The organism is Gemmatimonadaceae bacterium, assembly GCA_019637445.1.
Lineage (GTDB): Bacteria > Gemmatimonadota > Gemmatimonadetes > Gemmatimonadales > Gemmatimonadaceae > Pseudogemmatithrix.
The window spans coordinates 171,578-286,920 of the sequence record JAHBVS010000003.1; the positions used below are offsets into that span (position 1 = coordinate 171,578).

At 68.5% G+C, this 115,343-nt stretch carries 107 protein-coding genes, 6 tRNA genes, 3 rRNA genes, 1 pseudogene and 1 riboswitch (2 of these 118 running past the window's edge); of the genes and pseudogenes, 106 read left to right on the forward strand and 11 right to left on the reverse strand.

The features are described 5' to 3' along the window. From KF709_13715 to KF709_13940, 46 genes are all read left to right on the forward strand, one after another. On the forward strand, positions 1-1,001 hold the 3' portion of the coding sequence (locus KF709_13715) for a hypothetical protein (protein MBX3175467.1). Its footprint begins 295 nt before the window's first position; only the last 1,001 of its 1,296 coding nucleotides appear in the window; its start codon lies beyond the left edge, outside the window; its stop codon occupies positions 999-1,001. Continuing rightward, positions 1,001-2,119, forward strand: coding sequence for a hypothetical protein (locus KF709_13720; protein MBX3175468.1), 1,119 nt, complete (start codon positions 1,001-1,003; stop codon positions 2,117-2,119). Before KF709_13715 ends, KF709_13720 begins: the two co-directional genes overlap by 1 nt. Before the next feature lie 3 nt (positions 2,120-2,122). Next, on the forward strand, positions 2,123-3,283 hold the full coding sequence (locus tag KF709_13725) for a hybrid sensor histidine kinase/response regulator (protein MBX3175469.1): 1,161 nt from the start codon (positions 2,123-2,125) through the stop codon (positions 3,281-3,283). Positions 3,284-3,306: 23 nt separating this feature from the next. Further along, positions 3,307-4,653 carry a tRNA (N6-isopentenyl adenosine(37)-C2)-methylthiotransferase MiaB gene (gene miaB / locus KF709_13730; GenBank protein MBX3175470.1) on the forward strand — a complete coding sequence of 449 codons (1,347 nt, stop codon included), beginning with the start codon at positions 3,307-3,309 and terminating at the stop codon, positions 4,651-4,653. A gap of 75 nt (positions 4,654-4,728) precedes the next feature. Then, positions 4,729-6,981, forward strand: coding sequence for a DNA internalization-related competence protein ComEC/Rec2 (locus tag KF709_13735; GenBank protein MBX3175471.1), 2,253 nt, complete (start codon positions 4,729-4,731; stop codon positions 6,979-6,981). 43 nt (positions 6,982-7,024) lie between these two features. Continuing rightward, a complete protein-coding gene (gene fbp / locus KF709_13740; protein ID MBX3175472.1) occupies positions 7,025-8,035 on the forward strand; it encodes a class 1 fructose-bisphosphatase in 1,011 nt (336 codons plus the stop codon). A 6-nt stretch (positions 8,036-8,041) separates the two neighbouring features. Beyond that, a complete protein-coding gene (locus KF709_13745) occupies positions 8,042-9,685 on the forward strand; it encodes a methylmalonyl-CoA mutase (GenBank protein MBX3175473.1) in 1,644 nt (547 codons plus the stop codon). Positions 9,686-9,742: 57 nt separating this feature from the next. Then, a complete protein-coding gene (locus tag KF709_13750; GenBank protein ID MBX3175474.1) occupies positions 9,743-10,804 on the forward strand; it encodes a hypothetical protein in 1,062 nt (353 codons plus the stop codon). A gap of 38 nt (positions 10,805-10,842) precedes the next feature. After that, positions 10,843-11,277, forward strand: coding sequence for a zinc ribbon domain-containing protein (locus KF709_13755; protein ID MBX3175475.1), 435 nt, complete (start codon positions 10,843-10,845; stop codon positions 11,275-11,277). Then, the gene (locus KF709_13760) at positions 11,274-12,917 is read left to right on the forward strand and encodes an arginine--tRNA ligase (GenBank protein MBX3175476.1); all 1,644 of its coding nucleotides are present in this window, start codon (positions 11,274-11,276) and stop codon (positions 12,915-12,917) included. The genes KF709_13755 and KF709_13760 overlap by 4 nt, the downstream gene beginning before the upstream one ends. Before the next feature lie 188 nt (positions 12,918-13,105). Continuing rightward, on the forward strand, positions 13,106-14,020 hold the full coding sequence (locus KF709_13765) for a bifunctional hydroxymethylpyrimidine kinase/phosphomethylpyrimidine kinase (protein MBX3175477.1): 915 nt from the start codon (positions 13,106-13,108) through the stop codon (positions 14,018-14,020). Then, complete coding sequence (gene purM, locus KF709_13770; protein ID MBX3175478.1) at positions 14,020-15,051, forward strand: phosphoribosylformylglycinamidine cyclo-ligase; 1,032 nt, start codon at positions 14,020-14,022, stop codon at positions 15,049-15,051. Before KF709_13765 ends, purM begins: the two co-directional genes overlap by 1 nt. Before the next feature lie 20 nt (positions 15,052-15,071). Beyond that, positions 15,072-16,019, forward strand: a complete 948-nt coding sequence (locus KF709_13775; protein MBX3175479.1) for a hypothetical protein — start codon at positions 15,072-15,074, stop codon at positions 16,017-16,019. 16 nt (positions 16,020-16,035) lie between these two features. Then, positions 16,036-17,145: a bifunctional diaminohydroxyphosphoribosylaminopyrimidine deaminase/5-amino-6-(5-phosphoribosylamino)uracil reductase RibD gene (ribD, locus tag KF709_13780; protein MBX3175480.1), complete on the forward strand. Its 1,110-nt coding sequence runs from the start codon at positions 16,036-16,038 to the stop codon at positions 17,143-17,145. Continuing rightward, positions 17,145-17,741 (forward strand): riboflavin synthase, encoded by a 597-nt coding sequence (locus tag KF709_13785; protein MBX3175481.1) that lies wholly within the window; start codon positions 17,145-17,147, stop codon positions 17,739-17,741. Before ribD ends, KF709_13785 begins: the two co-directional genes overlap by 1 nt. A 3-nt stretch (positions 17,742-17,744) precedes the next feature. Then, complete coding sequence (locus KF709_13790; protein ID MBX3175482.1) at positions 17,745-18,944, forward strand: bifunctional 3,4-dihydroxy-2-butanone-4-phosphate synthase/GTP cyclohydrolase II; 1,200 nt, start codon at positions 17,745-17,747, stop codon at positions 18,942-18,944. Beyond that, a complete protein-coding gene (locus KF709_13795) occupies positions 18,944-19,441 on the forward strand; it encodes a 6,7-dimethyl-8-ribityllumazine synthase (protein ID MBX3175483.1) in 498 nt (165 codons plus the stop codon). Before KF709_13790 ends, KF709_13795 begins: the two co-directional genes overlap by 1 nt. Beyond that, on the forward strand, positions 19,428-19,847 hold the full coding sequence (gene nusB / locus KF709_13800; GenBank protein MBX3175484.1) for a transcription antitermination factor NusB: 420 nt from the start codon (positions 19,428-19,430) through the stop codon (positions 19,845-19,847). Before KF709_13795 ends, nusB begins: the two co-directional genes overlap by 14 nt. Then, positions 19,844-20,950 (forward strand): glycosyltransferase family 4 protein, encoded by a 1,107-nt coding sequence (locus tag KF709_13805; GenBank protein MBX3175485.1) that lies wholly within the window; start codon positions 19,844-19,846, stop codon positions 20,948-20,950. The genes nusB and KF709_13805 overlap by 4 nt, the downstream gene beginning before the upstream one ends. Positions 20,951-20,954: 4 nt before the next feature. Further along, on the forward strand, positions 20,955-21,281 hold the full coding sequence (locus tag KF709_13810; protein MBX3175486.1) for a hypothetical protein: 327 nt from the start codon (positions 20,955-20,957) through the stop codon (positions 21,279-21,281). Next, positions 21,274-22,254: an HPr(Ser) kinase/phosphatase gene (hprK, locus tag KF709_13815; GenBank protein ID MBX3175487.1), complete on the forward strand. Its 981-nt coding sequence runs from the start codon at positions 21,274-21,276 to the stop codon at positions 22,252-22,254. Before KF709_13810 ends, hprK begins: the two co-directional genes overlap by 8 nt. Continuing rightward, a complete protein-coding gene (locus tag KF709_13820) occupies positions 22,241-22,624 on the forward strand; it encodes a hypothetical protein (protein ID MBX3175488.1) in 384 nt (127 codons plus the stop codon). The genes hprK and KF709_13820 overlap by 14 nt, the downstream gene beginning before the upstream one ends. Continuing rightward, on the forward strand, positions 22,617-23,105 hold the full coding sequence (locus tag KF709_13825; protein MBX3175489.1) for a PTS sugar transporter subunit IIB: 489 nt from the start codon (positions 22,617-22,619) through the stop codon (positions 23,103-23,105). The genes KF709_13820 and KF709_13825 overlap by 8 nt, the downstream gene beginning before the upstream one ends. Further along, positions 23,102-23,806 (forward strand): PTS sugar transporter subunit IIC, encoded by a 705-nt coding sequence (locus KF709_13830; protein ID MBX3175490.1) that lies wholly within the window; start codon positions 23,102-23,104, stop codon positions 23,804-23,806. The genes KF709_13825 and KF709_13830 overlap by 4 nt, the downstream gene beginning before the upstream one ends. Continuing rightward, positions 23,803-24,561: a PTS system mannose/fructose/sorbose family transporter subunit IID gene (locus KF709_13835; GenBank protein MBX3175491.1), complete on the forward strand. Its 759-nt coding sequence runs from the start codon at positions 23,803-23,805 to the stop codon at positions 24,559-24,561. The genes KF709_13830 and KF709_13835 overlap by 4 nt, the downstream gene beginning before the upstream one ends. Continuing rightward, on the forward strand, positions 24,561-24,827 hold the full coding sequence (locus tag KF709_13840) for an HPr family phosphocarrier protein (protein MBX3175492.1): 267 nt from the start codon (positions 24,561-24,563) through the stop codon (positions 24,825-24,827). The genes KF709_13835 and KF709_13840 overlap by 1 nt, the downstream gene beginning before the upstream one ends. Further along, positions 24,827-26,593, forward strand: coding sequence for a phosphoenolpyruvate--protein phosphotransferase (ptsP, locus tag KF709_13845; GenBank protein MBX3175493.1), 1,767 nt, complete (start codon positions 24,827-24,829; stop codon positions 26,591-26,593). The genes KF709_13840 and ptsP overlap by 1 nt, the downstream gene beginning before the upstream one ends. An 84-nt stretch (positions 26,594-26,677) precedes the next feature. Next, positions 26,678-27,856, forward strand: a complete 1,179-nt coding sequence (gene metK / locus KF709_13850; protein ID MBX3175494.1) for a methionine adenosyltransferase — start codon at positions 26,678-26,680, stop codon at positions 27,854-27,856. Between the two features lie 38 nt (positions 27,857-27,894). Next, complete coding sequence (locus KF709_13855; protein MBX3175495.1) at positions 27,895-28,380, forward strand: bifunctional nuclease family protein; 486 nt, start codon at positions 27,895-27,897, stop codon at positions 28,378-28,380. Between the two features lie 32 nt (positions 28,381-28,412). Continuing rightward, positions 28,413-29,603 carry a hypothetical protein gene (locus KF709_13860; protein MBX3175496.1) on the forward strand — a complete coding sequence of 397 codons (1,191 nt, stop codon included), beginning with the start codon at positions 28,413-28,415 and terminating at the stop codon, positions 29,601-29,603. A 36-nt stretch (positions 29,604-29,639) separates the two neighbouring features. Continuing rightward, positions 29,640-29,760, forward strand: a riboswitch (cobalamin riboswitch). A gap of 129 nt (positions 29,761-29,889) precedes the next feature. Continuing rightward, entirely contained in the window at positions 29,890-30,840 is a 951-nt protein-coding gene (locus KF709_13865) for an ABC transporter substrate-binding protein (GenBank protein ID MBX3175497.1), read from the forward strand. Then, the gene (locus tag KF709_13870; protein MBX3175498.1) at positions 30,837-31,811 is read left to right on the forward strand and encodes an iron ABC transporter permease; all 975 of its coding nucleotides are present in this window, start codon (positions 30,837-30,839) and stop codon (positions 31,809-31,811) included. The genes KF709_13865 and KF709_13870 overlap by 4 nt, the downstream gene beginning before the upstream one ends. Beyond that, on the forward strand, positions 31,808-32,596 hold the full coding sequence (locus tag KF709_13875; protein ID MBX3175499.1) for an ABC transporter ATP-binding protein: 789 nt from the start codon (positions 31,808-31,810) through the stop codon (positions 32,594-32,596). Before KF709_13870 ends, KF709_13875 begins: the two co-directional genes overlap by 4 nt. Positions 32,597-32,728: 132 nt before the next feature. Further along, positions 32,729-34,672, forward strand: coding sequence for a TonB-dependent receptor (locus tag KF709_13880; protein MBX3175500.1), 1,944 nt, complete (start codon positions 32,729-32,731; stop codon positions 34,670-34,672). After that, on the forward strand, positions 34,669-35,412 hold the full coding sequence (recO, locus tag KF709_13885) for a DNA repair protein RecO (GenBank protein ID MBX3175501.1): 744 nt from the start codon (positions 34,669-34,671) through the stop codon (positions 35,410-35,412). The genes KF709_13880 and recO overlap by 4 nt, the downstream gene beginning before the upstream one ends. After that, a complete protein-coding gene (gene selB / locus KF709_13890; GenBank protein MBX3175502.1) occupies positions 35,409-37,265 on the forward strand; it encodes a selenocysteine-specific translation elongation factor in 1,857 nt (618 codons plus the stop codon). Before recO ends, selB begins: the two co-directional genes overlap by 4 nt. Before the next feature lie 208 nt (positions 37,266-37,473). After that, positions 37,474-40,065, forward strand: a complete 2,592-nt coding sequence (gene clpB / locus KF709_13895) for an ATP-dependent chaperone ClpB (protein ID MBX3175503.1) — start codon at positions 37,474-37,476, stop codon at positions 40,063-40,065. A gap of 106 nt (positions 40,066-40,171) precedes the next feature. Continuing rightward, positions 40,172-40,603, forward strand: a complete 432-nt coding sequence (gene tadA, locus KF709_13900) for a tRNA adenosine(34) deaminase TadA (protein ID MBX3175504.1) — start codon at positions 40,172-40,174, stop codon at positions 40,601-40,603. Between the two features lie 150 nt (positions 40,604-40,753). Then, positions 40,754-40,840: transfer RNA gene (locus KF709_13905), tRNA-Ser, on the forward strand. Positions 40,841-40,922: 82 nt separating this feature from the next. Continuing rightward, positions 40,923-41,010: transfer RNA gene (locus KF709_13910), tRNA-Ser, on the forward strand. 152 nt (positions 41,011-41,162) lie between these two features. Next, a complete protein-coding gene (locus tag KF709_13915) occupies positions 41,163-41,336 on the forward strand; it encodes a hypothetical protein (GenBank protein ID MBX3175505.1) in 174 nt (57 codons plus the stop codon). Positions 41,337-41,451: 115 nt separating this feature from the next. Beyond that, complete coding sequence (gene pyrR / locus KF709_13920; GenBank protein ID MBX3175506.1) at positions 41,452-41,994, forward strand: bifunctional pyr operon transcriptional regulator/uracil phosphoribosyltransferase PyrR; 543 nt, start codon at positions 41,452-41,454, stop codon at positions 41,992-41,994. After that, complete coding sequence (locus KF709_13925) at positions 41,991-42,950, forward strand: aspartate carbamoyltransferase catalytic subunit (GenBank protein MBX3175507.1); 960 nt, start codon at positions 41,991-41,993, stop codon at positions 42,948-42,950. Before pyrR ends, KF709_13925 begins: the two co-directional genes overlap by 4 nt. Beyond that, the gene (locus KF709_13930; GenBank protein ID MBX3175508.1) at positions 42,947-44,233 is read left to right on the forward strand and encodes a dihydroorotase; all 1,287 of its coding nucleotides are present in this window, start codon (positions 42,947-42,949) and stop codon (positions 44,231-44,233) included. The genes KF709_13925 and KF709_13930 overlap by 4 nt, the downstream gene beginning before the upstream one ends. Before the next feature lie 4 nt (positions 44,234-44,237). Beyond that, positions 44,238-44,840, forward strand: coding sequence for a class II aldolase/adducin family protein (locus KF709_13935; protein MBX3175509.1), 603 nt, complete (start codon positions 44,238-44,240; stop codon positions 44,838-44,840). Beyond that, positions 44,840-45,928, forward strand: coding sequence for a hypothetical protein (locus tag KF709_13940; protein ID MBX3175510.1), 1,089 nt, complete (start codon positions 44,840-44,842; stop codon positions 45,926-45,928). The genes KF709_13935 and KF709_13940 overlap by 1 nt, the downstream gene beginning before the upstream one ends. 133 nt (positions 45,929-46,061) lie before the next feature. On the opposite strand, the gene rpsT is transcribed toward KF709_13940, so the two are convergent. After that, entirely contained in the window at positions 46,062-46,298 is a 237-nt protein-coding gene (gene rpsT, locus KF709_13945) for a 30S ribosomal protein S20 (GenBank protein MBX3175511.1), read from the reverse strand. A 179-nt stretch (positions 46,299-46,477) separates the two neighbouring features. Here rpsT and KF709_13950 point away from each other — a divergent pair, with 179 nt between their 5' ends. From KF709_13950 to groL, 17 genes are all read left to right on the forward strand, one after another. After that, on the forward strand, positions 46,478-47,221 hold the full coding sequence (locus tag KF709_13950; GenBank protein ID MBX3175512.1) for a segregation/condensation protein A: 744 nt from the start codon (positions 46,478-46,480) through the stop codon (positions 47,219-47,221). Next, complete coding sequence (scpB, locus tag KF709_13955; GenBank protein MBX3175513.1) at positions 47,196-47,903, forward strand: SMC-Scp complex subunit ScpB; 708 nt, start codon at positions 47,196-47,198, stop codon at positions 47,901-47,903. The genes KF709_13950 and scpB overlap by 26 nt, the downstream gene beginning before the upstream one ends. Next, positions 47,900-48,631, forward strand: coding sequence for an rRNA pseudouridine synthase (locus KF709_13960; GenBank protein MBX3175514.1), 732 nt, complete (start codon positions 47,900-47,902; stop codon positions 48,629-48,631). Before scpB ends, KF709_13960 begins: the two co-directional genes overlap by 4 nt. Before the next feature lie 10 nt (positions 48,632-48,641). Then, complete coding sequence (locus KF709_13965; protein MBX3175515.1) at positions 48,642-49,592, forward strand: AAA family ATPase; 951 nt, start codon at positions 48,642-48,644, stop codon at positions 49,590-49,592. Between the two features lie 5 nt (positions 49,593-49,597). Further along, positions 49,598-50,509, forward strand: a complete 912-nt coding sequence (locus tag KF709_13970) for a DUF58 domain-containing protein (protein ID MBX3175516.1) — start codon at positions 49,598-49,600, stop codon at positions 50,507-50,509. Further along, the gene (locus tag KF709_13975; GenBank protein MBX3175517.1) at positions 50,506-51,453 is read left to right on the forward strand and encodes a hypothetical protein; all 948 of its coding nucleotides are present in this window, start codon (positions 50,506-50,508) and stop codon (positions 51,451-51,453) included. Before KF709_13970 ends, KF709_13975 begins: the two co-directional genes overlap by 4 nt. Further along, positions 51,450-52,448: a VWA domain-containing protein gene (locus tag KF709_13980; GenBank protein MBX3175518.1), complete on the forward strand. Its 999-nt coding sequence runs from the start codon at positions 51,450-51,452 to the stop codon at positions 52,446-52,448. Before KF709_13975 ends, KF709_13980 begins: the two co-directional genes overlap by 4 nt. Beyond that, positions 52,445-54,151, forward strand: a complete 1,707-nt coding sequence (locus tag KF709_13985; GenBank protein MBX3175519.1) for a VWA domain-containing protein — start codon at positions 52,445-52,447, stop codon at positions 54,149-54,151. Before KF709_13980 ends, KF709_13985 begins: the two co-directional genes overlap by 4 nt. Continuing rightward, on the forward strand, positions 54,151-56,214 hold the full coding sequence (locus tag KF709_13990) for a BatD family protein (GenBank protein MBX3175520.1): 2,064 nt from the start codon (positions 54,151-54,153) through the stop codon (positions 56,212-56,214). The genes KF709_13985 and KF709_13990 overlap by 1 nt, the downstream gene beginning before the upstream one ends. A 31-nt stretch (positions 56,215-56,245) precedes the next feature. After that, on the forward strand, positions 56,246-58,036 hold the full coding sequence (gene mutL / locus KF709_13995; GenBank protein ID MBX3175521.1) for a DNA mismatch repair endonuclease MutL: 1,791 nt from the start codon (positions 56,246-56,248) through the stop codon (positions 58,034-58,036). Continuing rightward, complete coding sequence (miaA, locus tag KF709_14000) at positions 58,029-58,940, forward strand: tRNA (adenosine(37)-N6)-dimethylallyltransferase MiaA (GenBank protein MBX3175522.1); 912 nt, start codon at positions 58,029-58,031, stop codon at positions 58,938-58,940. Before mutL ends, miaA begins: the two co-directional genes overlap by 8 nt. After that, complete coding sequence (gene bshA / locus KF709_14005) at positions 58,937-60,070, forward strand: N-acetyl-alpha-D-glucosaminyl L-malate synthase BshA (protein MBX3175523.1); 1,134 nt, start codon at positions 58,937-58,939, stop codon at positions 60,068-60,070. Before miaA ends, bshA begins: the two co-directional genes overlap by 4 nt. Then, positions 60,070-60,888, forward strand: a complete 819-nt coding sequence (uppP, locus tag KF709_14010; protein ID MBX3175524.1) for an undecaprenyl-diphosphatase UppP — start codon at positions 60,070-60,072, stop codon at positions 60,886-60,888. The genes bshA and uppP overlap by 1 nt, the downstream gene beginning before the upstream one ends. Further along, positions 60,885-61,616: a biotin--[acetyl-CoA-carboxylase] ligase gene (locus tag KF709_14015; protein MBX3175525.1), complete on the forward strand. Its 732-nt coding sequence runs from the start codon at positions 60,885-60,887 to the stop codon at positions 61,614-61,616. Before uppP ends, KF709_14015 begins: the two co-directional genes overlap by 4 nt. 8 nt (positions 61,617-61,624) lie before the next feature. Further along, a complete protein-coding gene (locus KF709_14020; protein MBX3175526.1) occupies positions 61,625-62,401 on the forward strand; it encodes a type III pantothenate kinase in 777 nt (258 codons plus the stop codon). Between the two features lie 232 nt (positions 62,402-62,633). Beyond that, the gene (groES, locus tag KF709_14025; GenBank protein MBX3175527.1) at positions 62,634-62,942 is read left to right on the forward strand and encodes a co-chaperone GroES; all 309 of its coding nucleotides are present in this window, start codon (positions 62,634-62,636) and stop codon (positions 62,940-62,942) included. Between the two features lie 31 nt (positions 62,943-62,973). Beyond that, on the forward strand, positions 62,974-64,605 hold the full coding sequence (groL, locus tag KF709_14030) for a chaperonin GroEL (GenBank protein ID MBX3175528.1): 1,632 nt from the start codon (positions 62,974-62,976) through the stop codon (positions 64,603-64,605). A gap of 136 nt (positions 64,606-64,741) precedes the next feature. Here groL and KF709_14035 read toward each other — a convergent pair whose 3' ends face one another. The 7 genes from KF709_14035 to KF709_14065 form a co-directional block, all read right to left on the reverse strand. After that, positions 64,742-65,371: a carbonic anhydrase gene (locus tag KF709_14035; GenBank protein ID MBX3175529.1), complete on the reverse strand. Its 630-nt coding sequence runs from the start codon at positions 65,369-65,371 to the stop codon at positions 64,742-64,744. A gap of 15 nt (positions 65,372-65,386) precedes the next feature. After that, a complete protein-coding gene (locus KF709_14040; protein ID MBX3175530.1) occupies positions 65,387-66,925 on the reverse strand; it encodes a SulP family inorganic anion transporter in 1,539 nt (512 codons plus the stop codon). A 68-nt stretch (positions 66,926-66,993) separates the two neighbouring features. Next, positions 66,994-67,806, reverse strand: coding sequence for an MBL fold metallo-hydrolase (locus tag KF709_14045; protein MBX3175531.1), 813 nt, complete (start codon positions 67,804-67,806; stop codon positions 66,994-66,996). After that, positions 67,803-68,999 carry a hypothetical protein gene (locus KF709_14050; protein ID MBX3175532.1) on the reverse strand — a complete coding sequence of 399 codons (1,197 nt, stop codon included), beginning with the start codon at positions 68,997-68,999 and terminating at the stop codon, positions 67,803-67,805. The genes KF709_14045 and KF709_14050 overlap by 4 nt, the downstream gene beginning before the upstream one ends. Continuing rightward, positions 68,996-70,039: a mannose-1-phosphate guanylyltransferase gene (locus KF709_14055; GenBank protein ID MBX3175533.1), complete on the reverse strand. Its 1,044-nt coding sequence runs from the start codon at positions 70,037-70,039 to the stop codon at positions 68,996-68,998. The genes KF709_14050 and KF709_14055 overlap by 4 nt, the downstream gene beginning before the upstream one ends. Next, on the reverse strand, positions 70,039-70,440 hold the full coding sequence (locus tag KF709_14060; protein ID MBX3175534.1) for a response regulator: 402 nt from the start codon (positions 70,438-70,440) through the stop codon (positions 70,039-70,041). The genes KF709_14055 and KF709_14060 overlap by 1 nt, the downstream gene beginning before the upstream one ends. 11 nt (positions 70,441-70,451) lie before the next feature. After that, complete coding sequence (locus tag KF709_14065; protein MBX3175535.1) at positions 70,452-70,805, reverse strand: roadblock/LC7 domain-containing protein; 354 nt, start codon at positions 70,803-70,805, stop codon at positions 70,452-70,454. A gap of 104 nt (positions 70,806-70,909) precedes the next feature. Here KF709_14065 and KF709_14070 point away from each other — a divergent pair, with 104 nt between their 5' ends. The 3 genes from KF709_14070 to KF709_14080 are packed head-to-tail and all read left to right on the forward strand — an operon-like array spanning position 70,910 to position 75,075. Next, on the forward strand, positions 70,910-71,509 hold the full coding sequence (locus KF709_14070; GenBank protein ID MBX3175536.1) for a hypothetical protein: 600 nt from the start codon (positions 70,910-70,912) through the stop codon (positions 71,507-71,509). Positions 71,510-71,512: 3 nt separating this feature from the next. After that, positions 71,513-72,787, forward strand: a complete 1,275-nt coding sequence (gene serS / locus KF709_14075) for a serine--tRNA ligase (protein ID MBX3175537.1) — start codon at positions 71,513-71,515, stop codon at positions 72,785-72,787. Then, positions 72,784-75,075, forward strand: a complete 2,292-nt coding sequence (locus KF709_14080; protein MBX3175538.1) for a UvrD-helicase domain-containing protein — start codon at positions 72,784-72,786, stop codon at positions 75,073-75,075. The genes serS and KF709_14080 overlap by 4 nt, the downstream gene beginning before the upstream one ends. A 25-nt stretch (positions 75,076-75,100) precedes the next feature. Here KF709_14080 and KF709_14085 read toward each other — a convergent pair whose 3' ends face one another. Then, positions 75,101-76,027, reverse strand: coding sequence for a zinc dependent phospholipase C family protein (locus KF709_14085; GenBank protein ID MBX3175539.1), 927 nt, complete (start codon positions 76,025-76,027; stop codon positions 75,101-75,103). Positions 76,028-76,065: 38 nt separating this feature from the next. After that, entirely contained in the window at positions 76,066-76,629 is a 564-nt protein-coding gene (locus KF709_14090; GenBank protein ID MBX3175540.1) for a hypothetical protein, read from the reverse strand. Between the two features lie 51 nt (positions 76,630-76,680). Here KF709_14090 and murA point away from each other — a divergent pair, with 51 nt between their 5' ends. The 17 genes from murA to KF709_14175 all read left to right on the forward strand — a co-directional run bounded on the left by murA (position 76,681) and on the right by KF709_14175 (position 93,693). Further along, positions 76,681-77,967 (forward strand): UDP-N-acetylglucosamine 1-carboxyvinyltransferase, encoded by a 1,287-nt coding sequence (gene murA, locus KF709_14095; GenBank protein ID MBX3175541.1) that lies wholly within the window; start codon positions 76,681-76,683, stop codon positions 77,965-77,967. Continuing rightward, positions 77,967-78,665 (forward strand): polyphenol oxidase family protein, encoded by a 699-nt coding sequence (locus KF709_14100; GenBank protein ID MBX3175542.1) that lies wholly within the window; start codon positions 77,967-77,969, stop codon positions 78,663-78,665. Before murA ends, KF709_14100 begins: the two co-directional genes overlap by 1 nt. A gap of 203 nt (positions 78,666-78,868) precedes the next feature. After that, entirely contained in the window at positions 78,869-79,315 is a 447-nt protein-coding gene (locus tag KF709_14105; GenBank protein MBX3175543.1) for a hypothetical protein, read from the forward strand. 22 nt (positions 79,316-79,337) lie between these two features. Beyond that, complete coding sequence (gene nusA / locus KF709_14110) at positions 79,338-80,666, forward strand: transcription termination factor NusA (protein MBX3175544.1); 1,329 nt, start codon at positions 79,338-79,340, stop codon at positions 80,664-80,666. Positions 80,667-80,675: 9 nt separating this feature from the next. Further along, complete coding sequence (locus KF709_14115) at positions 80,676-81,011, forward strand: ribosomal L7Ae/L30e/S12e/Gadd45 family protein (protein MBX3175545.1); 336 nt, start codon at positions 80,676-80,678, stop codon at positions 81,009-81,011. 12 nt (positions 81,012-81,023) lie between these two features. Next, complete coding sequence (gene infB / locus KF709_14120) at positions 81,024-83,804, forward strand: translation initiation factor IF-2 (protein ID MBX3175546.1); 2,781 nt, start codon at positions 81,024-81,026, stop codon at positions 83,802-83,804. A 24-nt stretch (positions 83,805-83,828) separates the two neighbouring features. Further along, positions 83,829-84,215, forward strand: a complete 387-nt coding sequence (gene rbfA / locus KF709_14125; GenBank protein MBX3175547.1) for a 30S ribosome-binding factor RbfA — start codon at positions 83,829-83,831, stop codon at positions 84,213-84,215. Continuing rightward, positions 84,193-85,137: a tRNA pseudouridine(55) synthase TruB gene (gene truB / locus KF709_14130; GenBank protein MBX3175548.1), complete on the forward strand. Its 945-nt coding sequence runs from the start codon at positions 84,193-84,195 to the stop codon at positions 85,135-85,137. Before rbfA ends, truB begins: the two co-directional genes overlap by 23 nt. Beyond that, complete coding sequence (locus tag KF709_14135; GenBank protein MBX3175549.1) at positions 85,127-86,077, forward strand: bifunctional riboflavin kinase/FAD synthetase; 951 nt, start codon at positions 85,127-85,129, stop codon at positions 86,075-86,077. Before truB ends, KF709_14135 begins: the two co-directional genes overlap by 11 nt. 94 nt (positions 86,078-86,171) lie before the next feature. After that, positions 86,172-87,803, forward strand: a complete 1,632-nt coding sequence (gene secD / locus KF709_14140; protein ID MBX3175550.1) for a protein translocase subunit SecD — start codon at positions 86,172-86,174, stop codon at positions 87,801-87,803. Further along, positions 87,803-88,759, forward strand: coding sequence for a protein translocase subunit SecF (secF, locus tag KF709_14145; protein MBX3175551.1), 957 nt, complete (start codon positions 87,803-87,805; stop codon positions 88,757-88,759). The genes secD and secF overlap by 1 nt, the downstream gene beginning before the upstream one ends. A 4-nt stretch (positions 88,760-88,763) precedes the next feature. Beyond that, positions 88,764-89,618 carry a TatD family hydrolase gene (locus tag KF709_14150; protein MBX3175552.1) on the forward strand — a complete coding sequence of 285 codons (855 nt, stop codon included), beginning with the start codon at positions 88,764-88,766 and terminating at the stop codon, positions 89,616-89,618. Between the two features lie 46 nt (positions 89,619-89,664). Next, positions 89,665-91,338, forward strand: coding sequence for a formate--tetrahydrofolate ligase (locus KF709_14155; GenBank protein ID MBX3175553.1), 1,674 nt, complete (start codon positions 89,665-89,667; stop codon positions 91,336-91,338). A gap of 8 nt (positions 91,339-91,346) precedes the next feature. Further along, complete coding sequence (locus KF709_14160) at positions 91,347-91,736, forward strand: RidA family protein (protein MBX3175554.1); 390 nt, start codon at positions 91,347-91,349, stop codon at positions 91,734-91,736. A 173-nt stretch (positions 91,737-91,909) separates the two neighbouring features. Next, positions 91,910-92,881, forward strand: coding sequence for a selenide, water dikinase SelD (gene selD, locus KF709_14165; protein ID MBX3175555.1), 972 nt, complete (start codon positions 91,910-91,912; stop codon positions 92,879-92,881). Positions 92,882-92,909: 28 nt separating this feature from the next. Beyond that, positions 92,910-93,006: transfer RNA gene (locus KF709_14170), tRNA-Sec, on the forward strand. Positions 93,007-93,099: 93 nt separating this feature from the next. Continuing rightward, on the forward strand, positions 93,100-93,693 hold the full coding sequence (locus KF709_14175) for a hypothetical protein (GenBank protein MBX3175556.1): 594 nt from the start codon (positions 93,100-93,102) through the stop codon (positions 93,691-93,693). Between the two features lie 252 nt (positions 93,694-93,945). Here the strand turns inward: KF709_14175 and KF709_14180 are convergent, their stop codons facing one another. After that, positions 93,946-94,704: a UDP-2,3-diacylglucosamine diphosphatase gene (locus KF709_14180; GenBank protein ID MBX3175557.1), complete on the reverse strand. Its 759-nt coding sequence runs from the start codon at positions 94,702-94,704 to the stop codon at positions 93,946-93,948. Between the two features lie 66 nt (positions 94,705-94,770). On the opposite strand from KF709_14180, the gene KF709_14185 reads away from it, so the two are divergent. The 23 genes and pseudogenes from KF709_14185 to KF709_14295 form a co-directional block, all read left to right on the forward strand. Beyond that, on the forward strand, positions 94,771-95,199 hold the full coding sequence (locus KF709_14185) for an acyl-CoA thioesterase (protein ID MBX3175558.1): 429 nt from the start codon (positions 94,771-94,773) through the stop codon (positions 95,197-95,199). Then, positions 95,196-95,696, forward strand: coding sequence for a hypothetical protein (locus tag KF709_14190; GenBank protein ID MBX3175559.1), 501 nt, complete (start codon positions 95,196-95,198; stop codon positions 95,694-95,696). Before KF709_14185 ends, KF709_14190 begins: the two co-directional genes overlap by 4 nt. Continuing rightward, positions 95,690-96,043, forward strand: a complete 354-nt coding sequence (locus tag KF709_14195; protein MBX3175560.1) for a hypothetical protein — start codon at positions 95,690-95,692, stop codon at positions 96,041-96,043. Before KF709_14190 ends, KF709_14195 begins: the two co-directional genes overlap by 7 nt. Beyond that, the gene (rfaE2, locus tag KF709_14200) at positions 96,030-96,521 is read left to right on the forward strand and encodes a D-glycero-beta-D-manno-heptose 1-phosphate adenylyltransferase (protein MBX3175561.1); all 492 of its coding nucleotides are present in this window, start codon (positions 96,030-96,032) and stop codon (positions 96,519-96,521) included. Before KF709_14195 ends, rfaE2 begins: the two co-directional genes overlap by 14 nt. Next, positions 96,521-97,240 carry a ribonuclease PH gene (rph, locus tag KF709_14205; GenBank protein ID MBX3175562.1) on the forward strand — a complete coding sequence of 240 codons (720 nt, stop codon included), beginning with the start codon at positions 96,521-96,523 and terminating at the stop codon, positions 97,238-97,240. The genes rfaE2 and rph overlap by 1 nt, the downstream gene beginning before the upstream one ends. A gap of 16 nt (positions 97,241-97,256) precedes the next feature. Next, positions 97,257-97,913 carry a non-canonical purine NTP pyrophosphatase gene (locus KF709_14210; protein MBX3175563.1) on the forward strand — a complete coding sequence of 219 codons (657 nt, stop codon included), beginning with the start codon at positions 97,257-97,259 and terminating at the stop codon, positions 97,911-97,913. 38 nt (positions 97,914-97,951) lie between these two features. Further along, a tRNA-Pro gene (locus tag KF709_14215) sits at positions 97,952-98,025 on the forward strand. Between the two features lie 56 nt (positions 98,026-98,081). Then, positions 98,082-98,155, forward strand: a tRNA-Arg gene (locus KF709_14220). Positions 98,156-98,187: 32 nt separating this feature from the next. After that, positions 98,188-98,260, forward strand: a tRNA-Lys gene (locus KF709_14225). A 437-nt stretch (positions 98,261-98,697) separates the two neighbouring features. Next, positions 98,698-100,221 (forward strand): 16S ribosomal RNA (locus KF709_14230). 294 nt (positions 100,222-100,515) lie between these two features. Further along, positions 100,516-103,464: ribosomal RNA gene (locus KF709_14235) — 23S ribosomal RNA — on the forward strand. A 121-nt stretch (positions 103,465-103,585) separates the two neighbouring features. Then, a 5S ribosomal RNA gene (gene rrf / locus KF709_14240) occupies positions 103,586-103,702 on the forward strand. The 16S, 23S and 5S rRNA genes sit together here with 3 tRNA genes alongside, the layout of an rRNA operon. Positions 103,703-104,029: 327 nt before the next feature. Then, complete coding sequence (gene era, locus KF709_14245; protein MBX3175564.1) at positions 104,030-104,923, forward strand: GTPase Era; 894 nt, start codon at positions 104,030-104,032, stop codon at positions 104,921-104,923. After that, positions 104,916-105,098 (forward strand): Trm112 family protein, encoded by a 183-nt coding sequence (locus tag KF709_14250; GenBank protein ID MBX3175565.1) that lies wholly within the window; start codon positions 104,916-104,918, stop codon positions 105,096-105,098. Before era ends, KF709_14250 begins: the two co-directional genes overlap by 8 nt. Before the next feature lie 140 nt (positions 105,099-105,238). Then, positions 105,239-106,231, forward strand: coding sequence for a diguanylate cyclase (locus tag KF709_14255; GenBank protein ID MBX3175566.1), 993 nt, complete (start codon positions 105,239-105,241; stop codon positions 106,229-106,231). Positions 106,232-106,266: 35 nt separating this feature from the next. Then, complete coding sequence (locus tag KF709_14260; GenBank protein ID MBX3175567.1) at positions 106,267-107,721, forward strand: hypothetical protein; 1,455 nt, start codon at positions 106,267-106,269, stop codon at positions 107,719-107,721. A 170-nt stretch (positions 107,722-107,891) separates the two neighbouring features. After that, a pseudogene (gene prfB / locus KF709_14265) lies at positions 107,892-108,947 on the forward strand (peptide chain release factor 2). Beyond that, a complete protein-coding gene (gene lysS / locus KF709_14270) occupies positions 108,947-110,467 on the forward strand; it encodes a lysine--tRNA ligase (protein ID MBX3175568.1) in 1,521 nt (506 codons plus the stop codon). Before prfB ends, lysS begins: the two are co-directional and overlap by 1 nt. Then, entirely contained in the window at positions 110,464-111,714 is a 1,251-nt protein-coding gene (locus KF709_14275; protein MBX3175569.1) for an FtsX-like permease family protein, read from the forward strand. Before lysS ends, KF709_14275 begins: the two co-directional genes overlap by 4 nt. Further along, complete coding sequence (locus tag KF709_14280) at positions 111,711-112,421, forward strand: ABC transporter ATP-binding protein (GenBank protein ID MBX3175570.1); 711 nt, start codon at positions 111,711-111,713, stop codon at positions 112,419-112,421. The genes KF709_14275 and KF709_14280 overlap by 4 nt, the downstream gene beginning before the upstream one ends. A gap of 2 nt (positions 112,422-112,423) precedes the next feature. Continuing rightward, positions 112,424-112,909, forward strand: coding sequence for a UvrB/UvrC motif-containing protein (locus KF709_14285; protein MBX3175571.1), 486 nt, complete (start codon positions 112,424-112,426; stop codon positions 112,907-112,909). After that, positions 112,909-113,991 carry a hypothetical protein gene (locus KF709_14290; GenBank protein MBX3175572.1) on the forward strand — a complete coding sequence of 361 codons (1,083 nt, stop codon included), beginning with the start codon at positions 112,909-112,911 and terminating at the stop codon, positions 113,989-113,991. Before KF709_14285 ends, KF709_14290 begins: the two co-directional genes overlap by 1 nt. 31 nt (positions 113,992-114,022) lie before the next feature. Beyond that, a protein-coding gene (locus tag KF709_14295; protein ID MBX3175573.1) for an ATP-dependent Clp protease ATP-binding subunit crosses the window boundary here: on the forward strand, positions 114,023-115,343 show its 5' portion. It continues 1,166 nt past the right edge of the window; the window shows 1,321 of its 2,487 coding nt (coding positions 1-1,321); its start codon is at positions 114,023-114,025; its stop codon lies beyond the right edge, outside the window.

Genomic DNA, 115,343 nt, shown 5'->3' on the forward strand with positions numbered 1-115,343 from the left:
TCGATGGCGACACGCTCGAGGCCATTACCTACGTGGACTCGGCATTTCTGTCGCTGCGCCTCTATAGCGGCGGGGCCCCGATCCCGCAGCAGTTCTTCGTCGAGGCCTTCGACGTCTTCGACTCGACCCTGGTCGACTCGATTCCGCAGAACCTGCTCCCGCTGTTCACCGACGAGCGGCTACTCGGTGCACTGCGTACGGACTCGGCGTCATTCGTGGACTCGAGCCGGGTGCGCATCCCGCTCGACGACGCGAAGCTCCTCGCCATCATCGGGAACGTCGATCACAAGCTGCGCATCGGGCTTCGGGTGCGCTCAGGGAGTGGCGTGCGGCTGCTGATGACGCCGTACTTCCCGGGCGGCGATGGTCCGGCGCTTGAGTATCGTGTCTCGCCCGACACCTTGGTGCGGCGCGTGGCCGGCTTGGAGCCGGCGTCGCTGACGCCCGCCTTCCCGCTCTTCGTGGCGGGCGACTACGTGGATTATTCGCTGGTTGCCGCCGCACCGGACATCTCCCGCGCTGGGACGTTCCGAGTGGGCGGGCTGCCGGGCGCACGGACATACCTGCGCTTTGAACTCCCCCTGTGGTTGACCGACTCTGTCGGCATCCTACGGGCGCAGCTGGAACTGACCCAGGATCCTGTCTACGGGGTCGACCAGGACAGCACGTCGCTGGTCGCGCACCTTGTCCTGGCAAACAACACCATCACGGACCTTAGGCGCGCGGCGACGTTGCTCGCGGGCGGGAATCTGTTCAACAACACGCTGCGGTTGCTCCCGGCGGACTCCGGCGTGCAGGTCCTGGAGATGAACAGCCTGCTGCGCCAGTGGGCAAGCGTATCCGGCAATGCCGATATCCCTGCGGCGTTGTTGCTGCGCAGCGGCGGCGAAGGCGCGACGGCTGGCGGTCTGCGCTTCTTTGGCCAGAACGCCGCCGACCCGGCCCTGCGGCCGCGGCTACGCGTCAGCTACACGCGAAACCAGGTCTTCGGTCGCCCGTGATGCGTCGACTCCTCCTCCTCGCGGCCGTGACGACGGCCACCACGCTGCCGGCGCAGGGCGCTCTGTCGAACCAGGGCTTCGGCTACCCGACGGGTCAGCTGTCCGCGGCCGCGCTGGCGGCGGGCGGCGCCAACGCCGAGTCCGATCCCAGCTCCGGCCTGAATCCAGCGGCCATCACTCAGGGCACGCGCTTTGCCATCCAGCTGCAGTTCGAGCCGGAATGGCGGCGCACCTCGGTCGGCAGTTCGCACAGCAATGCCACGGTGGTGCGATTCCCCACCTTCCTCGCCACCGGGGCGATGGGACGATTCACGGGGGCGGTGGGCGTCACGACCTTCCTCGACCGCACCTGGCTCAACCAGTACGACGACAGCCTGCTCGTGCTTGGCGATTGGATTCCGTCCACGGCCACGATCGCCAGCGATGGTGCGATCGGTGATGTTCGCGCCGCCCTCGGCTATGTGGTGAACCCGCGCCTGCAGGTCGGCGTCGGGATCCACGCGATGACCGGCGAGTTCCGCACGGAGTTCACGCGGGTGTTCCCCGACACCAGCGGGGTGGGGGCGCTCTCGCAGCGTTCCTCAATCGCGTTTTCCGGCACTGCTCTGTCACTCGGCGTCGTGGCGACACCGCGCGACAACCTTGTGCTCGCAGCTTCGATGCGCTCTGGCGGTGAGTTTAGTGTCGAGGAGAACCGCACCGCCGCCGCGACGGCCACTGTGCCGACGCGCTTTGGCCTCGGCGTGAGCTGGCTGGCCGTGCCGGGGGCCTGGGTCAGCGGCCGGGTCGAGCGGGTGCGTTGGACGGACATGGAGGGCCTCGGCACCCCCAGCCTCTCCGTGTTCGATGCGACGGAGTTTGGCTTGGGGGTCGACGTGCTCGGACCGCGCATCGGCGGCGCGAACTCGGTGGTGCGCGCCGGGATCCGCGACCGCACGTTGCCCTTCGGCGTGAACGGCAATCAGGTGGACGAGCGCGCGTACTCCTTCGGCGTCGGACTGCCGGTGGCACGCGGCCGCTCGCAGGTCGATCTCGCGGTGCAGCGCGCCGTCCGGTCGACCAGTGGCGCCAGCGAAGGCGGCTGGTTCGTCAGCCTCGGGTTCGGTATCCGGCCCTAGGTGATGCCGATGCGCGGGGCGGCCGCGGGCCAGCCCCGCATCCTCGTCGCTGACGACGTCGAGGCCAACGTCGAGCTCCTGCGCGACCAGCTGGCCCCGCTGGGCTGCGAGATCCTGCAGGCAGGTGACGGCCCTGCGGCCGTCGAGCTGGCGACGCGCGAACGGCCGGACCTCTGCATCCTCGACGTCTCGATGCCGGCCGGCGATCTCGGCGTCGATGCGCGGGAGACGGGCTTCGAGGTCTGCCGCCGGCTCAAGCGCGACCCGCGCACGGCGCGCATCCCCGTGATCTTTGTCTCGGCCCTCAACGACGCGTCCGATCGCATCAAGGCCATCGAGTCCGGTGGCGACGACTTCCTCGTCAAGCCGCACAATCGCCACGTGCTCGGCGCACGCGTGCGCTCGCTGTTGCAGCTCAAGGGTGCCACGGATGCGTTGGAGGAGTCGCTGCGTCGGTTACGCGAGATGCAGAAGGCCCGCGACGACATCACGCGCATGGTGGTGCACGACCTCAAGACACCGCTGACCTCGATGCTCGCCACGCTGGAGATGCTGCGCGATGGCGACTTCGGTGCCGTGGAGGAACGGGTGGGGCGCGCCCTCAGCGACGTGGAGGGCAAGGGGGAGGATCTGCTCGCGCTGATCCAGGACCTGCTCGACGTCTCGCGCGTGGACGAACAGCCGCTGGCCCTGCACCCGGAACCCATCGCCCCGGCGGCACTGGTGGCGGAGCTGATGTTCGACTGGTCACTGCGCTTTCGGCAGGAGCAGACCGAGGCGGCCACGGAGGTCGCCGACGACGCGCCGGTGTTCCACGCCGACAAGACGCTCGTGAAGCGCGTGTTGTCGAACCTCATCCAGAACGCCATTACGCACGCGCCCACGCCCATCGCGTTGCGGCTCGGCGCGCGTCGCGAAGGGGCGGGCATCCTGTTCACCGTGCACGACACGGGCCCGGGGATTCCCGCCGAGTATCAGGAGACAATCTTCCAGCAGTTCGCGCAGATCGCCGTGCCGAATGCGCCGCGGGTCCGCTCCAGCGGGCTCGGCCTGGCCTTCTGCCGCGTGGCAGTCGAATCGCACGCCGGACGGATCTGGGTCAAGAGCGTCGAGGGCGAGGGCAGCGGATTCCACGTCTGGCTGCCGGTGGGCATCGGCGCCTGACCGGCCCCGTGTATCTTTCAGCGATGAGCACGACCAGCACTCCTCGCACGGTCTATATCGAGACCTACGGCTGCCAGATGAACGTCAGCGATTCCGAGCTGATGTACGGGCGGCTGGAAGCCGAGGGCTATGTGGCGGTGGATGCGCCGCAGGGCGCGGACGTGGTGCTGGTGAACACCTGCGCCATTCGCGAGAACGCCGAGCAGCGCGTGATCGGCCGTCTGGGCGAGCTGCGGCGCGACCTGAAGGCGGGCGCGGTGCTCGGCGTCACTGGATGCATGGCGCAGCGCCTTGGACCCCGCCTGCTGGAGACCGACACGCGGGTGCAGTTGGTGGTCGGTCCCGACGCCTACCGGTCGCTGCCGAGTCTGATTGACGGCGCCCGTGGCGGCGAACGATTCTCGGCGACCGACTTCGACCTCGAGGAGCACTACGAGGACTTCAGCGCGCGACGCTTTGAGGGCGTGAAGGCCTGGATCCCCGTGCAGCGTGGCTGCGACTATCGCTGCACATACTGCATCGTCCCGACGACGCGAGGGCCTGAGCGCTCGCGGCGCCTGGCCGATGTCGTCCGCGAGACGGCCGAGGTCGCGCAGCGCGGCATCAGCGAGGTTGTGCTGCTCGGACAGACGGTGAACTCGTACCACGACGGCACGCACGACTTCGCGGACCTGCTGCGCGCGGTCGGGGCGGTGGATGGCATTCGCCGCGTGCGCTACACCAGCCCGCACCCGAATGACTTCTCCGACCGCGTCATCGCCGCGATGGCGGAGACGCCGACGGTCTGCGAGCACGTGCATCTCCCGATGCAGAGTGGCTCCACGGCGATGCTCAAGCGCATGCTGCGTCGCTACTCGCGTGAGGAGTACCTGCAGTGCGTGGAGCGCCTGCGCGCGGCGATGCCGGGGCTCGGGCTCACGACGGACATCATCGTCGGCTTTCCCGCCGAGACGGATGAGGAGCACGCGGACACCATCTCGTTGTGCCGCGAAGTCCGATTCGACGACGCCTTCACCTTCAAGTTCTCGGCGCGTGAGGGCACGCCCGCCACGCGTATGCCACCCGAGTGGACCGTCCCGCCCGCGATCGTGGATGCGCGCTACGATGAGTTGCTCGCCACAATCCGCGGCATCTCCCGCGAGAAGAACCTCGCGCGGCTCGGCGAGCGGATGGAGGTCTTGATTGAGAAGGAGGCGCGCAAGGGCGGCGAGTTGATGCAGGCGCGTAGCCGGGACTTCAAGACCGTGCTCGTGCCCGGCACGCCGGACATGATCGGGCAGTACCTCACCGTCGAGCTCACCGGCACGACGGGTGCGACGTTCACCGGCACGCCGGTGCAGGAACGCCAGCCGCTGCCGATGGCGGGATAGGGCCGGCTGGCAGGACCCACGACGGCAATGAGAAGATGATGCGCATCGCCCGGGAGGCCTCAGGCTTCCCGGGCGATGCCACTTCTGTTGCAGGGTGCACTCGCCTGGGTGGCGGGCACGGCGCTCGGGCTTTCGGTCCGCGATGCGCGTCCGTGGCTGGTGGCTCTGCTGCTCTGCGCCGCGTTGGGCTGGCTGGCCCGCCGTTCACGGCGCGCGCGCAACGCCGAGTACGGGATGGCACTCGCGCTGCTCGTGGGCGCAGGGCTGTTGCTGGGAGCGGATCTCGCAGCGGCAGACCGACGTTGCGCGGCCTTGGCGCGAGCTGGAGATCTCCGTGAACTGACGCTTGGCGCGGCCGCGGCTCCCGGCAGCTTCGTGCGCGCGGAACTGCACGCGCCCGGCTGCGTGGTACCGCTCGCGGTCGCAGTTCGCAGTGGCGCGGCGGCGGCGGGGGCTCGCGTGCGCTGGGAGGGCGGGGAGCTCAGCGAGGGTGACCGCGGCCTGCTGCTACGCGACGCACGGCTGCGCAGCGTGGCGGGCCCCGGCCCCCTCGCGCGTTGGAGGAACACCGTGGCCGCGAGGCTCGACGCGCGTTTCGCAGCGGACGGTCCGATGGTTCGGGCTCTGCTGATTGCCGACACGCGCGGACTCGATCCAGGCCTGCGCGAACGCTACGCAGATGCTGGCCTCGTGCACATGCTCTCCATCTCGGGTCTGCACGTTGCCATCGTCGGCGGTTCGCTGCTCCTGCTGGCCGGAGTCCTGCGATTGCCGCCACGTGTGGCCGCGGTGGCGGCGGTTGCCACGACGGGGCTGTACGTCCTCGCGATCGGCGCGCCGCCGCCAGCGTTGCGCTCGGTCACGCTGTTTGCGGCGACGCAGGCGGCGCGGCTGGCTCAACGCCCGATTTCGCCGTGGGGTGCGTACGCACTAGGGGCCTTGGTGCCGCTCGTCGAGCCGCGGACGGTACTCGACCTCGGCTGGCAGCTCTCGGTGTCAGGCTACGCGGCCATCATCGTTGCTGGGCGCGTCGGACGCCGCATGCCGGAAGACTGGCCGCGCTGGGGCCGTGCGCTCGGCCGCGAGCTCACGACCGGCGCCCTCAGCACCTTGGCGACCGCGCCGCTCGTGGCCTGGCACTTCGGTCGGCTGAGCCTCGTGGCGCCGCTGAGCAATCTCTTCGCCGGCCCGATCGTGTCGCTGCTGCAGCCTGCGCTGTTCGTCGTGATGTTGCTGCCCGACGTGCCCGGCCTCGGCATCGTAATGGACGCGTCCGTCGCGTTGATGCGTGCGTTGGATGCCGTGGCGGCCGCGGCGGCGGCGCTGCCGCTCGCCGCCGTGCAGGTGGCACCGAGCCAGCTGGCCATCGTCCTCGCGCTGCTCGGCACCGCTGCGGTGCTCGTGGCGGGCTGGAGTCGCGCGCCCGCTCGCCCGGCCCTCGTCGCGATCTTGGCGACGGCTGCCCTCGCGTGGCTGCCGGCGGACCGCGGGATTGGCGCTGCGAGCGGCGAACTCGAACTGCACGTGCTCGATGTGGGGCAGGGTGATGCCCTCGCGTTGCGATCGCCGCGCGGCCGCTGGCTGCTCGTGGACGCCGGCCGCGTGTGGGCCTCCGGTGACGCGGGACGCAGCGTGGTGCTGCCGTATCTCCGCCGGCGCGGCGGCGTGGTCACCGACTTGGTGCTCACGCATCCGCACGCCGACCATATCGGCGGCGCGACGTCCATCCTGCGCGCGCTGCACCCTGCACGCGTACACGACAGTGGCTTCGTCGAGCCCAGCGAGCACTACGCCGAGGTGCTGCGGGAGGCGGCCGCCGCGGGAGCGGAGTGGCGGCGCTTGCGCCCAGGGCAGCGGTTCGACTTCGATGGCGCGACGGTCGAGGTGCTTGCTCCTGACTCCGCGTGGGTCACCACGCTCCGGGACCCGAACGCCGCGAGCGCCGTGCTCGCCGTTACGTACGGCACGCATCGCCTGCTCCTGACCGGTGACGCCGAGGCAGACGAGGAGCGCTGGCTGCTTGAGCATCGACCAGCAGCCTTGGCTGCGACGGTACTCAAGGTCGGGCACCACGGCTCGCGCACGAGTACGGGCGCCGACTTCCTCGCCGCCGTCGGCCCGCGCCTCGCGATTGTGAGCGTCGGGGCCGGCAACTTCTACGGGCACCCGTCGCCGGAGGTGATGCGTCGCCTCACGCTTGCCGGTGCGCAGGTGCTGCGGACGGACCAGCTGGGGCCAATCGTCCTGCGCAGCGATGGCACGAAGCTTGAAGTTGAGGCAGCGGGCATCCGCTGGCCGGTGGCGCCGCGGTTGCCCGAGCACCCCTGAAACGGCGACCTTTCACCATTCCCTCACTCGAACCGCCAAGCCTGTGGTCACGAATACCGACACCTCCGTCGTCACGATCGAGCGCTACATCATCGAGCAGGAGAAGCGCTTTCCCGACGCCACGGGGGAGCTCTCCGGCATCCTCTACGACCTGGCGCTCGCGGCCAAGATGATCGCGAACAAGGTGCGCTTGGCCGGCCTCGCGGACATCCTCGGCGCCCACGGCACGGAGAACGTGCAGGGCGAGGTGCAGCAGCGGCTCGACGTCATCTCCAATGACATCATCCGCAAGGCGATGGACCACGGCGGCCGCCTCTGCGCGATGGCGTCCGAGGAAGAGGAGGAACTCATCCCCATTCCCGAGCGCTTCAAGCGCGGCAAGTACCTGCTGCTTTTCGATCCGCTCGATGGCTCGTCGAACATCGATGTGAACGTGCCGGTGGGCACGATCTTCTCGGTGCTGCAAAAGGTCACCGAGGGCGAGGAGGGGCGGCTCGAGGATGCGCTGCAGCCCGGCGTGCGCCAGGTGGCGGCGGGCTATGTCGTCTACGGGTCGAGCACGATGATGGTGTACTCGACCGGGCTCGGCGTGCACGGCTTTACCTTGGATCCGTCCATCGGCGAGTTCCTGCTCTCGCATCCCGACATCCGGACGCCGGAGCAGGGCGTGTTCCTCTCAGTGAACGGGGCCTACGAGGAAGGCTGGACGGACTCCGTGCGCAAGCTGATGCAGCGGTACAAGGGGCTCGATGGCAAGCGCAAGGCGATGAATGTGCGTTACATCGGCTCCCTAGTCGCGGACTTCCATCGCAACTTGTTGAGCGGCGGCCTGTTCGCCTATCCGGCCAACACGAAGAGCCCGAATGGCAAGCTGCGCCTGCTCTATGAGTGCAATCCGCTGGCGTACATCTGTGAGCAGGCCGGTGGCGCGGCCATCGACGGTCGGCAGCGCATCCTCGATGTACAGCCGACCTCGCTGCACCAGCGCTCGCCGTACTTCGTGGGCTCCAAGGCGGACGTGGCGATGGCCGCCGAGATGTTGGCCGAAGGCTGACCGGCAATGAGTGATCGCTCGAAGCGCGCAGCACCCGAGGAGCGGATGTCGCCCTCGGGCATTCCGGTCGCGCCGGTCTATCGGCCGGTTGATGCGGCATCGTCGCCGTCGGCAGACGCCGCCCCGGCCCAGTACGCGGAGCAGTTGGGCGATCCCGGCCAGTTCCCGTTCACGCGCGGCGTGTACGACGGGATGTATCGCAAGCGGCTGTGGACGATGCGGCAGTACGCGGGCTTCGGAACCGCGCAGGAGACCAACGCACGCTTCAAGCTCCTGCTACAGGCGGGGCAGACGGGACTGTCCACCGCCTTCGACCTTCCGACGCAGATGGGCCTCGACTCCGACTCGCCGCGCGCCCTGGGCGAGGTCGGGCGCGTGGGCGTGGCGATTGACAGTGTGGAGGACATGCACCTCCTGCTCGCCGACCTGCCGCTGGGCGAGGTCTCGACCTCGATGACCATCAACGCCACGGCAAGCATCCTGCTGGCGATGTACATCGTCGTGGCCGAGGAGCGTGGCGTCGCGCGCGATCAACTCAGCGGGACGATCCAGAACGACATCCTCAAGGAGTACATCGCGCGCGGCACGTATGTGTTCCCGCCGCAGCCGTCGCTGGCGCTGATCGCCGAGACGTTCCGGTTCTGCGCGGCGGAGGTGCCCAGCTGGAATCCGATTTCCATCTCGGGCTACCACATCCGCGAGGCGGGGGCGACGGCGGTGCAGGAGTTGGCGTTCACCTTCGCCAACGCGATGGCCTACGTCCAGCGCGCCGTGGACGCGGGTCTCGCAGTGGATGCCTTCGCGCCGCGCCTGAGCTTCTTCTTCGCCTGCCACAACGACCTCTTTGAGGAAGTCGCCAAGTTCCGCGCCGCGCGCCGCATCTATGCGCGGCTGATGCGCGATCGGTACGGTGCCAGCGACGCGTCCTGCCGGTTGCGCTTCCACACGCAGACAGGCGGTGTGACCCTCACGGCGCAGCAACCGCTCAATAACGTGGTGCGTGTCGCGGTGCAGACCCTGGCCGCCACGCTGGGTGGCACCCAATCGCTGCACACCAACGGCTACGACGAGGCGCTGGCGCTGCCCACCGCCGAGGCGGCGACCCTTGCTTTGCGCACGCAGCAGATCGCCGCGTACGAGAGCGGCGTGGCGCAGACGGCCGACCCGCTCGCCGGCAGCTACTACGTCGAAGCGTTGACCGACGAGGTCGAGCGTCGCGCGCTCGAGTTGCTCGCGAAGGTCGAGGCGTTGGGCGGATCCGCGCCGGCCATCGAGGCCGGGTTCTTCCAGGATGAGATCGGCCGCTCGGCGTACGAGCACCAGCTCGCGGTGGAGCGGGGGAGCACGGTGATCGTCGGTGTGAACAAGTTCGCCGACGGACAGGATCCGCCAATCATCCCGGCGCCGGACTTCACGGCGCTGGAGCAGGCGCAGCGCGCGCGGGTCGCGGCGATGCGTGCCGCGCGGGATGGAGCGGCGGTGGATGCCGCGTTGGGCGCCATCGCGCAGGCGGCGCCGGCGTACGCGAAGGCTTCGGGGGAGCGTGCGCCCCTAATGCCGTTGATCATCGATGCCGTGCGCGCGCGCGCGACGGTGGGCGAGATCTCCGACGCGCTGCGGAAGGTCTGGGGCGAGTACCGCCCGACCTAGGCTCGGAGCTGCTCGACTGCCGTTGACCGCCCAAGCGTCCGCCGAGAGCTTCAAGTCGTGTACGCGACTTGCACGTTCTGCCAGGCCACGCTCGGCCGCAACGAGACGCTGGAACACTTTCCCGTCGGCAGGCGCCTGGCCTTCGACCAGGCGCGTGGACGACTGTGGGTGGTGTGTCCGAGTTGCCGGCTGTGGAATCTCTCGCCGCTGGAGATTCGCTGGGAGGCGATCGAGGAGGCGGAGCGGTTGTACTTCGATGCGCGGAAGCGGGTGAGTACGGAGAACATCGGGCTCGCGCGCGTCGGCGACGGCGTGGACTTGGTGCGGGTCGGGGAGCCGCTCAGGCCGGAGTTTGCGGCGTGGCGGTATGGGGAGCGGTTTGGCTCCAGGCGGCGTCGGCACCTGCTCTGGACGTCCGCGAGTGTCGCGTCGACGCTGGCCTACTGGGTGGCTGGGCCAGTCCTCGGCCTCACCGTCGCCAGTGCGGCGCTGCTGCCGTACAACCTGATCCAGGCCTCCCGCGGCTTCTACGATTCGCGCCGTGTCGTCGGCAAGTTCCATGATGCCGAGGGACCCTTCACGGTGAACTATCGCCACCTCAATGATGCGCAGGTCGTCGCCGATCGAGAGTCTACCCTCGGCTGGCGGCTGCGGGTGACGGCGAAGCGAGGCCCGCACCCGAACGGTCGATTCGGACGCGCTGTCTCGGTCTTCAAGGACAAGCGCGTGGAGATTGTTGGTGCCGATGCAGAGGTTGCTATGCGCCAGTTCCTTCCCGTCATCAACCGCGTGGGAGGGAAGTCGGAAAGTGTCGCGTTGGCAGTGCGCAAACTCGAGCACGCTCGCAGTCCTCACGACTTGTTCCTGCGGACAGCTCAGGAAGTCGGTCGCGATGCCTACGGCGATCCCAGCCGGGCGTTGGCGGCGATGCCTCTGGAGTTGCGCCTCGCCCTAGAGATGGCCGCCCACGAAGACGCCGAGCGCCGCGCACTTGAAGGCGAACTCGCCCAACTGGAGGCCACGTGGAAGGAGGCCGAGGAAATCGCGGCGATCGCCGACCAGCTCACGTTGCCAGCGAAGCTCATCACCCAACTTGAACGCCTCGGCAGGGGTCGCTAACTTCAACGGGCTACGCACTTTACGATTCAGCCCGCCCAATGCCAACCTACGAGTATCGCTGCCCCGAGGGGCACGACTTCGAAGATTTCGTTCTCAAGATCTCCGACGCCAAGTCGGAACTGCCGTGCCCAACCTGTGGCAAGGTGGCCGCCAAGCGCATGAGCGCCGGCTCCGGGCTCCTGTTCAAGGGCTCGGGTTTCTACATCACCGACTACGGCAAGGACGGCAAGAAGGATCAGCGCGTTGGCGCGAAGGGTTCCGATTCCGCGTCGGCGAAGTCGGGCGAGGCGTCATCGAGCTCGAGCAAGTCGAGCGAGGGGGGCGCCTCCTCGGGTGCGTCTGCATCGAACAGCTCGGGTAAGGCGTCGGCGAGTGCCGGCAGTTCGAGTTCGTCGAAGAGCGGCGGCGGCGCCGCCAGCGGCACCGGTAGCTCCAGCAGCACCAGCAGCCCCAAGTCCGGCCCCGCGAAGTGAGCGGCGCCGACTCCCTGCGCGACGCCCTCGCGCACGCGGCGGCCAGCATTGGCGCGCCCGCCGAGACCAAGGTGCTGCTCGAACGCCCGCGCGACCCGTCACACGGCGACTGGGCCACGAACCTGGCGATGACGCTCGCCAAGCCACTCGGTAAGAAGCCGCGGGACATCGCCGACGCGTTGGTGGCGACGTTGGATCGCAAGGCGGCCGGCGTCGGCGAAGTTAGCATCGCGGGACCCGGATTTATCAACTTCCGACTGGACACCGCGGATCTTGCGGCTGGTGTGGCGCGCGTGCTTGAGGCCGGAGAGGCGTGGGGCCGCGGCGCGGCGGGGCAGGGCAAGGTGGCGGTGGTTGAGTTTGTCTCGGCGAACCCGACCGGCCCATTGCACGTCGGCCACGGCCGCCAGGCAGCACTTGGTGACTCGATCGCCGCGCTGCTGCAGTCGCAGGGCTGGAAGGTGCAGCGCGAGTTCTACTACAACGACGCCGGCGTGCAGATTGCGAACCTCGCGCTCTCCGTGCAGGCCCGTCTGCGCGAGCGAGCAGGTGCGGCGCTGGAGATTCCCGAGGGCGGCTACCACGGCGAGTACATCCGCGAGATCGCCGAGCGCTACGCGGCCGAGCACGCGGATGATCCCAAGGGCGACAAGCTCGAACAAGTGCGCCGGGTCGCGGTGCGCGAACTGCGCAAGGAACAGGACCTCGACCTCCGCGCCTTCGGCGTGAAGTTCGACGTCTACTACCTCGAGAGTTCGCTCTATACGGACGGCTTGGTCGAGAAGACGGTCGCCGCGCTGCAGGCCAAGGGGCACACCTTTGAGGACGACGGCGCGCTGTACCTGCGCACCACGGACTACGGTGACGACAAGGACCGCGTGATGCGCAAGCGGGACGGCACGTTCACGTACTTCGTGCCCGACGTCGCCTACCACGTGACAAAGTTCGAGCGCGGCTTCACGCGAGCCGTCAACGTGCAGGGTGCGGACCATCACGGCACGACGGCCCGCGTGCGCGCGGGCCTGCAGGCGCTGGAGATGGGCATCCCGCAAGGCTACCCGGAGTACGTGCTGCACCAGATGGTCACCGTGATGCGCAGCGGCGAGGAGGTGAAGATCTCCAAGCGCGCGGGAAGCTACGTGACGGTGCGCGACCTGATCGACGAGGTGGGTCGCGATGCGGTGCGCTACTTCTTCCTGATGCGGAAGGGCGACAGCCAGTTGGTGTTCGACGTGGACCTGGCGCGCTCGCAGAGTGAGGAGAATCCGGTCTATTACATCCAGATGGCGCACGCCCGCGTCTGCGGCATCTTCCGCGTGGGCGAAGTGGATGCGGCGACCATCACGGGTGCGGGCGTGGATTGGAGCGTCTTGGACACGCCGGAAGAACGCGAACTGGTGAAGGCAATCCTCGACTGGCCGGCCTTCGTGGCCGCGGCCGCCGAGGCGCTGGAACCGCACCGCGTGGCGAACTGGCTGCTGGAGACGGCACGGCTCGTGCATACCTGGTACCACAAGCACCACGTCCTCGGCGAGCCGCCCGCGATCATGCAGGCGCGTCTGGCCCTGGCCAAGGCGGTGCGCATAACGCTGTCGAACGGTCTTGGGCTCCTCGGCATCGCGGCGCCCGAACGCATGTAGTGCTCTCCTGAGTCTAATGCGCTGAGGTGTTTGCCACAGAGGCACAGAGAACCACAAGTGCTTGAAGGGGGCGCTTCTGCTGCCCTCGCGCGTTGTTCACCCTCGCAGTGCCGTTGTAGTTCTCTGTGTCTCTGTGCCTCTGTGGCATTCAGTTGCAGTTCCTTTCCAAACGCAGAACCCAAAGGGCAATGACAGTTCTCGTCGTCGGCTCCGTCGCACTCGACTCCGTTGAGACCCCTTTCGGCAAGGCCGATGAGGTGCTCGGTGGCTCGGCCAACTACTTCGCCGCTTCGGCGTCGCACCAGACGGGCGTGCAGCTCGTCGGCGTCGTCGGGTCCGACTATCCGGTTGCCAAGCTCGACGCGCTCAAGGCGCGCGGGGTGGACCTCGCGGGCCTGGAGAAGGCCGAGGGCGAATCCTTCCGCTGGCGCGGGCGCTATCGCCACGACTTGAACTCGGCCGAGACGCTCGAGACGCGGCTCGGCGTGTTCTCACACTTCCAGCCCAAGATCCCGGCGCAGTTCGCGTCGGCGGAGTACGTGTTCCTGGCGAACATCGACCCGCGGCTGCAACTGCAGGTGCTGGGCCAGGTCAAGCAGCCCAAGCTCGTGGCCTGCGACACCATGAACTTCTGGATCGAGTCGCGTCGGGCCGACCTGCTCACGCTGCTCGGAAAGGTGGACCTGATCACGCTGAACGATGCCGAGGCGCGGCAGCTCACGGAGCAGGCCAACCTCGTGCACGCGGCGCGCTGGATCCTCGAGCGCGGGCCCAAGACCGTGCTCATCAAGAAGGGCGAGCACGGCGCGTTCATGTTCACCAAGGACAGCGTGTTCTTCGCGCCGGCGTATCCGCTTGAGTCGGTGTTCGATCCCACCGGGGCAGGCGACTCGTTCGCCGGCGGCTTCATGGGTTGGCTAGCCCGCACCGGCGACCTCTCCGAAGCCAACATGCGCCGCGCGGTGATCGTCGGCTCGGCGATGGGCTCGTTCGTGGTCGAGGGCTTCTCGATCACGCGGCTGCTAGAGGTGACACGGGCGGACATTGACCGCCGCGTCGGCGAGTTCCATCGTCTGGTGTCCTTCGACCAGGAACTGACCTGATGGCCGAGGAGAAGCTCACGTATGCGAGCGCCGGCGTCGACATCGACGCCGCGGACGACAGCAAGCATCGCATCAAGAAGCTGGTCGAGAGCACGTTCACGGCCGGTGCGCGCGGCGCCTTCGGTGGCTTCGGCGGGATGTTCCGCGTGCCCGAGGGCGCGAAGAAGCCGTTGCTCGTGGCCAGCGCCGACGGCGTGGGCACAAAGATCAAGATCGCCATCGAGGCGGATCGGCACGACACAATCGGCCACTGCCTCGTGAACCACTGCGTTAACGACATCCTCGTGCAGGGTGCGCGGCCACTGTTCTTCCTCGACTACGTCGCGTTTGGCAAGCTGCTCCCATCTGTGGTTGAGGGGGTGGTGAAGGGCGTCGCTGCCGGCTGTCGTGAGAACGGCGCGTCGTTGATCGGCGGCGAGACCGCGGAGATGCCGGGCGTCTACACCGCGCCGGACTATGACCTCGCTGGGTTCATCGTCGGCTGGGTGGAAGAGGACCAGGTCATCACCTCAGCGGGTGTGCGGGAAGGCGACGTGTTGGTTGGACTCGCCAGCACAGGGTTGCACACCAACGGCTATTCGCTGGCTCGTCACATTGTGACGGAACGACTGCAGCTTGGGCCGCGGGATGTGTTTCCTGAATCGGGGGGCAAGTCGGTGGCCGACGTGATGTTGGCCGTGCACCGCTCCTACCTCCCAATCCTGGAGCCGGCGCTTGGCACCGTTCATGCGATGGCTCACATCACGGGAGGCGGGATCCCGGGCAACCTCGACCGGGCCCTGCCGTCACATCTCGACGCAGTGGTCGAGACGTCGGCCTGGGAGATCCCCTCGCTCTTCCGTGTGCTGGAGTCGGCCGGGAAGGTGGAGCGCGCAGAGATGTACCGCGCGTTCAATATGGGTGTCGGCATGATTGTGATAGCCGACACGGCCGGCGCGGCCCAAGTGCGTGACCTTGCTCGTAAGGCCGGCGTCGAATCTTGGATGCTCGGCCACATCCGCCCGGGGTCCGGGCGGGTTCACCTCGTGTAGCCCCAAAGGAGTTGACCTGTATGCGTCGTTTCGTCGTTTCCGCCTCTGCCGCCCTTGTGCTGGCGGCTGCCCCGGCTGCGGTGCAGGCCCAGACCTGCGGCGGCAATCCGCTGGCCGAAGATGCGTGCTATGTGGCAAGCGACCTCTTTCGCTACATGGGTGGCCAACTCGGCACCGCAATCGCTGGCGGCAGCCACACGCTGGGACTCGGCACGAATCTCGGTGGCTTTCCGCGCTTCTCGCTCGCCCTGCGCGTCAACGCGGTGAAGGGCAACCTGCCGGAACTCGGTGATGTCTTCGCCGGCCCGGCGTCGGCCCGCAACTTCGCGGTCGAGGATGCACCGGTGCCGATGGCGACGGTGGACTTTGCGCTCGGACTGACGAAGGGCTTCAACGTCGGAGTTACGCGCATTGGCGGCGTCGACCTTATCGGCGGATTGACCTACGTGCCCGAGATCACCGAGGATGAGTTCACCCTCACGCCGGAGAGCAACATCGCCGTGGGCCTTGGCGCCCGCGTGGGGCTGCTCGAGCAGTCGGCGCTGCTGCCGGGCGTCTCCGTGTCGTACATGAAGCGCGACTTGCCGACGCTCGACTTTGGCGCCAGCGCGGACAACGGCACCTCGTTCGACATCAATGACTTCTCGGTCAAGACCACGTCGTGGCGCATCTCGGCGCAGAAGAACCTGCTGCTCTTCCAGCTCGGCGCCGGCTTCGGTGGCGACAGCTATGACCTGTCGACCTCGGCGTCGGTGAACGCCGAGGGCAACACCGGCACGCTGCAGGACGCGCTCAAGATCAACCGCACCACGATGTACGGCACGCTGGGCGTGAACCTGTGGCTGATGAAGATCGTGGCCGAGGTGGGTCAGGTGTCGGGCGGGACGATCGGCACCTTCCACACCTACGACACGCCAGCGGATGACTCGCGACTCTATGGCTCGGTCGGTATCCGCATCGGCAAGTGATCGGCACGCTGGATCGATGACTCCCGCCGCCCCGCGTGACGGGGCCCTGATGCGCCGCGCGCTTCGATTGGCGCGGCGCGGCTGGGGGCAGACGGCGCCGAACCCTATGGTCGGCGCCGTCGTCGTTCGCGACGGCCAGGTGGTCGGAGAGGGCTACCACGCCCGATTCGGCGACGCGCACGCAGAAGCGGTGGCCTTGGCGCAGGCGGGTGAGCGTGCCCGTGGCGCGGACGTGTACGTCACCCTGGAGCCGTGCAATCACCACGGCAAGACGCCGCCCTGTGCGGATGCCTTGGTCGCCGCCGGCGTGCGGCGTGTCATCATCGCCGTGGCGGATCCGAATCCAGAAGCCGCTGGCGGCATCGACCGCCTGAAGGCGGCCGGCATTGCGGTGGACGTCGGCGTGGAGGCCGAAGCGGCCGCCGAGCTCAACGCGCCGTTCCTCTTCTCGCACGTCCGACGCGACCGGCCCTTCGTCACGCTCAAGCTCGCCCTGTCACTTGACGGGGCAATCGCCCCCGGTGACGGCACGCAGCGCTGGCTCACGGGCGAGGCCGCGCGCAAGCTCGTGCACCGTCAGCGCGCGGGCGCGGATGCCATTCTGGTCGGGATCGGGACGGCGCTGACCGACGACCCCGCGCTCACGGTGCGCTCCGGCAAGCGCCCCCGCGTCGCCCCTCGGCGCCTGGTGCTGGACCGCGACGCACGGCTCCCGCTCAAGGGGCAGCTCGCGCGCGGCGCGCGGAAGGTGCCGGTGGAGGTCTTGACCGGTGAGACTGCCCCCTCGGAGCGGGTCGAGGCGCTCCGCGACCGCGGTGTACTGGTCCAGCCGGCAGCCAGCCTGGAGTCCCACCTCGCGGGCCTGCGCGAGCGGGGCGTCCGGCACCTCTACGTGGAGGGCGGGGCGGGGGTGGCCGGAGCCCTGCTGTCGGCCGGTTATGTCGATCGCCTGATTATCTTTCGGGCGCCGGTCCTCTTGGGGGCCGGTGCCTTGGCAGGTCTCGGGACAGTCGTCCCGCCGGCCGGGCACGGTGACCGATGGACGTTGGTCGAGAGCAGCCCCGTGGGGGATGACTTGGTCAGCGTGTATCGCCCCGCCGCCGCTGATTCCACCCGCGATCCCTGATGTTCACTGGCCTCATCACCGCAGTCGGCGAAATCGTCCGCGTCTCCTCGACGGAGGCCGGGCGCGAGCTGGTCATTGCCGCGCCGTACACGGGGCTGGAGATCGGGGAAAGCATCGCCTGCAACGGTGCCTGCCTCACGGTGCGCGAGATCGGGGACGGGACGTTCACCGTCGCCGCTGTCGTGACCACCCTCGAGCGCACGACCATCGAGGCCTGGCAGGTCGGCACGCGCGTGAACCTCGAACGCGCGATGGCCGTCGGTGACCGGCTCGGCGGGCATCTAGTGCAGGGACACGTCGACGGGGTGGGCAGCGTGGTTGCGGCGGAGCGCCGTGGCGACGCGTGGATCCTCGACATCCGAGTACCCGACGCCATCGATGAGCTGCTGGTACCGCAGGGGAGCATCGCCGTGGACGGCGTGAGCCTAACGGTGGTGGAACTCCCGGCGGCGAACCTTCTGCGGCTCAGCATTATTGAACACACGATGCGCCATACGACGCTGGGCGCGCTCCGCGTGGGCGACGCCGTGCAGCTCGAGGCGGACATCCTGGCGAAGCACATTAAGCGCCTCGCGGCGCCCCTTCTGCAGAGTTGAGCAATGTTCGGAACCATTGAGCAGGCCTTGGTGGACCTAAAGGCCGGCAAGTTCATCGTCGTCGCGGACGACGAAGATCGCGAAAACGAGGGCGACCTCATCCTGGCGGCGGAACACATCACGCCGGAGAAGGTCAACTTTCTTATGCAGGCGAAAGGCATGATCTGCGTGGCGCTCTCCCCGGAGCGCGTGGATCGCCTCGGCCTCCAGATGATGGGCTCGGAGAACACGGACGCCCTGCGCACCGCGTACACGGTCACGGTGGACGCTGCGCCGCATCACGGCGTGACCACGGGCATCAGCGCCCGCGACCAGGCCAAGACCATTCGACTGGTCGCCGACGCGAGCACCGTGCCGGCGGACCTGCGCCGCCCGGGTCACGTGCACCCGCTGCGCGCCCGCGAGGGTGGCGTGCTCCAGCGGGTGGGCCACACCGAGGCCGCCGTCGACCTGATGCGCCTCGCGGGCCTGCAACCCGCCGGCGTCATCTGCGAGATCCTCACCGACGACGGCTCCACCGCCAAGCGCCCCGAGCTCGAGGCCTTCGCCAAACGGCACGACCTGACGTTCATCACGGTGGCGCAACTGGTCGCCTACCGGCTGCAGAACGAGCGCCTCGTGCATCGCGCGGCGGAAGCGCGCCTGCCCACGGAGTTCGGTGAGTTCCGCCTCGTCGGCTATCGCAACGACGTGGACAGCCACGAGCATGTGGCGCTCGTCTACGGCGAGGTGCAGGGCGGGGAGGACGTGCTGGTCCGCATGCACTCCAAGTGCCTCACGGGTGACACCTTCCACTCGCTGCGCTGCGACTGCCGCTGGCAACTGCACGAGGCGATGCGTCTCGTGGTGGAGGCCGGTCGGGGCGTCATCGTCTATCTCGACCAGGAAGGGCGCGGCATCGGCCTGCTCAATAAGCTGCGGGCCTACCAGCTCCAGGACGAGGGTGCGGACACGGTCGAGGCCAACGAGCGCCTCGGTTTCGCGCCCGACCTGCGCAACTACGGCATCGGCGCGCAGATCCTGCTGGACCTTGGCCTGCGTTCCATCCGGCCGATCACGAACAACCCCAAGAAGCTCGTGGGCCTGGAGGGCTATGGGCTGAGCCTCGGCGAACGCGTGCCGATCATCTCGCCCGCGAACGGCGAGAACGCCGAGTACCTCGAGACCAAGCGCAAGAAGCTCGGCCACCTGCGAGCGATGTAATGGGAGAGTTCATCGGAACACCCACCGGCGCGGGCGTGCGGATGGCCCTCGTCGCCAGTCGCTTCAACGAGCACGTGGTGCAGAAGTTGGTCGATGGCGCACTGGAGTGCTGTTTGAAGCACGGCGCCACGCTCGACGCCGTGGACGTCTATTGGGTGCCGGGCGCCTGGGAGCTGCCGCTGGCCCTGCGCGAAGCCCTGCAGTCCGGACGCTACAACGCCAGCGTCGTCGTCGGCGCCGTGGTGCGCGGCGAGACACCGCATTTCGACTTCATCGCGGGTGAAGCGAATCGTTCGATGGCGCAGCTGCAGCTCGAGTACGGCGTGCCGATCGGCAACGGCCTGCTCACCACCGACACGATGGAACAGGCCGAGGCGCGGGCCGGTGGCGCGCACGGCAACAAGGGCTGGGAAGCGGCGCTGGCCGCGCTCGAGATGGCCGACCTGATCGGTCGGCTGGACCACTCGCTGGCGGACGAGGACGATGGCGCGCGTTGAGACCCGTGGGCGCTCGCGCGCCCTGCAAGCCCTCTATGCCTGGGATGTCCGCCGTGATTCGCTGCCACTGCCGCGTGTGGCGCAGTTGGTGTGGGACGACCTCGCGATCCCGCCCGAAGAGCGTGCCTTCGCCGATGCCTTGATCCAACTCATCGCGGCGGACCGGCCGGCAATGGACGCCGAGCTGGCGGAAGTCACGACGAACTGGCGGCTCGAGCGGCTGGGCCACATCGAGCGTTGCGTGTTGCGGCTCGGCGCGGCTGAGCTGACCCAGGGCGGGACGCCCCCGCGGGTGGTGATCCAGGAATGCGTACGGCTCGCCGAACGCTACGGGTCCTCGCAGAGCGCGCGCTTCGTGAACGGCGTGCTCGACGCGCTCGCACGACGGATGGGCCGGCTCTCTTGAAGCTCGTCGCCGTGAACTGGCAGGACCTCGACAACCCATTGGGCGGCGGGGCCGAGACGCACCTGCAGGAGATCCTCGAACGGCTGGCCGGATTTGGGCACGAGGTCGTGCTGCTCTGCGGCGGCTGGAAGGGCTGTCCACCGCGCGCGACGCGCAATGGCGTCGAGATCCATCGCGTGGGGACGCGGCAGTCGTTCCCCTTTCTCGCGCGCCGGTACTGGAATCGCCACCTGCGCGACTCGGGTGTCGACGTGCTGTATGAGGACATCAACAAGGTGCCCTTGTACACGACCCGCTGGGGGGCCCGGCAGGTGGTTGCGGTCGTGCCGCACCTTTTCGGCGACGCCGCCTTCCAGGAACTGAACCCGGTGCTGGCCAGTGCCGTGTGGCTGAGCGAGCAGCCGCTGCCCTGGATGTACCGTCGCGTGCCCTTTCAGGCCATCAGCCAGAGCACGGCCGAGGACCTGATGCTGCGCGGCATCCATCCCAAGCGCGTCACCGTGATTCCTCCCGGCGTCAGCGCGGAGTACTACACGCCGGACCCCGCCGCCCGTGCGCAACGGCCGACTTTTGCGTATCTCGGACGCCTCAAGCGCTACAAGGGCGTGCACCACGTGATTCGTGCCTTCGCCGCGATGGGACATCCGGATGCCGAGCTCGAGATTGCTGGGGCGGGCGACTACCGGCCGGCGCTTGAGGCCCTCGTGGACTCGCTTGCCCTGCGTCAGCGCGTACGTTTTCTTGGCTTCGTCAGCGAGGCGGAGAAGCTGGCACTCTATCGACGGGCGTGGGGCGTGGCCTTGGCTTCGCCCAAGGAAGGCTGGGGTTTGACCAACGTGGAGGCCGAGGCCTGCGGGACGCCCGTTGTGGCGTCCAACTCCCCCGGCATCCGAGAGTCGGTGCGGCACGGTGAGACAGGCTTCCTCGTGCCGCAAGGCGATGTGCAGGCGATGGCCGAGGCAATGCGACGGCTGGCGGACAGTCCTGCGCTGGTGGCGGAGATGGGCGGCAAGGCACGGGCCTTCGCCGAATCGTTCACCTGGGACCGCTGCGCCCGCGCGACCGAGGCGCATCTGCTCGAGGTGGTCAACCGAGGGAGGTAGGGCCGTGGACGTCGTCATCCACTCGCACCACGCCAGCGTCTCCGAGCATATGCGCAAGCGCGCCCTGCGCGCAGTCCAACGCGTGGCCACCCGGCTCCCTCGGGCCGTGGAGGCCATCCTTCGCTTCGAAGAGGATGGGCCGACGAAGCGCGTGACGGTCACCCTCCGCGCGCCTCGGCATCACGACCTGATGGGCCGGGCCGACGGCAAGTTCTTCGGGCCGGCACTCGTCGCCGCGCTGGCCCGGGTGACGACGCAGATCAACCGCGAGAAGCGGGGCGCCGGACACGCCAGCAAGCGTACGGCAGCCCGGGCGCGCGTCCGTGGCTGAGCGCATGCCCACGCTGACGGTCGGCGCGCTCTACGAGCGGCTCAAGGATGAGTTGCAGTTGGAGCTACTCGGCAGCCCAGACGGCTTGCAGCGTCCGATCGAGACGGACGATGCCTCGGGGCCGGGCCTCGTCCTGGCGGGCTACACGGGACGATTCGTGCACCAGCGGCTGCAGGTTCTCGGCGAGACCGAGGTCAGCTACCTGAAGTCACTGCCCGCCGCGGATCGGCATCGCATCATCGAGACCTTCTTCGCCTATCCGATCCCCTGCGTGATGATCACCAAGGGGCAGGAACTGCCCGAGGGCATGGAGGACGCGGCGCGGACGGCGGGGCTGGCCATCCTGCGCTCGCAGCTGAAGACGCAGGAGTTCTACCACCACATCCATCCCTTCCTCGAAGACTGCTTTGCGCCGAGCACGAACCTGCACGGCTCGCTGGCGGACGTGTACGGGGTCGGGTTGCTGTTCACGGGCGAGAGCGGCATCGGCAAGTCGGAGTGCGTGTTGGACCTCGTCGAGCGCGGGCACCGACTGGTGGCGGATGACGTCGTCATCGTACGGCGAAAAGGCGGCGACGTGCTGATTGGATCGGGGCATCCGCTGCAGCGGCACTTCATGGAGATCCGTGGCGTCGGCCTCATCGATGTGCGCCAGCTCTTTGGCATCCGCGCCGTGCGCCAGCAGAAGCGCATCGAGGTGGTCGTGCAGTTGCAGGCCTGGCGCGAGGGCATGGTCGTCGAGCGTACCGGCCTCGAGCAGCAGGTCACGCAGATCATGGGCGTGGACGTCCCGCGGATTACGCTGCCGCTGAATCCTGGCAAGAACATCACCGTGGTCGCCGAGGTCGTGGCGATGAACCACCTGCTGCGCTACAGCGGCGAGGACCCGGCCCAGGCGTTCAACGAGCGCCTCAAGGGCCATATGCGCCAGAAGGCCGATGTGGCGCGGTACCTGCTCGATGACGACGAATAGCACGCCCCGCGCCATCGTCGCCGGCCACGGCAGCTTTGCGGCCGGGCTCGTCTCCGCCGTGCAGCAGATCACGGGGCTGGGTGATCGCTTCGTGGCGATCAGCAACACCGGGCTCGGCGCCGAGGCCATTGAGACGGCCGTGCGCGAGGCGCTGGCGACGACCGGCGCGACCGTGGTGTTCACCGACCTGCCTGCCGGCAGCTGCACGATGGCGGTCCGACGGCTCGCCAAGCTCGGCCCGTCCGTCACCGTGGTCACGGGGGTGACGCTGCCGACGCTACTGGCGTACGCGATGGGAGCCAGTGTCGAGGAGGCCGTCGCCCGCGGCCGCGAGTCGCTGATGCGCTACGGGGGCCCCGAGGGTGCTTGAGTACTTTCGCATCGACGACCGGCTGATCCACGGACAGGTGGTCGTCGGCTGGGGGCAGCCCTGCGGCCTCGGCTTCCTCGTGCTCGTTGACGATGCCGTGGTGGGCTCCGAGTGGGAGCAGGAGCTCTACCGCATGGGCGTGCCGCCGGAGATGGACGTGTACTTCGACTCGGTCGAGAGCGCGGCGCGCCGCATGGCCGACTATCGCGCCGATCGGCGTCCCGGTCTCCTGCTCACCGGCGATATCGCCACGATGCAGCGCTTGGTGAACGCCGTACCGGACGTGCGCTGCGTGACCATCGGCGGCATCCATCACAAGGACGGACGCCGCGCGCGCCTCCGCTATGTGTTTCTCACGCCGGAGGAAGAGCGGGAGTTGACGGCGATGGCGGCACAGGGCATCCAGGTCGTCGCGCAGGACGTGCCGATGTCGCCCGCCGTTCCGCTGGCGGACGTGCTGGCGGGAGACGGCAGCGGATGATCGATACGCTGGCCATCGACCTGCTGCAGCTCCTCCCGCTCGCCGTGCTCGGCGGCGTGCTCGGGCTGGATGTCGTGAGCTTCCCCCAGGCGATGCTGTCGCGGCCCATCGTCGCCGCGACGATGGCGGGGGCATTGATCGGGCAGCCCGAACGCGGCCTGGTGGTCGGCGTGGCGCTGGAGTTCTTCGCCCTCGAGTCGATGCCCTTCGGTGCCTCGCGGTATCCGGAGTGGGGGTCGGCCTCGGTGGTCGGCGGCGCCTTGTTCGCGATGACACCGGACAACACGGCGGCCGCGATGTCGATGGCATTGCTGGCGGCCCTCACCACGGCGACCGTCGCCGGCACGTCGATGGTCGCGCTCAGGCGCTGGACGCAGGCCGTGGCGGAGAGCCGCCACGAGATGCTGGCCGCCGGATCGGGCCGTGCGGTCGTCGGCCTGCAGCTCGCCGGCCTGACGGCTGATCTCTTGCGCGGTGCACTGCTGACGCTTGGCGCGCTCGCGGTGTTCGTGCCGCTGCGCACGGCGATCCTCGGGACGTTTGTCTTCCCCGACACCCTCTCGCGCGCCGTGGCCGTTTCGGTGGCCTCCGCTGTCGGGCTCGCCGCGGTGTGGAAGGTGGTGCACACCACGAAAGGCGCGCGCTGGTGGATGGCCGCCGGGCTGCTCTTCGGCTTCGGCATCGCCTGGGGGCTCTGGTGAGCGCCGCGCCGCGACTTCCCTGGCACGTCCGGGCGGCAATCCTCGGGCGGCTCTTTGCCATCCAGGGCGCCTGGACCTACGAACGGATGGTGGGCCACGGCATCGCCTTCGCGCTCGAGCCGGCCATGCGCCTGCTGCCAGGGGGCCGGGGCGGGGACCGCTACCGTGCGGCGATGGTGCGCCACTCCGGCTACTTCAACGCGCACCCGTATCTGACGGCCGTGGCGGTGGGCGCGCTTGCCCGCGCGGAGATGGACAACTTGCCGCCGGAGCAGATTGACCGCTTCCGGACGGCTGCGCCGGGCCCGTTGGGCTCCGTCGGCGACCGCCTCATCTGGGCTGGCTGGGTGCCACTGTGCTCGTCCGTGGGGCTGTTGGCGTTCGGGCTTGGCGCCTCGCCCGCTAGCGTGGTGCTGCTCTTTCTCGGACTTTATAACGCGGGACACCTGGCGCTACGCATCTGGGCCCTGCACGTCGGCTGGCGCGACGGGCTTCGCGTGGCGCAGGCCTTGGGCAATCCGGTGCTCCGTCAGGGGCCGGCACACGTGGCCCGTGCCACGGCCTTCGTGGCGGGCGTCGCGCTTCCCGTGGCGGCGCAGGGCATCATCGGGGCGGGACGGGCCTGGCTCGGTGCGGTGCTCGTCTCGGTGGCTGGTGGTGCGATCGTCGTCACGCTGCTCCACGGCAAGTTCGAGGGATGGCGCCTGGCCATCTTCGCGCTTGCCGCCTTCCTCCTCTCTTCCGTGGTGCGCTGATGCTCGAACGCGACGTCGAGGTGATGAACGCCAATGGCATCCACGCCCGCCCCGCGGCGGAGATCGTGAAGCTGGCGAGCAAGTTCACCTCGCAGATCACGCTCGGCCGCGACGGCACCGAGGTGAACGGCAAGAGCATCATGGGCGTGATGATGCTGGCCGCGGAGTGTGGGGCGGTTGTGCGCATCCGCTGCGAGGGGGCCGACGAGGCCGCCGCGCTGGACGCGCTCGTCGAACTGGTTGGCTCGACCTTCGGGGAGCACTAGTGCCCTCACAGCTCCACGGGATCCCGGCCTCGCCGGGCATCGTCGTCGGCACCGCGCACTTGCTGCGCTGGGAGGTGCCGGACGTCAGTGCCCGCGTGGTCCGTGACGAGGAGATCCTGACGGAGCTGCAGCGCTTCCGCGATGCCTGCGCCAAGGCCATCGAACGCCTGCAGGGCGTGCGCAAGCGCGCGGCGGAGAAGGCTGGCGAGGCCGAGGCGGCGATCTTCGACGTGCAGGTCTCCATCCTGCAGGACTCTTCGCTGCGCGAGCAGGTCGAGCAGTTGGTGCAGCAGCACCTCGCACCGGAGAAGGCGTTCGATGTGGTGATGCTCGACTGGCGCGACCACTTCGGCCGCAGCACGAACCCCATGATGCGCGAGCGCGTGGGCGACCTCGTGGACGTGCACATCCGGCTGCTCACGATCCTGCTGGGACTGCCCGACCACGATCCCGTGGACCTCGCGCCGGGCAGCAACGCCATCGTGGTCACGCACGATCTCACACCAAGCCTGACGATGCAGTTCGATCGCCGGGCCATCGCGGGCATCGCGACGGATGCGGGAACGCGCACCTCGCACGTGGCCATTCTCGCGCGTTCGCTTGGCCTGCCGGCGGTCGTTGGCCTGATTGACGCGACGGCGCGGCTGCAATCCGGCGAGCGCGTGATTCTCGACGGGACCAACGGCCGACTGGTCGTGAAGCCCACCGCCGCCGAGCTCGCGCAGTTCGCCGATCGCGCGCGCCGCGAGGCCGCGGCGCAGGCGGAGTTGGCAACCCTGGTCGGCGTCGAGTCGCTCACGACCGACGGGCACCACATCACGCTGCGGGCCAACGTGGACCTGCCCGATGAGTCCAGTCTCGCCGCCGCCGCCGGCGCCGAGGGCGTGGGACTGATGCGTACCGAGTTCCTCGTGGTCGGACGCACGGCGATGCCCACGGAGGACGAGCAGTACGAGGCCTACAAGCGCGTGGTCGAGAGCTTCGGCGACCACCCGGTGGTCATCCGCACCTACGACGTCGGGGGCGACAAGCTGCCGGTCGGCGGTTTCCCGCACGAACCGAATCCGTTCCTGGGATGGCGCGCCATCCGGATGTGCCTGGACGAGCCCGAGATCTTCAAGGTGCAGTTGCGGGCGATGCTTCGTGCCGCGGTGCACGGCGACCTTCGCATCATGCTGCCGCTGGTGGTGACCGTCGATGAAGTGCGGCAGGCGCGCTTCCTCTTGCAGGAGGCGGCGGCCGAGTTGGAGCGGCGACACATCCCGCACCGCGCGGAGGTGTCGATGGGGGTGATGGTTGAGACGCCCGCGGCGGCCCTGGCCGTGGACACGCTGGTGCGGGACGTCGGCTTCCTGAGCATCGGGACGAACGACCTGGTGCAGTACACGCTGGCGGTGGACCGTGGCAACGCCTCGCTGGCCACGCGCTTCACGCCGCTGCACCCAGCGGTGCTGCGCTTGATTGCGCGCACGCTGGATGTGGGCCAGTCCGCGGGGCTTTCAGTCAGCGTCTGCGGCGAGATGGCCTCGCAGCCCTTGATGGCCTACGCCCTCCTCGGGCTCGGCGTCCGCGAGCTCAGCGTGTCGGCCATCGGCTTGAGCGTGGTCAAGCGCATCGTGCGCGGCGTAAGCACGCTGAACGCCGAGCAGGTCGCGCGACAGGCCTTGGAAGCTGAGTCGGCCCGCGCGGCGGGCGAGATCCTCACGAAGGGACTGGTGGCGGAGCTCGGCGAGGAGCTGGTCGACGGGTTGCTCGGCCTCGGTTAAGCCGAGTATCCTTCCTGTAGCAGGCTTCGCCCGCGGCCGGCCCAGCGCCGGCCGTTCGTGTTTCTTCCAACGCCACCCGCCCCGATGCAACATCGCCATCTCTTCACGTCCGAGTCCGTGTCCGAGGGCCATCCGGACAAGGTTGCCGACCAGATCTCCGACGCGGTGCTCGACCAGCTGCTCGCCCAGGACCCGCGCTCGCGCGTGGCCTGCGAGACGATGGTGACCACGGGACTGGCGACGATCTTCGGCGAGGTCACGACCAACGCCTGGGTCGACCTGCGCAAGGTCGTGCGCGAGACAATCAAGGACATCGGCTACACGGAGGCGGGCATCGGCTTCGACGCCGACTCCTGCGGCGTGCTGAACGCGCTGGGGCAGCAGTCCCAGGACATCGCGCAGGGCGTGGACACCGGCGGCGCCGGCGACCAAGGCATGATGTTCGGCTTCGCCTGCGACGAGACGCCGGAGTTGATGCCGCTGCCAATCATGCTGGCGCACCGGCTCGTGCACACGCTGGCCGACCGTCGCAAGGACGGCACGCTGCCGTGGCTGCGGCCGGACAGCAAGTCGCAGGTCTCGGTCGTGTACGAGGATGGGAAACCGGTCGAGGTGGACACGGTGGTCATCTCCACGCAGCACGCCGACAAGATCTCGAACAAGACGATCCGCGAGGCTGTGATCCGCGACATCATCAACGTGGTGATCCCCGAGGAACTGCGCGCCAAGCGGATGAAGATCCACATCAACCCCACCGGGCGCTTCGTCATCGGTGGCCCGCACGGTGACGCCGGCCTCACGGGTCGCAAGATCATCGTGGATACCTACGGCGGCATGGGCCGTCACGGTGGTGGTGCCTTCTCGGGCAAGGACCCGTCAAAGGTCGATCGCTCGGCGGCCTACGCCGCGCGCTGGGTGGCGAAGAACATCGTCGCCGCCAAGCTGGCGACGAAGGTGGAGGTACAGCTGGCCTACGCCATCGGTGTGGCCAAGCCCGTCTCGGTGATGGTGGACACCTTCGGCACCAACACGGTGGATGAGCGCGCCATCATGAAGGCCGTGTCCGAGGTATTCGACCTGACGCCGAAGGGCATCATGGACTCGCTGGACCTCCGGAAGCCGATCTATGGTCCGACCGCCGCCTACGGACATTTCGGGCGCGCGCCCGAGAAGGCCGTGCGCTTCGGCAAGAAGGTGATGCTCTTCCCCTGGGAGCAGACCAACAAGACGGCGGAGCTGCGGCGCGCGGTCCGCGGCAGCTGAGCGCGACGGTCAGCGGGGCAGCCGTGGTCGAGGTCATCGTGGATCGCATTGGATTGGACGCGTCGTCCAAGGCCTACGTGGTGATCCTGGAGGAGAAGTCGGGGACGCGGGCGCTGCCGATCTGGATCGGGCGCCCGGAGGCCGAGGCGATTGCCGCGCATCTCAATGAGGTGCCGCGCGAGCGGCCGATGACCCACGACCTTGCCGGCTCGCTGATCACCGGGTTGGGTGGCTTGCTGCGCCGCGTGCAGGTGACGCGCGTGGTGAAGGGCACGTTCATCGCCGAACTGCACCTGCAACGGGGCGGGCAGCCCGTGGTGGTGGACGCGCGGCCGTCAGATGCCATCGCGATCGCCCTGCGGCTCGGCGCGCCGATCTTCGTGGCCGAGGTCCTGTTCGAGGAGGAGGACGACGACACAGGCGAGACGCCCACGCCCTCCGACGGCGACCATCTCTCGGCGGACGAGCTGCAGCGTCATCTCTCGCAGTTGCGGCCCGAGGACTTCGGGCGCTTCACGCCGTGAGGGCGCGGGGGACGCGTCCGCCTCGAGCGCCAATGCGCTGGGCGGCTTTGCGCTGGACGGCGAGTCGCTGGGCGCTGGCCCTGGTGCTGTCTCTCGGGCTGGCCGCGGCGAGTGCGGGCGGCGTCGCCGCGCAGGGCGCGTCGCGCAGCATCGAAGGGCGGGTCACGCGCGCGCTTGGGAACGGGCGCACAGCACCGATCAGCGGCGACTGGGTGGTGCTGCATCGCGTCGGCCGCGACGCCGCGGCACCGTTGGACTCGATGCGCCTGCGTGCCGACGGCTCCTACGGCTTCCGCTACCGCGCCAGTGGCGACAGCAATGCCGTCTACTTCGTGAGTGCGATGCGTGGTGGGGTGGCCTACTTCACGCCGCCGACACGCGAGCCATCCGTGCGCGGTGGCTTCGCGGACCTCCTGGTGTTCGACACCACCAGCGCGCCGATCCCCATCGCCGTGCGGGGACGCCACCTGATCGTCACGGCGCCCGACTCGACGGACAGCCCCACGCGCTCCGTGATCGAGGTCTACGAGCTCAGCAATGACAGCACGCTGACGCGGGTCGCCTCGGGCGCCGGCGTCCCGACCTTCGAGGGACCGCTGCCGGAGGGCGTCACGGAGATCCTCGGTGGCCAGGGCGACATCTCGCCGGCGGCCATCCGTGTGGCGAACGGGCGCGTGCAGGTGTTCGCGCCGCTGTCGCCGGGGCTCAAGCAGTTCTCGTTCTCCTATCAACTCCCGGCGACGCAGGCCTCGCTCGCGGTGCACGTGGAGCAAGCGGTCGCCTCGGTCGAGGTCTTGGTGGAGGACCCGCGGGGCACTGCCACGGGCGCGGACTTGCAGGAAGTCGATCCGGTGCTCGTGGACGAGCGCCCATTCAAGCGATTTCTCGCAACGGATGTCGCGGCGCCTGCGCTGATCGAGACGACAATGCCGGGCGCCGCGGAAGGCATCCGTGGGCTGCGCGTGATGCTCGTCGTCACTGCGGTGGGTGCCGCAATGTTGCTCGGGCTCGGAATGACCTTCATGCGCGGGGGGCCTTCGGCCTTCGCGCGCCGGCGCAGCGTGACGCCTGAGTCACTGGCGCTGGAGATTGCCGCACTCGACCGTGCCTTCGAAGCCGTCGCGACGCCGAGTGAAGAGGCGAAAGCCGAGCACTACCTCAAGCGGGCGCAGTTGAAGGGACGCCTGAGCGCCGCGCTTGCCAAGCGCGATGGACTCGCCTAGCATTCCGTCCGACAACTGATCGCGAACGCGGGACACGGAAGCCGGTGCAATGCCGGCGCGGCCCCGCCACTGTAACGGGCATCAACGTCCACTCGAGCACAGCCACTGGATCCTGCGGGATCCGGGAAGGTGAGTGAACGGCCCGAAGCCAGGAGACGACCCACGTTCGCGCCACAACAGCACCCTCGGGGGAGGGGCCGTGGCGTCGAGTGGGTCTGCCTGATCGTGGTCGGACCGCTTCACGTGCATGCGGGCTTCTTCCTCAACAAGGGAAGGAGCCCGTTTGATGTTTCAGCACCGATCGTCTGCGTTGCGCGGGTTCCGACAGGCTGTCTACACGGGCTTCAGTACCGTCGCCGTGACCGTTGCCGCCGTCTGCCTGCTGTCGGTGGCCGCCTGCGGCGAGGCTCCGCGACTTAACGCCGGCGACGCGGTGGTCGACGACTTCGGCGACACACTACGCCTGGCCGCCGCGCCGTCACGCGTCGTCTCGCTGAACCCCGTCACGACCGAACTGCTCTTCGCGCTCGGCGCTGGTGATCGGCTCGTGGGACGTACCAGTTGGGATCTCTACCCCGAGGCGGCGCGCGCCGTGGCCGATGTCGGGAACGGGATGGGCCCGAACGTGGAGGTCGTGCTCGGGCAGCGGCCGGACCTCGTGCTGCTCTACGCGAGCGAGTCCAATCGTCTCGCCATCCAGCAGCTGCGCGCCGCCGGCGTGCAGACGTTGACGCACCGCACGGATCGCATCGCCGACCTGCAGCGCGTGATCCCGGTGATAGCGGCGGCGCTCGGCGTCGACTCGGTCGGCCGACTCGTGGCTGACTCCGTGCACGCAAGCGTGGAGTCGGTGCGTGCGCTGCCGCGTCCCGCGGAACCGGCGCGCGCGTACTGGCACATCTGGGACGCGCCGATCATGACCATCGGCGGTGGCAGCTACCTCTCCGAACTGCTCGAGGTGGCGGGTGCCGCCAACGTGTTCGGCGATCTCGAGCAGCCATCGCCGCAGGTCTCGTTGGAAGAGATCGCACGGCGCGACCCGGATGTGTTGCTGGCAGGGCCCCTGGCGGCCGAGCGGATCCGCCGCACGCCGGGCTGGCGCGCCGTGCGCGCCGTGCGCGAAGGGCGCATCGTGGTGATCGATACGACGATTGTCGGGCGTCCTGGGGTGCGGATGGGCGAGGCCGCGCGCTTCCTGCGGCTGCACATCGTCGACAGCATCGGGCGGCCGCGGTGAAGCTGCACGTCTGGCTCGCGTTGGTGCTGCTGCTACTTGTGGCAGTCGTACTTGGCGTACTCGGTGGCCCGGTTCCGCTCGCTGCCACCGAGGTGTGGTCGGCGCTGCGCGGCGTGGGTGACGCCACGCAGTTGGCGATCGTGCAGAACCTGCGATTGCCGCGCGTGGCGCTCGGTGTGGCGGTGGGGGCCGGACTCGCGGCCAGCGGCACAGCCTTGCAGGCCACGCTGCGCAATCCGCTGGCGGAGCCGTACCTCCTGGGAGTGAGCGGCGGTGCAGCGGCGGGAGCGGTGGCCGCTGTCACGCTGGGACTCAGCTCGGCCCTGTTGCTTCCGCTCTTTGCGTTCGCCGGGGCGGTGGTCGCCGTGGTCATCGTGCTCTTGGTGGCGCGCGCCGTGAGCGGCCACGCGGATCCGCGCGTGCTGTTGATGGCCGGCGTCGTCGTCGGCGCGTTCTGCACGGCAGTGATCATGGTGGCGCTGGCGACGGCGCCCGAGAACACCGTGCGCGGCGCCCTGTGGTGGATGATGGGCTCCCTCGGCGACGCGCAGTGGCGCTCGCTGCGCTGGGTGGCGCTCTACGTGGCGATTGGCATCGCACTGCTGGTGTGGTGGTCGCGCGACGTCGATGTCCTTGCGCTCGGTGAGGATGCCGCCGCCTCGTTGGGGCTGCCGGTGGAGCGCGTCACGCGGCGCATCTATCTCACGGCGTCGCTCCTGGCTGCGGCCACGGTGGCCGGAGCGGGACTGATCGGATTCGTCGGACTCATCGTTCCGGCGATCGCCCGCGCGCTCGGGGCACGCAACACTCGCCAGGCGGTTGTTGCCGCTGCGCTCGCTGGCGCGGCGCTCGTCGTGCTCGCCGATCTCGCGGCGCGCACCCTGCTGCGTCCGGCGGAACTCCCCTTGGGCGCGGTGACCGCTATCATCGGTGTGCCGTTCTTCCTCTGGCGCCTGCGGAGCGCGCGATGATTCGCTTCGAGAATGCGCGCATTCGCTACCCGCGTGCGGCGGCCGCCGCCGTGGACGGCGTGAGCCTCGAGGCGCGGCGCGGCCGGGTGACCGCGGTCGTCGGGCCCAACGGCAGCGGCAAGAGCACCCTGGTGCGCGCGCTGCTCGGGCGACTGCCGGTCGAGGCCGGGCAGGTCACGCTGGACGGACAGCCGATCCGCAGCCATGACCGACGCGTCGTGGCTACGCGGATGGCCGTGGTCCCGCAACGCGAGGAACCGGTGTTTCCGCTGGCCGTTCGCGAGTACATCGGTCTTGGGCGGCATCCGCACGGCGGACCCTTCGCCGGCCGCAGTGCCGAAGATCGTGCGGCCATCGAGCGTGCAGTCCAGCGCTCGGAAACAGTGGCCTTCCTGGACCGCGCCACGGACGAGTTGTCGGGCGGCGAGTGGCAGCGCGTACGCATCGCGCGCGCACTGGCGCAGGGCGGGGAAGCGCTGGTGCTCGACGAACCCACGACGTTTCTCGATATCGCGCACGAGATGGCGGTGTTCGAGCTCTGCGATGCCTTGGCCCGCGAGGGACAGGCGGTACTGCTCGTGAGCCATCAGCTCAACCTCGTCGCGCGCTTCGCCGACCACATTGTGCTGCTGCATCGCGGCCAGGTGGCGGCCGCCGGCTCGCCGGCCGAGGTGATGCGCGGCGACGTGCTCGAACGGGTCTACGAATGGCCGTTGGTGATCTCTCGCGATCCGGCCGTTGGCGCCCCCGTCTTGGTGCCACTCCGCGGCCGCGGCACTCGCTGACCCGCATCCCGTTTCTCGTCGCTCACGACTCACGACTCACGACTCACGACTCACGACTCACGACTCACGACTCACGACTCACGACTTTCCACTTACGACTTCCCGTATCCTCCCAGCCGCCAGATCACCAGAATGCCCCGCATCCCAGTCCTTGCCCTGTCCGCAGCCGCCCTCGCGCTCCCACTCCGCGCCCAGGAGCCCGACCGCCGCGACCTCCCCGCAACGGTCATCACCGCCACGCGCCTCGCCACCCCGCTCAACGCCCTCACCTCGACCGTCACGCTGCTCGACGCCCGTGACCTCCAGAGCGAAGGCCTGACACACGTGGCCGACGCCCTGCGCCGCGTCCCGGGCCTGGTGATGGCGCGGCAGTCGAGCTTCGGTGGCCCCGCCGCACTCTTCATGCGGGGCGGCGAATCCGACTACGTGCGCGTGCTGGTTGACGGCATTCCCGTCAACTTGCCTGGCGGCTCGCTCGACATTGGCCGCCTCACGCTCGACGATGTGGAGCGAATCGAGGTGCTGCGCGGCCCGGCCAGCGTGCTTTACGGGTCGGAGGCTGTATCCGGCGTGATCCAGATCTTCACGCGGCGCGGGAATGGCGCGGCACGCGTCACGGCCGAGCTCGGCGCCGGCAGCTACGACGCGCAGCGCGCGTCATTGGGCGCTGGCGGCGGCAGCGCCCGGATGGGTTGGAGCCTGCAGGCGGACCGGCACGCCTCGGACGGCGTGCTGCCCTTCAACAACGCCTATCGCAACGATGGCATCAGCGGCTCGCTGTCGCTTGCGCCGGACGCACGCACCGACTTGCGGTTGACGACGCGCTACAACACCTCGATGTACCAGTATCCCACGAATTCGTCCGGTGGCGTAGACGATCGCAACGCCGAGCGCACGGAGCATCGCGTGCTGGCGGGTGTCGAGCTGGGCCGGCGCTGGACGGACCGCCTCGACTCGCGAGTCCAGTTCACCGCGACCGACCTGCTCCCGCGCGATAACGATGGTCCGGACAACGCGGCCGACACGCTGGGTTTCTACGGATACTTCGCGCGCGCCACGGTGAAGCGACGCTTGGCCGATGCTCGCAGCACGCTGCGTCTGGGTGCAGCGCAGTTCGTCACGCTGGGCGCGGAATGGTCACGCGACACGGAGAAGAGCGCCTCGGTGTCGCTGAGCGAGTTCGGGCCGTTCCCGGACGCCTTCGAGGCGGCGCGTGAGAACACGGCGCTCTACGCGCAGCTGCAAGGAGCGCGCGAGCGTCTCACGTATACGCTTGGCGGACGCCTCGACGAGAACACCGCCTTCGGCTCGTTCCGCACCGCGCGGATTGGCGCAGGACTCCGTCTAACCGAGCGCCTCCGGCTGCGCGCATCCTATGGTTCTGCCTTCAAGGCGCCGAGCTTCTTCGAGAACTTCGCCACGGGCTTCACCGTGGGGAACACGAACCTCGTGCCTGAACAGTCGCGCTCCGGCGATCTCGGCCTCGAGTTCGGCTTCCGGAACGGCGTCGGCCTTCGGATCACGGCATTCCAGCAGCGATTCCGCGACCTGATCCAGTACACGGGTGCGCCGCCGGCACCGGGCGACCCGAACTACTACAACATCGCGCGGGCGAACGCGGGTGGCGTCGAGTTCGAGGCCGACCTGCCATCGGTCGCCGGGTTCGCGACCTCGTTCTCGCACACGTGGACGGAGACGCGGGTAGTCGACGCGGGCTTCGATACCGGAGGCGGTGCGAACTTCGTCGAGGGTGGATCGCTCATTCGGCGGCCGACGCACACCACCAGCATCGCGGCACGCCGCGCCCTGGGCGACCGGACCAACCTGTCGGTGACGGCCGTGCGTATCGGAGAGCGCGAGGATCGTGACTTCTCGTCCTTCCCGGCCGCGCCCGTGACCCTCGATGCGGTTGTGTTGCTCGATGTAGCCACCGAGATCCGTCTCTCGCTGCCGGGTGTCGCCTCGTCACGCCTGCTGCTGCGCGCCGAGAACCTCTTGGATCGCCGCTACGAGCAAGTGGCCGGTTTCGCATCGCCGGGCCGCGTGTTCTTCGCGGGCCTTAGATTGGAGCGGTGATTGAAACGCGCGCGATCGTCCTTCACGCCTTTGACTACCGCGAGACGAGCCGCATCGTGCGGCTCGCCACCCGGGACGCTGGCGTCATAGCGGCGATCGCGCGAGGGGCCCGCCGGCCGCGCAGTCGCTTCGGCCAAGGCCTCGATCTCTTCACCAGCGGCAGTGCACAGGTCGCCCTGCATGGCACGGGCGACTTGCACACGTTGGCGTCATTCGAGGCCACGGATTCCCGCGTGGGGCTGGCCAGTTCCCTTCGGCACTTCGGGGCGGCCGCGGCGCTGGGCGAGCTGTGTCTGCGCTTCGGGACGGAAGCCACCCCAGGCGTGCACGATGCATTGGAGTCGGGGCTCGACGAGCTGGCGCGGGCTGGCGCTGGGTTGGTCAGCGGTTTGGCGCTGGCCGCCGCCTGGCGGATCGTCGCCGAGCTCGGGTTTGCTCCGGCGCTGGACGACTGCGCGCTGTGCCATCGGCCAATCGATGAGCACGAGGAGGTGCGGTTCTCACACCGCGCTGGCGGGGCTGTCTGTGTGGGTTGTCGAAGTCTCGCGCCAGGAGCTCGCGCGCTGCCAGCTGAGGCGCGCTCAACGCTCCGGAGTTGGCTTGACGGCAACGCCGTGCCGATTGCGGACCGCGCCACCGAGCGCGCGCACCAGCGCCTCCTGCGGGAGTTCCTCGAGGAGCACCTGGCGGACGGCAAGGCCCTGGGCGCGTTTCAGTCGTGGGAGCGCCTCGAACCGTGATCATCGGGACGGCGGGGCACATCGACCACGGGAAGACCGCGCTCGTGCGTGCACTCACCGGCATCGACACGGACCGGCTGCCAGAGGAGAAGCGCCGCGGCATCACCATCGCGCTCGGCTTCGCGCCACTCGTGTTGGCGGAGATCGGAACCGTCGGGATCGTGGACGTGCCGGGGCACGAGGCCTTCGTGCGCACGATGCTGGCCGGTGCCTCCGGCATCGACTGCGCGCTCTTGGTAGTGGCCGCCGACGAAGGGGTGATGCCGCAGACGCGGGAGCACCTGCACGTCCTCCAGTTGCTCGGAGTGACGCGCGGGGTTGTCGCGTTGACCAAGTGCGACGTTGCCGACGTCGAGCTGCAGGACATCGCGCGCTTGGATCTCAAGCAGGTGTTGGCGTCCTCGTCCATCGCGGCGGCGCCGATCGTGGCCGTCTCCGCGCTCACAGGAAGGGGCATCGAAGAACTCCGCGCGGAGCTCGCCAAGGCGCTGAAGCAGGTGCCGGGCCGCGACGAGTCCGAGCCGTTCCGGATGCCGGTGGACCGCGTGTTCTCCGTCGCAGGGGCGGGAACCGTTGTGACGGGCACCACGTGGAGCGGCAGCGTTCGTGTGGGTGAGGCCCTGCGATTCCTCCCGGCAGAGCACGCGGCGCGCCTCCGAAGCGTGGAGACGCACGGACACTCGGTCGAGGCCAGCAGCCCCGGTGCGCGGACAGCAATGGCGGTGGCGGGTGTTGACCGAGACGATGTCCATCCGGGCGACGTGGTCGTGCGCGCGGCTGATGCGTGGGTCCTTAGTCGGATCCTGCGCGCGGACGTGACGCTGCTCGACGGCGCGCCACTGCTCGGCCCTCGCACGCAGCTGCGATTCCACCTTGGAACTGCGGAGCGCGGGGCGCGGATCGTCGCGACGGGGGGTCCCGTCGCTGCGGGAACCGAGCGTGCGGTGCGCGTGCTGCTCGACGCGCCGGTCGTGGCGCGGGCAGGGGATCGCTTCGTGCTGCGCGGCGGCAGTCCCCACACGACCATCGGTGGTGGCGTGATCAGCGATCCCCTCGCGCCGACTGCGCGTGCCCGACCGTTCGCGCACACGGCGGCGAGTCCCGCACAGCGCCTGACCTGGATGCTCAGCGAGGCGGGAAAGTCGGGTGTCGACCTGCCAGGCCTCGTGCAGCGCCTCGGGCTCAGCGCGGCGGCCGTCGCCAAGCTCACCCGCGCGGCCAAGGGAGTCGCTGAGGTCGGGGGGAGGCTGTACGAGTCGACTGCGCTGGAGCGCCTCCGTGCCGAGTTGCTGGCCATGGTGTCCGATACGCATCGAGCCCAGCCACTCTCGCCGGGACTGGATCGGCAGACCGCACGCTCGGCGCTTCGCGCGGCGCCGGAGTTGGTGGACGAGGTCATTCGGCGGGCCGAGCGTGCCGGGCTGGTCGAGGCGCACGGGAGCGTGCTGCGCGCGCCGGGATTCGATCCGTCGTCGAGCGCGACCGCGGGGACCCTGAAGGACGCCGTGTTCGCCACGATTGAAGCAGCGGGAACGGAACCGCCCGCGACGGCGGAGATCGTGGCCGCCCACGGCAAGGATGCCATCGCCACGCTGAAGCTTCTGGAGCGGGAAGGGCTGCTCGTGCCCGTGAGCATCGAGCGGCCGTTCGCCGCGTCGGCGGTGCGGCAGTTGCTCGCCGCCCTGCGCAGCGGCACGAACCCCGAGCGCCGCTACTCACCGTCGGAGCTGCGCGAGATCCTCGGCATCAGCCGCAAGTACCTGATTCCCTTCCTGGAGTGGTGCGACCGCCGTGGCATCTCGCGGCGCACCGACGCCGGCCGCACCTTTCCCGCGGTTCCGGAGCATCCCTGACTTCGCGCTCGGGCTTTTGCCCTCGCGCCGACCGGTGTTCCCACCCCAAGCTGCAGTACCGACGAATCGGCATTTCGGGGCGCCATTGCCGCACGGGCGCACGCCGAAACGGCGGAGAAGTAACGGCGTAGTGCTTGCGTGACGTGATGGCGAGGCGCGCCCCCGAGCCGGGTGGCACGCAAGACCTGATTCCGACGACGACCCAATTATGCTGAATCCCGATCGCCTGACCGTGAAGTCCGGGGACGCCATCACCGAGGCGCTGACGCACGCGCGCCAGGTGGGCAATCCCCTGGTGCACGACACGCATCTCCTGCGCGCGCTGCTGCAGCAGGACGAAGGCATCGTCGTGCCGATTCTCCAGAAGCTCGGCGTCGCGATTCCCGCCCTGAGCGAGGCCATCGACCGCGAGATCGCACGCTATCCCAAGCAGAGCGAGGCACAGCCGACCCTCTCGCGCGAGGTCACCGCCGTCCTCGACGCCGCCGAGGCCGAGGCCAAGAAGCTCGGCGACGAGTACGTGTCCACCGAGCACCTGCTCATCGGCCTCGCCACGGCCAAGGGCTCGGAGAGCGCGAACCTGCTCAAGGCCCAGCGCGTCACCAAGGAGAACCTGCTCGAGGCACTGACCGCTGTGCGCGGCGCGCACCGCGTCACCGACCAGACGCCGGAGAACCAGTACCAGGCCTTGCAGCGGTTCACGCGCGACCTTACCGAGGACGCCCGCAAGGGCAAGTTGGACCCCGTCATTGGTCGTGATGAGGAGATTCGCCGTGTGATCCAGGTGCTGTCGCGGCGCACGAAGAACAACCCCGTGGTCATCGGCGAGCCGGGCGTGGGCAAGACGGCCATCGCCGAGGGCTTGGCGCAGCGCATCGTGAACGGCGACGTGCCGGAGTCGCTGCGCAACAAGCGGCTCGTGTCGCTGGACCTCGGCGCGCTGATTGCCGGCGCCAAGTTCCGCGGTGAGTTCGAGGAGCGGCTCAAGTCGGTGCTCAAGGAGATCACGAGCAGCGAGGGGCAGTTCGTGATGTTCATCGACGAGCTGCACACGCTGGTTGGCGCGGGCAAGGCCGAGGGCTCGATGGACGCCGGCAACATGCTGAAGCCCTTGCTGGCGCGCGGTGCGTTGCGTGTGGTCGGCGCGACGACGCTCGACGAGTATCGCAAGCACGTCGAGAAGGACCCGGCGCTCGAGCGGCGTTTCCAGCCCGTGTACGTGGGCGAGCCGAGTGTGGAGAGCACCATCGCGATCCTGCGCGGGCTCAAGGAGCGCTACGAGTCGCATCACGGCGTGCGCATCACCGACGGCGCCGTGGTGGCTGCCGCCACGCTGTCCAATCGCTACATCGGCGATCGCTTCCTGCCGGACAAGGCCATCGACTTGATGGACGAAGCGGCGTCGCGTATGCGCATCGAGATCGACTCCTTGCCACAGGAGATCGACGAGGTCGAGCGCAAGATTGTGCAGTTGGAGATCGAGCGCCAGGCGCTGGCCAAGGAGAAGGACGCGGCCTCGGTGGAACGCCGCACGGCGCTGGAGCAGCAGCTCGCCCAGCTCAAGGAACAGACCGCAGGGATGAAGGCGCAGTGGCAGAACGAGAAGAACGCGCTGGGCGACGTGGGGAAGCTCAAGGCCCGGATCGAGGAGTCGCGCACCGAGGTCGACAAGGCCACCCGTGCCGGCGACCTGCAGAAGGCGGCGGAGATCCAGTACGGCCAGATCCCGAAGCTCGAGCAGGAGCTCAAGCAGGTGGAAGCCCGGCTGCACGAGCAGAAGGGCGGCGCGCGCTTTCTCAAGGAAGAGGTCACGGCGGACGACATCGCCGAGATCGTCGCGCGCTGGACCGGCATTCCGGTGCAACGGATGCTGGAGGGCGAGCGTGAGCGCCTGGCCACGCTCGACAAGCAATTGGCCAAGCGTGTTGTCGGCCAGACCGAGGCTGTGGAGGCCGTGGCCAACGCGGTGCGCCGCTCGCGGGCCGGCCTGCAGGATCCCAATCGGCCGATTGGCTCGTTCATCTTCCTCGGCCCTACGGGCGTGGGCAAGACGGAGACCGCGCGTGCGCTGGCCGAGTTCCTGTTCGACGATGAGACGGCGATGGTGCGCATCGACATGTCCGAGTACATGGAGAAGCACGCCGTGGCGCGGCTCATCGGTGCACCACCGGGTTACGTCGGTTTCGAGGAAGGCGGCCAGCTCACCGAGGCCGTGCGCCGGCGTCCCTACTCCGTGGTGCTCTTCGATGAGATCGAGAAGGCGCACCCGGATGTGTTCAACGTGCTGCTGCAGATCCTCGACGATGGCCGCCTCACGGACTCGCAGGGCCGCACCGTGGACTTCCGCAACGTCGTCATCATCATGACGTCCAATGTCGGGTCCACCTGGATCCTCGAGCACGCGGGCACCGACTGGTCCACCGTGGAGAAGGAAGTCACCGGCGCCCTGCGCTCGCAGTTCAAGCCTGAGTTCCTCAACCGCGTGGATGACATCGTCATCTTCCGGCCGCTCGGCGAGGCGCAGATCGAGCACATCGTCGGACTGCAGCTGGCGCGGATGGACAAGCTGCTGGCCGACCGCAAGATCACGCTCGAGCTGACGGACGCGGCGAAGGCGCTCATCTCGAAGGAAGGCTACGAGCCGGCCTTCGGCGCGCGGCCGCTGAAGCGGGCCATCCAGCGGTTGGTGCAGAACCCGCTCGCATTGGAGTTGCTCGAGGGCAAGTTCAGCGACGGCGACCACATCGTCGGGGACGCCGAGGGCGAGCACCTGGTCTTCCGGACGGGCGGCGCCGCGTGAGGTCGGCCGGCGGGTCGACTCAGGGCGCGACGCGGTGTGCCGAGGCGCAGGCGTGAGCGCCGGCCCCGTGACGTTCGGCACGCGCGCCGAGGAGGACGCGTGGTGGATGGGCGAGGCCTTGAAGGAGGCCCGGAAGGCCGGCGCGGCCGGTGAGGTGCCGGTGGGCGCCGTGCTGGTGCACAACGGGCAGGTGATGGCCCGCGGGGCCAACGCGATGGTCGGCAGCAAGGACGCCACGCAGCACGCCGAGATGCGGGCGCTGAAGGGCGGGGCCTACGCCATCGGCGACACGCGGCTCGGGACGGCCACGCTCTACGTAACCCTCGAGCCCTGCGCGATGTGCGCCGGGGCCATCGTGCTTTCGCGCGTGGGGCGGGTCGTCTTTGGTGCCTGGGACGACAAGGCGGGCATGGCGGGGTCGATCCATGACCTGCTGCGCCACCCGAAGCTGAATCACCGCCCCGAGGTACAGGGCGGGGTGATGGCCGAGGACTGCGCCGAGCTCCTCAGCGCGTTCTTCAAGGCGCGGCGGGGCTAGAAACCGCAGCCAAGCGCCGGCGGCGCCACAGGCGGAGCAGGTAGAGCGTCAGCGCGGTGAGCATCCCGCGAGCAAGTATCGGTCGCTGCGGTTCGTTCCTGTATACCCGTTGAACCGCCTCCCACGAGCGTTTAGCTTTCGCCCTCTGTTGGACAGGTGGCCGAGTGGTTGAAGGCACCGGTCTCGAAAACCGGCAAACCGGCAACGGTTTCGAGAGTTCGAATCTCTCCCTGTCCGTGTGGTACCCGACGCGCTGGCTGTGCCGGCGCGTCGTCGTTTCCGGGGGCCTCGGCTTCCAGTAGGATTCAGCAGTAGCCCAGGACAGGTGGCCGAGTGGTTTAAGGCGCACGCCTGGAAAGCGTGTATACGTTAATAGCGTATCGCGGGTTCGAATCCCGCCCTGTCCGTGCTCTCGACGCCCCGTTACGGCCCTCGCCGCAGCGGGGTGTTGCGCATCCCTGACCCCGCGTCGACACAACCGTGACGCGCCGGGCAAACCTTTCCTGCGCACCCGGTGTCAGACCGTGTGAAGACGCAGGAGACCCCTATGGATGCCAACGTGACCCGACTCTCAACCACCCGCTTCGAGCTACGCGACGCCGCCGGCCGCGTGATCGGGACCATCGTCCGCCCCGTCGAGGAGCAGCCGATCGGCCCCGGCCGCGAGAAGGTGTATCTCGCCCGCCGCGCCCCGCGCCTCGAAGTCCGCGACCGCAGCTCGAACGCGGCCTAGCTGACCGCCGGCCACCGGAGCCCCTCCGGCCGCCGCGTCGCGCGCAGCGTGCCTAGGCGCGCGCGACCAAGCGCACGGCTCCCATCCGGAGAGCCCCGCGCACATATTTCCGAGGATGTCCTCGTCCTCGGTCCTGTTGGATGCGCGCGCCGTCGCGCGAACGATCTCGCGAATGGCCGACGAGATCCTCGAACGCAATGACGGCCCCGATCGCCTGATGCTCGTCGGCATCCAGCGTCGCGGCGTCCAGATTGCCGACCGCATCGCCGACGTCATCAAGGAACGCGAGGGTCAGGACGTGCCCCGCGGCGCCCTCGACATCACGCTCTACCGCGATGACCTGCAGACCGTGGGCCCGCGCCCCGTGGTCGGCCAGACACACCTGCCCGGCGCACTGGAAGGCAAGGTCGTCGTCATCGTCGATGACGTGCTCTTCACGGGCCGCACCATCCGCGCGGCGCTGGACGAGCTCGCCGATTTCGGCCGCCCCTCTCGCATCATGCTCGCGGTGCTCGTGGACCGCGGCGGCCGCGAGCTTCCCATCCACGCCGATGTGGTCGGCAAGAAGGTCAGCGTGCCACCCGGCGGACGCGTGGACGTGCTCGTCCCCTCGCTCGACGGCCGCGACGAAGTCATCCTCGCCGGGGGCGGGGCGTGAGCGCCTCGCTCGGCAAGGATCTCATCGGGCTCGCTGGCCTCTCCGGCGAACAGATCACCACGATTCTCGACGTCGCCGAGCCCCTGCGCGAGATCTCCGAGCGCGCCATCAAGAAGGTGCCGACGCTGCGCGGCATGACGGTGGTGAATCTGTTCTTCGAGCCGTCCACGCGGACGCGCATCTCGTTCGAGTTCGCCGAGAAGCGGATGAGCGCCGACACGGTGAACGTCGCCGCCGTCGGGTCGAGCGTGTCCAAGGGCGAGACCCTCGTGGACACCGCGCGGAACCTCGAGGCGATGCGCATCGACATGGTCGTCATCCGCCACGGCTCGTCCGGCGCGGCGCGCTTCCTGGCCGAGCGCATCGACTCAAACGTGATCAACGCCGGCGACGGCACGCACGAGCACCCGACGCAGGGCCTGCTCGACATCCTCACCCTGCGCCAGCGCTTCGGCTCGCTCGAGGGCCGCAAGGTCTGCCTGGTGGGCGATGTGCTGCACTCGCGCGTCGCCCGCTCGAATCTGTGGGGCCTCAAGGCCCTTGGCGCCGACGTCGCCGTCTGCGGTCCGCGCTCGCTGCTGCCCAACGCCATCCACGAGATGGGCGTGAAGGTCTTCAACCGCATCGAGACGGCCATCGAATGGGCCGAGGCGCTGAACGTCCTGCGCCTGCAGCTCGAGCGAATGCAGGCCGGCTACATCCCGTCGTTGCGCGAGTACAACCGCGTCTTCGGCGTCACCCGCGCGCGGCTCGAGGCCGCGCCGCGCGACTTGCTCATCCTCCACCCGGGGCCGATGAATCGCGGCGTCGAGATAGATTCCGACGTCGCCGATGGCCCGCACTCCGTGATCCTAGACCAAGTGACCAACGGCGTGGCCGTGCGTATGGCCGTGCTCTATCTCCTCGCCGGCCAGAAGGCCTCGCTGGCAGATGTCGCCAAGGGAGGCGCCCAGTGAGCGCTGCCACTCTCGTGAAGGGCGGGCGCCTGGTGGACCCGTCGCAGAACCTGGACGCCGTCGGCGACCTGTTGCTGGTGGATGGCAAGGTGGCCCAGGTCGGCGGCAGCATTGCCGCTCCTGTGGGCGCCACCGTGGTTGACGCCATGGGCCAGGTTGTCGCGCCGGGGCTGATCGACGTGCACGTGCATCTTCGTGAGCCGGGGCGCGAGGACGTCGAGACCGTCGCGACCGGCGCACACGCCGCGGTTGCCGGTGGGTTCACCGCGGTCTGCTCGATGCCCAACACCAAGCCGGTCACGGACAACCAGGCCACGGTGGGTTTCGTGAAGCGGCAGGGCGAGGCGGCAGGCTTTGCGCGCGTCTATCCGATCGGCGCGATCTCGCTGGGCCAGATGGGCGAGACGCTTGCCGAGTTTGGCGAGATGGTCGCCGCCGGCGCCGTCGCGGTGTCCGACGACGGCAAGCCAGTCGAGAACTCGCACCTGATGCGCACGGCGATGGAGTACGCGCTCACCTTCGGCATCCCGGTGGTCGAGCACTGCGAGGTGATGTCGCTGGCCCACGGCGGCTCGATGAACGAGGGTGTGGTCTCGGCCCGCCTCGGGCTCAAGGGCATTCCCGCGGAGGCCGAGGAGATCGACGTCGCGCGCTGCATCTTGCTCGCGAAGCGCACCGGCGGTCACGTGCACCTCTGCCACCTGAGCACCAAGGGTTCCGTGGACCTCGTGCGCTGGGGCAAGGCGCAGGGCATCAACGTGACGGCCGAGGTCTGCAGCCACCACATCTCGCTGACCGAAGAGGCCTGCGAGGGCTACAACACCAACGCCAAGATGAACCCGCCGCTGCGCAGGCCCGAGGACGTCGAGGCGCTGCAGCAGGGCCTCAAGGACGGTACCATCGACCTGCTGGTGACGGACCACGCGCCGCATCACTACGACGAGAAGGAGCGCGAGTTCGCCGACGCGCCCAATGGCATCGTCGGCCTCGAGACGGCGCTCGGCGTGAACATCACGTATCTGGTGAAGCCGGGCATCATTGGGATCCCCGAGCTCGTGAACCGGATGTCCTGCCTGGCGGCGAAGATCTTCCACCTGCCGGGTGGCACGCTGGCCGCCGGCAGCATCGCCGACGTGACGGTCTTCGACCCGGCGCGCGAGTGGACCGTGGACCCGAAGCAGTTCAAGTCCAAGGGCCGCAACACGCCCTACGGCGGCCACAGGCTCAGCGGCCTCGCCACCTGTACCATCGTGGGCGGACGGATCGTCCACCAGGTGAGCTGAAGCCGTGGCCTCGACCTTGGCGGCGGCGCGCGCGGCCATCGTCCGGGTTTGTCGGCGGCTGTACGAAGCCGGTTTGATTGCGGGGCAGGACGGAAACGTCTCGGTGCGCGTGGATGCCAAGCGCATCCTCGTCACACCGGCCGGACTCTCGAAGGTGGACGTCACCGCGTCGGATCTCGTGCTGCTGTCGCTCGACGGCCGCACGGCAACGGGCCGCCATCGCCCGTCGTCGGAGGTCGCGGTGCATCTGGAGATCTATCGCGGGCGAAAGGACGTGTCCGCGGTGGTGCACGCACATCCGCCGACGGCCACGGGTTTCGCTGTCGCCGGCCAGACCCTGCCCAGCGGAGTGTTGCCGGAGTTGGACCTCGGCGTGGGACCCGTGGCATTGGTGCCGTACGCCTCACCAGGCACGCAGGCCCTCGCGCGGCAGTTCAGGCCGTATCTTGTAGGACACGAAGCCTGGTTGATGGCCAACCACGGCCTCGTCACCGCCGGGCCGAGCCTGCTTGTGGCCCATCAGCGGATGGAAAGTGTAGAGCACGCGGCGCGGATCTTCCTAGCCGCGCGCGCCGTCGGTCCCCTGGTCCCAATCCCGAAGCCGTGATGAAGAAGGCCGATTCCTCGCACCTCGAGGCCCTCGAGGCCCTGCTCGCCGAGAAGCGCAAGCACGAGGGCTACCTCGAGAAGCTTGAGCTCCGCAAGGCGGGTACGCCCGAGCACGTGTACGCGCGTCTGCGCGACGAGTACCTCACCAAGCTCACCGACGCGCAGGTGCGCGCGGCCGCCGAGGCGGAGTCACTCTCCGGGGGGCTGCAGGACGATGCCGTCGCCGTGCAGGAGGCCGAGGGCAAGCTCTCGGCACTTGAGGAGGAGCGGATCGAAGGGGAGCTTCGGGCGGAGGTCGGCGAGTTCGACCCCAAGGACTGGCAGAAGAAGCTCACGGCGCTGAACGCGAGCATTGCGTTGGCCGAGAAGGAGCGCGACGTGCGCCGCGAAGTGTTCGAACGCACGCGGACGCTGCTCGCCGAGGCGCGGGGCAAGCTGGAGGGTGGGGAACAGGGGGCCGCGATCGAGCCGGCGCCCGAGGGTCCGAGCGCTCCCGAGACCGCCACGCGCCCGCAGTTGCGCCACACCACCGCCATCAAGGGTGCGCCGAACTTCGACGAGCTGGAGTTCCTGAAGTCGGTCGTGGGACGCCAGAGCACGCCGTCCAAGCCGATCGTCGAGGGTGGCTCGGCCCCGGCGCCAAAGCCGCTCAGCGACGGTCCTTCGGCGCCGACGCCGAGGTCGACACCCGCCAACGTGGCGGCCGCCCCCGCGGCCACGAGCGCGTCTGCAGGCGCGGCACACGAGGCGAGGCCAGCGGAGGCCCCCGCGCCCCGCGCCTCCCAGCCGGTCGCTGCGCCGGCGGACGACGAGGCGGCACAGGACGAGGAGGAGAGCGCGGCCTCGAAGCCGGAGGCGAGCCGCAGTGCGGCCCCCTCCGAGCCGGAGGCCAAGCCCGCGCGCAAGCCGGCTGCGAAGGCCGAGCCGGCCGAGGACGAGGAGGACTCCGCGCCGAGCCCACTGGGGAAGCCGAATCCGCGCAACTCGCAGACCATCAAGTCGCTGAAGTGCCAGGAGTGTGGGTCGATGAACTACCCGACCGAGTGGTACTGCGAGCGTTGCGGTGGGGAGTTGGCGGCCCTGTAGCGCGGCTTGGGCGTCACGGCCTGGCCCGCTGCGGCCACGGGGCCGCAGCGCTTGCGACGGCAGGGCAGATAAAGAAAACGCCGCGCGCTCTGTGTGAGCGCGCGGCGTTTGGATTTCCGGATCGAAAGAGCGCTTACTTCGCGGCCTTGGCGAGCTTCGACTTCTGGCGGGCCGCGGCGTTCTTGTGGATCAGCCCCTTGCGGGCCGCGCGGTCGAGCAGCGTGACGGCCTTGGCCTTCTCGTCGGCCGACGAGGCCGTGGCCTTCGCGGTCTTGAGCGCGGTCCGGAGCGCGGAGCGCTGCGCACGGTTACGGGCGGTCGCCGTACGGGACTTGCGCATGTTCTTCTTCGCGGACGCGATTCTCGGCACTGGTCCTGACTCTCAGCAAATGGATGAAAATGGGGACGGCAACGGCGCCGTCCCACAGCCACGGAAGTGTAGTCGGGACGGCGGGTTAGGTCAAGCGACCGGGTGCTTTCATCGCACCCGTCGCCTATATAGTTTTCGCCGCGACTGCCCGTGACGGGCCTCACTCCAGCCGTAGCGTCGTGTCCAACCCCTCCGTCGGCGAAGCCCACGCCGGCACGAACAGCTTTGTCGTCGAGCTCACGGGCTTCAATGGCCCGCTCGACCTGCTCCTCTCGCTCATCCGCGACGAGCAGGTGGACATCTACGACATCCCCGTGGCCCGCATCTGCGAGCAGTTTCTCGCCCGGATGCACGAGCTGCAGCTCAACGAGGCCGCCGAGTACCTGGAGATGGCCGCGCGCCTGATCCGCATCAAGGCGCAGATGTTGCTGCCCCGCAAGGAAGGCCACGACGACTGGGAAGACCCGCGGGCCGAGCTGGTGCGCCGCCTGCTCGAGTACCAGCAGATGCGCGAGGTGGTGGACTTGCTCGAGCATCTGGGCGAGGACCGCCGCGCGCGCTTCGGCCGCACCTTCGTGGCCCAGGCCGCCGCACCGCCGCCGGCCCCGCTGGCGCTGTCGTTGGGTGACCTACTCGTGGCGGTTGATCGCGTGCTTCGCGCCTCGCGTCGCCCGACGATCCACGAGGTGGTGCCGCGTGCGCTGGACGTGGACGGTGCCATGCAGACCGTGCGCGCCATCCTGCAGCTGCGCGCCAAGGCCCGCTTCCGCGAACTCATCCGTGACGATTCCGAACCCTGGGAAGTGCTGAGCGCGCTGCTCGGATTGCTCGAGCTGGCCAAGCGCTCGGAAGTGCACCTCACCCAACCCCGACCTTTTGCTGACGTGGAGATCCGCCGTGAACTCGCTGGCGAAGCTGCTTGAGGCCGCGCTCTTCGCGAGCCCGCGCCCCATCGCGACCGAAGAGCTCGCCGCCCTCGACCCCGAGGCCTCGCCGGCCGCGCTGCAGAGCGCGCTGGACGAGCTGCGCGAGCACTATGACGTGGACGGACACGGTGTCGAACTGCTTGAGGTGGGCGGTGGCTGGCAGATCCTGACGCGGCCGGAGTACACCGAGGCCATCGAGCGCGCGCAGATGGCGGTGCGGCCGCAGCGGCTCTCGCCGGCGGCGCTGGAGACGCTCGCCATCATCGCGTATCGCCAGCCCATCGGCCGCGCTGAGATCTCCGAGATTCGCGGCGTCGACGTGGGTGCGGTGATCAAGGGCCTGCACGAGCGCGGTTTGATCGACGTGGTCGGTCGCGCGGAGGGTCTGGGCCGCCCGTTGCTGTACGGCACCACCGGTCTCTTCCTCGAGCAGTTCGCGCTGCGCCACCTCGGCGAGTTGCCGCGCGTGGACGAGCTCGCGATCGCGCTGCGCAAGCACGGGGAGCCAGTCCCGCCGATTATGGCGGACACGCCGCCGGTTCCTGCCGCGCCCGCAGCAGCGACCGATGCCGCGGCCGACGCGGCCGAGGTGGCCAGCGCGGCGGAGCCGGCTGGAGTAGGGGCGGCCAGCGGCCAGGGCGAGGACTCCACCGCCGGGGAGACGGGCGCTTCCGCGTGAGCGACGGGGCGATGCGGATCCAGCGCGCGCTCGCGCGGGCCGGCATCGCCTCGCGCCGCAAGGCCGAGGAGCTGGTGGCCGCGGGGCGCGTGCGCATCAACGGGGAGGTGGCACGCATCGGGCAGAGCGTGGATCCCGAACGCGACCGCATCACGGTGGATGATGCCGCAGTGGCCCAGCCGGTGGCCAGCAAGTGGCTGGTGCTGCACAAGCCCGCCGGGGTACTGACCACGCGCAGCGACCCGGAAGGGCGCCGCACCGTCTTTGATCTCGTGCCGCCCCAGCCCGGGCTCACCTATGTGGGCCGCCTCGACTACATGACCGAAGGCGTACTGCTCCTCACCACCGACGGCGACGCCGCGCATCGGCTCACGCATCCCAGCGCGCAGGTGCCGCGGCGCTACGTCGCCACGGTGCGCGGATCGGTGAAGCGCGCCGCCGCCGAGATCCGGGCCGGCATCGAGCTGGACGACGGTTTCGTGCAGCCTGAGGAGGTCGAGGTCACGCCGGGTGCGCAGGCCCGCAGCTGGGACCTCGCCCTCACCATCCGCGAGGGGCGCACGCGCGAAGTCCGGCGGCTCTGCGAGGCGGTGGAACTCGAGGTCCTCCGGCTTGTCCGCACCTCGTTCGGGCCGGTCACGCTGGGCGCACTCGCGCCCGGCGCCTCCCGCGCGCTCACCAGCAAGGAGCGCACGCTGCTCGACGCGCTCACTTCCACGCCACACTGACACCACTCCGATGGCGCACCGCCTCACTGATGACATCCTCGCGCAGGTCTCCCAGCGCGTCGTCGGCCAGCAGGCCATGGTCGAGCGACTGCTTATCGCCCTGCTCACGGGCGGGCACGTGCTGCTCGAGGGCGTGCCGGGGCTCGCCAAGACGTTGACGGTCCGCACGCTGGCGGAGACGGTGCGCACGACCTTCAGCCGCATCCAGTTCACGCCCGACCTGCTGCCGGCCGACGTCATCGGCACGCAGGTGTTCGACCAGAAGACCGCGACGTTCTCCGTGAAGCGCGGGCCGATCTTCGCGAACATCGTGCTGGCGGACGAGATCAACCGCGCACCGGCCAAGGTGCAGGCGGCGCTGCTCGAGGCGATGCAGGAGAAGCAGGTCACGATTGGCGGGACGAGCTTCGCGCTGGATGAGCCCTTCCTCGTGCTGGCCACGCAGAACCCGATTGAGCAGGAGGGCACATATCCGCTGCCCGAGGCGCAGGTGGACCGCTTCATGCTCAAGCTGCGCGTGGGCTATCCCTCGAAGGATGAGGAGCGCGAGATCATGCGGCGCATGGCCGGTGGTGAGGCCATTCCGGTGCAGGCTGTCGCCGAACCGGTCGCGCTGCTGCAGGCGCGCAAGGACATCGCCGCCTTGCACCTCGACGATCGACTCGTGGATTACATCGTCTCGTTGGTCCACGCCACGCGCGCGCCGCAGGAGTCGGGGCTGGGCGACCTCGCGCCGCTGATCGAGTACGGTGCATCGCCGCGCGCGACCATCGCCCTCGCGCAGGCGGCCCGCGCGCACGCCTACCTCCGCGGCCGCGCGTTCGTCTCGCCTGACGACGTGAAGGCCATCGCCCCCGACGTGCTGCGGCACCGCGTGCTCCTCACCTTCGAGGCCGAGGCCGAGAACGTGAGCTCCGACGCCGTCATCACGCGCGTGCTCGATCGCATCGCCGCCCCGTGAGCCCCGTGGCCGCCGAGCGCGGCCGCACGGCCGCCGTCCCGCCGGAAGTCCTGCGCCAGGTGCGCCGCATCGAGCTGCGCACGCGCGGCTTGGTCAACTCGCGCTTCACGGGCGAGTACCACTCGGTGTTCAAGGGCATGGGGATGGAGTTCGCCGAGGTCCGCGAATACCAAGCTGGCGACGAGGTGCGCACCATCGACTGGAACGTCAGCGCGCGCATGCGGCGGCTCTTCGTCAAGCGATTCGTCGAGGAACGCGAGCTCACGGTGATGCTGTTGGTGGACTCGTCGGGCTCCAGCCGCGGCGGCTCGCTGGAACGCGACAAGCAGTCGATGGCAGCCGAGCTCGCCGCCGTGCTCGCGCTCACCGCCACACGGAACAACGATCGCGTCGGGTTGCTGCTGCACTCGGATCGTGTCGAGCACGTGGTGCCGCCACGCAAGGGTCGTCGGCACGCGCTGCGCCTCGTGCGCGATGTGCTGGCGGCGCGGGCGCAGGAGCGCGGTACGGACCTCGCAGCCGCCTGCGACTACGCCGCGCGGCTGCTGCCACACCGCAGCATCGTGTTCGTCATCTCTGACTTTGTCTCGCCGAGCTATGACGACGCGCTCTCCCGGCTCTCGCGCCGCCACGACGTCGTCGCCGTGGTGCTCGACGACCCGGCGGAACGTCAATTGCCCGACGTGGGCGTGGCACGGATGGTCGACGCCGAGACGGGTGAGTTGGCCGAGGTGGACACCTCAGACCTTGGCCTGCGCCGACGCTACGCCGAGGCCGTGCAGGCGGAGACGGCCGCACGGCAGGGCCTGCTGCGGCGCCTGGCGGTGGACGAGGTGCTGGTCCCGCTCGAACGCGGCTACACGGAACCCTTGCTGCGCTTCTTCCGCACGCGCGAGACGCGCGCCCGCCGCCGGTGATCGCCCGCCTCGCGCTCGCCCTGCTGCTGCAGGCGTCCGCTGACCCGACGCGCGACGCCACGGTGTCCGCGCGCGTCACGCCCGAAGCGCCCGCGGTGGGCGAGCCGATTCTTGTCGAGCTTCGGGTCCGTGCGCCGGCCGGAACGGATGTGCGATTTCCGGTGCTGCCGGACACCGGCAGCCGCATCGAGCCGCTGGATCCGCGCGTCCTGCGTGACGCCTCCACGGACGGCCGCATCGACCGGAGCGCAGTCTATCGAATGATCGCCTGGGACACGGGCAGCGTTGTCGTGGCACTCGATGACGTGGTGCTGACGCGTGACGGACGCGAGCGGCGTTATCCCGTGGTGTTGCCGGACATCCGCATCCGCTCCGTGCTGCCGGCGGACACGGCGCTGCGTGTGCCGCGCGAGGCCTCACCGGCCGTGGCGGTGCCCAGCTGGCATTGGCGGTTCTGGTTGGGATTGCTTGTCGTGGCGGCCTTGCTCTGGTGGGGCGTTCGCCGCTGGCGCGTTCAGCGCGCGGAGTCGGCCGCACACGCCGCCGCCGATGCCGCACGACGGGCGGAAGAGGCCTTCGCACACGCCGAGTCCCTCCACCTCCTTGCGGCCGGCGAGCCGGGGCGCCACCTGCTCGCGCACACGCAGGTGCTGCGGCGCTATCTGGCCGCACGTTGGCCCGTGGCAGGGGCGCAGCTGACGGCAACCGAGCTCCGGTCCGCGCTGACGGGTACGGAGTTCCCGCTGCTACCCGAACGTCTGGTCGGCCTCCTCGATCGCGCCGAGGCGGTGGCCTATGCGCAGGCACCGATCGCCGCCGACGAGGCGGAGCGCCTCGGGCTTGAGGCGCGCGCCATCGTGGACGATCTCGAGACGGTGTGGCGCACGCGGCGCCAGGTGGTCGAGGCCCCGCCACGTCGCATTCGACGGAAGGCGTTGCGATGAACGGCTTCTTCGGGGACGCCGTTACCTTCTCCTCGCCGTGGATGTTCGCGGCGCTGCTGCCGCTTGTCGCCTGGCTGTGGTGGCGCCGTCGCCGCCGCCCGCCCGCGCTGCTCCACGCCCGCGCTGGCCTCCTGGCGCACGGACCTCAACGCGGACGATGGACCGCGCGGGCGCTGCTGCTGCTGCGCCTCGTCACGCTGCTGGCCCTCGTCGTGGCGATGGCCCGCCCGCGCACCGGTGCGCGCACGGAGACCATCCGTGGCGACGGCATCAGCATCGTGCTCGCGCTCGACGTCTCCAGCTCGATGCTCGCCGAGGACTTCCAGCCGGACAATCGGCTGCGCGTGGCGAAGCAGACGGCCAAGGAGTTCATCGACGCCCGCGACGCCGACCAAGTCGGCCTCGTGGCCTTCGCCGGCGAGGCGCTGACGCAGGTGCCGCTGACGCTCGACTATCCGGTCATCCTCGCGGCGTTGGACCAGCTCACACCGGGCCAGCTGGAGGACGGCACCGCCATCGGCACGGCCCTGATGACAGCGACCAACCGACTGCGCGACGCACCCGGGCGTTCGCGCGTCGTCATCCTGCTCACCGACGGCGAGAACAATCGCGGTAGCGTGGATCCGCGCACGGCGGCGCAGGCGGCGGCGGCGCTGGGCATTCGCGTGCACACGGTGGGCATCGGCAGTGAGGGCGTCGCACCCGTGCCGGTGGGGCGCAGCGTGTTCGGGCTACGCTACGAGAATCGGCCCGTGCGCATCGATGAGGCGTTGCTTGAGGACATCGCGCGCACGACGGGCGGCCGTTACCAACGCGCGCGCGACGCCGAAGCCCTGCGGCGCACGTACCAAACCATCGACGCCCTCGAGCGCACGCCGATGCGCGAGGCGCGCACGGTGCGCTTCACCGACTGGTACCTGTGGCCGTTGGCCTTCGCCTTGTTGACGTTGATGCTCGAACTGGGCCTGCGCTGGCGCCGGGGACCGGTGCCGTGATCGCGCTCTTCGATCTCCCGTGGATGCTCGCCGTCGCGCTGGCCTGCGCGCTGGCCGCCACCGGCTTCGTCCTGATCGGGCACGCGCGCCGCCGCCGGCGCCTGCAGCGCTACGGCACACCCGAAGCCATCGCACGGCTCGCCCCCATCGAGGCGGCGCGACGGCCGACAGCGCGCGCCCTCCGACTCGGACTTGCCGCCCTGCTGTTGGGCGTTGCCGTCGCCGGGCCGCGCTGGGGTGCGAGCACGTCGGTGTTGGCGTCCGAGGGACTCGACATTGCCGTCGCGCTCGACGTCTCGCAGTCGATGCTGGCGCAGGACGAGCGCCCGAATCGTCTGGAGCTGATGAAGCAGGAGGTTCGCCGGCTGCGCGCGAGCGCCTCGGGTGATCGCATCGCGCTCATTGCGTTTGCCGGACGCAGCTACATCCTGGCGCCTCTGACGGCTGACGACGGCGCCATCGAACTCTTCCTCGACAACCTCGACCCCAGCGTCGTCGGCCAACAGGGCTCGGCGCTGCTTCCGCCGCTGCGGCAGGGGATGGACCTGCTGATGGCCAGTCGCGGCGATGCGGACCGCGCGCTGGTGGTGATGAGCGACGGTGAGGCCTTTGATGACCGTGAGGCCGCAACGGAGCGGGCGAAGGAGCTCGGGGAGGCCGGCATCCACTTGGTCACGGTGGGGTTCGGAACCCCGGGCGGCGGCACCATCCCTCTCGGATCGCGCGGCGGCACCGAACTCAAGCGTGACGACGCCGGCGCGATCGTCATCACCCGCAATGACGATGCGTTCCTCGAAGAGGTGGCGCGGGCGGCGGGCGGCGTGTTCGTCCCCTCGGACGCCACGGACAAGGGCAATCGCATCCGTCGCGCACTGGCCGACCTCGAGACGGCCGCGCGCGAGGAGACCCTGCGCGCGAATCGCCCCGCGCGCTACCAGTGGTTCGCCGCGCTGGCGTTGCTGCTGCTCTTTGTCGATGCCCTCGAAGGCGATGGCGCGCGTCGGCCCCGGTGGCTGCGCTGGCCTCGCCGGAGTCGCGCGCCGCGCCGCGAGCGGCGCGCACGCTCCCGCGAGGCGACCGCCGTGCTGCTGCTCGCGTTCGTTCTGCCGGCGTCGCCCGTGCTCGGCCAACAGACGGAGTTCGATCGGGCGCTGTCGGCGCAGCGCGCGGGACGCCACCTCGAGGCGGTCCGTCGCTACCGTGAGATGGTGACCGGCGGTGACCGTCGCGGCGAGGTGCTCTACAACCTCGGCACGGCGCTGCTCGCGGCGGACTCGCTGGATTCCGCCGTCGAAGCGCTCGAACGCGCGAGCTTCGCCGGTGACCCCGACCTGCGGCGGAACGCGCGCTACAACCTGGGACTCGCCTATCTCCAGCGCGGCCTGCGCAGTGACGGGGAGGGGCAGTCGGCGGCGCTGCAGGCGGCGCGGCGCGCGTTCCGGACCGTGTTGCTCGAACGGCCCGGCGACAAGAACGCGCAGTGGAACTACGAGTTGGCGCTGCGGGCGCCAAGTGGCGGAGGTGGCGGTGGCAGCGGCCCGCCGCCGCAGGGTCCTCCACCTCCCGAGCCAGCGCCCGGCGGGCAGATGTCCCGCCAGCAGGCCGAGGCCTTGCTTGATGCCGCCGCCCGCGAGGAGAGCGAGACACAGGCGCGCCGTCGCCGCAACGAGGCGCCGTCCCGCACGGGTGGGCGCGACTGGTGATGCACGACGCTCCACAGCCGGCGCTCGGGGCCGGCGCCACCAAGGCGCTCGGCGCGGTCATCACGATCCTCGCGGCCGCCGTCGTGTTCGCAGGCGATGCCGCGGCACAGGCGGAGGCGCGCGTCGGGTTCCGCGCGGCGCTGTCACCGGACACGATCTACGTCGGCCAGCAGGCGACCTACTCCTTGACCGTGCGAATTCCCGTCGGGGTCCGCCGACTCCTGCGCCGAAATCCGGAGTTCGTGCCGCCCGAGGCGCGCGGGATGTTGGCCTACGAACTGCCGCTGGCCCGCCGCAGCGATGCCGAAGCGGAGGCGGAGCTGCACACGTTCCGCCGCGCGCTCTTCGTGCTGACGCCTGGGCGGTACAGCATTGCCCCCGCGCGCCTCACCTACAGCATGCCGCAGAGCGCCAGCTTCTTCTCGCGCGAGGAGGAGCAGGTGCTGCGCTCCGAGGGCGTGAGCGTCGTCGCCATCGAGCCGCCGACGACCGGCCGACCGGCTGATTGGCGTGGCGCCGTCGGCAGTTGGCGCGTGTCGGCGCGGGTGGAACCCAGCGACCCCCGCGTGGGCGATCCAGTCGTGCTCACGCTGCGGCTCGAAGGCGAAGGCAATCCGACGATGCTGCCGCGTCCGGCGCTCAGCCTCGACTGGGCCGACCTGGTCCCTGACGACGAACGCGTCGTGCTCGAAGCGGCCCCGCTGCTGCTCGGAGGCTCAAAGGAGTTCAGTTGGCTGCTCACGCCACGCGTGCAGGGTCGGCAACTCGTGCCCGTGATCGAGTACGCGTTCTTCGACCCCGTCGCGCGCGGGTATGCCGTCGCTCGCAGCGTCCCAGTGCCGCTGCAGGTGCGACCCGGCAGCGTGGTCTCGTTGCCGCCGCGTCGGCTGGTCGCCGGGGACACGGTGCCCGTCGCGCTGCGGCCGGCGTTGATGGGCGCGCGGACGGTCGGGATCGACCGTCCGCTGTGGTGGCTCCTGTTCGCTGGGTTGGCGCCGCTCCCCGTGCTGCTGCGCGGACTGTGGGCGCGATCGCGCGCACGGCCGACCGCCACCCGGGATGCGCCGCGCACGCCTCGCGCGCTCCTCGAGCGCACGCTCCGCGCGCGGGCCGGTGTGGATGTCGGCGCGCACACCGCACCTGGCGCGCTCGCGGCGGCGCTGACTCTCGAGGGGGTCACTCCCGAGACAGCCGCGGAGGTCGAGAAGTTGCGCGACGCGTGCGACAGTGCGGTCTACGCAGGGACCACGGGGAGAACGGGCGGGGCGCCGCCTCGAGAAAGTGCGGGTTCGCTGCGCGCGCGCACCGAGTCCCTGATGCGGCGCGTGGCGAACGAAGCGCGACGGCGCGGCGCGCTCTGCCTCGTGATGGCCGCCACGTTCACGATGGGCTGCGCGGCCGCGACCGACGACCACGCCACCGCACTCACGGCCTTCGCCGAGGGTCAGACGGCGTACGCCGGCGGGGACTACGCCCGTGCCCGCGACGCGTTCGGGCGGGCGGCACTGGCCGCACCGCGCGACGCGGCGGCCTGGAGCAACTACGGGGCGGCCGGCTGGCAGGCGGCGGACACGGCGGCCGCCGTGATCGGCTGGCAACGTGCGCTGCGGCTCGATCCGACCAGCGCTGCGCTTCGCGAGCGGCTGCGCAGGGTGCGGGCGCCCCAACTCCGCGGTGCCGCGCGCGTGTGGCCGCTGCCGCCCGTCGCCCTCGCCACCGCCGCCGCGCTGCTGTGGCTGCTTGGCTGGCTCTGGGCCTTCCTGCGACAGCGCCGGAGCCTGCCGTTGCGGCGGGTGAACTGGCTGCTGCTCCCGGGACTGCTCTTGGCGATCGGGGCCGCGTACACCGACCAACGGCTCGCGGCGCGCGACCTGGTGGTCGTCACGCAACCGTCGCCGCTCCGGGCCCTGCCAGCGCTGGGCGCCGACGCGGGCGCCGTGCCGCTGGCGGGTGAGGTCGGGCGCGTGGTCGAGCGACGCGGCGTGTGGTACCGGCTGGAGCTCGAGGGCGGACGCGGTGGGTGGTATCCCGCCGAGCGTGTCGTTTCGTTGGCTCGCGATTGATGCAGGCCAGCGCGCGCAGGAGATTTCGCGGATGAGCGCCCCTCGCATCGCGATCCTCGCCCCCGACGTCGCCGACCGCATCGCGGCCGGGGAGGTGGTCGAGCGTCCCGCCTCCGTGGTCAAGGAACTCGTCGAGAACGCGCTGGATGCCGGGGCGACCGCCATCGAGCTGGAGATTCGCGACGGTGGGCGCTCGCTCATCCGCGTCAGCGACGACGGCGGCGGCATGACGCGTGAGGAGGCGGAACTCGCCATCGCGCGCCACGCGACGAGCAAGATCCGCGACGCCGAGGACCTCGTGGGGGTCGCGAGCTTCGGCTTCCGTGGCGAGGCGCTGCCGGCGATCGGTTCAGTCTCGCGGTTGTCGATCGAGACGGCGACCACCGATGGTGCCGGCACGCGCGTCGAGGTGGATGGCGGCAGCCTGCGCGCCGTGGCCGCGGCCGCACGGCGGCGCGGCACCACGGTCACCGTTGAGGACTTGTTCCACAACACGCCCGCTCGCCAGAAGTTCTTGCGCGGGGCGCGCTCGGAGTGGCGGGCCATCGCCGACCTGCTGCAGACCCTGGCGCTCGTGCGGCGCGACATCCGCCTGCACGTCACGCACGACGGGAAGGAGCAGCTGGCACTCGCCGCGGCCTCGGATCTGCGGTCGCGCGTGTCCGCACTGTGGGGTGCGGCCTCCGCGGACCGCTTCGTGGCCGTCAACGATGTGCAGGACGTCATCCGCGTGTCCGGCCTCGCGGAGCGACCGGCGGATGTCGGCACCGCGACGCGGCGTGTGCAAGTCATCGTGAATGGGCGTGCGGTGCGGGACCACGGGATCATCCGCGCCGCCGAAGCGGGTTACCACTCCACGATTCCCTCAGGTGCGCGACCGTCGCTGCTCCTGCAACTCGACATCCCCGGGGGCGAGGTGGACGTGAACGTGCACCCGGCGAAGGCCGAGGTGCGCTTCCGCGATCGCTGGAGCATCGAGCGCGCCGTCGAACGCGCGGTGCGGCGGGCGCTCGGCACGGAGGATGCCGCGGCCGCGGTTGGCATCGTGCGCGGCGTGCCGGCGGCATCGCCGTTCGGCCGCGTGCTAGGTGTCGAGTCGTTGCGGCAGGCGACGACGGCAACGCCAGCGCCGCTGTTCGAGTCGGCCCAGACGCTCGATCCGCGCGATGGCGTCGAGACGATAGCGAGGGACGCGGCCGACGAGGGCGGCGATATCGATGATCAGGCCCCGCCCGCAGCTGACGATGCCATCGTCGTGCCGCCGCTGGTCCAGCTCAACCGCACCTACATCACCTTCGAGCGCCACGACGCACTGGTGCTTATCGACCAGCACGCGGCCCACGAGCGCGTGCTCTACGAACGTTTCCTCGGCGCCTTCGAGCGCGGTGACCTGCCATCGCAGCGGCTGCTGTTCCCGCTCACGATGCATCTCTCGAGTGAGGAGGCCGAGGTCTTCGACGCCGAGCGTGAGACCTTGGCGCGGCTCGGATACGAGGCCGAACACTTCGGCGGCACCGCGATTGCCGTGCACGCGGTGCCGAACCCGCATCCACGCTTCGATGCCGAGCGCTGCCTGCGGGACACGCTGGCGGCACTGACGGGTGACCGCGTCGCCAGCTCGCACGCCCGCCACACACGCTTGATCGCCACGATGGCCTGCAAGGCCGCCGTGAAGGCGGGCGACCTCCTGGCGCCCGAGGAGATGCGCGCCCTCTTCCTCGCGCTGGCGAACACGGAACTGCCCGCGCACGACGTGCACGGTCGTGCCACGATCCTCCAACTGGGCTGGGGCGAGATCGACCGCCGCTTCGGTCGTGGCTGACATTCGCATCGTCGCAGGGCCAACAGGGGCAGGGAAGTCGGCGCTCGCGCTGCGGCTCGCGCAACGGCACGGGTGCCGCATCATCTCCGCCGACTCGCGGCAGATCTACCGGGGCTTCGACATCGGGACGGCCAAGCCTTCGGGGGCTGAACGCGCGGCGATCGAACACCTCGGGCTGGACTGCGCGGCGCCTGTTGAACGGTGGAACGCGGCACGCTGGGCGGACGCGGCACGTCGATGGATCGAGGAGGACCGCGCGGCCGGGCGCCGATCGCTCGTGGTGGGCGGCACGGGGCTCTGGTTGCAGGCCCTCGTGCGCCCGCTTGCCGCCGAGCCGCCACTCGACCCCACACGCCGGCAAGAACTCCAACTAGCGCTCGCCGCGTTGGACACCACGGAGCTGCGTCGTTGGGTTGAGCGGCTCGATCCCCCGCGGGCCGGGCTCGGCCGCACCCAGTTGCTGCGTGCCGCCGAAGTGGCGCTGCTCAGCGGCACGCGGCTGAGTGATTGGCACGCCAAGGGTGCGGGAGCGGAGCCGCTGCCGGCCCGCTGGCTCGTCGTGGATCCTGGACCGGCGCTTGAAGGGCGCCTCGATGCGAGGCGCCAACAGATGCTGGCCGAGGGCTGGCTGGATGAGGTGCGCGGACTGCTCGCGCAGGTCCCGGCCGACGCGCCCGCGTGGAACGCCTGCGGCTACCGCGAGATTCGTGACGTCGTGGAAGGCCGTCTGGCACTCGACGCGGCTGTGGAGGCCGTGCGCATCAGCACGCGGCAGTACGCCAAACGGCAACGCACCTGGTTTCGTAATCAATTGGAGGGTGTCGGGCCGGTCACACGGCTCGATCCCTTGGCCTCCGACGCGGATGCGGTGGCCGAACGCTGGTTCACCGAGGACGACGCGTGAAGGTTGGCATTACCTGCTATCCCACCTACGGCGGTTCCGGTGCGGTGGCGACCGAGTTGGGCATCGCCTTGGCGGCACACGGGCACGAGGTGCATTTCATCACCTACGAGCACCCGTTCCGGCTGCCGCACTTCCTGCCGCGCGTGCACTTCCACGAAGTGAACATCGGCAAGTATCCGCTGTTCGAGTATCCGCCCTACGATCTCGCGTTGGCCGTGCGCATGCACGACGTGGCGCTCTCGCAGGGGCTGGACCTGCTGCACGTGCATTACGCCATCCCGCACGCCACCAGTGCCTGGATTGCCAAGGAAATGCTTGCGGAGCAGGGACGTCGGCTGCCGGTGGTCACGACGCTGCACGGCACCGACATCACCATCGTCGGGCAGGACCACTCCTACCACGCCATCACGCGTTTCAGCATCGAGCGCTCCGATCGCATCACCAGCGTGTCGCAGTGGCTGAAGGACGAGACGGTGAAGGCCTTCGGCTGCGAGAACTGCCGCATCGACGTCATCCCAAACTTCGTGGATCCCTCACAGTTCAACCGCGCGCTGCACACCAACGGCCTGCGCGCCGAGCTCGGTGGTGGCCGCCCGCTGCTGATGCACATCTCCAACTTCCGGCCCGTGAAGCGGGTGCGCGACGTCGTGCGCGTGTTCGCCGAGGTGCGCAAGCAGCGTGACTGCGTCCTCGTGATGGTCGGCGACGGGCCCGACCGCAGCGCCGCCGAGGACGAGGCGCGCGTGCAGGGCGTGGGTGCGGACGTGCGCTTCCTCGGACGCATCGACGACGTCGCGCCGCTGCTCGCGGCGGCCGATGTGTATCTCTTTCCGTCCGAGACCGAAAGCTTCGGTCTCTCGGCGCTCGAGGCATTGGCCAGTGGCGTCCCGGTCGTGGCGAGCAGGGTTGGTGGCGTACCCGAAGTCGTGCGCGACGGCGTGACCGGCGCCCTGCGAGAGATCGGCGACGTCGCCGGCATGGCCGCAGCGGCCCTCGAGTTCCTCGAACCCGCGCGATGGGCCACGGCGTCGGCCGCAGCGGCCGCGGATGCCGCCGCGCGCTACTCCACGGCGCAGGTCGTCGCGCGCTACGAGCGCTTGTACGAGGAAGCGTTGGCAGGCGTCCGCTGATGCACGAACCAACCGTCTGGCAGGCCCTGATCCTCGGCATCCTGCAGGGACTCACCGAGTTCCTGCCCGTCTCCAGCTCCGCCCATCTGTCGCTCACGCCCTGGGTGATGGGTTGGCCGCCGTCAGGATTGGGCTTCGACGTCGCACTGCACGTCGGGACGTTGGTCGCACTGCTCGGCTACTTCCGGGCCGAGTGGATGCGGCTGATCGGCGGCGGTGTGAAGCTGCTGCGCACGCGGCGCGCGGAGGGCATCGATGAACGTCAGGCCCTCTTCATCGTCATTGCCACCATACCAGCGGGCATCGCGGGGCTGTTGCTTGAGGACCTCGCCGAGACGGTGTTCCGCGCGCCCATTGTCACGGCCATCGCGCTGATCGTGATGGGTGTGCTGCTGTGGGCCGTGGACGCCCGCGCGCCGCGTGCGCGGGACCGGGCCGCGATGACCTGGCGCGATGCGCTGCTCATCGGACTCGCACAGTGCCTCGCGCTTGTCCCCGGCGTCTCACGCTCAGGCAGCACCATCACCGCGGGCCGTGCGCTGGGCATCGACCGCGCCAACGCCGCGGTGTTCTCGTTCCTGATGTCGATGCCGATCATCCTGGCCGCGGCGATCCTCAAGGTCCCGGACGCGCTGCGGGAGAGCGGTGTCTCCCTGCCGCTGCTGGTCGGCGTGGCCGCGGCAGCGGGCTCGAGCTGGCTGGCCATCGCCGTACTGCTGCGGTTCGTGCAGCGGCGGAGCTACGCGGTGTTCGCCGGCTACCGCCTCCTGCTTGGGGCCGTGATCCTCGGCCTCATTGCCACGCGAGGCGGCTGGTGAGCTGGTTTGGGCACGAAGCGGAGGCGCTCGCGCGCGCGCTGGATCTCCCACGCGTAGTCGCCGAGCGCAGTGTGGAGAGCACGATGGACGCGGCGCACGCGCTGGCGGCCGACTCGGCGCCAGCGGGCACGCTGGTGCTCGCGGAGGAGCAGCGCCGGGGCCGCGGGCGCGCAGGGAAGTCGTGGAGCTCCGCCCACGCTGCCGGCATCTACCTCTCGCTGCTGGAGCGTCCCGCCGACGCCGCGGCGTTGGAGGTACTCTCCCTCCGCGTTGGTTTGCGCATCGCACCGGTGCTCGAGCGCTGGAGCCCTGCGCCTATCCAGCTGAAATGGCCGAACGATCTCTTCGTGGCAGGCGCCAAGCTGGCGGGTGTGTTGATCGAGGCGCGCTGGAGGGAGCAGCGACCGGACTGGGTCGTGATCGGGATGGGCGTGAATCTCAGGGCGCCCGCCAGCGCCGACTTGTCGGCGAGCGCGCTCGACGGGGCGAACCCGCTTGAGGTCCTGGCCGAACTGCTGCCAGCCGCCCGCGCCGCGGCGGCAGCCACCGGACCGCTGACCGATACCGAGCTCTCGGCCTTTGCCGAACGCGACCTCGTGCGCAACCGCGAGATCCTGTCGCCGGCCAAGGGCACGGCGCGCGGCATCACGGCGGATGGTGCCATCTTGGTAGAATCCCCTGAGGGTCTCGCGCCGTGTCGCGCGGGCTCCCTGATCCTCTCCTCGTGAGGCCTGGCATGCTCCTCGTCGCCGACGTCGGCAACACTGAAACCACGTTGGGACTCGCTGACGGCGAGACCATCGTGGCGCACTGGCGGGTCACGACGGACGCCGGTCGCACGCCGGACGAGCTGCACCTGCTGCTGCACGGCCTCCTGCGCGCCGCAGGGATGGGGGACGCCAAGCTCAGTGGCGCCGCCATCGGCTCGGTGGTGCCTGGCCTCACGGCGACGCTGGCGGAGGCGGCGTCGCGACTGACGGGGTCCCCCGCCGTCATCGTCGACGCCAAGTCACCGCTCGGCATCACCCTCGCGGTCGATGAACCGATGACCGTTGGCGCCGACCGCATCATCAACACGCTCGCGGCCAGCCGCCTGCACCGACGGGACTGCATCGTTGTCGACCTTGGTACGGCCACGACCTACGACTGCATCACCAAGGATGGCGTCTTCCTCGGTGGCGTCATCCAGCCCGGTGTGCGCACCTCCGCCGAGACGCTGTTCCGCCGCACGTCCAAGCTGCCCGCCACGGAACTGGTTGCCCCGCAGAAGGTCATCGGCACGCGCACGGAGGAGTGCATCCGCGCCGGCGTCGTGTTCGGCGCCGCCGACTCGGTCACCGGAATCGTGGGTCGCATCAAGGCCGCCTGGCCGGGCTCCGAGGTCCCGCTCGTCATTGCCACGGGTGGCCTCGCGGGCGAAATCGCACCGCATTGTCCGGTGATCGAGCGCATCGACCCGGACCTGACGCTTCACGGCCTGCGGCTGGCCTACGGGCTGCTCGCGAAGCGCTAGCATCCGGCCAACTCGGCAGCACCGCGCTGGTGGTCGGTCCAAGTGACCGAACCGCTTGTCACAATGGCCGAGCCAATGGCCGCTAACCCGTTGTAATGTAGGGTTTTAGCCATCATTGACTGGCACGCGGCTTGCTGGTAGCTTGGGGTGTTGTTAGCACTCTGGCGATTTGAGTGCCAGAGCAGCGTTGCAGGTCCAGACCCCTTACCAGTAGCTAGGAGGACGGATACCCATGGCAGCGAAGACTGCAGCCGCCCAGAAGGTCGCCCCGCTTGCCGATCGCGTGGTCGTCAAGGCGCTCGAGGAGACCGAGCAGATGCGCGGCGGGCTGTACATCCCGGACACGGCGAAGGAGAAGCCGCAGCAGGGCGAAGTGATCGCCGTCGGCCCCGGCCGCACCGAGGACGGCAAGCGCGTCCCGATGGAAGTGAAGGCGGGCGACAAGGTGCTCTACGGCAAGTACTCGGGCACGGAAGTGACGATCGAGGGCGAGCAGCTCCTGATCCTCCGCGAGAGCGACATCCTCGCCGTCGTTTCCTAAGACAACCTCCAACATTCATCGGTAGATACCAATGGCTGCGAAGGAACTCCATTTCAACGTTGACGCGCGCGCTGCCCTGAAGCGCGGCGTCGATCAGCTCGCCGAGGCGGTGAAGGTCACCCTCGGCCCCAAGGGCCGGAACGTCGTCATCGACAAGAAGTTCGGCGCCCCGACGGTCACCAAGGACGGCGTGACGGTCGCGAAGGAAGTCGAGCTCACGGACCCGATCGAGAACATGGGCGCCCAGATGGTCAAGGAGGTCGCCACGAAGACCTCCGACCTGGCCGGCGACGGCACCACGACCGCCACGGTGCTCGCCCAGGCGATCTTCCGCGAGGGCCTCAAGAACGTGACGGCCGGCGCGAACCCGATGGCCATCAAGCGCGGCATCGACAAGGCCGTGGCCGGCGTGACCGAGGAGCTCAAGAAGCTCTCCGTCCCGACCTCCGGCAAGAAGGAGATCGCGCAGGTCGGCACCATCTCCGCGAACAACGACAAGGAGATCGGTGACCTCATCGCCGAGGCGATGGAGAAGGTGGGCAAGGACGGCGTGATCACGGTCGAGGAGGCCAAGGGCCTCGAGACCACGCTGGAGACCGTGGACGGCATGCAGTTCGACCGCGGCTACCTCTCGCCCTACTTCATCACGGATCCGGACAAGATGGAGGCCGTCCTCGAGGACGCCCACATCCTGATCCACGACAAGAAGATCTCCTCGATGAAGGACCTGCTCCCGGTGCTGGAGAAGGTCGCGCAGACGGGCAAGCCGCTGCTCATCATCGCCGAGGACATCGAGGGCGAGGCCCTCGCCACGCTGGTCGTGAACAAGCTCCGCGGCACGCTGCGCGTCGCCGCCGTGAAGGCCCCGGGCTTCGGTGACCGCCGCAAGGCGATGCTCGAGGACATCGCGGTCCTCACCAAGGGCAACGTGATCTCCGAGGAAGTCGGCTTCAAGCTCGAGAACGCGGTCCTCACGGACCTCGGCCGCGCCAAGCGCATCGTCATCGACAAGGACAACACGACGGTGATCGACGGCTTCGGCGACGCGGACAAGATCAAGGGCCGCATCAAGGAGATCGAGGTCGCCGTCGAGAAGTCCACGAGCGACTACGACAAGGAGAAGCTCCAGGAGCGCAAGGCGAAGCTCGCCGGCGGTGTCGCGGTGATCAACGTCGGTGCGGCCACCGAGAGCGAGATGAAGGAGAAGAAGGCCCGCGTCGAGGACGCGCTGCACGCCACGCGCGCGGCCGTCGAGGAGGGCATCGTCCCGGGCGGCGGCGTCGCGCTCATCCGCGCGCAGGCCGGCCTCAAGGGCCTCAAGCTCGAGGACGACGAGCAGATCGGCGTCGAGATCATCAAGCGCGCCATCGAGGAGCCCATCCGCATGATCGTCGCCAATGCCGGCGGCGAGGGCTCGATCGTGGTCGAGAAGGTCCGCGCCTCGAAGGACAAGAACTTCGGTTACAACGCCTTCAGCGACACCTACGAGGACCTCGTCCTCGCCGGCGTCATCGACCCGACCAAGGTGACCCGCACGGCCCTGCAGAACGCCGCGTCGATCGCCAGCCTGCTCCTCACGACGGAGTGCCTGATCGTCGAGAAGAAGGAGAAGGAGCCCGCTGCCCCGGCCGCGCCGGGCGGTGGCATGGGCGGGATGTACTAAACGACAGTTGTAAGTTGTGAGTGGTAAGTAGTAAGAGAGGGGCGGTCCGCATGCGGGCCGCCCCTCTCGCTTCTCTCGCTTCTCTCACGACTCACGACTCACGGCTCACAACTCACAACTCACCACTGCCGTTTGATCAGTTCGTCGGCAGCACCTGCTTCGCCTTCTCATCGCTGTCGATCCCATCCACCACCGTGTGGATCAGCCCCGTCGCGATGTCATAGACCCAGCCGTGCAGCATCGGCCGCTTGCCCCGCGCCCACGCATCGCGAATCACGGGCGTTCGTGACAGGATGCCCAACTGCTGCAGCACATTCAGGTCCGAGAGCTTGGACACCTTCTCCGACGGATCCGTAATCGGATCCAGCTCGTCCCGATGCCAGCGGATCGTGTTGCGCACGTCGCTGAGCCAATGGTCCACCAGCCCGTTGGTCTCCGGGCCCAGGGCCGCCTTGAGCGCCCCGCAGTTCGTGTGCCCGCAGACCACGACGTGCGGCACATCGAGCACGTGCACGGCGTAGGTCAACACCGACAGGATGTTGATGTCCGTGCTCCACACCTGGTTGCCGATGTTGCGGTGCACGAAGATCTCGCCCGGCTGGGCCCCGGTCATCTTCTCCAGCGGCACGCGGCTGTCCGAACAGCCGACGATCAGAAACGTCGGCTGCTGGCTGCCCTCCGTGCGCTTGAAGAACTCCGGGTCTTCGGCCACCATCTCGGCGGCCCACTTACGGTTGTTGTCGAGCAGGGCCTTGAAGGATTCCACGGCAGGGTCTCGAGGTCAGAGGTTCGCGGTGCTGCCGGCGTCCGGCACACCCACGAGGCGGTAGTCGATGTTGCGTTCCTGCGCAGTCGTGCGGAAATGGCGGATCACGTCAAGCACGTCCGGGTCCAGGCGGCGCGTGTGGCGCGCGTCGAGCTCAAGGCGCGAACCGGCCGGCACGCGGTCCAGCTCCTGCTGCAGCGCGGACTTGTGCAGGAAGTTCACGTTGCCGTGCAGTTGGAGGCGACGCAGCACGGCACCCTTCGGGCTGACCTCGGTGAACGGCGGGCTGGCCAGCTGGTCGCGCAGGATGAACACGATGCCCACCGCGAGGCCGATCAGCACGCCACGGAGCAGGTCCGTGAACAGGATGGCCAGCACCGTCACGAAGAACGGCACCGCGTACGCGAAGCCCTTGCGCACGACGGACCGGAACAGCTCTGGGCTCGCGAGCTTGTAACCCACGTGCAGGAGCACCGCCGCCAGCGCACTCAGCGGAATGAGGTTCAAGATGCCCGCAAAGGCGATGGCCGAGAGCAGCAGCAGGACGCCGTGCAGAATCGCCGACCAGCGCGTGCGTGCGCCGGCGGACACGTTCGTGGCCGAGCGCACGATGACGCCCGTCACCGGCAGGCCACCGATCAGGCCCGAGGCAAGGTTGCCGGCGCCCTGGGCTAGCAGCTCACGATCGGTCGACGCCTCACGCTTGAGCGGGTCCATCTCATCCGTCGCCTGCAGGGAAAGCAGGCTCTCAAGCGACGCCACGATGGCCAGCACGAGACCGACCTGCCACACCTGCGGCATCGCAAAACCACTCCACGCCGGCAGCGTGAACTGTCCGAGGAAATCACCGAACGATGCCGGCACCGGCAGGCTCACGAGGTGGCTGTCACTGATGACGAGGCCAGGGGCGAACGCCGCGAACGCGGCGTTCATCAAGACGCCGAGAGCCACGACCACGAGCGGAGCGGGCAGCGCCTTGAGCGGCTTGAGGAATCCCTTGCCCCAAAGGAACAGCAGCGGCAGTGACACCAGCGCGACGATGGCCGCTCCCCACTGCAGCTGTTGCACCGCGTGCGCGATGGCCGAGAAGGTCGTCTCGCCGGTCGCCTGTCGGAACGCATCGTCGCCCATCGCATCGACGTCATAGCCGATGGCGTGGGGAATCTGCTTGAGGATCAGGATCAATCCGATGGCGGCGAGCATGCCCTTGATGACGGCGGTCGGGAAGTAGTAACCGATGACGCCGGCGCGCAGTACGCCGAGCAGCATTTGCAGCGCGCCGGCGACAACGACCGCGGCGAGGAAGAGACGGAAGTCGCCGAGATCCGAAATCGCCGCCAGTACGATCACCGTCAGGCCGGCCGCAGGGCCGCTGACCATCAACTCGGAGTCCGAGAGGAAGCCGACGACGATGCCACCGACGATTCCCGAGATGATGCCGGAGAACAAGGGTGCGCCCGAAGCGAGCGCTATCCCGAGGCAAAGTGGGATCGCCACGAGGAAGACGACGACCGACGCGAGGCCGTCCTGCTTCCAGGAGAAGGGAGCTTTCATGACCGGAACATCACCACGCGACGCGCGGTTTGGAAGCGCGAAATTCGCGTCCAGCGCCTGCGCCGCTATTAAATAGGTAGTGAGAGCTGCGCGACCGTTCTTTCGCGGTCGTTTGCCGTCGCCAACGAGCTCGGCGCACGACCGGTGGCCGCCATCACGGGCGTGTGCACCTGCGCACGCCGGAGGATCGAACGCACGGTCTGCGTCGCGAGTTCCGGCGTGTTGTTCGTCTCCGACAGGTGCAGCAGCGCGATCGCGCGCAGCTGCGGATGCGCGAGCTCGGCAAGCAGCGCAGCGGTCCGATGGTTGTCCAAGTGTCCTCGCCCCCCGCGGATCCGCGCCTTCAAGGAGGCGGCGTACGGACCAGTGCGCAGCATCTCGGCGTCGTGGTTCGCCTCGATGCAGAGCACGTCGCAGCGCGCGAACAGTGCGGGCAGCGCCGCCGGCACCGCGCCGAGATCGTGCGCGATGCCCACGCGATGACCGCTGCGCTCGTGCGTGATGGCGTAGGCCAACGGCTCGGCCGCATCGTGGGGGATCGCCCCGGCCTCGATCGCGAACCCGTCCGCATCGATGCGCTCACCGGCCGCAAGGGGTCGTCGCCACCGCGCCGTGACGTCGGGCAGCGCGGCCAGGGTTCCCGCGCTCGCGTACACTGGCCAGCGCCACTTGTGTTGCGCGCGCTCGGCGCCGCTGGCGTGGTCCACGTGCTCGTGGGTCAGCACCAAGCCAATGATCTGTGTGGGTTCGATCCCGATCAGCGCCAGACGAGACGCCAGAGCCCGCGGCCCGAAGCCACAGTCGACGAGCAGCGCCTGTCCGTCGCGCTCCAGCACCAGTGCGTTGCCGCGACTCCCGCTGCCCAGCGACCAGACGTTCACGCGTCGCGCAACGCGAAGATGCGGGTCCAGTGCGGCGTGGCCTGCTCCCCCAGCGCCACCTCGCGACGTGTCATCACGCGCGCCGCGGTGATGAGGAACTGGTCGAGCTTGAACGTCTCCCAGGGCTCGCCGTCGCCCCAGGCAAATGGCGGCACGACTTTCGGCGGCATCCGCGTGCCGAACACGTTCGCCGCCGCGCCGAGTACCGTGCCCGTCGAGAGCCGCGTACCGATGCCGGTCTTGGCGTGGTCGCCGATGAGGCTGCCCAGGAACTGCAGGCCCGTGCGCCGCTGTCCACCCGGCGCAAACATCGTCACCTCGCCATACGAGTTCTTGAGATTGCTCGTGATGCTACCAGCGCCAAGGTTGGCCCAACGCCCAATCACCGAGTGCCCGACGAATCCGTCGTGCCCCTTGTTGGCGTGGCCGATCATGATGGTCACGCTCATCTCGCCCGCGACCTTCACCTGCGGTCCGATGCTGCAGCCGGAGATGCGCCCACCGAGCACCGTGCTGTGTGCGCCGATTACACAGGGACCAACGAGCCGCGTGAATGACTGGATGTGAGCGTGCTCGTGCACGATCACGGGGCCCGCGCTGCAATCGGCGACCACAAAGGGTTCGATGCGCGCGCTCGCCGCCACGTGCGCGCCGGCGTTGCCCAGTACCGTCAGCCCTCGCGCGTCGGGCGCCGAGGGGAGCAGGGCACGCGCATCCGCCAGCAACATTGCAGGCAACTGACCCACGAGATCCCACGCGGCGTCGAGCCACCAGCCTTCCATGTCGGCGCCCGCGGCTGCCGCGGACTGCGGCAACGAATCAAGCGAGAGCGACCCATCCGCCAACCGCGACGCGTCGAGGGGCTCGGAAAGTCGAAGCGCTGCGACGCGTCCCGCGCAGCGCAAGACCTGCACGCCATCCGCCGGCGCCACCGCCGTGAGCGCCACGGCGCATCGCGCGTTCACAAGCCAACGTCCTGCGGGGATTGCACCGCTGGCCGAAGCAGGTGCGTCGAACTCCTCGAACGTTTGCAGGTGCGGACTGCTCACAAATCCTGCCGCGGCGCCGAGCACTCGTGCCCATCGTTCGCGAATCAGCATCGCCCCCGCTCGCAGTTCGCCGACCGGACGGGTCAGGGCGAAGGGCGCGAAGGCCCGAGCCGAAGCATCGTCGTACAGGACGAACCCGCTCACGCGTCCCTCACCACGTCAGGGGGCAGGGCATCCAGCATCCGCTTGAGCGCATCCGAGTGCTCCACGGTGGTGACCATCGTCAGGCCCGGTTTGGAGACCACGACCAGGTCCTTCACACCGTAGAGCACCACCCGTCCGGCATCCGCGTGCACGACGTTGGCGCCGGAGTCCACCGTGTACACGTCGCCGTGCGTGGCATTGCCCGCGGCGTCGAGGACGCGGACCCGCCGCAAGGCGGCCCAGGTCCCGACATCGTCCCAGCCGAAGTCACCGGCGACCACGGCCACGCGTGCGCTGCGCTCCAGCACGCCGACATCCACGCTGATGGGATTCTCCACCGCGCCAAAGAAGGCCTCGGCGCCTTGTGACGCGACAGCCATCGCCGCCTGCAACTCCGGCGTGTGCGCCGCGATCTCGGCGAGGAACTCCGAGGCCTTCCACGCGAAGATGCCAGAGTTCCAGAGACAGCCCGCGGCGACCAACTGCTCGGCGCGCGCGCGGTCGGGCTTCTCGAGGAAGCGCTCCACGCGCCGCGCAGCGGCGTCGAGGGTCGCTCCCGGTTGGATGTAGCCGAGTCCGGGATTCGCATCCACGGGCACGATGCCCACCGTCGCGAGCGCTGCGTGCTCGCGCGCCGCCCGGACCGCCTCGGCCAGCACCTCACGAAAGCGCGCGTTGTCGCCGATGGCCGCGTCTGCGTGCACGGAGAGCATCGCCGCATCGTCGCCTCCGCGGCGGCGCACCTCGTGCGCCGCCCAGGCCAGCGCCGCCGCCGTGCCCGCCGGCCGGGGCTCGGCCAGCACTTGGTCGGCCCCCAACCACGGCAGCGTGGCGCGCACCGCGCCCACGAGCGCAGCACTCGTCAGGATCAGGATTCGCTCGCGGTCAACCAGCGGCGACAGTCGTCCAACCGTGTCCTCGAGCATCGAGTGCTCGCTGACGAGCGGCAGGAGCTGCTTCGGGCGAGCGGGCGTGCTCAGTGGCCAGAACCGCGACCCCACACCGCCCGCCAGCACGACTCCGAAAAGAGGAGCGGCCATCAGGCGGGTGCGCCCTGCACGAGCTCCGTGACCCGCGCGAGTAGGCGCTTCGGGCTGAATGGCTTGGTCATGAACTCGTCAGCACCGCGACGGCGCGCCTCCTGCTCCTGGTGGTCCTGCCCCGCGGCGGTGAGGATGAGGCAGGGAATGTGCCGCCACCGGGCGTCGGCGCGGAGGCGCTCCAGCACCTCGAAGCCGCTGACGCGCGGCATCATGAGGTCGAGGACCACCAGTCCCACCGGCGGCTCCGCCTCCAGCGCATCGAGCGCTTCGGCACCATCGTAGACCAGGTCCACGGCGAAGGGGCCCTGCTCGAGCTTGGTCTTGATGATGCGCCCGATATGCGGCTCGTCGTCGGCGACGAGGATTCGGGTGCGCGGGCTGGGCGCGGTGGCCGACACAGGACCTGCGATCAGACGAGCGTGGCCAGCCCCGCGCGATGCCGGCGGAGATCGTAGAGCAGCGCGCCGAGATTCGCCGTCGGCGTGAGTTGGACAAGCAACACCACTTCCGCCGAGAGCGTAGAGAGCACCACCGTCGACTCCACGTGCTCCAGCACCGCCGTGCGGAGCGCACCGATCTGTGCGGCACCGCCCAGGTCGTCGGCGAACTGGAGAATGCTCGGGACGTGCGCCGCGATCTGCTCGCTGTCCACGCCGGCGTTGGCCTCGCTGTCGATCAAAAGGCCGTCGCGGCCAAGCACGGCGGCAGCCTGCACGCCATCGAACTGGCGCAGCGTCGACACGAGGTCGCGAATCGTGGGCACCGGGGCTCCTCGGAGGGGTTCGCCGAAGTGTACCGCTGGGGGTATGCAAGTCAAGCGCGCATCGCTTGTTGCGCCATCCTCCGCTCCGTTAGCTTCCAGTCGTGATGCCTACAGTCTTTTCCAGCCGTCGGTCGCGCCGTGTCGGCGCGGCCCTTGCCGCCGCTCTCGCCGTGGTCCTAGCCGCCGGAGCCTGCGGCGATGACCCCTTCGCCCCGAAGGCGGAGAATGCCGTCGCGAACACCGAGTTCAGCGTCTGGGCGTTGACGGGGTCGCCGACGAACTTCCCCACCGTCATTTTCGTCCCGCAGCGCTTTGCCGCGCGCCCGGATCCGTCGGCGTCCTTCGACATCGGCTTCGACATTGACGCCATGGGCCGGGTGCAGATCCTGCCCGTGTCCCGCGTGATGACACCGCTCGCGACGCAGCGCAGCGTTGGAATCCAGGTCCCCGGCACGGCCTACGCCGACATCACGGCGGCCCCGCGCACCGGATGGGTATTCGACTCGATCGTCACGGTGGACGTCGGGCAGGCGTTCATCGTGCGAGTGCAGACGCTCTACTGCTCACTTGAGCTTCGGCAGGAGGTCTACGCCAAGTATGTGGTGGACTCCATCTTCCCCGCCGAGCGACGGATCAAGATCAAAGGGCGCGTGAACCCCAATTGTGGGTTCCGCTCGTTTGGCGACGGCGTTCCCACGTTCTGAGCCGTGCTCAACCCCCGCTCGTTCCGTGAGGACCTTGGCGTCCTGCGCGACGCCATGGCGCGTCGCGGCAAGCTGGACCTGTACGGCCCACAGATCGACGAGGGCGAGTCCCTCGACAAGTCGCGCCGCGCCGCCATCCAGCGCGTAGAGGAGAAGAAGGCCGAGCGAAACCGCGTCTCGCAGGAGGTCGGCAAGCGCAAGAAGGCCGGCGAGGACGCCAGCGAGTTGCAGGCCGCGGCGCGTACCCTGGGCGACGAGATCGCCGCGCTTGAGGCAGAGCTCGCCACCACGCAGGCCAGGCTCGACGAGCTACTGCTCGGCATCCCGAACCTGCCGTTGCCGGACGTGCCGGCGGGCGACGAGACAGCCAACCGCGTCCTGCGTAGCTGGGGCGAGCCACGCGCCGCCGAGAGCGTGAAGCCGCATTGGGACGTCGGCGAGACGCTGGGGCTCTTCGACCTGCCGCGCGGCGCCAAGATCTCGGGCTCCGGCTTCATCGTCTATCGCGGCAAGGGCGCGCGTTTGGTGCGCACGCTGATGAACCTGATGCTTGACCTGCACACCGGGACCTTTGGCTACGACGAGACCTGGGTGCCTGTGGTGGTGAACCGCGCCACGATGACGGGCACGGGGCAGTTGCCGAAGTTCGAGGACGATATGTACGCGCTCAAGGATGAGGACATGTTCCTCATCCCCACCGCCGAGGTCCCGGTCACGAACCTCTTCCGCGACGAGATCCTCTCGGCGGAGGAGCTGCCGAAGGCGCTCTGCGCCTACTCGCCCTGCTTCCGCCGCGAGGCTGGCTCCGCCGGGAAGGACACGCGCGGCCTGCTGCGCGTGCACGAGTTCGACAAGGTCGAACTGGTGCGCTACTGCGCGCCGGAGGATGGCGAGGCCCAGTTCGAACTGCTGCTCTCGCACGCCGAGGCGGTGCTGCAGAAGCTCGGGCTGCCGTACCGCGTGCTGCTGCTGGCCGCCGGCGACACCGGCTTCTCCAGTGCCAAGACCTACGATCTCGAGGTCTTCGCCCCGGGAGTCGGAAAGTGGCTGGAGGTCTCGTCCTGCTCGATCTTCACGGACTTCCAGGCGCGGCGGGCGAACATTCGCTATCGCCCGGCGGCGGGTGAGAAGCCGCGCTTCGTGTACACGCTGAACGCCTCCGGCCTGGCCTTCCCGCGCATCATCGCCGCGCTGCTGGAGCACTACCAGCAGGCCGACGGCTCCGTGCTGCTGCCCGAGCCCCTGCACGCCGGACTCGGCACGGACCGCCTCGGGTGAGCGGCGGGTCCGCGTTTCCCGATCTCAACCCGGCCCAACGCGCAGCGGTCGAACACGACGACGGGCCACTGCTCGTCGTCGCCGGCGCAGGCTCGGGTAAGACCCGCGTACTCACGGCGCGCATCGCGCGGCTGATTGCGGAGCGCGGCGTGGCGCCGCAGGAGCTCCTCGCCGTCACGTTCACCAACAAGGCCGCCGGCGAGATGCGCGAGCGCGTGGGGCGCGCCCTCGGTGAGGATCCCCGCGGGATGTGGATCGGGACCTTCCACGGCATCGGCGCACGGCTGCTCCGGCAGCACGCCGCCCTGGTCGGACGCAGCGCCGAGTACACGATCTACGACGAGGACGACTCGCTCGGTGTGATCAAGCGCTTGATGGAACGGCACCGCATCAGCAACAAGGAGTTCGCGCCCAAGGCCATCAGCGGCGAGATCTCGTCGGCCAAGAACGCCTTGGTGGATGTCGAGGAGTACGAGTTGCTCGCGCGCACTCCACTGGCCAAGGCGGCCGCCAAGGTGTATCGCGACCTCGAGACCACGCTGCAAGCCGCGAACGCGGTGAGCTTCGACGACCTGCTCGTGCTCCCGGTGCGCATCCTGCGACAGCACGAGGACGTTCGCACGCGCTTGGCGCGGCGCTTCCGGCATGTGCTGGTGGACGAGTACCAGGACACCAACCGCGCGCAGTACGAGTTCGTGAGGCTCGTGGCGGGGGAGCACCGCAACGTGGCCGTGGTTGGCGATGACGACCAAGCCATCTACGGCTGGCGCGGCGCGGATATCCGCAACATCCTCGACTTCGAGCGCGACTTTCCCTCCGCGACGGTGGTGCGCCTCGAGGAGAACTATCGCTCCACGGCGGCCATCCTCGATCTCGCCAACGTGGTGATCGCCGAGAACGTCGGCCGCCGCGGCAAGACGCTGCGCGCGACGCGACTCGGTGGCGACAAGGTGGTGCTGCTCGAGGCCGCGGACGACCGCGACGAAGCAGACGCCATCGTAGAGGAGTTGCAGGCCTGGCGGCAGCGCGGGCAGGCGTATCGCGATGCGGCGGTCCTGTACCGCACCAACGCCCAGAGCCGTGGCTTCGAGGAATCGTTGCGGCGGGCCGCCATTCCGTACCGACTCATCGGCGCGGTGCGCTTCTATGATCGGCGCGAGATCCGCGACGTGCTCGCCTGGCTGCGGCTCGTGGCCAATCCCGCCGACGACGAAGCCTTCCGCCGCGCCATCGCGGCGCCGAAGCGGGGTGTGGGAGACACCTCCGTGGAGTTGCTGGCGGCCGAAGCGGCCGAGGCCGGCGTGCCATTGCTTGAGATCGCGCGGCGGGCGGCGAGCATCACCGGCATGCGGCCGGCGACGCGCGAGTCGCTGCAGCAGTTCGTGAAGGTCGTGGACCGCGTGCGCGAGCTGGCAGCAGACAGCAGCGTCGATGTGCTTATCGCCGAGCTCGTGGAGCGCTCGGGCTACGACGCCGCGCTGCGGTCCGAGGGACCTGAAGGCCTCGAGCGGATGGAGAACCTGCGGGAACTGCAGAACTCGGCCGCTGAGACCATCATCGACGACGGTGGGGAGGTGGGCCTGCGCCCACTCGACCACTTCCTGCAGCGCGCCACGCTGATCACGGCGCTCGACGCACTCGGCCCAGATGCGGACGCCGTCACGATGATGACCGTGCACACGGCCAAGGGTCTCGAATATGGCCTCGTCTGCGTGACGGGACTGGAGGATGGCCTCTTCCCGTTGGCCCGCGCCTACGACGATCCCGACATGCTCGAGGAGGAACGGCGGCTCCTCTACGTGGCCATCACACGGGCGGGCTCGCGGTTGATGCTCAGTTGGGCGCACCAACGGCGGCGCAACGGCGAGCTCTTGCCCAGTATCCGTTCCAGTTTCCTCCGCAACCTGCCCGAGGACACGCTCGAACTCCGCCGCACCGTCCGCCTCCGCTCCACAACCCGCCTCGCCGCACCATCAAGAGGCCGCAGTTGGACGCGCGGCCCATCGCGCAGCGACGACGCCTCCTTCAGCCGTAGCACGAAGCCGAGCTGGTCGCCGCGCGAGGGCGCCAAGGTCTCGAGCTTCGTACAGGACGAGGAAACCTCGCAGGACCTGCCCAACTTCGTGCCCGGCGAGCGCGTCGCGCACGCGCGCTTCGGCTCGGGCACAATCGCTGAGGTCAGCGGGCAAGGGAAGGAAGCCAAGGTCACCGTGGACTTCGACGACGAGGACGTCGGACGCAAGCGGCTGGTGATCGCTTTCGCCGGCTTGCAGCGCGGCTTCGACTGAGCGCGCCAGGCGAGCCGCTGCGCCTCTAGGCGGCTGGGGAAGGCGTCGGTTCAAACAGCGGCCGCTCCAGCCGCGGCGCCCACTGCAGGGCGTCCGTCGGCAATGCAAACCGTCCCGCCGCATCCTTGCGCGCCGCGCGTTCGCCGCCGCGTTCCAGTGCAAGCTTGCGGATCTGCTTGGCCTCGCGCAGCGCCTCCTCGCCACTGGGGTCAAAGGCCCGTGGGCGCGCCTCGCCCCCGCGGGCGAGCAAGTCCACCACGTACTCGAAGGCCAAGTCCAGGTGCGCCCGGACCGTCGCACCGCGCAGCACATAGCGGCTGCGCTCCGCCATCAGCGCCATGATGCGCTGCCAGGTGGCCATATCGGTGACCTGGACCATGCCGCGGAAGATCCGCCGGTTGGTCGGCGTACTGAAGATCGTCGGTGAGAGGATGCGGTCGAGGTGCTCGTCCGCCCGCGAATGGTCGAGCAGGATCAACTCCCGCGCGCGTCGCGGCCACTGCTCGCCGGTCTCGGTCTCGAAGCGGCTCTCCCAATAGCTGTGGCCCATCCCGCTTGTTGCGGTGGAGATGGCCAGCTGGTGCGGCACGAAATGGTTGTGTGCCACCACATCCGCCGCGAGGTGCGAGAGATAGCCGTAGCCGAAAGAGCGCAGCGCGTCGTCACGCGCCTTGTCGAGGATGTCGTCACCGACATTCCAGTTGTGGCAATGCTGGCCGACCTTCGCGTAGCGCTTGGCAAAGCTCGTGTCGGCGGCAATCGATCCGTACAGGAAGTCGTAGGGAAAGGCACGGATCACCTGCGCGATCGCGGTCGGCAGCAAGAGCTCGGCCGACCGCAGCACGGCATCCCCGAGCAGGATGTGCGTACCAGGTGTCCAGGCCCAGGCATCGCTGGGCGTCAGTGCCAGCAGGAGCACGCCGCCGAGCACTGCCCAGGCGAATCGCGTCATCGGCAGCGCGACGGTGGCCGAGGCTTGGGCGCGGCCAGCTAGCTGCGTTGGCGCAGCCGCGGCCCGTTCCGGCGGCTGGACACCGACGCCGAGCGCTTCTTGCGCTTCTTCTTGCCGCGGCCGAAGCCCAGGAAGCGTGCGCCTGCCTTGAGGCCGCCGACTGCCGTGCTCGTCACGGCCGCCACGCGTTGGCCGGTGTCGTACACGCGGCCCAACATCTCGGCGAGGTCGTCCACACGTTCCGCCAGGTTGTCCACCGTGTCGCGGACTCGCTCGTTGGCCAAGGACACCGTTTCGCGTGACTCTTCGGCCATCTCCCGCGCCGCCGCCGCCACCTGCCGCACATCCTGGGCGGCCATGTTGGCGTTCATCGTCAGCGGGCGCAGTTCGATCAAGACTTCTTCGAGCTTGCGGTGCAGTTCCTTGCCCACGGAACGCAGGGCCAAGAGCATCGCCAGCACCACGAGCACGGCAAGCAGCGTCAGGATCGAGGTGATGCCGCCGACCACGAACACCACCTGCTCGAAGGCGGTACGCACGGCAGGCACCTGGCGCACCAGGACCGTGTCGGCGATCGCGTTGGCTTGAAGGAACAGGACCATACCGTATCCTCACGCGGGGGTGGCACGGCGTCAAGGCGATATATTTGCGCCATGGCCTCACCTCAGTTTGTCGTGGAAGGCGGTCGTGCGCTGTCAGGGAGCATCCGACCGACCGGAAACAAGAACGCCGCGCTCCCGATTGTCTGCGCGGCGCTGCTGACCGAACATCCGGTCACCCTGGAGAACGTCCCGCGCATCCGCGACATCGAGAGCCTGCTGGGGTTGGTACGGGCCGCCGGCGCATCCGCGGACTGGACCGCACCGAATACGCTGGTGATCCACGCCAAGACGCTGCGCGGCGATAGCCTCGATCCCGAGCTCTGCGCGCGCATCCGCGCGTCGATCCTGCTCGCCGCGCCATTGCTGGCCCGCTGTGGCAGCGTCACGTTGGTCCCTCCGGGCGGTGACGTGATCGGCCGCCGCCGCCTCGACACCCACGTCCTGGCGCTGGAAGCCCTGGGCGCCGTGCACGAGTTCGGCGAACGCATCGAGTTCCGGGCCAAGAAGCTCGTGGGGGCGGACATCTTCCTGGACGAGCCGAGCGTCACGGGCACCGAGAACGCCGTGATGGCGGCCGTGGCCGCGCAGGGGACGACGATCCTGCACAACGCCGCCAGCGAACCGCACGTGCAAGACCTCTGCCGCATGCTCGAAGTGCTCGGCGCGCAGATCGAAGGCATCGGTTCCAACGTGCTCACCATTCACGGTGGACGCCCGCTGCAGGGCGGAACCTTCCGCATTGGGCCGGACCACATCGAGGTCGGGTCGTTCATTGGACTCGCCGCCGTCACGCGGTCCGCGCTGCGCATCGAGGATGCCGGCGTGCGCCACCTGCGGTCCACCCGACTGGGCTTCGAGCGGCTCGGCGTGCGCACCGAGGTGGATGGCGACGCCTTGGTCGTGCCGGCGAAGCAGGACCTGCGCATCCAGTCCGACTTGGGCGGCGCGGTGCCGAAGCTCGAGGACCAGCCCTGGCCGGCGTTCCCCGCCGACGTGATGTCCATCGCCATCGTCACGGCGACGCAGTGCGAGGGCATCATCTTGTTCCACGAAAAGATGTTCGAGTCGCGGCTCTTCTTCGTGGACAAGCTGATCGGGATGGGCGCGCGCATCGTGCTTTGCGACCCGCACCGCGCCCTCGTGAGCGGACCCACGCAGCTGCGTGGCGCACAGGTGGAGAGTCCCGACATCCGCGCCGGCATGGCCATGCTCATCGCTGCGCTCTGCGCCAAGGGCACCAGCACGATCAACAACGTCGGGCAGATCGAACGCGGCTACGAGCGCATCGACGAGCGATTGAACGCGCTCGGCGCGTCCATCAAGCGCATCGCGGGCTGATGGCGCTTCCGCCGCGCCTGGAGATCGTCGCGTTCGAGGACATCGGTGTGCGCGCCTTCACCACCACGCGTGCGGCCGGTGACTTCAACCTCAGCGACCCGGCCGTCGGCGGTGATGCGCGTTGGCAGGCACTGCAGCAGGCGCTCGCCGCGGAAGGCGCACCGCGACTCGCCTCCGCGAAACAGGTACACGGCACACGCGTGCTGATCCACGCCAAGCCCTTCGAGGGATGGCTGCGCGTGGATGATGCGGACGGACACGTGATGCTCGGCGCGGGGGCGGCCGCGGTGACCATCGCGGATTGCGTGCCCGTGTTCATCGCACACCCGGCTGGTGCGGTTGGGATGGTCCACGCGGGCTGGCGCGGCGTCGCGGGTGGCATCCTCCCCGAGGCGCTGCGACAGTTTGCTTCACAGGGATATCCCGTCGACGAACTGCGCGTGCACCTTGGCCCGAGCATCTGCGGACGCTGCTACGAGGTTGGCGTCGAGGTCTACGAGCAGCTGACGGGCTGGGAGACGAAGCGCGCGCGGCAGGTGGACCTACGGGCGCTGCTCGCCGAGCAAGCGAAGCAGTTCGGCGTGGCCAAGTGGTCGGCCAGCGGTGAGTGCACCCGCTGCGACAACGGCGAACTGTTCTCGCATCGCGCCGGTGACAGCGGCCGACAGATCGCCTGTATCTACAGCGCGGCCGACTAGGGTCCTGCAGGCGCGCTTGGCGCGGCGCAAAGACCACCTCCACAACGTCGCGTCTCGCTTGACTCACTGACGCGCACCCCGTATCCTCAGAGGGTCGGAGACATTCCGGTTTGGCGTTGCGGAGTGTGGGGGAAGGTCTCCCCGCACTTTTTTTGTTCTCTTGAACGGGATCTGTCGCGGTGAAGGAAGCGCTTCAAGGCATTGTGACAGAAGAACTTGGACCGCTTGGCCTCGAATTGGTCGAGCTCCGCCTCGGCGGGTCCAAGGGGCGGCCCGTCCTGGACGTCCGCATCGACCGACTGGACCTCGAGAAGGTGCAGGTCGGGGACTGCGAGCGCGCCTCGCGGGCCATCGAGGCACGGCTGGATGGTCGGCCGGACCTGGTGCCCGAGCGCTACGTGCTCGAAGTGTCGTCCCCGGGAATGGAACGTCCGCTGCGCAGCGTGGCCGAATGGCAGCGCTTCGTGGGACGCGTGGCCAGCGTCAACAGCCCCGCGCTGCACGGACGGCAGGAACTGAAGATCGTCGCGGTGGAGGGGGAGGCTGGAGCGGAGTCCCTGCGCCTGCGCGACGACAAGAAGGGCACGGAGCACGTGATCGCGTTCGGTGATGTGATCGACGCGCGCCTCGTGTTCCAATGGAAGCCCTAGATCATCTACGACGGAGAGCGGGATGGGTGGTTCGACCGAAATCCTGATGGCCCTGCGCGAGCTGGCGGACAGCAAGCAGATCCAGCGCAGCGAGCTGCACGACTTGTTGAAGGACGGCATCCTGGCCGCCCTCGCCAAGAAGCACGGGCCCACGGTGCAGGCCGAGGTGGACATTGATGACGCCGCGGGCGAGATCCGCATCGTCATCCTGAAGAAGGTCGTCGAGGAGCCCGAGGACGACATCATCGAGATCTCCCTCGAGGAAGCCCGCTACGAGGACCCGGACTACCAGGTCGGCGACCTGATGGAGATCGAGGTCCCGTTCTCCGAGTTCGGCCGTTCCGCCGTGCAGGCGGCCAAGCAGCGCATCGTGCAGCGCGTCCGCGAGGGCGAGCGCACCAAGATCCGCGACGAGTTCTCCGGCCGCGTGGGCGACCTGCTTTCCGGCGAGATCCAGCAGATCGAGCGCGGCAAGATCGTCGTGATGCTCAACAAGTTCCGCGAGGCCGAGGCCATCATCCCGTACCGCGAGCAGAACCATCGCGAGACCTACTCGCAGGGTGAGCCGGTTCGCGCGGTGCTTAAGCGCATTGAGGAGACGCCGAAGGGCCCACGCCTGATTCTCTCGCGTGCCGACGCGTTGTTCGTGCAGGCACTGTTCCGCCTCGAGGTCCCGGAAATCCAGTCGGGCATCGTCGAGATTCGCGCCGCCTCGCGCGAGGTGGGCAGCCGCACGAAGATCGCTGTCGTCTCGCGCGATGACGCCATCGATCCGGTCGGCGCCTGCGTGGGCCTCAAGGGCTCGCGCGTGCAGGCCGTCGTGCAGGAACTCGGTGGCGAGCGCATCGACATTGTCCCTTGGTCGAACGACCCGGAGCGATTCGCCAAGCTCGCGCTGGCACCCGCGAAGGTCGCCCGCGTGTTCAGCGACGCCGCGGCCAAGACCATCCAGGCCGTCGTGGACGAGGACCAGCTCTCGCTGGCCATCGGCCGCAACGGGCAGAACGTGCGTCTCGCCTCGGAACTCACCGGCTGGAAGATCGACCTCTACTCGAGCCGCGAGTGGCTGGAGCGTGGTGGCGACATCCCGCTCTTCGCACCGCTGCCCGAGGACGACGAGGCCGCAGACGTGCCGCTCGGTGACATCGACGGCTTGGCCACCGCCACGGTCGCGGTGCTCGAGGCCGGTGGCTATCGCACGTTGAACGACATCATCGATTTGGAACGCGACGACTTCCTGAAGTTGCCGGGCATCGCGCCCGAGGAAGCCGACCGCATCATGGCCATCCTCGACGAACTCACCGAAGAGGGTGGCGACACCGCCGAGCCGAAGGCACCGGCGGCGGAGTAGGGCAGGACCGTGGACGAGGCGACCACACGACGCGTGCTCGGTCTCCTCGGACTCGGCGTCCGGGCACGGAACGCCATTGTCGGCGTCGATAGGGTCCGGGATGGCGTGAAGCGCGGTGAGGTGCGGGTGGCGGTGGTCGCCCGCGATGCCTCGGCGAATTCACGCCAGAAGGTCGAAGGGTTGTTGGAGGGCCGCGCGGTGCCGACGCTGTTCGTCGCCAGCGCGGCGGAGTTGGGTGGGATTGCGGGGCGGGAGGCCACGGCCGTCATCGGCGTGACCGATCGCAAGTTGGCGGAAGGGATCCTCAAGGCCGCCGCATCGGGGGCCGGGGATCAGAAGACCTAACGGAGGCAGGGTTTGAGCAAGCTTCGGGCAAAGGATCTGGCAGTCGAGTTCGGGATTGAAGCCGACGAGGTGATGGCGATGCTGCGCGCGATGGATATCGCGGTGCGCACCCCCGTCTCGCCGCTCGATGACGACCATGTGGCGCGCGTGCGCGTCCGCTGGGAACGCGACAAGCGGACACGCGCCACGTCGGACACGGCCGCGGAGGCCAAGCCGGCCGCGAAGAAGAAGGCAGCGGCCAAGAAGAAGACCGCCGCCGCCTCTGGCGCAGCCAAGCCTGCCACTAAGAAGAAGGCCGCCGCCAAGAAGAAGGCGACGCCCGAGCCTGAGCCCGCACCGGCCGCCGAGGAGGCACCAGCCAAGACGACGCGCCGTCGGCGCGCGGCGGATGTCGCCAAGGCAGAGGCCGAGGCCGCTGAGGCCGCGGCGGTCGCTGAGGCCGCGGCTGCCGAGGCGGAAGCCGAGCGTGCCGCTAGGGCCGAACGCGACGCCGCCGAAGCCGAGCAGGCCGCAAAGGCTGCGCAGGAGCAGGCCGCCGCCCGCGCCCGCGCGGAGGAGGCGGAGCGCAAGCGCGTCGCCGAGGCCGCGGCGGCGGCTGCTGCGGCGACTCCCGAGGCGCCGGCTGCGCCGCGCCCCGCCGCACCGGAAGCCCCGCGGCCGCGCCCTGTGGCCCCGATGGCACCGCGTCCGCGCCCCGTCACCAGCGGCATGCCCATCCCCCCGCGCCCCATCGCCTCGGCGACGCCGGGCGGCGGACTCTCCGGCGGCCGCCGCGACGACCGCGGCCGTGGCCCCGGCACCGGTGGTGGCCCGGGCTTTGGCACGGGCGCACCGTCCTCCGGCCCGCGCCGTGGGAAGAAGGGCAAGCGGGTCGACCAGGAAGCCGTCTCCGCGAACATCTCGCGCACCATGCGCCAGATGGGCAGCGGACCGTCCAAGCGCCGTGGCGGTCGTGATGACTCCGCCGCGCGTGAGGAGCTCGCCGCCATCCGCGCCGAGATGGCCGAGCGCGAGAAGACGACCATCCGCGTCAATGAGTTCATCACGGTGAGCGAGCTGGCCGACATCCTCAAGGTGCCGGCCACGCAGATCGTGTCCTTTGCGTTCAAGCACCTCGGGTTGATGGTCACCATCAACCAGCGCATGGACTTCGACCAGATCGAACTCATCGCCAGCGAGTTCGGCTTCATTGCCGTGCGTGAGGAGGAGTACGCCGCGGCGCCCGAGGTTGAGGAGACCGACGCCGCCGAGGACCTGCAGTCGCGGCCGCCCGTGGTCACCATCATGGGCCACGTCGACCACGGCAAGACCTCGCTGCTCGACTACATCCGCAAGGCCACCGTGGTCGCCGGCGAAGCCGGTGGTATCACGCAGCACATCGGTGCCTACCACGTGTCGCTGCCGGATGGCCGCACCATCACCTTCCTCGACACGCCTGGTCACGAGGCGTTCACCGCCATGCGCGCCCGCGGCGCGCAGGTGACGGACATCGTCGTGCTCGTCGTCGCCGCGGATGACGCGGTGATGCCGCAGACCATCGAGGCCATCTCGCACGCCAAGAACGCAGGCGTGCCGATGATCGTCGCCATCAACAAGATCGACTTGCCCACCGCCAACGCGATGAAGGTCCGCCAGGACCTCCTGCAGCACGGCGTGGTGCTCGAGGACTTCGGTGGCACGGTGCTCGCCTCCGAGATCAGCGCCAAGAAGGGCACGGGTGTGAAGGAACTGCTGGAGCAGGTGCTCCTGCAGGCCGAGATCCTCGACCTCAAGGCCAACCCGGATCGCCGCGCCACGGGCTCCGTCATCGAAGCCCAGCTCGACCAGGGCAAGGGTGCCGTGGCCACGATCCTCGTGCAGAACGGCACGCTGAAGGTCGGCGACGACTTCATCTGCGGCCTGCACTCGGGCCGCGTGCGTGCGCTGCTCGACGAGCGTGGCAAGCAGGTCAAGGAAGCCGGCCCCGCCGTGCCCGTGCAGGTGCTCGGTCTCACCGGCGTGCCGATGGCCGGCGACCAGTTCATCTGCGTGGCCGACGCGCAGGAAGCGCGTGAGATCGCCCAGCGCCGCGAGCGCCTCGATCGCGAGGCCAAGAGCCGTCGCACCGCCAAGGGCGCCGTCTCGCTCGAGGAGTTCATGGCGCAGGCCGGCTCCGGCGAGAAGCGCCAGCTCAAGTTGCTCATCAAGGCCGACCAGGGCGGCCCGGCGGAAGCGCTCGCCGACGCCTTGCAGCAGCTCAGCAACGAGGAAGTGCAGGTCGAGGTCGTGCAGCGCGGCGTCGGTGCCATCAGCGAGAGCGACATCCTGCTCGCCAAGGCCGCCGGGGCGATCATCATCGGCTTCCACGTGCGCCCGGACACCAAGGCGCGCGCGGCGGCCGACCGCGAGGGCGTGGAGCTCAAGCTCTACCGCATCATCTACGAGGCCGTGGCCGATGTGCGCGCCGCGCTCGAAGGCCTGCTGCGTCCGGAGGAGAAGGAAGTCGTCGTCGGCGAGGCCGAGGTGCGCGAGACCTTCAAGGTGCCGAAGATCGGCGTCATCGCCGGCTGCTTCGTGCGCTCGGGTCTCATCAACCGTCAGGGCCGCGCCCGTGTGGTTCGCGACGGCGTCGAGGTCTACGACGGCACCATCGCGTCGCTGCGCCGCTTCAAGGACGACGTGCGCGAGGTCAAGGAAGGCTACGAGTGCGGTATCGGCATCGAGAACTTCAACGACCTCAAGGTCGGCGACGTCATCGAGACCTACCGCACCGAGGAAGTCGCGCGCACGCTGCAGCCGGCCTCGGCCGGCTGAGCGGCGCGGGGCGGGGGAGGCCCGATGCCACCACGTGATCCACGCCGCGCCGACCGTGTCGGCGAGGCCATCCGCGAGGAAGTCGCGGCGTTCTTGGCGCGCGAGGCCAAGGACCCGCGCATCACGGGGCTCGTCACCGTGACCGGCGTGGAGATGAACCGCGACCTGCGGCACGCCACGATCTTCGTGAGCGTGATGGGCTCGGACACCGAACGGGCGGCTACGCTCGAGGGCCTGGCCAGCACGGCGCACCACCTGCGCAGCCGCGTGGGGCGTGCGCTGCGCCTCCAGTTTGCCCCAGAGCTCGTGTTCAAGCTCGACGAGTCGGTGGCCCGCGCGGCGCGTATCGAGTCGCTGCTCGCCGACCTGAAGCGCCCGAGCGAGCCGGATGCCGGCCCCAGCGACGACTGACGGCCTGCTCCTCGTGGACAAGCCGGCCGGCGTCTCCTCGCACGATGTCGTCTCCATCGCGCGGCGGGCCATCGGCGAGAAACGCATCGGGCACGCGGGCACGCTCGATCCCTTCGCCACCGGCCTGCTGATCCTCTGCGCGGGCCGCGCCACGCGGCTGCTGCAGCACCTGCCGGACGAGCCCAAGGTGTATCGGGCCACGATTCGTTTCGGTGCGGAGACCGACACGGAGGACCTGCAGGGCGAAGTCGTCCGTGAGGCCGAGCTGCCCACACGCGACGCGCTGCTGGCCGCGTTGCCGACGTTTGTCGGGGCGCTTGAGCAGGTCCCGCCGGCGTATTCCGCCAAGCGAGTGGACGGCAAGCGCGCCTACGAGCGCGCCCGCGCGGGGGAGGCGCTTGATCTCGCGGCTGTGCCCATCCGGGTCGAGCGCTGGGAAGTCCTCGCGTTGCGAGACGCTGACGGCGCCGATATCGGCGGGGAAAGTGACGGAGCTCCTGGCAGCGTTGGCGCACACGGTGCGGCACGAGTCGCCGAGGCGGAGGTCCGCGTCACCTGCGGTGGCGGCACCTACGTCCGTTCGCTGGCCCGCGACCTCGCGCGCAGCGCCGGCAGCGCGGCGCATCTCGTCGCCCTGCGCCGCGAGCGTTGCGGCGCCTTCGATGTCGCACAGGCCACGACGGTCGAGCAGCTCAAGGCCGGCGAGGCCCCGCTGCGGCCCGCCCTCGACGCCCTCCCTGGATTCCCGGTGCAGGCGCTCTCCGACGACGAGCTGCAGCGCATCGTGCGCGGCATTGCCGTGGACGCCAGCACCGACGGCGCGTGGGCGGCCCTCGTTCGCGACGACCGCCCCGTGCTCGTCGCGCTCGCCGAGCGCCGCGAGGACAAGTGGCAGCCGCGCGTGGTGATGCGTGAAGCCTGATCCGGCCTTCGGCCTTCCGCCGGAAGTGCGCGGCACGGTCTGCACCGTCGGCACCTTCGACGGCGTGCACCGCGGGCATCAGCTTGTGCTCAAACGCCTCGCCGACCGCGCCCGCGCGCACGGGCTGCCAGCCGTCCTCGTGACCTTCGAGCCGCACCCGCTCGAGGTCGTGAACCCCGCGGCCGCTCCCCAGCTCCTGACCCTGGGCGACGAGCGTAGCGAGGTGCTCGCCGAGAGTCCACTCGACTACGTCGTCGTCCTGCCCTTCACGCCGACCCTGTCCCGTTACGAGGCGCACCACTTCGTGGACCTCGTGCTGCGCGATCGTCTTGGGGTGCGCGAGCTCTTGATCGGGTATGACCACGGCTTTGGGCGCGCCCGCTCCGGCGACGCCGAAGTCCTGCGGGCGCTGGGAACTGCCAGAGGCTTCGACGTCACCGTCGTCGAGGCCTATCAGGGGGCGGATCATCGCCCGGTCTCCAGCACGACGATTCGGCGCGCCGTCGCCGGCGGAGACCTCGGGCGCGCTGCGGACGGACTGGGCCGTCCGTACTCCGTCGGTGGCATCGTGCGCCCCGGCGACGGCCGCGGCCGCAGCATCGGATTCCGCACCCTAAACCTCGGCGCGCCCAGCCCTCGAAAGCTCCTGCCGCCGGAAGGGGTGTATGCGGTGCGCGCGCAGACGCCGGCAGGTGCCTTCGATGGCATGATGAACCTTGGGCCACGCCCCACGTTCGGTGATGCCGGATCCAGCATCGAGGTACACTGCTTTGACCTAGCGACCGATCTCTATGGCGCGCGGGTCCGGATCGACTTCGTGGCCCGCCTGCGGGAGACGCGCAAGTTCGCCTCGGTCGATGAGTTGCGTGCCCAGTTGCAGCGCGATGAACTGGCTGCCCGCGCCGCACTCCGCGATGCCGGCGATTTGCGGCCGGCCTGAACGCTCTCAACCCATTGGTTTCGATTGACTTGGCCCCTCTCGGCGGGTACTCTTCGAGGCTATTCCTGACGCATAACATCTTCCTGCCCCCGGAATGCAAAACCTGAAGGCTCGCCTCATCCTGATTGCGGCCATGATCGTCGCGTCGGCGTGGGCGCTCTTCCCCCGCAGCGTCGTCGAGCGGTTCCCAACCGCCGACGGTTCCTTCGTCGACAGCACCGTCAGGCGGATGCCGCTCAAGCTCGGCCTAGACCTGCGCGGCGGCATGTACCTCGCGCTCGAAATCGACCAGTCGCAGCAGCAGGTCGCCGACAACGATGACGCCCTCGACCGCGCACTCACCGTCGTCCGCCAGCGCATCGACGAGTTCGGCGTTGCCGAGCCCGTCGTGCAGCGGCTGGGCGATGACCGCATCACCGTCGAGCTCCCTGGCATCGACGACCGCGAGCGGGCCACCGCCGTGGTGCAGCGCTCGGCGTTCCTGCAGTTCCAGATCACGGACAAGACGCAGGCGCTTGAGCGCGTCGCGCCCCGGCTCGACCAGATCGTCAAGACCCGCGGCCTCACGCGTGTCAGCACGGTCGTTGGGGACACGGCCACCAACAACGCGCTGAGCTCACTGTTCCAGGCCGCCGATTCGTCGGGTGCGCTTGCCGACAGCGCCGCGCAGGGGACCGACGGCCCCTTCCGCCGCCTCATCGCCCCGGGCTCGATGCCCGGGCAGTACTACGTCGCCAACAGCGACGTCAGCGAAATCTCCCGCTATCTCACCGACTCCGCGGTGAGCGCGGCGCTGCCGCCGGGCAAGGTCGTGCGCTGGGGCGCCGACTCGGTGCCGCTGGGGCAGGTCTACTACCGGCCGCTCTACGTGCTCGACACGCGAGCGATCATCACCGGCGAGTATCTGATCGACGCGAAGCCCAGCCAGGATCCCCTCGAGGGCGCCAAGGTCGACTTCCAGTTGAACAACGAAGGTGGCCGCCGCTTCCGCACGGAGACGGGCCGCCACATCGGCGACAACATGGCCATCGTGCTCGATGACCGTGTCATGAGCGCCCCGACCATCCAGGGCGCGATCGGGACCCGCGGCCAGATCACGATGGGCAGCAACGACATCCAGGCCGCGCAGGACCTCGCGCTCGTACTGCGCGCCGGCGCCCTGCCCGTGCCGCTCACCGTGGTTGAGGCCAGCACCATCGGCGCCACGCTCGGCGAGGATGCCATCCGTGAAGGCCTCACCTCCGGCATCCTGGCCATCGTGCTCGTCGTGGCCATCATGCTCCTGTACTACCGCTTCTCCGGCCTGCTCTCCGTCGCCGGACTCTTCTTCTACATCCTCGTCACGCTGGCCATCCTGGCCGGCTTCGACGCCACGCTGACGCTGCCCGGCATCGCCGGCTTCGTGCTCTCCATCGGCATGGCCGTCGACGCCAACTTCCTCGTGTTCGAGCGCATTCGTGAGGAGCTCGATGCGGGCAAGTCCGTCCGACTCGCCATCGACGAGGGCTTCGACCACGCGTGGAGCGCCATCGTCGACACGCACGTGACGACGGCCCTCACGGCGGTCATTCTTTACCAGTTCGGCACCGGACCCGTCCGCGGGTTTGCCGTGGCGCTGCTGGCCGGCCTCGTGGCCTCGCTGGTCAGCGCGATCTACGTCGTCCGGTCGCTCTTCTACCTCTGGCTGAGCCGTCAGAAGACGGCCCCCTCGACCCTGAGCATCTGATGTTCCGCATCCTGCACAACACCTCGTGGGACTTCGTGCGTCAGTGGAAGCTGGCGTTCATCACGGTCGCCATCCTCGTAGTCCCGGCGATCATCCTGGTCCCGATCTCCGGCTTCAACTACAGCATCGAGTTCACGGGTGGCACGGAGCTGCGCTTGCGGTTCGCCGAGGCGCCCGCCCTCGCCGACGTGCGCGCGGCGATGTCCCAGGCAGGCCTGGGCGAGCCCGAAGTCGCCACCTTCGGCTCGCCGGAGGAGATCCGTATCCGCGCGCAGGAGCGCGAGGCCGTCGAGCGTCAGGCGGAGGGCGCCGGCACCATCGCCGACGAGATCGAGGCTGCCCTGCGCAGCACCTTCGGCGCCGAGTCCTTCACGCGCCTCTCCGGCGGCGCGGTCGGGCCGCGGGTCGGCGCGGAGCTGCGCCGCAATGCCATCGTCGCGACGCTGATTGCCTTCGCCCTGACGCTGGTGTACCTGGCCTGGCGCTTCGAGTGGCGCTTCGGCGTCGCCGCCGTCATCGGGACACTCCACGACTCCTTTGCGACGCTGGCCTTCATCAAGTACGGCAACATCGAGATCTCGCTGTTCGTCGTCGCCGGCATCCTCACCGTCATCGGCTACTCGATGAACGACACGGTCGTCGTGTTTGACCGCGTGCGTGAGAACCTGCGCAGGAACCGCAAGCAGTCGCTGGCGGAGACCATCAACCGCTCGATCAACGAGACGCTGCCGCGTACGGTGATGACGGGGTTGACCACCTTGGCCTCGCTGCTCGCCCTGCTCATCCTCGGCGGGCCGGTGATGCGCCCGTTCGCGGCGATCCTGACCTTCGGCATCATCGTCGGCACCTTCAGCTCCATCTGGGTGGCGGCGCCGCTGCTGCTCTGGATCGAGCGCAAGTGGCCGCACTCCACGGACGCGACGCCGCACGCGCGCTCGGCAGCCGCGCGCGCCTGAGGCAGTGAACGGACACGATCGGCCCCGGCCCGAGGAGCAGACTCCTCGCGCCGGGGCCGTTGTCGCTTCGCCGGCGCCCGCTTCGCCGGCGCCATGGATCGATTCGCACGCGCACATCGCCAGCGAGGCCTTCGACGCGGACCGCGACGCCGTGCTGCAGCGCTCCCGCGAGTCGGGCGCCCAGGGCATCATCTGCATCGGCGAGTCCCTTGAGGCGGCAGCGCGCGCCAGGGGCATCGCCGAGGCCAATCCAAGCTTCGTGTGGTGGACGGCCGGGGTGCATCCGCACGATGCCGCCGGCTTCGACCCTGGCCGTGACGTGGAGGCCATTGCCGCGGCGCTGCAGGCCGGCGCCGTGGCCGTCGGCGAATGCGGCCTCGACTACCACTACGATCATTCGCCCCGCGCCCTCCAGCGGCGCGCCTTCGCCGCGCAGTTGGCGCTCGGCGCGCAACACGACCGAGCGGTCGTCGTGCACACCCGCGAAGCCGAGGATGACACCATCGCCATGCTGCGGGAGGCCGGCACGGCCGGCATCCGCGGCGTGCTGCACTGCTTCACCGGCTCACCGGCGCTCGCCGAGGTCGGGCTTGAGGCCGGCTGGTACGTATCCTTCGCCGGCATCGCCACGTTCAAGAAGTGGGAGCGCGACGATGTCGTACGTCGCGTCCCGGCCGATCGCCTGCTCTTGGAGAGCGACAGCCCGTACCTCGCGCCCGTGCCAAACCGTGGCAAGCGCAACGAGCCCGCCTGGTGCGCGCACACGCTCGCCAGGCTCGCCAGCGTCCGTGGGGACGACCCCGTATCCCTCGGACGCGCGGTGGCCGACAACGCGCGCACGCTCTTTCGCCTTTCGTAGTGCCCTTCGTGTTCCCCCCATTCGTCACGAGGACTAGGATTCGCAGATGACCGTTCCCTCCGATATTGAAATCGCGCAGGCCGCGACCCTGCGCCCCATCACCGACGTCGCCGCCGACATCGGCCTCGGCCCCGACGACCTCGACCTCTACGGCAAGTACAAGGCCAAGGTCTCCCTCGAACTCACCGCGCGCGCGCCCAAGGGCAAGCTCGTCATCGTCACGGCGATCAATCCCACGGCGGCCGGTGAAGGGAAGACCACCACTTCGGTCGGCCTCGCCCAGGCGCTGCGCAAGCTCGGCAAGAACGCCGTGCTCTGCATCCGCGAGCCATCGTTGGGCCCTGTCTTCGGCGTGAAGGGTGGCGCGGCCGGCGGCGGCTACGCGCAGGTCCTCCCGATGGACGACATCAACCTGCACTTCACCGGCGACTTCCACGCCATCAGCTCGGCGCACGCGCTCCTCAGCGCGATGCTCGACAACCACCTGCAGCAGGGCAACGCGCTCAACATCGACCCGCGCCGCATCACCTGGCCGCGCACCATCGACATGAACGACCGCGCCCTGCGCAAGGTCGTCATCGGGCTCGGCGGGCCGGCCGAAGGCGTCGTGCGCGAAGAACGCTTCGTCATCATCCCGGCTTCCGAGATCATGGCCATCCTGGCCCTGGCCACCAGCGCCAAGGATCTCGAGGAGCGGCTCGGCAACATCATCGTCGGCGCGACGTATGGTGCCGAGCGCAAGCCGATCTATGCGCGCGACCTGAATGCTCACGGCGCCATGGCCATGCTGCTCAAGGACGCCATCCGCCCGAACCTCGTGCAGACGCTCGAGGGCGGTCCCGCCTTCGTGCACGCCGGCCCCTTCGGCAACATCGCGCACGGCTGCAACTCCATCCTCGCCACGCGCGCCGCGATGGCCGTCGGCGACATCGTCGTCACCGAGGCCGGCTTCGGCTCGGATCTCGGCGCAGAGAAGTTCTTCGACATCAAGTGCCGATTCGGTGGCCTCAAGCCCGATGCCGCGGTGCTTGTCGCGACCATCCGCGCGCTCAAGATGAACGGCGGCGCCAAGAAGACCGAGCTCGCCAAGGAAGACCTCGCCGCGCTGAAGAAGGGCGTCGTGAACCTCGAACACCATATCGCCAACGTGCGGCAGTTCGGCATGGAGCTCGTGGTCGCCATCAACCGCTTCGGAACGGACACGGACGCCGAGCTCGCCATCGTACGTGAGGCCGCCGAGAAGGCGGGTGCACGCGTGGCGCTCTGCGAGGTCTTCGCCAAGGGCGGGGAAGGCGGCGCGGCGCTGGGCAAGGAGGTGCTCGATATCCTCGCCGGCGGCAAGTCGAAGTTCGCGCCGATCTACGAGACCAAGCAGCCCATCAAGGCCAAGATCGAGACCATCGTGCGCAAGGTGTACGGCGGCGAGGGCGCGGAGTACAGCGCCAAGGCCGAGCGCGCCATCGCGTATCTCGAGAGCATCGGACTCGGTGAGACGCCCATCTGCATGGCCAAGACGCAGTACTCGCTCTCCGACGACGCCACCAAGCTCGGCCGCCCGAGCGGCTTCAAGGTCACGGTGAACGATGTGTATCCCGTGGCCGGTGCTGGGTTCGTGGTCGCGCAGTGCGGCGAGATCATGACGATGCCGGGCCTGCCGAAGGTGCCGGCCGCCGAGCGGATGAAGATCAATCCGGACGGCTCCATCGAAGGCCTCTTCTAGGACCAGCCATGGCAAACCGCGTTCAGACCGTCAGCACCAAGGCCGCGCCGGCGGCCATCGGCCCATACAGCCAGGCGACCATCGCCGGCGGTTTCCTGTTCACTGCCGGCCAGATTCCGCTCGATCCAACCAGCGGCGAACTCGTCGGCGGCGACATCGAGCCGCAGACGAAGCAGGTGCTCGCCAATTTGGCCGCCGTGCTCAAGGAGGCCGGTGCCGGGTGGGGCGATGTCGTGAAGACGACGGTGTTCCTCACCGACATGGCCGACTTCCCGCGCTTCAACGAGATCTACGCCGCCACGCTCGGCGACGCGCGGCCCGCGCGCTCCACGGTGCAGGTGAGTGCGCTGCCTCGTGGTGTGAACGTCGAGGTGGAATTGGTCGCCAAGCTGGCCTGAGCGACCACGCCGACGGAGGACGAAGAACGAAGGCTCGCGTGGGCGCCGCGAAGGCCCCCGAGGCGCGCGCTGTTAGCTTTCGTCCTTCGTCCTCCGTCCTCTGCCCTGAGATGACCCGCGAACAAATCTTCCGCCTGACGCAGTTCGCCCGCTGCGCTGGCTGAGCGTCGAAGATGGGTCCGGGTGACCTGTCCGCCGCGCTCGCGCCGCTGCCGCGCGAATCCGATCCCCGCTTGCTTGTTGGTCGCGAGACCTTCGATGACGCGGGGGTGTTTCGGCTGTCCGACGAGCTCGCGTTGGTGCAGACGGTGGACTTCTTCGCGCCCATCGTGGACGATCCGTATCGCTTCGGCCGAGTCGCCGCCGCCAACGCACTCTCCGACGTTTACGCGATGGGCGGCACCCCACTCACGGCGATGAACATCGTGGGCTTCCCGGACAGGCAGCTGCCACTCGAGGTCCTCACCGAGATCCTGCGCGGCGGTGCCGACGCCGTGCATGAGGCCGGGGCGCGCATCGTCGGGGGGCACACGGTGACGGACGAGGAACTCAAGTACGGATTGTCGGTAACCGGGCAGGTGCACCCGGATCGCATCCTCTCGAACGCCAACGCGAAGCCCGGCGACTTGCTCTTCCTGACCAAGCCCTTGGGCACGGGCATTCTCGCCACCGCGGGGAAAGCGGGCGCGCTCGCCGATGAGCACGGGGAGGCCCTGTATGCGTCGATGGCGGCGCTGAATCGCGAGGCCAGCCTGGCCGCGGTCGCACTCGGGGCGCGCTGTGCCACCGACGTCACGGGGTTTGGCCTGCTGGGGCACGCGCGCCATATCGCCAAGGCCAGCGGCGTGCGTGTGGTCGTCGACCACGCCTCGCTGCCGCTGTTGCCGGGCACTCGCGAGGCGCTGGCCGCTGGACACGTGCCGGGCGGCACCAAGCGCAATCTCGAGTGGGTTGATGCGGACTGCGACTGGGCGGACGTCGGCGGCGACGTCCGCAACATCTGCGCGGACCCGCAGACCTCGGGCGGCCTGCTTGTGTGCCTTCCCGAGGCACTGGCCGCGCAGTTTCGTGCGAGCGTTCCGGCCGCGGCGCTCGTTGGCCGCGTGGAAGCCCGGAGTGTCGGCGCACAACTCAGGGTCGAGTAGTGCCCACCGCGCGTACTGACGTGGATCTGGGGGTGGAGGGGGTCTGGTGGTCCCCGCGGTCTTCAAAACCGTTGCGGCCTGACTGCGTCGGGCTGGGTGGGTTCGATTCCCACACGCTCCCGCCACGGCGCGCCCGCAGCCTCACCGATCTTCTGGGCTCTGGTGGCGGTATCGGCCGCAGGGCCGCGCGCTGCGTTGGCGCTGTTCTCGCGACGGCGATGGCCCTTTCGGTGCCCGTGTATGCGCAGAGTGCCGCCGGCGCCCGCGCGGGAGCCGAACGCCCGGCTGTCGTCACTGCAGATCCGACGCCCGCCGCGCAAGACGACGAGTTGCGCCCACCGATCACTCCTCGCCGCGCGTTCTTCTCGTCGCTAGTGCTTCCTGGCGCGGGGCAGGCACGCCTCGACAGACCCTACGCCGGCGGGCTCTTCGTCGCGCTGGAGGTGGTCGCGCTCACGATGATGCATCGCTCCGCCGAGGACCTCCGCATCGCCCGTCGCTTCCGCAACGACTCGATGCCGTTGACCTACCAGACGGACGCGTCCACGGGCCTCGTAACGCGCGATACGCTCGGCAATCCCGTCGTAGCCACCTGGCAGCGCTCGAAGTACACGGAGAGCTGGGCCCGCGCGCGCCGCCTGCACCTCGAGGACTGGACCGCCGCGCTGATCTTCAATCACCTCTTTGCCGGCGCCGACGCCTTCGTCGCGGCGCAGCTCTGGGATCTCCCCCAGAAGGTGGGTCTGCGCCAAACCCCGTTCGGTTCGGCCCTCGCGCTGACGTTCCCCTTCGGTCGCGCGCCACGCCGGTAGCGGCGCACCATTTTTGGTTGCGTCGCTGGGATGGTCCTGCGTATTTGCCACAGAGGCACAGAGACACAGAGGGATCAGTTCGAGCGTAGGCCTCGGTGTCTTTTGCAATCAACCACTTCTCAGGGGGCGTGGCGGAGAGATCTCTCCACCGAAGCCCCCTTCTTGGCGTCCGGCGGGCAGGCACAGAGGCCGAAATGCTCGCCTAGCCCTCTGTGTCTCTGTGCCTCTGTGGCAAACTTCGGTGCTCGAATCTCAGCCCACGCGCGCAAGAGACGACACCGTCTCGACCGCGCCGCCCGCATAGCGACACAGCGCCACCGCATCCGGCGTGAACCGCAGCAGCTGCGGCGCATCAAGCCAGGCACCGGGATTCGCAAACACCCCAGAACCCAGTCGCTCCAGCGTCGCCATGTGCGAATGCCCGAAGACCACCGCTTCGGGAGCATCCGCCGCGCCGAGGCGCGATTCCGCCACGCGCCGGAGTCCCTCGCCACCATCGCCCGGCCGATAGTTGCGGCTCGTATGCGAGCTACGCAGCGCCAGTGCCGTCCCCCAGTCAGGGTGCAGCCAGCGGTAGAGGCGGATGGCCAACGGATTGCGCAGCACCGCGCGCAGCCGCCGATACGGCGCATCCTCCTTCTCGCGCAGCCCATCGCCGTGCTCGATCACCGTGTCCCAACCACCCAAGGAGCCGCGCCACGGGCCCACGTGGTAGTCCACGCCGACGTCCTTCCGCAGCACCTCGCCGCCCCAGCAGTCGTGGTTGCCGGCCACCCACATCACGGGAAGGCCCTCGTCCACCAGTCGGGCCAGCTCGCCCATCACGCGGATCCCCGTGCGCGGGACCACGTGCCGCCACTCGAACCAGAAGTCGAAGAGGTCGCCGTTGATGACCAGCGAGCCGGCGTCACCCGGCAGCGAGCGCAGGAAGCCGACCAAGTCGCGTTCGGTCTCCGCCGGCGCGACGCCGAGATGGGCGTCCGAGAGCAGGTAGGCGGGCGACGGAAGCATCGCACAATCCTATCGGCAGGGCGCTCCCTTTACAAAGGGCCGCGTGTCCCCCTAGACTCGCCGGCTATGGAGAGCGTCTCCGAACTGCGCGTGCGCTACGCCGAGTCCGACCAGATGGGGGTCGCCTACCACGCGAACTACCTCATCTGGTGCGAGGTCGGCCGTACCGACTTCATCCGCGAACTCGGCATGACCTACGCCGAGATGGAGCGCCAGGGCGTGTTGCTCGCCGTGGCCGATGCGCAGTTGCGGTATCACGCCTCCGCGCGCTACGACGACCTCGTCAGGATCGTCACCTCGCTCACGGGGGTACGCTCGCGCATGGTGAGCTTCGCCTATGAGATCTCGCGCGTGAACCCCGATGGCAGCCGTGGCGACCGTCTCGCGTCGGCGTCGACCACCCTCGTCTCACTCGACGCCCAGGGACGGCCCACCGCACTCCCCGCAGCCATCAAGACGCTGCTGGACCGCGGCCTCGGCGGGAGCCCCGCATGAACCGGCGTCGCATCGTCGCGTCGCTGCTGGCGCCCGTCGTGCTGCTCCTCGCTGGGTGCTACAGCTTCGCCGGCGGCGGCCTGCCGCAGCACGTGCGCACCGTCGCGGTCCTGCCCTTGGACAACGGTACGACGAACCCGTTGCTGCCGCGCGAACTGCAGGACGCCCTGCGCGAGGGTATGCAGTCCCGGATGGGCCTGCGCGACGCGCCCGAGGACCGTGCCAGCGCGGTCGTGCGCGGCCGCATCACCGAATACGAGTTCGACATTCCGGCCGCCTTCTCGGCCAACCCCAACCAGGCGACCACCGCCCGGCGCCGGCTCCGTATCCGAGCCGACATCGAAATCGTCGATCAGGTGTCGGGTCAGGTCCTCTGGTCACGCACGGGCATTCAGGCCGAAGGCGAATACGCCGAGGGCTTTGAGGCTACGGGCCGCAAGCAGGCCATCGACCGCATCGTCAACGACGTCATCGAAGGAGCCCAGTCGCAATGGTGAGGGCGCGCGCAGGGAAGGGAACGCTCGGCTGCCTGTTCAGCATCTTCGTGGTGCTGGCCGTCGGCTACTTCGGGCTCAATGTCGGACGGCCATTCTGGAACTACTACCAGTACAAGGATCGCATGCAGCAAGAGGCGCGCTTCGCGAGCAAGCGGTCCAACGCCACGATCCAGAAGCGCCTCAAGGACTTCGCCGACTCGCTGCACCTCCCGGAGAACGCCAACAAGGTCAAGGTGCGCCGCCGCACCGGCACGATCGAAATCTGGGCGGAGTACTACGAGCTCATCGAGTTGCCGGGCATCGTGAAGGAGTTCTACTTCGAGCCGCGCGCCGTTGGCACCTTCTGAGGCCGTGACGGGGCCCGCCGCCAGGATCCTCTCGCGCGACGAGGCCCGTCGGTGGCGCCGCGGCTGTCGTGGCGACGTGGTCTTCACCAACGGCGTGTTCGACCTCCTGCACCCGGGACACGTGGATGTCCTGCGGGCAGCTCGTGCGGAAGGCGCGCACCTGGTCGTGGGCGTCAACAGCGATGCCTCCGTGCGCCGCCTGAACAAGGGGCCGGAGCGCCCGGTGCGCAGCGAGCGTGAACGGGCGTATGTGCTCGCGGCGCTCGAGGGCGTGGACGCCGTCGTCATCTTCGATGAGGACACGCCCTTGGAGCTCGTCGCCGCACTGGAACCTGATGTCATCGTGAAGGGCGGCGACTATTCGCCCGAACAAGTGGCCGGTGGCGACATCGTGCGCGCACGCGGCGGCCGAGTCGTTATCGTCCCACTCACACCGGGACACTCCACCACCGCCACCATCACCAAGCTCCGGACCTGATGCCTTCGCCTCGCCCCAACGATCGTGCGCTCGACGCCCTGCGCAGCGTGAACATCGAACGCCACGCCGCGCCGAACGCGGAGGGCTCCTGTCTCATCGCCTTCGGCAACACCCGCGTGCTCTGTGCCGTCTCGGTTGAGGATGGCGTGCCTGGCTGGAAGAAGGGCAAGGGCGAAGGCTGGCTCACTGCCGAGTACGCAATGCTGCCGCGCGCAACGAACACGCGGACCTCGCGCGAGCGCGGACAGGTCGGCGGGCGCACGCAGGAGATTCAGCGGCTCATCGGGCGCAGTGTGCGCGCGATGCTCGATGACTTCGCCTGGGGTGAGTACACCCTCAAGGTCGACTGCGACGTGCTGCAGGCGGATGGCGGCACGCGCACGGCAGCGATCACCGGCGCGAGTGTGGCCGTGGTGGACGCCTTCGAGTGGATGGTACGCACAGGCCGCCTCAAGGCATCCCCGGTGAAGCGCCGTGTGGCGGCCGTCAGTGTCGGCGTGGTCGACGGCGCGCCGTTGCTTGACCTCGAGTACTCCGAGGACGTGCGCGCCGAGGTGGATGCCAACGTGGTGATGGCCAGCGCCGAACGTTTCGTGGAGGTGCAGGGCACGGGCGAGCACGGCACGTTCTCGCGTGCGGAACTCGACCGCCTGTTGGATCTCGCCCACGGCGGCATCCGCGCGCTGCACGCGGCGCAGGCACGGGCACTGGGCGCGTGATCGGCCTGGGGCACTCGTGAGCGCCGCCGGGTACGGCGCGCAGCCCCTGGTGTTGGCCACGCGGAGCAGCGGCAAGATCCGCGAGCTGTCTGCACTCTGCGCGGCGGCCGGTCTTGCCACCGAGTCCCTCGACGACGCCGGCATCTCGGAGTCGCCCGCTGAGGACGGTATTGAGGTGTTCGAGACATTCGCCGGGAACGCACGCGCCAAGGCGCGCTACTTCGCTGAGCGCTTGCCCGGACGCGTGGTGCTCGCCGAGGACTCCGGGCTCGCGGTCGTCGCACTCGGTGGCGCACCCGGTGTGCTGAGCAAGCGCTGGTCCGGCAGCACGAACACCGGCGCCAGACTCGATGCCGACAACAACGCCGCGTTGGTGCAGCGCCTTGTCGGCGTGCGTGATCGCAGCGCGCGCTACGTGTGCGTTGCGGTGATTGTGTCGACGGGCGCGGAGTGGAGCGCCGAGGGCCGCGTCGAGGGACGCATTGCGGACGTGGCGAGTGGCCGCGGTGGATTCGGCTATGATCCTTGGTTCGTGAGTGATGAGTTGGGCAAGTCGTTTGGCGACGCCACGCCAGAGGAGAAGGCGATGGTGAGCCATCGCGCACGGGCGGTGCGCGCGGTGCTTGGCGAGGCGATGGCGGTGTTGCGTCATCGCGTGCGCGGCGTCAGTTGACCGACGGCACAGTGCCGTTTATCCTTGGTGTCTGGTTGCGGGGCGTAGCGTAGCCCGGTATCGCGCCTGCTTTGGGAGCAGGAGGTCGCCGGTTCGAATCCGGCCGCCCCGATCGTTGGCAAGGCAAGCGTGGTGCAGAGGTCGCGAACAGGACACGGTGGATCTGAAGCGCCAGTAGCTCAGTTGGATAGAGCAACAGCCTTCTAAGCTGTGGGTCGGGGGTTCGATTCCCTCCTGGCGCGCCTCGCAAGCGGATGCAGGGTCTGAGCGACCTGCGCCCTTAGCTCAATTGGCAGAGCAAGTGACTCTTAATCACTAGGTTGTAGGTTCGATTCCTACAGGGCGCATCGCAGGAGGCCTCGGGCAGTGAGCCGGGGCCTTTTGCATCGGAGGAAAGGGAGCGCGAGGCGTGCGGGATTTGCTCTTGCGCGTCGATTTTCTTCGGTTTATGTTTAGCGTCCTTTTCCCGGTTGGCTTGGGGGAGGGGCTGGGGCTGCGAGGCCCGCGTGAGTCTGGGCAAGCAAGTCGAAAATATTTTTTCGAAGGCCTTGACGAACGGAAGATGTGGTTGTATTGTTGGAGGCTGTCACGGAAATCGTGATGAGCGTAAACGAGCTGATTGAAAATCGAGACGAGAGAGATCGCAAAGTGTGCGAGGCGAACTCTGTGAACTGAGAGCTGTCAGGCGCTCAGGGAGAGTTCAGACCTGAAAACTTTTGTGATTCCGAAATAACGCTGTCATGCGACAGCGTGACAGCGATTCGGAAGAGCCTATCGAAATCTTCTATTGGAGAGTTTGATCCTGGCTCAGGACGAACGCTGGCGGCGTGCTTAACACATGCAAGTCACGGGGGCCCGCAAGGGCAACCGGCGAACGGGTGCGTAACACGTGAGCAAGCTTCCGATTTCTGGGGGATAGCCGGCCCAACGGCCGGGTAATACCGCATACGTTCACTAGGCGGCATCGTCTGGTGAGGAAACCTCCGGGGGAAATCGAGGCGCTCGCGGCCTATCAGCTAGTTGGCGGGGTAACGGCCCACCAAGGCGACGACGGGTAGCTGGTCTGAGAGGATGGCCAGCCACATTGGGACTGAGACACGGCCCAGACTCCTACGGGAGGCAGCAGTGGGGAATATTGCGCAATGGACGAAAGTCTGACGCAGCGACGCCGCGTGTGGGATGAAGCTCTTCGGGGTGTAAACCACTGTTGCCCGGGACGAAACTCCTTATTCGTAAGGACTGACGGTACCGGGTGAGGAAGCACCGGCTAACTCTGTGCCAGCAGCCGCGGTAATACAGAGGGTGCGAGCGTTGTCCGGAATCACTGGGCGTAAAGGGCGCGTAGGTGGCTTGGTAAGCGTGTGGTGAAAGTCCGGGGCTCAACCCCGGATCTGCCGTGCGAACTGCTGAGCTTGAGCACTGTAGAGGCAGGTGGAATTCCGGGTGTAGCGGTGGAATGCGTAGAGATCCGGAAGAACACCAGTGGCGAAGGCGGCCTGCTGGGCAGTAGCTGACACTGAGGCGCGACAGCGTGGGGAGCAAACAGGATTAGATACCCTGGTAGTCCACGCCGTAAACGATGGGTACTAGGTGTCTGGGGGAGCGACCCCCTGGGTGCCGGCGCTAACGCATGAAGTACCCCGCCTGGGGAGTACGGCCGCAAGGCTGAAACTCAAAGGAATTGACGGGGGCCCGCACAAGCGGTGGAGCATGTGGTTTAATTCGACGCAACGCGAAGAACCTTACCTAGGCTTGACATGCTGGAGAAAGCTTGCGGAAACGTGAGCCCCTCTTCGGAGTTCCAGCACAGATGCTGCATGGCTGTCGTCAGCTCGTGTCGTGAGATGTTGGGTTAAGTCCCGCAACGAGCGCAACCCTCACCCTTAGTTACCAGCGGGTAAAGCCGGGGACTCTAGGGGGACTGCCGGTGCCAAACCGGAGGAAGGTGGGGATGACGTCAAGTCATCATGGCTCTTACGTCTAGGGCTACACACGTGCTACAATGGCCGGTACAGAGGGCTGCTAACTCGCGAGAGTACGCCAATCCCCAAACCGGTCCTCAGTTCGGATTGTAGTCTGCAACTCGACTACATGAAGCTGGAATCGCTAGTAATCGTAGATCAGCTACGCTACGGTGAATACGTTCCCGGGCCTTGTACACACCGCCCGTCACGCCATGGAAGTTGTGAGCGCCCGAAGTCGGTGTCGGAACCCGCAAGGGACCAAGCCGCCTAAGGCGAGCGCAATGACTGGGGCGAAGTCGTAACAAGGTAGCCGTAGGGGAACCTGCGGCTGGATCACCTCCTTAACGGAGCTGCGAGTAGGCCGGGTCTTCGGACCGTCGGGCACGAAAGCGCTACCGGTATGTCGCCGCCTCACACACGGCGATTCTCTCTCGACTCGACTTATAGCTGTCTGGCGGCCGCCACGGGGCAACCCTGGGGGCCGCGTATGACCCGCTGTTTGACAACGGAAAGTGGTAGTGTTCGTGGGATGACGAATCACACTAGTGACACATATTTCTCCGCGTAGTCCTCGGACTGCGCACCGAATATCTGATCACTCGTTGTAGATCGCGCGTGCTCTGCTAGATCATTGTTGTGGTCAAGCGAGCGAATGCATGTCGAGGATGCCTTGGCACACGAAGGCGATGAAGGACGCGGTAAGCTGCGATAAGCCCGGGGGAGCGGCACACACGCTTTGATCCCGGGATTTCCGAATGGGGCAACCCAGCCGTCGGTGACGACGGTTACGGCGCAAGCCGAGCTAACCCAGGGAACTGAAACATCTAAGTACCTGGTGGAAAGAGAAATCAACCGAGATGCCCCAAGTAGCGGCGAGCGAACGGGGTAGAGCCCAAACCGAGGCCCTTGTGGCCGCGGGGTTGAAGGACCCACAGACGCGTTACGTGAAGTCAGCTGAAGTCCCTTGGAACGGGGCGCCAGAGACGGTGACAGCCCGGTAGGCAAAGGCGATGAACGTAGCGTAGTGGAGTTCCTGAGTAACGCCCGACTCGAGTAATCGGGCGTGAATCCGGGGGGACCACCCTCCAAGGCTAAAGACTCTCGTGTGACCGATAGTGAACGAGTACCGTGAGGGAAAGGTGAAAAGCACCCCTGTGCGGGGAGTGAAAGAGATCCTGAAACGACATGCATACAAGCGGTAGGAGGTTGGGCAGGGACTTGTCCCTGTCACGACTGACTGCGTGCCTTTTGCATTATGATCCGGCGAGTTACTCCTCAGGAGCGAGGCTAAGCGGTTCAGCCGCGGAGCCACAGCGAAAGCGAGTCCTGTAACGAGGGCGACGAAGTTCCTGGGGGTACGACCCGAAGCCAGGGCGATCTACCCATGAGCAGGGTGAAGCTGCGGTAACACGCAGTGGAGGCCCGAACCGGTGTGGGTTGAAAACCGCTCGGATGACTTGTGGGTAGGGGTGAAAGGCCAATCAAGCCTGGAGATAGCTGGTTCTCTCCGAAATCTATTGAGGTAGAGCCTCGAGACGTGTGCTGCGGGGGTAGAGCGACTGGATGGGCGCGGGCTGGCGTAGCCGGTACCAACCCCAACCAAACTCCGAATACCGTCAGCATGGACCTCGGGAGGCAGTCGCTGAGCGATAATGTCCAGCGGCGAGAGGGAAAGAACCCAGAGCCACAGCTAAGGCCCCGAAGTGGCCGCTGAGTATAGCGAAGGATGTGTCTCTACACTGACAACTGGGAGGTTGGCTTAGAAGCAGCCACTCCTTTAAAGAGTGCGTAATAGCTCACCAGTCCAGTGGGGATGCGCCGAGAATGGTCGGGATTAAGCGGCCCGCCGAAGCTTGGCCTTCATACTATGTATGAGGGGTAGGAGAGCGTTCTGTATGCCTTGAAGCGATCGTGGAAACGTGTCGTGGAGTGTACAGAAGTGAGGATGCCGGATTGAGTACGCGCAAATGCGGGTGAGAACCCCGCACACCGTAAGCCCAAGGATTCCTGCGCCATGGCAATCAGCGCAGGGTGAGGCGGACCCTAAGGCGAGGCCCCAGAGGCGTAGCCGATGGATAGCCGGTCAAAATTCCGGCCCCGTCTGCAGTGTGTTATCAACCCCAGAGGGACCCTGGAACGAAGCGTGAGCGGCTTTGTGGATGGCCGTTCAAGGGTGTAGGGAAACCGAGACCTGAGTACGAGGAGGCGGGGCAACCCAATTCCAAGTCATGTGGAGTCGACAGGCAAGAAAAGCTCTGGTGGGGAATGCTGCAGATGTCCGTACCGCAAACCGACACAGGTGGGCAAGGCGAGTAGCCTAAGGTGAACGAGTGAAACCGGGTCAAGGAACTCGGCATAATGATCCCGTAACTTCGGAAGAAGGGATGCCGAAGAAGGTGTAGCGTACAGCGAAGCTTTCTTTGGTCGCAGATAATCGGCCCAAGCGACTGTTTAGCAAAAACACAGGTGAGTGCCAAGCCGCACAAGGCGCCGTATACTCACTGACGCCTGCCCGGTGCCGGAAGGTTAAGGGGAGATGTTAGCCGCAAGGCGAAGCATTGAGCCGAAGCCCCGGTAAACGGCGGCCGTAACTATAACGGTCCTAAGGTAGCGAAATTCCTTGTCGGGTAAGTTCCGACCTGCACGAATGGCGTAACGACTTGGGCACTGTCTCGACCCGGTGCTCGGCGAAATAGCAGTCTCGGTGAGGATTCCGAGTCCCCGCAGCAGGACAAAAAGACCCCATGCACCTTTACTGCAGCTTGTCATTGGACGTCGCATTAGACTGTGTAGCATAGCTGGGAGCCGTTGAGACCCGGGCGCTAGCTCGGGTGGAGGCATCAGTGAAATACCAGCCTGGCTTGTGTAACGTCCTCACCACGCTCGAGCAAACCTCGGCTGGGACCGTGGCAGGTGGGCAGTTTGACTGGGGCGGTCGCCTCCGAAAGAGTAACGGAGGCGCGCGCATGGTTCCCTCAGCGCGGACGATATTCGCGCTCTAGAGTGTAACGGCACAAGGGAGCCTGACGGCGAGACCGACGGGTCGAGCCGCCACGAAAGTGGGCCGTAGTGATCCGGTAGCCCGGTGTGGATCGGCTATCGCGCAACGGATAAAAGGTACGCTGGGGATAACAGGCTTATCGCGCCCGAGAGTTCACATCGACGGCGCGGTTTGGCACCTCGATGTCGGCTTATCACATCCTGGGGCTGGAGAAGGTCCCAAGGGTCCGGCTGTTCGCCGGTTAAAGTGGTACATGAGCTGGGTTCAGAACGTCGTGAGACAGTTCGGTCTGTATCCGCTGTGGGCGTTGGAGAGTTGAGGGGCGCGGACTCTAGTACGAGAGGACCGAGTCGGACGATCCGCTCGTGTCCCGGCTGTCACGCCAGTGGCACCGCCGGGTAGCGATGATCGGCACAGATAACCGCTGAAAGCATCTAAGTGGGAAGCTGTCCCCAAGATGAACTCTCCCTGGGACCTTGAGTCCCCTGAAGGGCCGTGGGAGACCACCACGTCGATAGGTGGGGAGTGGAACGTCAGTAATGACCTCCGAGCTAACCCATCCTAATCGCCCGTGCGGCTTGACTACTCCCCCTCCTTTCCCTCGGGAAAGACAGGGGCAGGAATACAACCGCAGAGCATTCGCACGATCTAACAATCTTGCGATCCGCCATTACACGAACACTACCAGTTTCCGTTGTCGTCTTTTCGCTGGCGACTAGAGCGTAGGGGCCACACTCGTTCCCATCCCGAACACGATCGTTAAGCCCTACAGCGCCGATGGTACTCCGATCGAGAGATCGCGGGAGAGTAGGCCGTCGCCGGCACCCCCTTGTGGGATTGAAGGCCCCAGTCGCAATCGCGGCTGGGGCCTTTCCCGTTTCTTCTGGTTTTGGTGCGCTGAGAACTGCTGGCCACAGAGACACAGAGACACAGAGACACAGAGGAACGACAACGGACCTGTGCTCTGTGTCTTCTATCCCTAGCGCGAATGCGTGGGAACAGTTGTCTTCTTGCCGGACTGCACGGCCACCGTCGCGGCGGTTCCCCTTAGTCTCTCCGGCTGACGTAGCGAAACTTGGAGAATCGGCATCGAGATCCTCTGTGTCTCTGTGCCTCTGTGGCAAAGCCGTCCCCAACCTAATCCCGAACGCGTGAGCAACGAGACAAAGGCTGGATTCGTCGCCATCGCCGGACGCCCAAACGCCGGCAAGAGCACGCTGCTCAACCGACTCGTCGGCGAGCGGCTGGCCATCGTGTCCCCCAAGCCGCAGTCCACGCGCGACCGCGTCGTGGGAATCCTCACCGACGACAGCTCGCAGATCATCCTGCTCGACACGCCTGGCCTCCTCGAGCCCCGCTATGCGCTGCACAAGGCCATGCAGCACGCCGCGCAGCAGGCCATCACGGACGCGGATGTCATCGTGCACCTGGTGGATGCCACGCGCGATGAGCCCGAGGACCTGACGGCACTCGCCCAGTTGCCGCAGCGCCCCAAGGCGCCCATCGTGGTGGCGCTCAACAAGACCGACCAACTGAGCCCTGAGCGCCTGACAGAGCTCCGAGCACTGGCGCCGGAGGCCCTGCCCATCGCCGCAGCGACGGGGGAAGGCGTGCCCGCGCTCCTGGAGCGGGTGCGGGACCTGCTGCCCGCGAGCCCCTTCCTCTACGATGCTGAGGACGTCTCCACCCAGCAGCTCCGCTTCTTCGTGGCAGAGTTCCTGCGGGAGACTGTCCTGGAGCAACTCGAGGAAGAGGTGCCCTACGGCGTCGCCGTCGGCATCGAGGAGTTCCGGGAGACGGATGACCCCGTGTATATCCGGGCCGTCCTGTATGTGGAGCGTGACAGCCAGAAGCGAATCCTGATTGGGGCCGGTGGCAGTCGCATCAAGGCCATCGGCCAGGCCGCACGGGCCAAGATCGAACCGTTGGTCGGCCGCCCCGTGTACCTCGACCTTTGGGTGAAGGAACTGCGCAACTGGCGCAAGGACATTCACGCGCTGGCCCGACTGGGCTACGCGCTACCGCCGGAGACTGGCCGTGGCTGATATCCACCCGACAATCCGCGAGATCCTGGCTTGCCCGAGCTGCCAGGGCCCGCTCCGCGATGAACCCGCTGGGTCCCCCGGGGCCCTCGTCTGCGACGCCTGCGCCCTGCGATATCCGGTCGAGGAGGGCATTCCAGTCCTCCTGATCGAGCGAGCCACCGGACTCACTTCGTGACACGGGTCCTTGCCAACTCGTCTGGAGATGCCGATATGCGAGAAGCTCCGGAGTTCGCGCAAGACCTTGCTGTATAGGGATTTGACACGTGTTTTGGCCTAGGGTAACTTCCCGCGCAATCCCCATTTAGCCCCTGCTGAGTGTCGCAATCCACCGCCCTCATCTTCGCGCCTGACGGCCAACCGCTCCCGGATGCCCTCCGGGCGTGGCTGGACGCGAAGCGCGTCCCGTCGCGGACGGCCAGCGATCCGGATGAGGTGATGCGGGCGTCGCTGCGGAGCCGGCCGCGTCTGGTCATTGTGGACGCGCGGCGGCATCCGGTGGCGGCGCTCAAGGTCTGCCGCCGCATGAAGGCCGACTCGTACACGGGGATCGTGCCGGTCGTGCTCACGACGCTCGATGACGATGCGGCGTTTGCCTCGGCCTTCGACGCGGGCGCCGACGAGGTGCTGCGCGACAACGTCTCGCCGACCGAGGCCGCCCTGCGGCTCGAGGCGATGCTGCGGCGCAGCGACCGCGACACCTTTGTGCACCCCTCGACCCGACTGCCGGGGACGATCGAGATCGAGCTGGAGATGACGCGGCGCATCGAGGCAGGGTCGCGCTTCGCCGTCTGCTACGCCGACCTCGACCACTTCAAGGAATACAACGACCGGTACAGCTACTACGATGGCGACCGGGTGATCCGCATCCTCTCGCGGATCCTGCATGATGTGGTGAAGGGCGTCTGCGGCGAGGATGGATTCGTCGGACACATCGGCGGCGACGACTTCCTGTTCATCATCCCCACGGCGAATGTTCCCGAAACCTGCGGCACGGTGGTCGAGGTTTTCGACACGCTGGTGCCGTACCAGTATTCCGAGCAGGACCGTCGTGCAGGATATTATTTCGGCAAGGATCGTCGCGGGCAGCTGCACAAGGTCCCGCTGATGACCCTCTCGGTGGGCGTGGTCACAAACGAGCGTCGCGTGTTCACGCACGCAGGGCAGGTGAGCGAACTCGCGACCGAGATGAAGAGCTACGCGAAGTCGTTGCACGGGTCCGTGTTCGCGGTCGACCGTCGTAGCGACGGTCCGGCGGGCGAGCTCCCGGTGCAGAACCAGCGATCGGCCAGGGTGGGGGAAGCGCAGTGAACGTCTTGTGCGGCGAATGTCAGTCGGTATTCCGCGTGGACCCGGCCAAGGTACCGGAAGGTGGGACGCGTGCCCGCTGCTCGGTCTGTGGCGCGGTCCTGGAGATCCACGCGTCCGGGCGGGCCGCGGCAATGTCGGGCGCGGCGGCCAGCACAGGCGGAGTTCCCGCGGCTGGCCGCAGTTCCGTCATGACTCCCGACGTGCAACGCGCCGTGCTGGAATCGGACGCCGAGGCGGCGCCTGAGCCGTTTTACGAGTCGCCACCGGCCCGTGCGCCGCGAATCGCGACCCCGGCCCCGCGCCACTCCACGCCTGGTGGGGCGCCGATGGCGGAGGACGAGCCGTTCGTGCCGACGCCGATTGCCGGCCAGCCGACGCCGAGCCGACCGGGGACCCCCGTGGCGCCGGCTCCGGTCGTGACACCAGCGGAGCCAGTCAGGGCTGCGACGCCTGTTGAGCCTCCGCCGGCCGCGCCGCCGGCCGCTCCGCGTGCGCCGACTCCTGCGGCAGCGGTGCCTGTTCCACCCGCTGCTCCGCCGCGGATGCCGACGCCCGCGGCCGCGGCTCCTCCGGCGCCGCCACGGATGCCCACGCCCGTTGCGCCGCCGATGGCGCCTTCGCGGATGCCCACGCCTGCGGCTGCCCCGCCGGCCGCCCCGCGCATGCCGACGCCAATGGCTGCTCCTCCGGCGCCGCCACGGATGCCGACGCCGCCGATGCAGCCGCCTGCGGTACCGCCAGCAGTGCCGCCTCGCATGTCGACGCCGGCCGGTCTGCGGCCTTCCGCGCCCTCAGGGCCGATGGCGCCGACTCCGATCGCGACCCCGGTCGTCCCCGGACCTGGCGCGCTCCCGCCAGCGCCGCCGCCGCGACCCTCGACTGCCAAGCTCACGCCGCCGATTCCGGGCGCCTCGGTGCGGCCGCCGCTCCCTGGAGCCCCGCGTCCGGGCGCTCCCCGCCCGCCCATGCCGCCGCTCTCGCCACCTCGGCCACCCATGGCCCCGCCGGCGGCAGCTGCGCCGCCGGCGCCGCGCGTGTCGGCTCCAGTGCAGCCTCCGGCGGCGCCCAGTGCACCCACGCCGACGCCGCGGGTCTCAACGCCGGTCGCAGCCCCCTCGGCGCCCGTGGCACGCGTCTCGACCCCGGCCGCCTCTGGTCCACTGAGCACGCCGCGGGCCTCGACGCCGGTGACGACGTCGGCTCCGGCAGGCGCGCCGACGAAGCGACCGGTGAACCCGTTCCTGGCGAACGACCCGAACCTCCGCGCCCGCCGACTGGCTCGCGCCCTGGTGTCGGACATGATCTCGTACATGCCGGACAAGCGCGAGGAAGGGCTGCGCGACGGCACCCTCAAGGCGCTCTTCAAGGAAGAGATCAAGAAGAGCTACGAGGAGTACGTGGACCAGATCGGCAAGGAGTTCGCGGAATCCACCGCGCACTTCGCTGAGGCGCTGAACGATTTGCTCGCCGGCGGCCAAAAGATGTTCTAGCCGCCGCGAGGGGTAGGCCGCGCCGCCCCCCGCAGCTAAATTCACGGAAGCTTTCGCGAGCTGTGTGCGCCACGCGTCACACGGCTCGCGCCGTTTCACGCCCGACTCTCCCATGTCCGATCCCGCCCTCCTGACGTCCCTCCGCCACGACGAGTCCCGGCTCGTCGAGCTGCGGAGGTTCCTTTGACCTAGACCGCAAGCGCGAGCGTCTTGAGGCGCTCGAGCGGGACATGGCGGACCCAAGCTTCTGGAACGCGCAGGAGCGGGCGCGTGGAGTGGTGCAGGAAGTGAAGACGCTGAAGAACTGGATCGAGCCCTGGGATCGTCTCACGGGGCGTATCCAGAGCGCGCGCGAACTGCTGGAACTGCTTGCGGTGGAGCCGGACGAGGGCATGCAGGCGGACGTTGCCCGCGAGGTCACCGGCATCCGCGAGGAGATGGATGCCTTCGAACTGCGTTCGCTGCTGCAGGGTCGCGATGACTTCCGCGACGCGCAGCTCGAGATCAGCGCCGGCGCCGGCGGCACCGAGGCGCAGGACTGGGCCCAGATGTTGATGCGGATGTACACGCGCTGGGCCGAGCGAAAGGGCTTCACGGTGGACATCCTCGACCTTTCCGAGGGCGAGGAAGCCGGCATCAAGGGCGCCGTGCTCGAGATCAAGGGGGCGTCGGCCTATGGCTTCCTGCGGCCGGAGATCGGCGTGCATCGGCTCGTGCGCATCTCGCCGTATGATGCCAACGCGCGGCGGCACACGAGCTTCGCGTCGGTGTTCGTGTATCCCGTGGTGAACGAGGAGATCAACATCGAGATCCGCGAGGAAGACCTGCGGATCGACGTCTATCGGGCCTCGGGTGCGGGCGGCCAGCACGTGAACAAGACCAGCTCGGCGGTGCGCATCACGCACTTGCCGACGGGCGTCGTGGTGGCCTCGCAACAGGAGCGGTCGCAGTTCAAGAACAAGGCGACGGCGATGAAGATGCTCAAGAACAAGCTCTACAACCTCGAGGCCGAGAAGCAGGCGGCGGCCAAGGCGGCGCTGGACGCCACGAAGGCGGATGTCTCCTTCGGCAGCCAGATTCGCAGCTATGTCTTCCAACCGTACACGATGGTGAACGATCACCGCACCGAACTGAAGCTGACGGATGTGCAGAAGGTGATGGACGGCGGCATCGACCCGTTCATCGAGGCCTTCCTGAAGCAGGACGGTGCGGCGGGGGCAGCGTAATGAGCGAAGACCTGAATCACGTCCTGCGCGCACGACGCGAGAAGCTCGAGCAGCTCGAGCAGCTCGGCGTGGCGCCCTTTGCCTACAGCTACGACCGCAGCCACGGCTGCGGCGCGGCCGTCCCACTGCTCGGCGACGCCGAGGAAGGGGAGACGGTGCGTCTCGCCGGGCGCATCGTCGCCTGGCGTGGGCACGGCAAGACGATCTTCGCGCACCTGGCCGACGACACGGGCCGCATCCAGCTGTACTTCCGGCAGGACGGCCTCGACGAGAAGACCTTCGCCACGGTGAAGCTGTTCGACCTCGGCGACGTGATTGGCGTCGAGGGCCCGCTGTTCCGCACGCGCACCGGTGAGGTGACAGTGCGCGTGACGCAGGCGACGCTGTTGGCCAAGTCGCTGCGGCCGCTGCCGTTCGGCAAGGAAGACGTGGTGGATGGCCGCACGGTGCGCTATTCGGGCTTCGCGGACGGCGAACAGCGGTCGCGGCAGCGCTACGCCGACCTGGCGGTGCATCCGGACGTGCGGCGGCACTTTGCGGCGCGCTCCAAGATGACGACGGCGATCCGTCGCGCGCTCGATGCCCTGAACTACCTCGAGGTCGAGACGCCGGTGCTGCAGCCGCTGTATGGTGGCGCCGCGGCGCGGCCGTTCACGACGCACCACAATGCGCTGGACATGCCGCTGTACCTGCGCATCGCGGACGAGCTGTACCTGAAGCGCCTCGTCGTCGGCGGCTTCGACCGCGTGTACGAGATCGGCCACGACTTCCGCAACGAGGGCATCGACCGGACGCACAATCCGGAGTTCACGATGCTCGAGTTCTACGAGGCCTACGCCGACTACACGGTGATGATGGGCCGTGTGGAACAGCTGCTGATCACTGCCGCCAACGCCGTGCGCGATGTCATGGGCGACGAATCGCGCCAGCGACCGGACGGCCGCGAGGCCGGGCAGGTGCCGATCTTCATCACGCCGTTCCCGCGCATTGAGTGGGTGCCGGCGCTGTCCAAGGCGCTGGGCGTTCCCGATGTGATGGCGCTGACCGACAGCGAACTGCGCAAGGCGGCCGAGAAGGCTGGTGTGCACGACATCGCGAAGTTGTCGCGACCGAAGCTGATGGACGAGCTCTTCCAGGCGCACGTCGAGAGCAAGATCGACGCGCCGACCTTCGTGCTTGACTATCCGGTCGAGCTCTCGCCCTTGGCGAAGCCGCACCGCAGCAAACCGGGCCTCACCGAGCGCTTCGAGCTCTTTGCCAAGGGCAAGGAGCTGGCCAACGCGTTCTCCGAGCTCAACGACCCGCTGGACCAGCGCGAGCGCTTCGAGGCACAGGCGCGGCTCAAGGCGGCGGGCGACGAGGAAGCCACGGGCGTCGACGAGGACTATCTGCGCGCGATGGAGTACGGCATGCCACCGATGGGCGGCGTGGGCATCGGCCTCGACCGCCTCTTCATGTACCTCACGGACACACCGCATATCCGCGACGTGATCCTCTTCCCGCTGATGCGGCCGGAATGAGCGGCCTCGAGCTGAGCATTGCGTGGCGTTACCTGCGCTCCCGGCGCGGGTCGCGGTTCCTGTCGTTTATCTCGGTAATCGCGGTGGCGGGCGTTGCGGTGGGCGTCAGCGCGCTCATTGTCATCATGGGCGTGATGAACGGCCTGCAGACGGACCTGCGCGACAAGATCCTCGTGGGGAGCCCTGACATCCGCGTGCTGACGTACGGCGAGGCGTTGCGCATGGAGCGCTGGCCGGAGGCGTTGGCGATGGTCGAGGCCACGCGGGGTGTGGTTCGGGCGGCGCCCTTCGTGATTACGCAGGCACTGGCGAGCAACGGTCGACACATCGAGGCCGTCACGGTCGGCGGCATCGTGCCCGGCGACTCCGGCAGCGCGCAGGTGACGACCATCCGCGACCACGCGCTGCAGGGCGCCTTCCAGTTCAAGAGCACCGACCCCAGCGTCCCGGGCATCGTTGTCGGTCGCCTGCTCGCAGATCGGCTCGGCGCGTATCCAGGCATGCGCATTTCGCTGCTGACGGCGCCGGGTGGAATGCCGAGCCTGAGCGCGGGACTGGTGTCGTTGCCGCGATTCATCCAGTTCGAGGTGACCGGGACTTTCGAGACGCTGATGTACGAGTACGACAACGGCTACGCGTACATCCAGTTGGAGCAGGCACAGCGGCTGGCGGGTCTCGACTCCGCGGTGACGGGCCTTGAGGTCCTCACGGTGGACAAGGAGCGGGCACCGGTGATTGCGCTGGCGCTGCTCGACACGCTCGGCTTCCCCTACCGCGCCGAGGATTGGCAGCAGCAGAACAGTTCGCTGTTCCGGGCGCTCAAGCTCGAGAAGCTGGGGATGAGCGTCATCCTCACGTTGATCATCATGGTGGCGGCGTTCAACATCGTGAGCACGCTGACCATGGTCGTGCGCGACAAGACGCGGGAGATCGGCATCCTGAAGGCGATGGGCATGCGCGCCGAGTCCATCCGCCGGATCTTCCTGCTGCAGGGGACCTTCATCGGCGCGTTCGGCACGGGCATCGGGTTGGCGCTGGGCCTGGGCACGGGCTACGCGCTGGAGCGTTGGAAGCTCATTGCATTGGACCCGTCGGTGTACTTCATCGACCATTTGCCGGTCCGGCTCGAGTTGTTCGATGTGCTGCTGATCCTCGCGCTCTCGGTTGGCGTGGCGATCGTTGCGACGCTGCATCCTGCGGGCACGGCCGCGCGCCTCTACCCGATCGAGGCCATCCGGAACGAATGAGCGACTCGATGGATGTGCTCGTCGCCTCTGGCGTCGTAAAGAGCTACCGCGGCGGCGACGGTGCCGTACTGCGCGTGCTCGACGGCGTCGACCTCACCGTGGCACGCGGTGAGATGGTGGCCGTCATCGGGGCCAGCGGCTCGGGTAAGAGCACCTTCCTTCACGTGATTGGCGCGCTGGAGCGGCCGGATGCCGGGACGGTGACCGTGGCCGGCGCCGCCACCCAGGGCGTGGACGACGAGGTGCTGGCGGAACTGCGCAATCGGCACGTGGGATTCATCTTTCAGTTCCATCATCTGCTGAAGGAGTTTTCCGCCCTCGAGAATGTGATGATGCCGATGCGCATTGCCGATCGCCCTGTCGCGGAGTCCCGGGCGCGCGCCGTGGAACTGCTCGAGCGCGTAGGCCTTGGCGAGCGCCTGCATCATCGGCCCTCGGAGCTCTCGGGCGGTGAGCAGCAGCGCGCCGCCGTGGCGCGCGCGCTGGCCCTGCAGCCGCCCTTGCTCCTCGCGGACGAACCGTCGGGGAACCTCGACCACCACAATGCGGAGCGCCTGCACGACCTGCTGGCCTCGCTGTCCCGCGACCTCGGGCTCTCCACGGTGGTGGTGACGCACAATCGCTCGCTGGCCGAGCGCGCACACCGCGTGCTGCACCTCGAGGACGGGCGCCTGCATCCGGCGGCTGCGGCCGAGGGGGGCGTCTAGCCATGGTCTGCGACAACTGCCGCGAGCGCGATGCCGTCGTGCATCTCACGCAGATCGTCGAGAGCGTGGTCTCGCAGGTGCATCTCTGCGAACAGTGCGCCGCCGCGCGGGGCATCGAGACCACGGTGTCGACGCCGAAGCATCCGTTGGGTGACTTCCTGCAGGCCGTGCAGCAGCAGGCTGCCCAGATGCCCGGCGACGCGACGCGCTGCTCGTATTGCGGGACCTCGCTGCGTGATTTCCGGGCCAGCGGGCGGCTCGGCTGCGCGCAGTGCTACGGAGCCTTCGAGCAGTCGCTGCGCGAGCTGCTGCGCCGTGTGCACGGCGCCACGCGACACGAGGGCTGGAGCCACGAGGGGGCGGATCCGGACGTGGTGGAGCGCGAGGCTGCGCTGGAACAATTGCGCAACCGTTTGGCCAAGGCCGTGGAGGTCGAGGCTTTCGAGGAAGCGGCAGCGTTGCGCGACCAGATCCGGGGGATGGAGTAGTGCTGGATCTCTCGCTGCTGCCTGATGGCGGCCTGCACTGGCTCGAGGGCCAGGGGGAGCATTCAGGGATCGTGCTCTCGTCGCGGATCCGGCTGGCTCGGAACCTGGCTGGCTACGCGTTCCCGACGCGGGCCCGCGAAGGCGAGCGCCTGCGAGTGATGCACCAGGTGCGCGGGGTGGCGCCGCGCCTCGACAGCCTGAAGGACGCCGCCTTCGTGCGGGTGGACGAGTGCTCGCTGCTGGAGCGCCAGTTGCTGCACGAGCGGCACTTGGTGAGCCGAGAGCACGCCGGGCTCGAACGCGGTCAGGAAGCCCCGACCGGGGCCGGCCTGCTGGTCACGGGCGACGTCGGCGTGATGGTCAACGAAGAGGACCACCTGCGGCTACAGGTCTTCCGGTCGGGCTTCGACGTGGTCGGGGCGCTGCGGCAGGCCGAGGCGCTGGACCGCGACGTGGCAGCGGCGCTGCCCTACGCACACCACCGCGAGTTTGGCTTCCTCACCGCCTGCCCGACGAACACGGGAACGGGCCTGCGGGCCTCCGTACTGATTCACTTGCCGGGGCTGGTCCTGACCCAGGAGATCGGCAAGGTGCTGCAGGGCCTGCAGCACATGGGCCTGACCTACCGCGGCCTGTACGGCGAAGGCAGCGATGTGCTCGGCAACCTGTTCCAGATCTCCAACCAGACGACACTTGGAAGGAGTGAGGAGGACCTGGCGGACCAGTTGGTGCGGGTGGTGCGGCGGGTGATCGAGCGGGAAGAGGAGGCGCGTGGCGTGCTTTCACGTGACGCGGGGTATATTATCGAGGACAAGCTGTGGCGCGCGTACGGAACCCTGCGGCACGCGCGGAACCTGCCGGCAGAAGAAGCGATGAACCTGCTCAGCGGGTTGCGGTTGGCCGTCGGGATGGGCCTGGTCGCCGGGCTCACGGTGTATACGCTCAACAAGCTCCTGATTTTCAGCCAGTCGGCGCACCTGTCCCACACAGCGGGGCGGGCACTCACCGACGGCGAGGCGAACCTGGCGCGGGCTCGGTATGTGCGGCAGGTACTCGCCAACGAGGCACGCCTTTCCGGTTGACCCCCGGAAAGTGCAGCGGTAGAGGCGACGGATGAACGGCTACAACTTCACGGAGCGCGTACGGAAGGTTCTCGCGATGGCCCGCGAGGAGGCGGCCCGTCTGCACCACGAATACGTGGGCACGGAGCACATCCTGCTGGGGCTGATTCGCGAGGGTGAGGGCGTCGCGGCAGCGGTGCTCCAGAACCTTGCCGTGGACCTCGAGGAGGTCCAGCAGAAGATCGAGGAGACCGTCAAGAAGGGCAAAGCTGCCCAGGCGACCGGTCCCGATCTCCCGTATACCTCGCGCGCCAAGAAGGTTCTGGAGCTCGCCATGGGCGAGGCCCGCGAGCTCAACCACTCATACGTCGGCACCGAGCACCTGCTGCTGGGCCTGCTCCGCGAGGAGAAGGGCATCGCGGCCAACGTGCTGTCGGACGCCGGCGTGAACCTCGAGGCCGCGCGCGCCGAGACGCTGCGCCTGCTGGGCACGGAGATGCCGCAGGGGCAGGGCGGCCAGGCCCCGGGTGCAGCGCAGACCCCGGCCTCTGGTAAGGGCGAGAAGAAGTCCAAGACGCCGGCGCTCGACCACTTCTGCCGCGACCTCACGCAGTTGGCGGCCGAGGGCCAGTTGGACCCGACCATCGGACGCGCCAAGGAGATCGAGCGCGTGATGGAGGTGCTCTCGCGCCGCAAGAAGAACAACCCGGTGCTCATCGGCGAGCCAGGTGTGGGCAAGACGGCCATCGTCGAAGGCCTCGCCCAGCTGATTGCCAACAACGAGTGCCCGGATTCGCTGCGCGACAACCGCGTGCTCTCGCTGGACATGGCGGCCGTCATCGCCGGCACCAAATACCGCGGCCAGTTCGAGGAGCGGCTCAAGGCCGTGATGAACGAGATCGCGCAGAACAAGCAGATCATCCTGTTCATCGACGAGTTGCACACGCTGGTCGGTGCGGGTGCGGCCGAAGGCGCGATCGACGCCAGCAACATGCTCAAGCCCGCGCTGGCGCGTGGCGAGCTGCAGTGTGTGGGCGCCTCGACGCTGAACGAGTACCGCAAGTACATCGAGAAGGACGGCGCGCTGGAGCGCCGCTTCCAGACTGTGGTCGTGGATCCGCCTTCGATTGACGAGACGGTGGAGATCCTGCGCGGCCTGCGGGCCAAGTACGAGGACCACCACCGCGTCACGATCCCCGACGATACGCTGGGCATCGCCGCGAAACTCTCCGAGCGCTACATCACGGATCGATTCCTGCCGGACAAGGCCATCGACGTGATTGATGAGGCGGGGGCGCGAGCGCGCCTGGCCGCGCAGGTGCCGCCGCCGGAGGTCGCCGACCTCAAGGCCAAGCTCGAGAAGGTGAACGCGG

What these genes read in the sequence shown, in the direction of transcription:
- rbfA (MBX3175547.1), top strand. Translation starts at nt 83,829, where the DNA reads ATGCCACCACGTGATCCACGCCGCGCCGACCGTGTCGGCGAGGCCATC.
- mutL (MBX3175521.1), top strand. Translation starts at nt 56,246, where the DNA reads ATGAGCGCCCCTCGCATCGCGATCCTCGCCCCCGACGTCGCCGACCGC.
- KF709_13860 (MBX3175496.1), top strand. Translation starts at nt 28,413, where the DNA reads ATGCGCTGGGCGGCTTTGCGCTGGACGGCGAGTCGCTGGGCGCTGGCC.
- KF709_14275 (MBX3175569.1), top strand. Translation starts at nt 110,464, where the DNA reads ATGAGCGGCCTCGAGCTGAGCATTGCGTGGCGTTACCTGCGCTCCCGG.
- purM (MBX3175478.1), top strand. Translation starts at nt 14,020, where the DNA reads ATGGCCGAGGAGAAGCTCACGTATGCGAGCGCCGGCGTCGACATCGAC.
- tadA (MBX3175504.1), top strand. Translation starts at nt 40,172, where the DNA reads ATGGGCGAGGCCTTGAAGGAGGCCCGGAAGGCCGGCGCGGCCGGTGAG.
- KF709_13795 (MBX3175483.1), top strand. Translation starts at nt 18,944, where the DNA reads ATGGGAGAGTTCATCGGAACACCCACCGGCGCGGGCGTGCGGATGGCC.
- pyrR (MBX3175506.1), top strand. Translation starts at nt 41,452, where the DNA reads ATGTCCTCGTCCTCGGTCCTGTTGGATGCGCGCGCCGTCGCGCGAACG.
- KF709_13875 (MBX3175499.1), top strand. Translation starts at nt 31,808, where the DNA reads ATGATTCGCTTCGAGAATGCGCGCATTCGCTACCCGCGTGCGGCGGCC.
- groL (MBX3175528.1), top strand. Translation starts at nt 62,974, where the DNA reads ATGGCTGCGAAGGAACTCCATTTCAACGTTGACGCGCGCGCTGCCCTG.
- rph (MBX3175562.1), top strand. Translation starts at nt 96,521, where the DNA reads ATGCCTTCGCCTCGCCCCAACGATCGTGCGCTCGACGCCCTGCGCAGC.
- nusA (MBX3175544.1), top strand. Translation starts at nt 79,338, where the DNA reads ATGGGTGGTTCGACCGAAATCCTGATGGCCCTGCGCGAGCTGGCGGAC.
- KF709_14190 (MBX3175559.1), top strand. Translation starts at nt 95,196, where the DNA reads ATGAACCGGCGTCGCATCGTCGCGTCGCTGCTGGCGCCCGTCGTGCTG.
- KF709_14180 (MBX3175557.1), bottom strand. Translation starts at nt 94,704, where the DNA reads ATGCTTCCGTCGCCCGCCTACCTGCTCTCGGACGCCCATCTCGGCGTC.
- uppP (MBX3175524.1), top strand. Translation starts at nt 60,070, where the DNA reads ATGCACGAACCAACCGTCTGGCAGGCCCTGATCCTCGGCATCCTGCAG.
- KF709_14020 (MBX3175526.1), top strand. Translation starts at nt 61,625, where the DNA reads ATGCTCCTCGTCGCCGACGTCGGCAACACTGAAACCACGTTGGGACTC.
- KF709_13990 (MBX3175520.1), top strand. Translation starts at nt 54,151, where the DNA reads ATGCACGACGCTCCACAGCCGGCGCTCGGGGCCGGCGCCACCAAGGCG.
- KF709_14040 (MBX3175530.1), bottom strand. Translation starts at nt 66,925, where the DNA reads ATGAAAGCTCCCTTCTCCTGGAAGCAGGACGGCCTCGCGTCGGTCGTC.
- nusB (MBX3175484.1), top strand. Translation starts at nt 19,428, where the DNA reads ATGGCGCGCGTTGAGACCCGTGGGCGCTCGCGCGCCCTGCAAGCCCTC.
- KF709_13720 (MBX3175468.1), top strand. Translation starts at nt 1,001, where the DNA reads ATGCGTCGACTCCTCCTCCTCGCGGCCGTGACGACGGCCACCACGCTG.
- KF709_13820 (MBX3175488.1), top strand. Translation starts at nt 22,241, where the DNA reads ATGACGACGAATAGCACGCCCCGCGCCATCGTCGCCGGCCACGGCAGC.
- secF (MBX3175551.1), top strand. Translation starts at nt 87,803, where the DNA reads ATGTTCCGCATCCTGCACAACACCTCGTGGGACTTCGTGCGTCAGTGG.
- KF709_14085 (MBX3175539.1), bottom strand. Translation starts at nt 76,027, where the DNA reads ATGACGCGATTCGCCTGGGCAGTGCTCGGCGGCGTGCTCCTGCTGGCA.
- KF709_13880 (MBX3175500.1), top strand. Translation starts at nt 32,729, where the DNA reads ATGCCCCGCATCCCAGTCCTTGCCCTGTCCGCAGCCGCCCTCGCGCTC.
- miaB (MBX3175470.1), top strand. Translation starts at nt 3,307, where the DNA reads ATGAGCACGACCAGCACTCCTCGCACGGTCTATATCGAGACCTACGGC.
- KF709_14195 (MBX3175560.1), top strand. Translation starts at nt 95,690, where the DNA reads ATGGTGAGGGCGCGCGCAGGGAAGGGAACGCTCGGCTGCCTGTTCAGC.
- murA (MBX3175541.1), top strand. Translation starts at nt 76,681, where the DNA reads ATGGCCTCACCTCAGTTTGTCGTGGAAGGCGGTCGTGCGCTGTCAGGG.
- KF709_14155 (MBX3175553.1), top strand. Translation starts at nt 89,665, where the DNA reads ATGACCGTTCCCTCCGATATTGAAATCGCGCAGGCCGCGACCCTGCGC.
- KF709_13865 (MBX3175497.1), top strand. Translation starts at nt 29,890, where the DNA reads ATGTTTCAGCACCGATCGTCTGCGTTGCGCGGGTTCCGACAGGCTGTC.
- KF709_13765 (MBX3175477.1), top strand. Translation starts at nt 13,106, where the DNA reads ATGACAGTTCTCGTCGTCGGCTCCGTCGCACTCGACTCCGTTGAGACC.
- groES (MBX3175527.1), top strand. Translation starts at nt 62,634, where the DNA reads ATGGCAGCGAAGACTGCAGCCGCCCAGAAGGTCGCCCCGCTTGCCGAT.
- KF709_13980 (MBX3175518.1), top strand. Translation starts at nt 51,450, where the DNA reads ATGAACGGCTTCTTCGGGGACGCCGTTACCTTCTCCTCGCCGTGGATG.
- KF709_14175 (MBX3175556.1), top strand. Translation starts at nt 93,100, where the DNA reads ATGGCCCTTTCGGTGCCCGTGTATGCGCAGAGTGCCGCCGGCGCCCGC.
- KF709_13840 (MBX3175492.1), top strand. Translation starts at nt 24,561, where the DNA reads ATGCTCGAACGCGACGTCGAGGTGATGAACGCCAATGGCATCCACGCC.
- KF709_13785 (MBX3175481.1), top strand. Translation starts at nt 17,145, where the DNA reads ATGTTCACTGGCCTCATCACCGCAGTCGGCGAAATCGTCCGCGTCTCC.
- secD (MBX3175550.1), top strand. Translation starts at nt 86,172, where the DNA reads ATGCAAAACCTGAAGGCTCGCCTCATCCTGATTGCGGCCATGATCGTC.
- KF709_14100 (MBX3175542.1), top strand. Translation starts at nt 77,967, where the DNA reads ATGGCGCTTCCGCCGCGCCTGGAGATCGTCGCGTTCGAGGACATCGGT.
- truB (MBX3175548.1), top strand. Translation starts at nt 84,193, where the DNA reads ATGCCGGCCCCAGCGACGACTGACGGCCTGCTCCTCGTGGACAAGCCG.
- KF709_13790 (MBX3175482.1), top strand. Translation starts at nt 17,745, where the DNA reads ATGTTCGGAACCATTGAGCAGGCCTTGGTGGACCTAAAGGCCGGCAAG.
- KF709_13830 (MBX3175490.1), top strand. Translation starts at nt 23,102, where the DNA reads ATGATCGATACGCTGGCCATCGACCTGCTGCAGCTCCTCCCGCTCGCC.
- selD (MBX3175555.1), top strand. Translation starts at nt 91,910, where the DNA reads ATGGGTCCGGGTGACCTGTCCGCCGCGCTCGCGCCGCTGCCGCGCGAA.
- KF709_14285 (MBX3175571.1), top strand. Translation starts at nt 112,424, where the DNA reads ATGGTCTGCGACAACTGCCGCGAGCGCGATGCCGTCGTGCATCTCACG.
- ribD (MBX3175480.1), top strand. Translation starts at nt 16,036, where the DNA reads ATGACTCCCGCCGCCCCGCGTGACGGGGCCCTGATGCGCCGCGCGCTT.
- KF709_14280 (MBX3175570.1), top strand. Translation starts at nt 111,711, where the DNA reads ATGAGCGACTCGATGGATGTGCTCGTCGCCTCTGGCGTCGTAAAGAGC.
- lysS (MBX3175568.1), top strand. Translation starts at nt 108,947, where the DNA reads ATGAGCGAAGACCTGAATCACGTCCTGCGCGCACGACGCGAGAAGCTC.
- metK (MBX3175494.1), top strand. Translation starts at nt 26,678, where the DNA reads ATGCAACATCGCCATCTCTTCACGTCCGAGTCCGTGTCCGAGGGCCAT.
- KF709_13775 (MBX3175479.1), top strand. Translation starts at nt 15,072, where the DNA reads ATGCGTCGTTTCGTCGTTTCCGCCTCTGCCGCCCTTGTGCTGGCGGCT.
- KF709_14185 (MBX3175558.1), top strand. Translation starts at nt 94,771, where the DNA reads ATGGAGAGCGTCTCCGAACTGCGCGTGCGCTACGCCGAGTCCGACCAG.
- KF709_13745 (MBX3175473.1), top strand. Translation starts at nt 8,042, where the DNA reads ATGAGTGATCGCTCGAAGCGCGCAGCACCCGAGGAGCGGATGTCGCCC.
- KF709_14160 (MBX3175554.1), top strand. Translation starts at nt 91,347, where the DNA reads ATGGCAAACCGCGTTCAGACCGTCAGCACCAAGGCCGCGCCGGCGGCC.
- KF709_14070 (MBX3175536.1), top strand. Translation starts at nt 70,910, where the DNA reads ATGCCTACAGTCTTTTCCAGCCGTCGGTCGCGCCGTGTCGGCGCGGCC.
- KF709_13940 (MBX3175510.1), top strand. Translation starts at nt 44,840, where the DNA reads ATGAAGAAGGCCGATTCCTCGCACCTCGAGGCCCTCGAGGCCCTGCTC.
- KF709_13735 (MBX3175471.1), top strand. Translation starts at nt 4,729, where the DNA reads ATGCCACTTCTGTTGCAGGGTGCACTCGCCTGGGTGGCGGGCACGGCG.
- KF709_13965 (MBX3175515.1), top strand. Translation starts at nt 48,642, where the DNA reads ATGGCGCACCGCCTCACTGATGACATCCTCGCGCAGGTCTCCCAGCGC.
- KF709_13755 (MBX3175475.1), top strand. Translation starts at nt 10,843, where the DNA reads ATGCCAACCTACGAGTATCGCTGCCCCGAGGGGCACGACTTCGAAGAT.
- KF709_14055 (MBX3175533.1), bottom strand. Translation starts at nt 70,039, where the DNA reads ATGGCCGCTCCTCTTTTCGGAGTCGTGCTGGCGGGCGGTGTGGGGTCG.
- clpB (MBX3175503.1), top strand. Translation starts at nt 37,474, where the DNA reads ATGCTGAATCCCGATCGCCTGACCGTGAAGTCCGGGGACGCCATCACC.
- KF709_14090 (MBX3175540.1), bottom strand. Translation starts at nt 76,629, where the DNA reads ATGGTCCTGTTCCTTCAAGCCAACGCGATCGCCGACACGGTCCTGGTG.
- KF709_13725 (MBX3175469.1), top strand. Translation starts at nt 2,123, where the DNA reads ATGCCGATGCGCGGGGCGGCCGCGGGCCAGCCCCGCATCCTCGTCGCT.